Annotated in this window: 115 protein-coding genes, 1 other RNA gene and 1 riboswitch (1 of these 117 running past the window's edge); of the genes, 65 read left to right on the top strand and 51 right to left on the bottom strand. The window is 30.9% G+C overall.

Annotated elements, in window-relative coordinates:
* Nucleotides 1–878, bottom strand: the start of a protein-coding gene (locus F7018_RS12210) for a TonB-dependent receptor (protein WP_150900346.1). It extends 1,870 nt beyond the left edge of the window; 878 of the gene's 2,748 nt are visible here — the first part of the coding sequence; it begins with the start codon at nt 876–878; its stop codon lies off the left edge, out of view.
* Nucleotides 879–1,070: 192 nt separating this feature from the next.
* Between F7018_RS12210 and F7018_RS12205 the strand changes: the two genes are divergently transcribed.
* Entirely contained in the window at nt 1,071–1,427 is a 357-nt protein-coding gene (locus F7018_RS12205; protein WP_150900345.1) for a TfoX/Sxy family protein, read from the top strand.
* A 32-nt stretch (nt 1,428–1,459) separates the two neighbouring features.
* Here F7018_RS12205 and F7018_RS12200 read toward each other — a convergent pair whose 3' ends face one another.
* Nucleotides 1,460–1,903 carry a hypothetical protein gene (locus tag F7018_RS12200; protein ID WP_150900344.1) on the bottom strand — a complete coding sequence of 148 codons (444 nt, stop codon included), beginning with the start codon at nt 1,901–1,903 and terminating at the stop codon, nt 1,460–1,462.
* A 165-nt stretch (nt 1,904–2,068) separates the two neighbouring features.
* On the opposite strand from F7018_RS12200, the gene F7018_RS12195 reads away from it, so the two are divergent.
* From F7018_RS12195 to F7018_RS12185, 3 genes are read left to right on the top strand one after another with little or no spacing between them, the layout of a single operon-like run.
* Entirely contained in the window at nt 2,069–3,379 is a 1,311-nt protein-coding gene (locus tag F7018_RS12195; protein WP_150900343.1) for a hypothetical protein, read from the top strand.
* 52 nt (nt 3,380–3,431) lie between these two features.
* Nucleotides 3,432–4,469 (top strand): sensor histidine kinase, encoded by a 1,038-nt coding sequence (locus tag F7018_RS12190; RefSeq protein WP_150900342.1) that lies wholly within the window; start codon nt 3,432–3,434, stop codon nt 4,467–4,469.
* Entirely contained in the window at nt 4,466–5,197 is a 732-nt protein-coding gene (locus F7018_RS12185) for a LytR/AlgR family response regulator transcription factor (RefSeq protein WP_150900341.1), read from the top strand. Before F7018_RS12190 ends, F7018_RS12185 begins: the two co-directional genes overlap by 4 nt.
* A 6-nt stretch (nt 5,198–5,203) precedes the next feature.
* Here the strand turns inward: F7018_RS12185 and F7018_RS12180 are convergent, their stop codons facing one another.
* From F7018_RS12180 to F7018_RS12165, 4 genes are all read right to left on the bottom strand, one after another.
* Nucleotides 5,204–11,569: an alpha-2-macroglobulin family protein gene (locus tag F7018_RS12180; protein ID WP_150900340.1), complete on the bottom strand. Its 6,366-nt coding sequence runs from the start codon at nt 11,567–11,569 to the stop codon at nt 5,204–5,206.
* A 183-nt stretch (nt 11,570–11,752) separates the two neighbouring features.
* Complete coding sequence (locus tag F7018_RS12175) at nt 11,753–13,807, bottom strand: OmpA family protein (protein WP_150900339.1); 2,055 nt, start codon at nt 13,805–13,807, stop codon at nt 11,753–11,755.
* Between the two features lie 9 nt (nt 13,808–13,816).
* The gene (locus tag F7018_RS12170) at nt 13,817–14,770 is read right to left on the bottom strand and encodes a PorP/SprF family type IX secretion system membrane protein (RefSeq protein ID WP_150900338.1); all 954 of its coding nucleotides are present in this window, start codon (nt 14,768–14,770) and stop codon (nt 13,817–13,819) included.
* 4 nt (nt 14,771–14,774) lie between these two features.
* Nucleotides 14,775–17,654, bottom strand: coding sequence for a T9SS type B sorting domain-containing protein (locus F7018_RS12165; RefSeq protein WP_150900337.1), 2,880 nt, complete (start codon nt 17,652–17,654; stop codon nt 14,775–14,777).
* 155 nt (nt 17,655–17,809) lie between these two features.
* On the opposite strand from F7018_RS12165, the gene F7018_RS12160 reads away from it, so the two are divergent.
* Nucleotides 17,810–19,165 carry a UDP-N-acetylmuramate--L-alanine ligase gene (locus tag F7018_RS12160; RefSeq protein ID WP_150900336.1) on the top strand — a complete coding sequence of 452 codons (1,356 nt, stop codon included), beginning with the start codon at nt 17,810–17,812 and terminating at the stop codon, nt 19,163–19,165.
* Here the strand turns inward: F7018_RS12160 and F7018_RS12155 are convergent.
* The 9 genes from F7018_RS12155 to trkA form a co-directional block, all read right to left on the bottom strand.
* Nucleotides 19,154–20,251 carry a nucleotidyltransferase domain-containing protein gene (locus F7018_RS12155; protein ID WP_150900335.1) on the bottom strand — a complete coding sequence of 366 codons (1,098 nt, stop codon included), beginning with the start codon at nt 20,249–20,251 and terminating at the stop codon, nt 19,154–19,156. The genes F7018_RS12160 and F7018_RS12155 overlap by 12 nt on opposite strands.
* Complete coding sequence (locus F7018_RS12150; protein WP_150900334.1) at nt 20,241–21,350, bottom strand: phosphoenolpyruvate carboxykinase (ATP); 1,110 nt, start codon at nt 21,348–21,350, stop codon at nt 20,241–20,243. The genes F7018_RS12155 and F7018_RS12150 overlap by 11 nt, the downstream gene beginning before the upstream one ends.
* A 63-nt stretch (nt 21,351–21,413) precedes the next feature.
* Nucleotides 21,414–21,581, bottom strand: a complete 168-nt coding sequence (locus F7018_RS18500) for a hypothetical protein (RefSeq protein WP_175578725.1) — start codon at nt 21,579–21,581, stop codon at nt 21,414–21,416.
* A 22-nt stretch (nt 21,582–21,603) separates the two neighbouring features.
* A complete protein-coding gene (locus F7018_RS12145) occupies nt 21,604–24,582 on the bottom strand; it encodes a lamin tail domain-containing protein (protein ID WP_150900333.1) in 2,979 nt (992 codons plus the stop codon).
* 146 nt (nt 24,583–24,728) lie between these two features.
* A complete protein-coding gene (locus F7018_RS18495; RefSeq protein ID WP_175578724.1) occupies nt 24,729–24,896 on the bottom strand; it encodes a hypothetical protein in 168 nt (55 codons plus the stop codon).
* Nucleotides 24,897–24,917: 21 nt separating this feature from the next.
* On the bottom strand, nt 24,918–28,736 hold the full coding sequence (locus F7018_RS12140) for a T9SS type A sorting domain-containing protein (RefSeq protein ID WP_150900332.1): 3,819 nt from the start codon (nt 28,734–28,736) through the stop codon (nt 24,918–24,920).
* A gap of 92 nt (nt 28,737–28,828) precedes the next feature.
* Nucleotides 28,829–29,485 (bottom strand): phage tail protein, encoded by a 657-nt coding sequence (locus F7018_RS12135; protein WP_150900331.1) that lies wholly within the window; start codon nt 29,483–29,485, stop codon nt 28,829–28,831.
* A 503-nt stretch (nt 29,486–29,988) separates the two neighbouring features.
* Nucleotides 29,989–31,488, bottom strand: coding sequence for a TrkH family potassium uptake protein (locus F7018_RS12130; RefSeq protein WP_150900330.1), 1,500 nt, complete (start codon nt 31,486–31,488; stop codon nt 29,989–29,991).
* Entirely contained in the window at nt 31,488–32,834 is a 1,347-nt protein-coding gene (trkA, locus tag F7018_RS12125) for a Trk system potassium transporter TrkA (protein WP_150900329.1), read from the bottom strand. The genes F7018_RS12130 and trkA overlap by 1 nt, the downstream gene beginning before the upstream one ends.
* A 97-nt stretch (nt 32,835–32,931) precedes the next feature.
* Between trkA and radC the strand changes: the two genes are divergently transcribed.
* The 6 genes from radC to F7018_RS12095 are packed head-to-tail and all read left to right on the top strand — an operon-like array spanning nt 32,932 to nt 38,343.
* Entirely contained in the window at nt 32,932–33,618 is a 687-nt protein-coding gene (radC, locus tag F7018_RS12120; protein ID WP_150900328.1) for a RadC family protein, read from the top strand.
* 32 nt (nt 33,619–33,650) lie between these two features.
* Nucleotides 33,651–34,955 carry a polysaccharide deacetylase family protein gene (locus F7018_RS12115; protein ID WP_150900327.1) on the top strand — a complete coding sequence of 435 codons (1,305 nt, stop codon included), beginning with the start codon at nt 33,651–33,653 and terminating at the stop codon, nt 34,953–34,955.
* 10 nt (nt 34,956–34,965) lie between these two features.
* On the top strand, nt 34,966–35,643 hold the full coding sequence (locus tag F7018_RS12110) for a YjjG family noncanonical pyrimidine nucleotidase (protein WP_150900326.1): 678 nt from the start codon (nt 34,966–34,968) through the stop codon (nt 35,641–35,643).
* A 28-nt stretch (nt 35,644–35,671) separates the two neighbouring features.
* Entirely contained in the window at nt 35,672–36,217 is a 546-nt protein-coding gene (locus tag F7018_RS12105; protein ID WP_150900325.1) for a hypothetical protein, read from the top strand.
* Between the two features lie 6 nt (nt 36,218–36,223).
* A complete protein-coding gene (locus F7018_RS12100; protein ID WP_150900324.1) occupies nt 36,224–37,591 on the top strand; it encodes a DUF5723 family protein in 1,368 nt (455 codons plus the stop codon).
* A gap of 2 nt (nt 37,592–37,593) precedes the next feature.
* Entirely contained in the window at nt 37,594–38,343 is a 750-nt protein-coding gene (locus F7018_RS12095; RefSeq protein ID WP_150900323.1) for a hypothetical protein, read from the top strand.
* A 5-nt stretch (nt 38,344–38,348) separates the two neighbouring features.
* Here the strand turns inward: F7018_RS12095 and F7018_RS12090 are convergent, their stop codons facing one another.
* On the bottom strand, nt 38,349–39,620 hold the full coding sequence (locus F7018_RS12090; RefSeq protein WP_150900322.1) for a replication-associated recombination protein A: 1,272 nt from the start codon (nt 39,618–39,620) through the stop codon (nt 38,349–38,351).
* Nucleotides 39,621–39,642: 22 nt separating this feature from the next.
* On the opposite strand from F7018_RS12090, the gene F7018_RS12085 reads away from it, so the two are divergent.
* Nucleotides 39,643–40,401, top strand: a complete 759-nt coding sequence (locus F7018_RS12085; RefSeq protein WP_317132385.1) for a rhomboid family intramembrane serine protease — start codon at nt 39,643–39,645, stop codon at nt 40,399–40,401.
* A 148-nt stretch (nt 40,402–40,549) separates the two neighbouring features.
* Here the strand turns inward: F7018_RS12085 and F7018_RS12080 are convergent, their stop codons facing one another.
* The 8 genes from F7018_RS12080 to F7018_RS12045 form a co-directional block, all read right to left on the bottom strand.
* Complete coding sequence (locus tag F7018_RS12080; protein WP_150900321.1) at nt 40,550–41,497, bottom strand: hypothetical protein; 948 nt, start codon at nt 41,495–41,497, stop codon at nt 40,550–40,552.
* Nucleotides 41,498–41,505: 8 nt separating this feature from the next.
* The gene (locus F7018_RS12075; RefSeq protein WP_175578723.1) at nt 41,506–43,140 is read right to left on the bottom strand and encodes a SusD/RagB family nutrient-binding outer membrane lipoprotein; all 1,635 of its coding nucleotides are present in this window, start codon (nt 43,138–43,140) and stop codon (nt 41,506–41,508) included.
* Nucleotides 43,141–43,160: 20 nt separating this feature from the next.
* A complete protein-coding gene (locus F7018_RS12070; protein WP_150900319.1) occupies nt 43,161–46,340 on the bottom strand; it encodes a SusC/RagA family TonB-linked outer membrane protein in 3,180 nt (1,059 codons plus the stop codon).
* A 312-nt stretch (nt 46,341–46,652) separates the two neighbouring features.
* The gene (rlmB, locus tag F7018_RS12065) at nt 46,653–47,390 is read right to left on the bottom strand and encodes a 23S rRNA (guanosine(2251)-2'-O)-methyltransferase RlmB (protein WP_150900318.1); all 738 of its coding nucleotides are present in this window, start codon (nt 47,388–47,390) and stop codon (nt 46,653–46,655) included.
* Nucleotides 47,391–47,468: 78 nt separating this feature from the next.
* Nucleotides 47,469–48,818, bottom strand: coding sequence for a RagB/SusD family nutrient uptake outer membrane protein (locus F7018_RS12060; RefSeq protein WP_150900317.1), 1,350 nt, complete (start codon nt 48,816–48,818; stop codon nt 47,469–47,471).
* Nucleotides 48,819–48,833: 15 nt separating this feature from the next.
* A complete protein-coding gene (locus F7018_RS12055; RefSeq protein WP_150900316.1) occupies nt 48,834–51,887 on the bottom strand; it encodes a SusC/RagA family TonB-linked outer membrane protein in 3,054 nt (1,017 codons plus the stop codon).
* A gap of 118 nt (nt 51,888–52,005) precedes the next feature.
* Nucleotides 52,006–53,532: a SusD/RagB family nutrient-binding outer membrane lipoprotein gene (locus F7018_RS12050; RefSeq protein ID WP_150900315.1), complete on the bottom strand. Its 1,527-nt coding sequence runs from the start codon at nt 53,530–53,532 to the stop codon at nt 52,006–52,008.
* Between the two features lie 10 nt (nt 53,533–53,542).
* Nucleotides 53,543–56,707 (bottom strand): SusC/RagA family TonB-linked outer membrane protein, encoded by a 3,165-nt coding sequence (locus F7018_RS12045; RefSeq protein WP_150900314.1) that lies wholly within the window; start codon nt 56,705–56,707, stop codon nt 53,543–53,545.
* 329 nt (nt 56,708–57,036) lie between these two features.
* Between F7018_RS12045 and rpsL the strand changes: the two genes are divergently transcribed.
* The 36 genes from rpsL to F7018_RS11865 all read left to right on the top strand — a co-directional run bounded on the left by rpsL (nt 57,037) and on the right by F7018_RS11865 (nt 79,771).
* On the top strand, nt 57,037–57,411 hold the full coding sequence (gene rpsL, locus F7018_RS12040) for a 30S ribosomal protein S12 (protein ID WP_028887479.1): 375 nt from the start codon (nt 57,037–57,039) through the stop codon (nt 57,409–57,411).
* A 32-nt stretch (nt 57,412–57,443) separates the two neighbouring features.
* Entirely contained in the window at nt 57,444–57,920 is a 477-nt protein-coding gene (gene rpsG, locus F7018_RS12035) for a 30S ribosomal protein S7 (RefSeq protein ID WP_150900313.1), read from the top strand.
* Between the two features lie 3 nt (nt 57,921–57,923).
* Complete coding sequence (gene fusA / locus F7018_RS12030; RefSeq protein WP_150900312.1) at nt 57,924–60,041, top strand: elongation factor G; 2,118 nt, start codon at nt 57,924–57,926, stop codon at nt 60,039–60,041.
* Between the two features lie 12 nt (nt 60,042–60,053).
* On the top strand, nt 60,054–60,359 hold the full coding sequence (gene rpsJ / locus F7018_RS12025; RefSeq protein ID WP_024740605.1) for a 30S ribosomal protein S10: 306 nt from the start codon (nt 60,054–60,056) through the stop codon (nt 60,357–60,359).
* Between the two features lie 290 nt (nt 60,360–60,649).
* Nucleotides 60,650–61,267, top strand: a complete 618-nt coding sequence (rplC, locus tag F7018_RS12020; protein WP_150900311.1) for a 50S ribosomal protein L3 — start codon at nt 60,650–60,652, stop codon at nt 61,265–61,267.
* A complete protein-coding gene (gene rplD, locus F7018_RS12015; RefSeq protein ID WP_150900310.1) occupies nt 61,267–61,896 on the top strand; it encodes a 50S ribosomal protein L4 in 630 nt (209 codons plus the stop codon). The genes rplC and rplD overlap by 1 nt, the downstream gene beginning before the upstream one ends.
* 8 nt (nt 61,897–61,904) lie before the next feature.
* Entirely contained in the window at nt 61,905–62,195 is a 291-nt protein-coding gene (gene rplW / locus F7018_RS12010; RefSeq protein WP_150900309.1) for a 50S ribosomal protein L23, read from the top strand.
* Between the two features lie 11 nt (nt 62,196–62,206).
* Nucleotides 62,207–63,031, top strand: a complete 825-nt coding sequence (gene rplB, locus F7018_RS12005; RefSeq protein ID WP_150900308.1) for a 50S ribosomal protein L2 — start codon at nt 62,207–62,209, stop codon at nt 63,029–63,031.
* A 3-nt stretch (nt 63,032–63,034) separates the two neighbouring features.
* Entirely contained in the window at nt 63,035–63,313 is a 279-nt protein-coding gene (gene rpsS, locus F7018_RS12000; RefSeq protein WP_150900307.1) for a 30S ribosomal protein S19, read from the top strand.
* A 10-nt stretch (nt 63,314–63,323) separates the two neighbouring features.
* Nucleotides 63,324–63,728 (top strand): 50S ribosomal protein L22, encoded by a 405-nt coding sequence (rplV, locus tag F7018_RS11995; protein WP_150900306.1) that lies wholly within the window; start codon nt 63,324–63,326, stop codon nt 63,726–63,728.
* An 11-nt stretch (nt 63,729–63,739) separates the two neighbouring features.
* Complete coding sequence (gene rpsC / locus F7018_RS11990) at nt 63,740–64,462, top strand: 30S ribosomal protein S3 (protein ID WP_150900305.1); 723 nt, start codon at nt 63,740–63,742, stop codon at nt 64,460–64,462.
* A 22-nt stretch (nt 64,463–64,484) separates the two neighbouring features.
* On the top strand, nt 64,485–64,916 hold the full coding sequence (gene rplP, locus F7018_RS11985; protein ID WP_150900304.1) for a 50S ribosomal protein L16: 432 nt from the start codon (nt 64,485–64,487) through the stop codon (nt 64,914–64,916).
* A gap of 11 nt (nt 64,917–64,927) precedes the next feature.
* A complete protein-coding gene (gene rpmC, locus F7018_RS11980; RefSeq protein ID WP_150900303.1) occupies nt 64,928–65,119 on the top strand; it encodes a 50S ribosomal protein L29 in 192 nt (63 codons plus the stop codon).
* An 18-nt stretch (nt 65,120–65,137) separates the two neighbouring features.
* The gene (rpsQ, locus tag F7018_RS11975; RefSeq protein WP_028890734.1) at nt 65,138–65,395 is read left to right on the top strand and encodes a 30S ribosomal protein S17; all 258 of its coding nucleotides are present in this window, start codon (nt 65,138–65,140) and stop codon (nt 65,393–65,395) included.
* A gap of 1 nt (nt 65,396) precedes the next feature.
* Complete coding sequence (gene rplN, locus F7018_RS11970) at nt 65,397–65,765, top strand: 50S ribosomal protein L14 (protein WP_150900302.1); 369 nt, start codon at nt 65,397–65,399, stop codon at nt 65,763–65,765.
* Nucleotides 65,766–65,777: 12 nt separating this feature from the next.
* Nucleotides 65,778–66,086: a 50S ribosomal protein L24 gene (rplX, locus tag F7018_RS11965; protein WP_150900301.1), complete on the top strand. Its 309-nt coding sequence runs from the start codon at nt 65,778–65,780 to the stop codon at nt 66,084–66,086.
* A gap of 2 nt (nt 66,087–66,088) precedes the next feature.
* Nucleotides 66,089–66,640 carry a 50S ribosomal protein L5 gene (gene rplE, locus F7018_RS11960; RefSeq protein WP_150900300.1) on the top strand — a complete coding sequence of 184 codons (552 nt, stop codon included), beginning with the start codon at nt 66,089–66,091 and terminating at the stop codon, nt 66,638–66,640.
* 3 nt (nt 66,641–66,643) lie between these two features.
* Nucleotides 66,644–66,913: a 30S ribosomal protein S14 gene (gene rpsN / locus F7018_RS11955; protein WP_091891535.1), complete on the top strand. Its 270-nt coding sequence runs from the start codon at nt 66,644–66,646 to the stop codon at nt 66,911–66,913.
* Nucleotides 66,914–67,307: 394 nt separating this feature from the next.
* A complete protein-coding gene (rpsH, locus tag F7018_RS11950) occupies nt 67,308–67,706 on the top strand; it encodes a 30S ribosomal protein S8 (protein ID WP_150900299.1) in 399 nt (132 codons plus the stop codon).
* A 15-nt stretch (nt 67,707–67,721) separates the two neighbouring features.
* A complete protein-coding gene (rplF, locus tag F7018_RS11945) occupies nt 67,722–68,267 on the top strand; it encodes a 50S ribosomal protein L6 (RefSeq protein WP_150900298.1) in 546 nt (181 codons plus the stop codon).
* Nucleotides 68,268–68,286: 19 nt separating this feature from the next.
* Nucleotides 68,287–68,637, top strand: coding sequence for a 50S ribosomal protein L18 (gene rplR, locus F7018_RS11940; protein ID WP_150900297.1), 351 nt, complete (start codon nt 68,287–68,289; stop codon nt 68,635–68,637).
* Between the two features lie 8 nt (nt 68,638–68,645).
* Nucleotides 68,646–69,170 (top strand): 30S ribosomal protein S5, encoded by a 525-nt coding sequence (gene rpsE / locus F7018_RS11935; RefSeq protein WP_150900296.1) that lies wholly within the window; start codon nt 68,646–68,648, stop codon nt 69,168–69,170.
* Between the two features lie 11 nt (nt 69,171–69,181).
* Nucleotides 69,182–69,364 (top strand): 50S ribosomal protein L30, encoded by a 183-nt coding sequence (rpmD, locus tag F7018_RS11930; protein ID WP_150900295.1) that lies wholly within the window; start codon nt 69,182–69,184, stop codon nt 69,362–69,364.
* A 14-nt stretch (nt 69,365–69,378) separates the two neighbouring features.
* Nucleotides 69,379–69,828, top strand: coding sequence for a 50S ribosomal protein L15 (gene rplO, locus F7018_RS11925; RefSeq protein WP_150900294.1), 450 nt, complete (start codon nt 69,379–69,381; stop codon nt 69,826–69,828).
* A 12-nt stretch (nt 69,829–69,840) separates the two neighbouring features.
* Nucleotides 69,841–71,160 carry a preprotein translocase subunit SecY gene (secY, locus tag F7018_RS11920; protein WP_150900542.1) on the top strand — a complete coding sequence of 440 codons (1,320 nt, stop codon included), beginning with the start codon at nt 69,841–69,843 and terminating at the stop codon, nt 71,158–71,160.
* Between the two features lies 1 nt (nt 71,161).
* Complete coding sequence (gene infA, locus F7018_RS11915; protein ID WP_068206835.1) at nt 71,162–71,377, top strand: translation initiation factor IF-1; 216 nt, start codon at nt 71,162–71,164, stop codon at nt 71,375–71,377.
* 12 nt (nt 71,378–71,389) lie between these two features.
* Nucleotides 71,390–71,506, top strand: a complete 117-nt coding sequence (ykgO, locus tag F7018_RS11910) for a type B 50S ribosomal protein L36 (protein WP_010181906.1) — start codon at nt 71,390–71,392, stop codon at nt 71,504–71,506.
* Complete coding sequence (rpsM, locus tag F7018_RS11905; protein WP_150900293.1) at nt 71,506–71,871, top strand: 30S ribosomal protein S13; 366 nt, start codon at nt 71,506–71,508, stop codon at nt 71,869–71,871. The genes ykgO and rpsM overlap by 1 nt, the downstream gene beginning before the upstream one ends.
* A gap of 33 nt (nt 71,872–71,904) precedes the next feature.
* A complete protein-coding gene (gene rpsK / locus F7018_RS11900; protein ID WP_150900292.1) occupies nt 71,905–72,291 on the top strand; it encodes a 30S ribosomal protein S11 in 387 nt (128 codons plus the stop codon).
* A 132-nt stretch (nt 72,292–72,423) separates the two neighbouring features.
* A complete protein-coding gene (rpsD, locus tag F7018_RS11895) occupies nt 72,424–73,029 on the top strand; it encodes a 30S ribosomal protein S4 (RefSeq protein ID WP_150900291.1) in 606 nt (201 codons plus the stop codon).
* A gap of 100 nt (nt 73,030–73,129) precedes the next feature.
* Nucleotides 73,130–74,122, top strand: coding sequence for a DNA-directed RNA polymerase subunit alpha (locus F7018_RS11890; protein ID WP_150900290.1), 993 nt, complete (start codon nt 73,130–73,132; stop codon nt 74,120–74,122).
* A 61-nt stretch (nt 74,123–74,183) separates the two neighbouring features.
* Nucleotides 74,184–74,657, top strand: coding sequence for a 50S ribosomal protein L17 (gene rplQ, locus F7018_RS11885; protein ID WP_150900289.1), 474 nt, complete (start codon nt 74,184–74,186; stop codon nt 74,655–74,657).
* 96 nt (nt 74,658–74,753) lie between these two features.
* Nucleotides 74,754–75,869, top strand: a complete 1,116-nt coding sequence (gene carA / locus F7018_RS11880; RefSeq protein WP_150900288.1) for a glutamine-hydrolyzing carbamoyl-phosphate synthase small subunit — start codon at nt 74,754–74,756, stop codon at nt 75,867–75,869.
* A gap of 124 nt (nt 75,870–75,993) precedes the next feature.
* Nucleotides 75,994–77,283: a phosphopyruvate hydratase gene (gene eno / locus F7018_RS11875; RefSeq protein WP_150900287.1), complete on the top strand. Its 1,290-nt coding sequence runs from the start codon at nt 75,994–75,996 to the stop codon at nt 77,281–77,283.
* Nucleotides 77,284–77,470: 187 nt separating this feature from the next.
* Nucleotides 77,471–78,757, top strand: a complete 1,287-nt coding sequence (locus tag F7018_RS11870; protein ID WP_150900286.1) for a citrate synthase — start codon at nt 77,471–77,473, stop codon at nt 78,755–78,757.
* 60 nt (nt 78,758–78,817) lie between these two features.
* Complete coding sequence (locus F7018_RS11865) at nt 78,818–79,771, top strand: arginase (protein WP_246175171.1); 954 nt, start codon at nt 78,818–78,820, stop codon at nt 79,769–79,771.
* Nucleotides 79,772–79,852: 81 nt separating this feature from the next.
* Here F7018_RS11865 and F7018_RS11860 read toward each other — a convergent pair whose 3' ends face one another.
* Nucleotides 79,853–80,305 carry a hypothetical protein gene (locus F7018_RS11860; RefSeq protein WP_150900284.1) on the bottom strand — a complete coding sequence of 151 codons (453 nt, stop codon included), beginning with the start codon at nt 80,303–80,305 and terminating at the stop codon, nt 79,853–79,855.
* Between the two features lie 16 nt (nt 80,306–80,321).
* The gene (locus F7018_RS11855; RefSeq protein ID WP_150900283.1) at nt 80,322–80,606 is read right to left on the bottom strand and encodes a hypothetical protein; all 285 of its coding nucleotides are present in this window, start codon (nt 80,604–80,606) and stop codon (nt 80,322–80,324) included.
* Nucleotides 80,607–80,818: 212 nt separating this feature from the next.
* Nucleotides 80,819–80,913, top strand: a riboswitch (TPP riboswitch).
* Between the two features lie 62 nt (nt 80,914–80,975).
* On the opposite strand from F7018_RS11855, the gene thiS reads away from it, so the two are divergent.
* From thiS to moeB, 9 genes are all read left to right on the top strand, one after another.
* Nucleotides 80,976–81,179 carry a sulfur carrier protein ThiS gene (thiS, locus tag F7018_RS11850; RefSeq protein ID WP_150900282.1) on the top strand — a complete coding sequence of 68 codons (204 nt, stop codon included), beginning with the start codon at nt 80,976–80,978 and terminating at the stop codon, nt 81,177–81,179.
* A 42-nt stretch (nt 81,180–81,221) separates the two neighbouring features.
* Entirely contained in the window at nt 81,222–83,078 is a 1,857-nt protein-coding gene (thiC, locus tag F7018_RS11845) for a phosphomethylpyrimidine synthase ThiC (protein ID WP_150900281.1), read from the top strand.
* 72 nt (nt 83,079–83,150) lie between these two features.
* Nucleotides 83,151–83,753 (top strand): thiamine phosphate synthase, encoded by a 603-nt coding sequence (locus F7018_RS11840; RefSeq protein WP_150900280.1) that lies wholly within the window; start codon nt 83,151–83,153, stop codon nt 83,751–83,753.
* A 25-nt stretch (nt 83,754–83,778) separates the two neighbouring features.
* Nucleotides 83,779–84,546: a hydroxymethylpyrimidine/phosphomethylpyrimidine kinase gene (locus F7018_RS11835; RefSeq protein ID WP_150900279.1), complete on the top strand. Its 768-nt coding sequence runs from the start codon at nt 83,779–83,781 to the stop codon at nt 84,544–84,546.
* Nucleotide 84,547: 1 nt separating this feature from the next.
* On the top strand, nt 84,548–85,198 hold the full coding sequence (gene thiE / locus F7018_RS11830; protein ID WP_150900278.1) for a thiamine phosphate synthase: 651 nt from the start codon (nt 84,548–84,550) through the stop codon (nt 85,196–85,198).
* A gap of 5 nt (nt 85,199–85,203) precedes the next feature.
* Nucleotides 85,204–85,974 (top strand): thiazole synthase, encoded by a 771-nt coding sequence (locus tag F7018_RS11825; protein ID WP_150900277.1) that lies wholly within the window; start codon nt 85,204–85,206, stop codon nt 85,972–85,974.
* A 100-nt stretch (nt 85,975–86,074) separates the two neighbouring features.
* Nucleotides 86,075–87,187, top strand: a complete 1,113-nt coding sequence (thiH, locus tag F7018_RS11820; RefSeq protein WP_150900540.1) for a 2-iminoacetate synthase ThiH — start codon at nt 86,075–86,077, stop codon at nt 87,185–87,187.
* A 15-nt stretch (nt 87,188–87,202) separates the two neighbouring features.
* Nucleotides 87,203–87,682, top strand: coding sequence for a hypothetical protein (locus F7018_RS11815; RefSeq protein ID WP_150900276.1), 480 nt, complete (start codon nt 87,203–87,205; stop codon nt 87,680–87,682).
* Nucleotides 87,683–87,705: 23 nt separating this feature from the next.
* Nucleotides 87,706–88,758 carry a HesA/MoeB/ThiF family protein gene (gene moeB / locus F7018_RS11810; protein ID WP_150900275.1) on the top strand — a complete coding sequence of 351 codons (1,053 nt, stop codon included), beginning with the start codon at nt 87,706–87,708 and terminating at the stop codon, nt 88,756–88,758.
* Nucleotides 88,759–88,828: 70 nt separating this feature from the next.
* On the opposite strand, the gene F7018_RS11805 is transcribed toward moeB, so the two are convergent.
* From F7018_RS11805 to F7018_RS11790, 4 genes are all read right to left on the bottom strand, one after another.
* On the bottom strand, nt 88,829–89,407 hold the full coding sequence (locus F7018_RS11805) for a YceI family protein (protein WP_150900274.1): 579 nt from the start codon (nt 89,405–89,407) through the stop codon (nt 88,829–88,831).
* 11 nt (nt 89,408–89,418) lie between these two features.
* Complete coding sequence (locus F7018_RS11800; protein WP_150900273.1) at nt 89,419–89,772, bottom strand: nuclear transport factor 2 family protein; 354 nt, start codon at nt 89,770–89,772, stop codon at nt 89,419–89,421.
* Between the two features lie 95 nt (nt 89,773–89,867).
* Entirely contained in the window at nt 89,868–90,452 is a 585-nt protein-coding gene (locus F7018_RS11795; protein WP_150900272.1) for a Crp/Fnr family transcriptional regulator, read from the bottom strand.
* A 10-nt stretch (nt 90,453–90,462) separates the two neighbouring features.
* A complete protein-coding gene (locus tag F7018_RS11790) occupies nt 90,463–90,819 on the bottom strand; it encodes a winged helix-turn-helix transcriptional regulator (RefSeq protein ID WP_217701377.1) in 357 nt (118 codons plus the stop codon).
* A gap of 82 nt (nt 90,820–90,901) precedes the next feature.
* On the opposite strand from F7018_RS11790, the gene F7018_RS11785 reads away from it, so the two are divergent.
* The gene (locus F7018_RS11785; protein ID WP_150900271.1) at nt 90,902–91,501 is read left to right on the top strand and encodes an NADPH-dependent F420 reductase; all 600 of its coding nucleotides are present in this window, start codon (nt 90,902–90,904) and stop codon (nt 91,499–91,501) included.
* A 64-nt stretch (nt 91,502–91,565) separates the two neighbouring features.
* Here F7018_RS11785 and F7018_RS11780 read toward each other — a convergent pair whose 3' ends face one another.
* Nucleotides 91,566–92,975 carry an alpha/beta fold hydrolase gene (locus F7018_RS11780; protein ID WP_150900270.1) on the bottom strand — a complete coding sequence of 470 codons (1,410 nt, stop codon included), beginning with the start codon at nt 92,973–92,975 and terminating at the stop codon, nt 91,566–91,568.
* A 247-nt stretch (nt 92,976–93,222) separates the two neighbouring features.
* On the opposite strand from F7018_RS11780, the gene F7018_RS11775 reads away from it, so the two are divergent.
* On the top strand, nt 93,223–93,405 hold the full coding sequence (locus tag F7018_RS11775) for a hypothetical protein (protein WP_150900269.1): 183 nt from the start codon (nt 93,223–93,225) through the stop codon (nt 93,403–93,405).
* A gap of 67 nt (nt 93,406–93,472) precedes the next feature.
* Here F7018_RS11775 and F7018_RS11770 read toward each other — a convergent pair whose 3' ends face one another.
* The 3 genes from F7018_RS11770 to F7018_RS11760 are packed head-to-tail and all read right to left on the bottom strand — an operon-like array spanning nt 93,473 to nt 94,802.
* Complete coding sequence (locus tag F7018_RS11770; RefSeq protein ID WP_150900268.1) at nt 93,473–94,030, bottom strand: DinB family protein; 558 nt, start codon at nt 94,028–94,030, stop codon at nt 93,473–93,475.
* Between the two features lie 32 nt (nt 94,031–94,062).
* Entirely contained in the window at nt 94,063–94,368 is a 306-nt protein-coding gene (locus F7018_RS11765) for a hypothetical protein (RefSeq protein ID WP_150900267.1), read from the bottom strand.
* Nucleotides 94,369–94,397: 29 nt separating this feature from the next.
* Entirely contained in the window at nt 94,398–94,802 is a 405-nt protein-coding gene (locus tag F7018_RS11760) for a winged helix-turn-helix transcriptional regulator (protein ID WP_150900266.1), read from the bottom strand.
* A gap of 72 nt (nt 94,803–94,874) precedes the next feature.
* On the opposite strand from F7018_RS11760, the gene F7018_RS11755 reads away from it, so the two are divergent.
* On the top strand, nt 94,875–95,354 hold the full coding sequence (locus F7018_RS11755) for a nuclear transport factor 2 family protein (RefSeq protein WP_150900265.1): 480 nt from the start codon (nt 94,875–94,877) through the stop codon (nt 95,352–95,354).
* 123 nt (nt 95,355–95,477) lie between these two features.
* On the opposite strand, the gene F7018_RS11750 is transcribed toward F7018_RS11755, so the two are convergent.
* The 15 genes from F7018_RS11750 to F7018_RS11680 form a co-directional block, all read right to left on the bottom strand.
* Nucleotides 95,478–95,699 carry a hypothetical protein gene (locus tag F7018_RS11750; protein WP_150900264.1) on the bottom strand — a complete coding sequence of 74 codons (222 nt, stop codon included), beginning with the start codon at nt 95,697–95,699 and terminating at the stop codon, nt 95,478–95,480.
* A 76-nt stretch (nt 95,700–95,775) separates the two neighbouring features.
* The gene (locus tag F7018_RS11745) at nt 95,776–96,144 is read right to left on the bottom strand and encodes a hypothetical protein (RefSeq protein WP_150900263.1); all 369 of its coding nucleotides are present in this window, start codon (nt 96,142–96,144) and stop codon (nt 95,776–95,778) included.
* A 63-nt stretch (nt 96,145–96,207) separates the two neighbouring features.
* Nucleotides 96,208–96,864, bottom strand: a complete 657-nt coding sequence (locus F7018_RS11740; RefSeq protein WP_150900262.1) for a hypothetical protein — start codon at nt 96,862–96,864, stop codon at nt 96,208–96,210.
* Nucleotides 96,865–97,162: 298 nt separating this feature from the next.
* Nucleotides 97,163–97,972, bottom strand: coding sequence for a cation transporter (locus F7018_RS11735; protein ID WP_217701376.1), 810 nt, complete (start codon nt 97,970–97,972; stop codon nt 97,163–97,165).
* A gap of 150 nt (nt 97,973–98,122) precedes the next feature.
* Nucleotides 98,123–98,704, bottom strand: coding sequence for an LOG family protein (locus tag F7018_RS11730; RefSeq protein WP_150900261.1), 582 nt, complete (start codon nt 98,702–98,704; stop codon nt 98,123–98,125).
* A 70-nt stretch (nt 98,705–98,774) separates the two neighbouring features.
* Nucleotides 98,775–99,479: a hypothetical protein gene (locus F7018_RS11725; RefSeq protein WP_150900260.1), complete on the bottom strand. Its 705-nt coding sequence runs from the start codon at nt 99,477–99,479 to the stop codon at nt 98,775–98,777.
* A gap of 138 nt (nt 99,480–99,617) precedes the next feature.
* Nucleotides 99,618–99,974: a hypothetical protein gene (locus F7018_RS11720; protein WP_150900259.1), complete on the bottom strand. Its 357-nt coding sequence runs from the start codon at nt 99,972–99,974 to the stop codon at nt 99,618–99,620.
* A gap of 147 nt (nt 99,975–100,121) precedes the next feature.
* Nucleotides 100,122–101,051: a hypothetical protein gene (locus F7018_RS11715; RefSeq protein ID WP_150900258.1), complete on the bottom strand. Its 930-nt coding sequence runs from the start codon at nt 101,049–101,051 to the stop codon at nt 100,122–100,124.
* A gap of 221 nt (nt 101,052–101,272) precedes the next feature.
* Nucleotides 101,273–102,046, bottom strand: coding sequence for a hypothetical protein (locus tag F7018_RS11710; RefSeq protein ID WP_150900257.1), 774 nt, complete (start codon nt 102,044–102,046; stop codon nt 101,273–101,275).
* A gap of 129 nt (nt 102,047–102,175) precedes the next feature.
* On the bottom strand, nt 102,176–102,688 hold the full coding sequence (locus tag F7018_RS11705) for a hypothetical protein (RefSeq protein ID WP_175578721.1): 513 nt from the start codon (nt 102,686–102,688) through the stop codon (nt 102,176–102,178).
* Nucleotides 102,689–102,990: 302 nt separating this feature from the next.
* On the bottom strand, nt 102,991–104,028 hold the full coding sequence (locus F7018_RS11700; protein ID WP_150900255.1) for an acetoacetate decarboxylase family protein: 1,038 nt from the start codon (nt 104,026–104,028) through the stop codon (nt 102,991–102,993).
* 242 nt (nt 104,029–104,270) lie between these two features.
* Complete coding sequence (locus F7018_RS11695; protein ID WP_150900254.1) at nt 104,271–105,215, bottom strand: hypothetical protein; 945 nt, start codon at nt 105,213–105,215, stop codon at nt 104,271–104,273.
* Nucleotides 105,216–105,363: 148 nt separating this feature from the next.
* A complete protein-coding gene (locus F7018_RS11690; protein ID WP_150900253.1) occupies nt 105,364–106,518 on the bottom strand; it encodes a peptidase associated/transthyretin-like domain-containing protein in 1,155 nt (384 codons plus the stop codon).
* A 69-nt stretch (nt 106,519–106,587) separates the two neighbouring features.
* Nucleotides 106,588–109,032, bottom strand: a complete 2,445-nt coding sequence (locus F7018_RS11685; protein ID WP_150900252.1) for a TonB-dependent receptor — start codon at nt 109,030–109,032, stop codon at nt 106,588–106,590.
* A gap of 5 nt (nt 109,033–109,037) precedes the next feature.
* Nucleotides 109,038–110,738: a M23 family metallopeptidase gene (locus F7018_RS11680; RefSeq protein WP_246175168.1), complete on the bottom strand. Its 1,701-nt coding sequence runs from the start codon at nt 110,736–110,738 to the stop codon at nt 109,038–109,040.
* Nucleotides 110,739–110,885: 147 nt separating this feature from the next.
* On the opposite strand from F7018_RS11680, the gene F7018_RS11675 reads away from it, so the two are divergent.
* The 4 genes from F7018_RS11675 to rny all read left to right on the top strand — a co-directional run bounded on the left by F7018_RS11675 (nt 110,886) and on the right by rny (nt 113,253).
* On the top strand, nt 110,886–111,176 hold the full coding sequence (locus F7018_RS11675) for a hypothetical protein (protein ID WP_150900251.1): 291 nt from the start codon (nt 110,886–110,888) through the stop codon (nt 111,174–111,176).
* A gap of 12 nt (nt 111,177–111,188) precedes the next feature.
* Nucleotides 111,189–111,476 (top strand): cell division protein ZapA, encoded by a 288-nt coding sequence (locus F7018_RS11670; RefSeq protein ID WP_150900250.1) that lies wholly within the window; start codon nt 111,189–111,191, stop codon nt 111,474–111,476.
* Nucleotides 111,477–111,534: 58 nt separating this feature from the next.
* Nucleotides 111,535–111,640: non-coding RNA, 6S RNA (ssrS, locus tag F7018_RS11665), on the top strand.
* A 47-nt stretch (nt 111,641–111,687) separates the two neighbouring features.
* Nucleotides 111,688–113,253 (top strand): ribonuclease Y, encoded by a 1,566-nt coding sequence (gene rny / locus F7018_RS11660; RefSeq protein WP_150900249.1) that lies wholly within the window; start codon nt 111,688–111,690, stop codon nt 113,251–113,253.
* A 51-nt stretch (nt 113,254–113,304) separates the two neighbouring features.
* Here the strand turns inward: rny and F7018_RS11655 are convergent, their stop codons facing one another.
* Nucleotides 113,305–114,033: a hypothetical protein gene (locus tag F7018_RS11655; protein ID WP_150900248.1), complete on the bottom strand. Its 729-nt coding sequence runs from the start codon at nt 114,031–114,033 to the stop codon at nt 113,305–113,307.
* A 239-nt stretch (nt 114,034–114,272) separates the two neighbouring features.
* On the opposite strand from F7018_RS11655, the gene F7018_RS11650 reads away from it, so the two are divergent.
* On the top strand, nt 114,273–114,764 hold the full coding sequence (locus F7018_RS11650; protein ID WP_150900247.1) for a DinB family protein: 492 nt from the start codon (nt 114,273–114,275) through the stop codon (nt 114,762–114,764).
* Between the two features lie 15 nt (nt 114,765–114,779).
* On the opposite strand, the gene F7018_RS11645 is transcribed toward F7018_RS11650, so the two are convergent.
* On the bottom strand, nt 114,780–115,343 hold a 564-nt coding region (locus tag F7018_RS11645; protein WP_150900246.1), incomplete at its 5' end, for a gliding motility-associated C-terminal domain-containing protein.

Raw genomic sequence — 115,343 nt, 5'->3', positions numbered from 1 at the left:
ACGTTGTCTGATCCATAATCGTTAGAGTTGTATGAGGTATTGATTACGTATCCTAGTTTTTTATTGAAAATTCGATCAGCAACTAAAGCTGAGAAATTATAATTAGGCGAATTTCTTACAGGGTTACGCCCGTATGATCCTGTAAGAAAAGCTCTAAAAGTACTAGGAGCAGAACGTGTTATTAAGTTTACAGAACCTCCAATTGCGTCTCCTTCCATATCTGGAGTTACTGCTTTGTTAACTTCAATAGTTTGAATCATATCAGAAGGAATTAAATCCATTTGAACTCTTCGGTTGTCTCCTTCTGCTGAAGGAATTCGATCTCCGTTTAAAGTCACTGAATTTAATTGAGGAGCTAAACCACGAATAATAATATCTCTTGCTTCTCCTTGATCGTTTTGCATTGAAATTCCTGGAACACGTTTTAAAGCATCTCCAATATTAGCATCGGGAAATTTTCCAACCTGATCTGCAGAAATAATGTTGGTAATATTCGCTTTATTTTTTTGTTGATTTAAAGCTTTTGCCTGTCCTTTTCCAATGCTTCCTTTAATAATTACTTCTTCTAGTTTGTTCATTTTAGGAGCTAGCGAAAAGTTCTTAATTAAAACACCATTTTGTATAGAAACAGTTTCTTCAATTGTTTGGTATCCTATAAATGAAATTGAGATTAGATGATTTCCTTCTGGAATGTTTAAAAGTTCATAGTATCCATTAAAGTTACTTGAAATACCAATTTTTAAAGATGGTATTACAATAGTGGCACCAGGTAAAGGAAGGTTACTTTCGTCTAAAATTCTTCCTTTTAAACTAGATTTGTCCTGTGCGTACCCCCATAAACTCAAAAGACAAATACTAACTAGTAGTAGTTTTTTCATTTTGTATATAATTGATGTTGAATTAGTTCATGCAAAACTATTTATCAAAAAGAGCAATTGGATTTTGAAATTGTTAGTAAACTATTACGAACTTTTAATGAAAAGATTAATAGATTGTTAATTTGTTGAATATTTTCTAATGTTTAGTTTAATTTTAAATTACGTAAAAATTACTTTTTAAAAACATTCACTATGGCATATAACGAGTTTTTAACCGATAGGATATCGCAGTTTTTTCATGAGAAACACGTTTCTTTTTATGAGAAGAAAATGTTTGGATCGCTTTGTTTTATGGTTAATGATAAGATGTGTGTTATTGTAAACAAAAACGAATTAATGGCTCGAATACATCCTGATATTTATGAGGAAGCACTAACAAAAGATGGTTGTGAAGATATGAGCTTTAGTGGAAAAAGAAAACCTGTAAAAGGCTATGTAATATTAACTGAAGAAGCTTTTGATTTAGATGAAGATTTACATTACTGGTTACAATTAGCTTTAGATTATAATCCATTAGCAAAAGCTAGCAAAAAGAAAACCTCCAAATAATGGAGGTTTGTATTTTATATTAAGATTGGTTGTTAGAATCGGTAACGAACACCTAAACCAAAATCAGATTGAAATCCGTCGTAAAAACCACTAAACCCAATTTCAGGTCTGTAATCTAAAGAGATTGCTAATGGAATATCGAAGTTGTATTCTATACCAACTACACCAGCAGCAAAAATAGCAGTACTACTATTTGCAGAAGCTATTCCTCCTCCAGCACCAGCAAACCATTGGAAGTTTTGCTCTAATGCCCATACCCATTGGTATAATCCAGTAGCCTTAAAAGCATCTCCTTTTCTAAGACCTAAATCAATTTCTAATCTGTTGCTATCGCTTAATTTTCTTTGATAAGAGATTTCTCCTCCAAAACCATTATTATCTCCAAAACGTACCCCAATAGCATTTTCAGAAATGTCTTGTGCTTGCATTGTAAATGCAGCTAAAAATAACCCGATAGTTAAAAGTGTTTTTTTCATTTTTTTCTGATTTAATGTTATGCGAATATACTAATTAACGGTTTACTGAAGATAATAGTATTGTCATAATTCCGTTAAACTAGTTTATTTTACCGTTGGTCATAATTCTGTTTCTAACCTTTTAGAATCAAGTTAGTTTTGAGCAAAAATTCAAAATATACTATTATGATCAAAACGTTAAAAATATTAATAATTGCAGTACTTTTTTCAAGTTGTACATCTATTAAAGAGCATCCAAATACAATTATAAGTACAGATGTAACTAATTTTTGGGAGGCTTATGATAAAATTAAAAAAACAAAAGATTCTACTCAGCAAATTAATTATTTAAAGGAACTGTTTTTAAATAAAGGTACAGCCGGACTAAAAGCTATTATGGAAGCGAGAAAATATACGGCCGATTCTTATATGAAAGCAATATACAAGTATCCTAAATTTTGGGAAACAGTTCGACCTAATACTTTGAAAATAAACAGATATAAAGAAGCGATACATAAAGGAATTGAGCGGTTTAAGAGTTTATATCCAGAAGCAAGACCTGCTACAATATATTTTACTATTGGAGCACTTAAAACAGGAGGAACTACTATGGATGATAAAGTACTTATCGGTTCTGAGGTTGCCTTGGGTGATTTATCTGTAAACACTTCTGAATTAAAAAAAGACTTTCCTAATTTGCTAAATCACTTTAAATTAAATGTTCCTGATGAAAGTATTGTGTTTGGTAACGTACATGAATATGTACATACACAACAGGATACTACTATAGCCAATTCGTTATTATCTAAAACATTAATTGAAGGAGTAGGGGAGTTTGTTGCTGAAAAGTCATTAGACATCGCATCGCCAAACGAAAGTATTATTTATGGTAAAAAACACGATAAAAAGATAAAGGATGTCTTTGTAAAGGAAATGTTTACCAAATTTGAAATCAGATGGTTTTGGTCCAATACTAACAATCAGTTTAAAGTAGGAGATTTAGGTTATTATGTGGGGTATGCCATTTGTAAAAGTTATTATGAGAAAGCTAAAGATAAGAAGCTAGCGATAAAAGAAATGATTGAGTTGGATTATTTAGATGAAGATGAGGTTTATAAATTTATAGATGCATCTAAGTATTTTGAAAAACCAATAGCTGTATATAAAAAAGAGTTTGAGCGTCACAGACCTCGTGTTATTGGCATTAGCGAATTTGAAAATAATTCAGCAAAAGTTGATACCACTATTAAAACAATAACACTTGAGTTTTCTAAAGCAATGGATACTACCATGGTAAATTTACGAATAGGACCTTTGGGTGAAAAGAATTTATTAGCGATAACTGATATTGTAGGATGGTCTAAAGACAAAAAGAAGATTACTTATAAAATTGCTCTGCAACCTAATTTAAGACAACAATTATTAATAACAGATATTTTTCGCTCTAAAGATGGTTATTTATTGGCTCCTTATTTAGTTGATATTACCACAAAATAAATACATTTACTTTTTTGAATAACTTCTAACAATAGCTATAAGAAATTTAAAGATGAATTATTTTTTCTCAAAAAAAGCAATACCTAATTACAGTGTGTGGGCAATTACATTAATGTCTTCATATGTGATGAAAATTAGTGATTTAGGAAAAAGTAGGGAGCTAATCTATTATCTGGTTTCAGAATGTATGCTTTGGTTTTTCTTAGGTGTACTATTAACAGGAGTTATTCAAATTGGTTTAGAAACATTTACTAAAAATAAAAAAGTTACTGTTAAAGCCTTGTATTTAGTTTTGTTAATGCTAATTGCTTCTGTTATTTTTAATTATGTTTTTTGGCCTTTGATAGATTTGTTACATGAATATTTTCTGAATAAATCAAGTTACCACGGTAAGTTTGCAACTCGTATTTTTAATTGGCTTAATTGGATCATATGGTTTGTGTCTTTTACCGCATTTAATCTGTATACTGAGGTAAAAGAAGCTAAGATGAAAAACCTAGTTTTGCAAGCAACTTTAAAAGAATCGCAGTTAAATACTTTAAAAGGACAAATTAATCCTCATTTTATGTTTAATAGTTTAAATAATATTAGGGGGTTAATGTTAGAAGATGTAGGAAAAGCAAGACAAATGTTAACATCATTATCAGAAACGTTACGCTACGCACTTACTCAAAATTCAATTACAACCATTGCATTGGAAGACGAATTGGAAATGGTAGAAAAGTATATTGATATTTCTAAAATTCAATTTGAAAATAGATTGCATTATGAGACTGTAATAGATAATTCATCTCTTAGTGTACAAATACCTCCAATGCTCGTTCAAATGCTAATAGAAAATGCTATTAAACATGGGATTTCTAAATTAAAAGAAGGAGGAAGAGTTTTATTATCAACTAAGGTAGATTCTGAGAAACTATTCATCAGTGTTATAAATTCAGGAGTTTTAAAAAAAGACAATAAAACTACTCAGGTAGGGGTAGAGAATATAAAAAAACGATTAGAGTTATTGTATGAGTCTAAGGCTGTTTTTAGTTTAGAGGAAAGAGAAAAAGAAGTTGTTGCTATTATAGAAATACCATTATTATGAAACAATTAAAAGCGGTTATAGTAGAAGATTCTCGTTTGGCTAGAAATGAGTTGAAAGAGTTATTAAAAGAGCATAAGGAAATAGTATTGGAAGGAGAAGCTGAAAATGTAGATGAAGGCTTTGAATTGATTACAAAAAAGAATCCTGATTTATTGTTTTTGGATATTAATATGCCAGAGAAAGACGGTTTTGAGCTTTTGGAAATGTTAGATGAAGTTCCTATAACTATTTTTACAACAGCTTTTGATGAATATGCTATCAAATCATTTGAATACAATGCCTTTGATTATTTATTAAAACCAATTAATCCGAAGCGTTTTGCTAAAACTATAGAGAAAGTTGTAGAAGAGCATAGTAAAGATGATAGTAAAGAAGAAAAAACAGCAAATAAGTTAAGTCCAGAAAAACAAATTTTTATAAAAGAGGGAGAGCGTTGTTGGTTGGTGAAAATAAAACATATAACTCTATTTGAAATTGTAGGAAACTATACTAGAGTGTTTTTTGAAGACAATAAGCCACTCATATATAAGTCGCTTGCGCAAATAGAAGAAAAGTTACCAGAGGCATTGTTTTTTAGAGCTAACAGACAGCAAATAATAAACATTAACCATGTAAAAAAAGTAGTGGCATGGTTTAATGGGAAATTAAAAATAGAAATGCAATCTGGAGAAGAAATAGAAATCTCCAGAAGGCAATCCTATATATTTAAAGAGCGTTTAAGCTTTTAAATAATTTTATTTAACTGTTATACGTGTTCCTTTACTGTGGCTACTAAATTCAGGAGCATACATACTTTGAATTGTAGTAATTCCATTGCTAAAGTTACCAGCATTATTTACTCTTACATCGTATTCGAAAACATATACTCCTTTGGGTAAGTAATCGAAAAAGAAGTTTGTAGCAGCGTCTTTAGTACTTTGGTAATATCCTAAACCGTCTTGCCACTTGTATTCTGATAATACATTTACTGGTTCAACACCACTAGCACGCATATCTTTCATATGGATAAATTCGATATTTCTATCAGAACGTAATATAATTCTTGTGGTAATTAAATCACCAACTTTTAATGAAGTTTTGTCGGTTATTTCAATAAGTTTTTTACCAGTATCTGAGTTTACTTTTTTAAATAATTTCTTTTCTAATTGTAAAGGTGTTTTTGCTGAAGTAATTTTATCTAAATCTTCAAAATACTGCCAATATAAACCTCCCCAAGCAATACCTTTTCCTTTTTTAGAAATGGTTACTTCACTCATTTTTTTAGTGATTTCAGAAGTATTCCAAGAAGTTTTAAAATAACCTGTTTCTGCTTCTACTTTTACTGCTGGCATTTTACTTGGTTCAATTTTAAGGTCGCCTAAAGTAACATCAACAGCATCGGTTACTGATATCCAATCGCTACCTTGTAATAGTAATGCATACACTGCTTCTGAAGTTGCTTTGGTAGTTTTCCATTGGCTTACTTGCTTGTTTTTCAATAACCATATTTTTAAATTATCAATTGTTTTGGTGTCGTTTTCTATTTCAGAAAAAGCTTCAATCAGTAAAGATTGTGTTTCAATAGGTGCTTGATACCAAAACCAACTTGGTTTGTTAGCCTTCCAGTACATTCCTAATTCATTAGAAGTAATACTATTTTCTTTTAATGATTTTAGAATTTTGTTTGCAATTGTTTTAGTTCCTGTTCTATGTTGAATTAATGCAACCAATCCCTTACCGTACAAGTTTTGTTGATCCCAATATTTAGCTGTTTGCTTTGTGTAATAATCAATAGCTTTTTTTGTTTCGTTACCAATTGTAATATCATTATAAAAACTACGCATGTATAAATACTGTAAAACAAAATAGTTTACATGGTTCTTAGCTAAGTATTCTATATACTTTTTCTCTCCATTTCTCTCTTTTACACGTTGTGCTTCTTTTAATAATTCTTGATATTGATTTTCTATTTCAAGGTCTAAAAACTGTACTGTTTTATTAATTATAGCAGTAGTTTTTGAATCAAATTGGCTAATACCAAGATGCTTTAAATGTCCAAAACCACTTGCAATATAATTGGTGATATAACGACTAGGGTAGTATCCTCCTTTAAACCAAGGAAAACCACCATTGCTCATTTGCATGTTTTGAAGTTTATTAACTGCTTTATGTTGTTCGTTTTTCATTTTGTTTAAATCAAACAACAATGCAATTCTTTTCTTCTGCTCAGTTTCTGATTGCGCATCTCGTAACCATGGTGTTTCTTGAATAATTAAGGATTTTAATTCTTGATTTTTTTCAAGATTAGAAAGCAATGCTTCACTTGTTTTCCATTGATTAAATACTTCTTGAATTCTAGGATTAGAATTTGCAATATGACTTGCTAGAGTATTGGCATAATAACGTGCAAATGTTTGTTCTGAACATTCGTATGGATATTCCATTAAATACGGTAATGCTTGTACCGCATACCATGCTGGATTTGAAGTAACCTCTAAAGTTAGTTTATGGTTTTTTAACGTTGTTGAGGTATGATTTTTAAGTTTATTTAATGTAAATGTTTTTGTCTGATTTGAGCGAACCCACATTGGTAAGGTTTCTGTTACTAACATTCTGTTAGATAATACTGGCAAAGCATTTTGCTCACCGTCAGAAAAATCACCTGCTTTTGCTATTACTTTGTATTGAACTGCTTGTACTGTAGTTGGAATAGTTAAATTCCAAGATACATTAGTGTTTCCATCCTTATCTACAGTAAATGATTGATTTTTTGTAGAGTTATCTAACAAGTTAATTTCTTTTCCTGTAATGACATCGCTTAGTATAAGCTGTGCTAAACCTTGTAAGTTTTTATCTGATAAGTTGGAAATTTTTGCACTTAAGGTAATTTTATCACCTTCTCTTAAAAAACGTGGCGCATTTGGAACTACCATCAACTCTTTTTGTGTAACCGTTGTTAAGGTTTTTGTAGCTGAGTGTAAGTTTTTGGTATGTGCTAATAACTGTAGCTTCCATTTTGTTAAAGCTTCAGGAACTGTAAAATTAAATGAAACATTTCCTTTTGCATCAGTTGTTAAATGCGGATAGAAGAAAGCTGTTTCTTGTAAGTTTTTACGGATCTGTATTCCTTTTGAAAAGTCTTCTTTTTCAGTATTTATATCTTGATATTTCTTAGAGGAATTTTTAGGTGTCCATTCTTTATCCATTACTGCTACACCAGCTGCTTCTCCTTCTAGAGCAGACATTGCAGGAGCTGAGACTTTTGCTCTCATTCTAGTATTGTTGTTATCGCTTCTAGAAATTCCGTAAGCTACGACTACTACTTCATCTAAAACATTGTCATTATCCATACCGATGAAAAGATGTTTGAAATCACTAACTGTTTTTTCTACAGTTACCATCCCAATAAAGCTAAATACTAAAACATCTCCTTTGTTTACTTTTATATTAAAGTTCCCATCAAAATCTGTTTCAGTTCCGTAATTGGTTCCTTTAATAATAACAGTAACGCCAGGTAATGGACCGCTTTCGTCTTCTACAACTCCTGTAAGAGTTCCATCAAAATTAGTACGTTGAATAGATAGATTACTCAAGTATTGCCTGTTAGCCCAACTTCTATTGGTGAAACTAAATCCAAACCAATTTAAACGGTCATAACTTTGTTGTGGGAAACTATAGTTGGTTTTTCTATCTGAATAATTATGTATGTTAAATCGAGTGTTTCCAAAACTTTGATTGGCCGTAGCTGTGTTATACGCATGATAAATTGGTTTTTCAATTGGATTGAATTGCCATTGGTGTGCGTTAAACTGATCTAAGGAAGCATCGTACATACTTGCCAATAATTCAGCAGCTAACTTATCTTTTTGTGTTCCTTTTATGGTAAATTTCCAAGTTTCGTTGGCACCTGGTTGTAGTTTATCTCTAAACGTATTTGTGATAATTTCTAAATCTGTACTTGGATATGGAACAGATATGCTTATTGCTTCTTGTTCAAATGCATTATAATTGGTAAAATAATAAGTAATACCAAATCCGCCAATATCCTCTTTAGTTATAGGGATTTTTATAGTTTTACTATTCTTATCCAGTTTTATGTAATAAGAACTAGTAATTTGATGTTTCTTTTCTACAAAAAGCATTACTGTAATATCTTCCGAATTAGAACTAATAGTTAGTATAGCAGTATCACCAGCTTTGTAGTTTTCTTTGTCTGTTGTTACCTGTACTAATTTGTTGTCAGAAGGAAGCTTATCTTTTAAAGAATATACCGAAAAGAAATGCTTGTCGGTTACTTTTTGATCAAATTTATCTTTGGTATTTAACTCAACTACATAGTTTCCAGAAGTCCATTTTTTAATGTTTTTTAACTGGATTTCTTTTTCTTTTACTGTATTGAACTTTGTTTCAAAAACCAATTTACCTTTTTTCCATTGGTACACATTATCTTCGTTTTGATATGCCTCATGAGGAAACTTATTGATAAATTCTTTTTTTGGTATTATTTGATAATCTGGTGCTTTCCATGGACGTTTTCTTAACGGATAATTCGGTGCTTGTAGTTTGTATATTTTAATTGTTCCATTAGCCGCTACAAATTCGTCGTTTAGATTTTTTGTATCAATTTTAAATGAATTATTCTTAATCGATTTATCTATTGAATTCTCCATGTCAATAGTAGCAATTAAGCTATGATAACCAACCTTTACTGAAGTAGTAGAGCTTCTTGTTTCTCCGTTGATATCTGTTACATCCGCGGTAACTTCATAGGTAAAAATTGGAAGATTATCTTTAGAAACACTTTCATCTGCTAAAGCTTTGAACTTGATTGTAAAGTTACCTGAACCATCTGTAGTACTTTCTCCGAAAGTTATTTCTTGTGGTTCTGAAACAAAACTTGGTTTGTACCAATACCACCATCTAGGATATTGTACTTTTCTATGTACTCTGTACATAACTTTTGCATCGGTTATACTGGCACCTGAATATGCTTTTGCAAATCCTTTTACCGTAACACTATCGTTTATTTTGTACGATTGCGTAATTGGATTAAAGTCTGTTTCAAATTTTGGGCGCTTATATTCTTCTACAGCTATTCTTGTTGAATTTTCTCTACCTTCAACTTCTACTTCAATAGTAAAGCTTCCTGTAAGTCCTGTATTTGGTATTGTTAAAGTACTTGAAAAAGAACCAAAATTATTGGTTTTCAATTCTAAAGTTTTTATGATTTGATAATTAACATCATAAAAATTAACGATAGCATTTTTATTAGTAACAACTTCCGATTTGTTTTTAAAAACCTTCATCGATATCCCTTTAAAATGAACGATTTGCCCAGGACGGTATATGCTTCTATCGGTAAATAAAAAGGTTTGAATGTGTGATTTATAATCGTCGTTATTTTTGAAACGTTTGTTTAAATAAAACGGTTTAAAAATAGCTGTATCATTTTGGTGACTTACGGTAGCTATTACATTATAGTAATATCTACTTGGATTGTAAGTAAATTCTCCATTATGATCAGTAGTGAAATATTTGTCTATTTTTTTCTCATAACGGTTAGGATTGTTAGTGAATTTGACTTTAGCATTTTTTATTGGTTTTCCTGTATTCCTATCAACTACTTGATAGGTTTTTCTTCCATCATTATTTCTAGCTATTAGTGCTAAATTTGTTACTTGAATATCAGTTGTACCTATAATTGCTTCTTCTAAGTTTTTAGAAGTTGAAGCAACTATTAAATAGTTTCCTAATCCTAGTTTAGGAATTATTACCTCACTTGTATGTTGTTGGTAATCGTTTTCATTTTTTAATTTTGAAGACCAAGAATTTACTTTTTTTAAGGTGTTGATTAATTCAATTTTTTCTTTTTTCTGATAACTCTTTTCTAATTTTTCTAATTCTGATTTACTTATTTCGTAAGCACTGAAATAAATTTGATTTAAATTTTTATAGTTTACTAATGTTTTAGAAAATTGGTTTGAAGGAATATTTTTTTCAGTAGTTAATTGAATTGTTTTTTCTAGTATTTTATTCTTTAAAGTACGGCATTTTAATGCTCCTTTACTTTTAGGAAATTGTTTTATAATATCATTACATATAGCAAGCGCTTCTTTATTTTTAAATCGATATTCGGTGTTTTTTTCTGGTTTGTACAAATTACCTAGTTCATTATAAGATTTTGCTAATTCGTAAGCGTATAAACCAGAAAGCTCATTGCCTTTTAAGTTATTTTGCGATGCGATTAAAGTTGCTATAAGTATTTGCTGTTTGTTACTAAAAACGGCATGTTGGTTAACAAAGGCTAAACGATGTAAATCAACGTCAACTAAAGCTCTTTTGTTATTTTTTTTATGAAAGTTGATTAAATCTTGATAGATTTTTAAAGCATTAAATTGAAGTGATAATGAATCTTTACTTTCTAATTTTAGTGAACTGAAAGTACCAACATCGCTAAGATATTTTTTATTATTTAATTTAAATTGATACGCTGGCTTGGTAATATTTGTTTCTGTTGTTTTATAAAATTCTAATGCATTGTGTGCTAAAAAATCATAAAGCGTTGGTCTATATCTCTTAGAGCCTTTTACAATATTTAAAATATCAGAAAATGTATAAATATCAATTTGTTGTAATTGATTTTTATTTTCTAATGATTTTTGGAACGTTAAATGTATTTCTTTGAACAAAGTATTTAAATCCCATGTTCTAAAATCATTAGGGTCAACTTTTTCTTTTGTTTGAGTTCTATTGTAAAACTTCCACCTATTTTGATTGAAATATTGCCAGTAGAGATTGGCTAAGATATTTTCTAAAAAATTGCTAGTTGGAAATTCACTTTGATCAATGTGTTTTTTGAATTGATTGATCACTTTTAGTTGCGAATTTTCCTCTAATGTTAAAGAAAACTTACTCTTGTACAATAAGGTTTTAACTAGTTGAGGAGTATTCTTTTCTTTTTCTGCCTTTGCATAGATTTTCTCTACAACTTTTAAAGCTGATTTAGGTAAGTTTTCTAATTCAAACTTATGAACTTCTTCCCACATGTTTTTGTAGTTTTTTTGAGCGTTTACAATGGTTGAAAATAAGATCACTAATATAATTGAGGTTAGTTTTTTCATAACTATATTCATTTAATTATTCAAAGCACTTAAATGTTTATGAACAATGCAATAAGCAATGTGTTAACACCGATTTTAAGTGAGTGAACATAACTATTCAAAGAGTTTCGACTTAAAGATACTTAAAGTATTTCTATTGGTATAAACAAAAAGCAAGCCATTTAGCTTGCTTTTTATATTTATCTATAATATTTGTTTAATTACAAATTCACATCGTCTGTTAAGTTCGTGTTGTTCTTCTGAGCAATCTTCTTCTGTTTTACATTTTACAATTGGTTTTGTTTCTCCATAACCAACAGCGGTAATTCTATCAGGTTCAATATCATTTTTCATAAAATACATTCTTACTGCTGTAGCTCTTTTTTGCGATAACTCTAAGTTGTATTTGTTATTACCTCTAATGTCTGAATGTGTTCCTACTTCCATAACCATATCAGGATATTTTTTCATAAGCTTGATAACCTTGTCTATTGCTTTTTTAGTATCACGTCTTAAATACCAAAGATTATAATCAAAGTTAATATCATCTGTTCTCACAACTAATTGTCCATTTTTAGGAACAATATCTTTTTCTTTAGCTATAATTTCTTTTATCTTTTTTTGTTTTTCTATTTCTAGCTGTAAGTTTTGCTTTCTTTTTAATTCTTTTTCTTTAGCATTTTGTAAAGCAATAGCTTCTCTTTTTTCTTTTTCTAGTTGTAAAATAGATTTCAAGCTCATTGAGGCATCGTTGTTCTTTTTTCGTTCCTTGTTTAAGCTTAGTGTTCTTTGTTCAGTTTTATAGCCTTCTTTAATTGCCTTTACAATGTATGTTGTTTCACAGGCAACAGTAAAAAAGAATTTACCTTCATTATCGGTATTAATTTCAGTGACTTTATTGGTTGTCTTATTACTTAGGATAATTGTAGTATTAGGTAAAATTTCTTCAGTATCAATATCAGTAATTATTCCTGAAATGTATTGTTTACAATCTTCAATAACTAAAGGTTTTTCTTCTACAATTTTATAAATGTCATCACTTCCTTTTCCTTCAAGTCTGTTTGACGCAAAGAAACCTTCTTTTGTATCTGAATTGATGTTAAAAGAAAAGTCGTCATATCCTGAATTTATAGGAAGCCCAACATTATCTGGTTTAGAGTATTTATTATTGGTTATTGCACTAACAAAAACATCTAATGAACCGAAACCTGGATGTCCGTTTGAAGAGAAGTATAATTTACCATCTTTACTAACAAAAGGAAATTGTTCTTTCTTTTCTGTGTTTATTGTAGCACCTAAATTTTTAGGAACTCCATAAGTATTATTGTTGTGTATTGTTACCGAATAGATGTCGAACGAACCAAATCCATTTGGCATGTCAGAGGCAAAATAAAGTGTTTTTTCATCATTACTTAATGCTGGATGCTCTGTAGAATACTCATTGCTATTAAAAGGTAAAGGAGTTATGTTTTTCCATTTTCCTTTAATGAGTTCTGCTTTGTAAATTTGGACGTGAGTAACTTTTTTATTGTCCTTTTTTCGTTTTCCTTTTACTAAGTTATTTCGGGTGAAATATGCTGTTTTTCCATCTTTGGTAAAGATGATATTTGATTCGTGAACTTTTGTGTTAATTGAAGAAGAGAAACTTTTAATATTTTCTTCATTAATTTGATTAACAGAAACCTCATAAATGTCTAAATAATTGTTTCCGGTCCAACCAAAACGTTTGTGATAACCTTCTTCTTTTTTAGGTGCTGCAAAAATTATTGAATTTCCTTTTTGAATAGCACCAAACTCTGAGTTTTCTGTATTGATATTTAGGTTTTCAATTTTATAACGATTACCTATTGCAGCTATATTTTCTAAGTATACTATTGATTTTTCTAAATCGGATAATTGCTCATCTTTATAATGAGAACGGAGTAAATTATTTGCCTTATTATACTCTCCTTGTGCTTTAAGGGCATTTGCATACCTGAAAAAATAAGGTTCTTTTATAATTTTACGATACTTTCTAAAAAGTAATTTATAATACTTTGAAGCCTTGTTCATATTATTTAGAAAATAATAAGCATCTGCTAAGTTTCTTATAGCTTCATAACTTTTGTTTTCTGAAATAACTTTTTCATATAAAGGAATGGCTTGGCTATAAAAAGTTCTATTAAAGTATTTATGAGCTCTTTTTAAATCTCTATTAATTTGAGCATTACTCAAACTAACGATGAATATGGTAATTAGTATGGTTATTATTTTTTTCATATCGATTTTTTAAAAGAATCTAGGAGATTTATCGTAACCGTTTTTTAGCCCTAATGTATCAAGGTCATAAAGGACAAATACTTCATGGGTTCCTGAATTGAAGTTGCTTAGGTTGGTAGTTGTATAATCGTAGGCATATCCGATTTTTAAACTACTACTAGCTCTTATATTAAACATAGCACTTAAAGAATCGTCAAACCGATATGATAAACCACCTTCTAACCTGTTGTTAAAAAGAACATTAATAGAAGCATCAACAACAAGAGGCGAACCTTTTACTGCCTTTACCAATGTTGAAGGTTTTAATTTAACTACGTCGCTTAATCTAAATACGTATCCTGCATTTAAGAATAAGTGGATTTCTTCTCCTCCGATACTTCTTAAACCGTTCTTTTCTGTAATGTGCTTCGAGTTTAAAAGGTTAGGAACTGAAAGTCCTACATAATATTTGTCGGTAAAGTAAAATGCTCCAACTCCAAAATTAGGAGATGTTTTATTTTGATTATCAAAAGCAGTATCGTTAGTTAATATCCCATTAAGAGGATCGTCATCAGGGAACTTAAAATCAGCAAAATTTGTTCTAAAATTAGTAAGTCCAGCTTTTAATCCTAAGGAAAGTTTATGTCCTTCACTTAGTGATAAAATATAAGCAAAATCGGCATAAACATTATTCTCTCTTAATACTCCATCACCAATATTATCTGTTATTAAAGATACTCCTACTTCAAATTTTTCTGTAATAGGAGTGTGTACAAAAAAAGTATATGTTTTAGGTGCTCCAACAGCATTTGTCCATTGAGTTCTGTGCATAAAACCAAAGTTAATTACTCCCAGTTCATTAGTTGTATAGGCTGGATTTATAACACTTTGGTTGTACATGTAATTGGTGTACTGTGGGTCTTGTTGAGAAAAAACGTTACTCAACGTACTGATAAATACAATTATTAAAAAGATCTTTTTCATATTCTTATTTACTTAAGTAAATTCTTCCTTGTTTAGCTTTAATATTGTCTCTGTTATAATTAAGAATATAAAAGTAAACTCCACTTGTAACATCGCTATTCGACATGTTTTGCCCATTCCATTTAGGTGAATTGATGTTTCCTCTAAAAAGTAGTTGACCGTATCTATTAAAAATTTCTAATTGATAATCTGGATAGAAATATTTGATATTTGGAATGTAATAGAAATCATTGACACCATCTCCGTTTGGTGAAAAACCATCAGGGATAAAAAAGTCATAATCTTCAGGGTTACAGTTGTTAAGTGTTACTTCAATAGGAGTGCGTTCACTTTCACATCCTGAATTTATATGCGTATTAGCTACATAGTATACAATACCCTCTTCTAATAAATCAGCTTTATCAAGCTCTGTGCCTCCTGTTGAAGCATCGTACCAAATAAATTCATGACCAGTGGTATTGGTCAATGAGCTTTCAAAATCTAAAAGAGTAAGTTTTTCCAACGCGCATAAAAGTGTAGTTCCAGTTAGTTGAGGTTTAGGAGGATTGATAACTGTAATATTAAAAGCTAATCGGTTAATACTTTCACATCCGTTGATACTTTCTGTAGCATAGTAAGTAACTCCATCTACCAAAAGCGTATCAGGAGCTAATAAATTACCACCTGATAAACTATCATACCAAAGAAGAGTTCCTGAGTTAACGACAGCATCTAAATTCGCAAGAGTAGGTTTGTCTATACCACAAAATAAAGGTGTGGTATTTGTTGAAGTTACATTCTGAGGCGCGTGTATCGTAACTATAACTGAAGTTCTTTTAGAGCTTTCACAATTTGTATTTAAACTTGTAGCGCTTACGAAATAATCTTCACCATCAACTAAAATTGTATTTGGATCAAGTTTAACGTTGGTAGTGTTATCAGCGTACCAAGATAAGTTATCGCCACTTTTTATTTTTATGTCTGCTAGGGTAGGTAAATTTGGATGAAAATCTGAAGTACAAAATGTTTGATTGGCATCAAGTTCTGGAGCTTCTGGAATACCATCTATAGAGAAGTTTTCTTCGATTTCAAAGTCAAACTTTGTTCTACAAGGGGTAGTGTCGTTTTGAGTACTTTTTAAAACTACGTTATAAAAACCCTTGTCTAAGTTAGTAATATCGATATTATAATTTGCTATTCCTCCACTAAAAATAATCGTATTTTTAGTTAATACTTTACCAGTAGCAACTTCGGTCACTTTATAGTTTATAGTATAATCACCACTTGTAAGTTTCGGAGCATCAATTTTTACTTTTAAATCTGAAGCATCACATTTATTATCTATTGCTAAATCTAATTGAATGTCATCAGGAATTCTATTAATAGTGAAATTGTAATTAATACAACTCAATCCGTTCATAGTAGCTGGAGTGATTTTAAAATTAAAATCATTTTCTATTATAGGGAATTTAGATAAATCTAGCGGGATAATAGCTTCTCCGTTTACAAAATTAATATCATAATTAGTTATGGTTGAAGTTGTACTATTACTTGTTATTGTATATGTAACATTTTCAATATCATTTGATAAATTACCATCTTTATTGTAAAAATCATATATAGTTAAATCGATATTTCCACCATCATAACAAGTATTCTCTAACTTGGCTTTTGCTTCATTAATAGTAAAACTATCTTCAACTACTGTAAATGAATTACAAATAATACCTCTAATATCATCTATAGATTTTGTTCTTATAGTATAGCTTCCTGGAGGTAAGGTGGTATTTGGTAATGTTATTTCAGGAGAATTGATTGTTCCATCTGGGTTAACAATATTAATGTCTAATATCTTGTCAGTATGCATGACAACATTAGTGGTAGTGTTTATTATTTCATACTCTAAATTATAGATCATCATAGAGTTTAGCGTACGATCATGTAAAATTTTTATCAATAATGAGTTTTCTCTACATTGATTTTGAACAGAAAATTCACCTGATATTTTAGGAAGAATAACAGAGACCGTTGCAGTTTCTTCACCACAAACTCCATGTACAGGATATACAGTATATTTAAAATCAAATTTACCTGACCCGAAATTATTATAGATTTCTTGAATATTTATAGTAGCATCTAATGGTCCGCTAATTTGACCGGTTCCACTTTCATCTACCCATATACCATTTGAGTCGCCTCCAATGATGTAATCAAATAAATTAACATTGGTATAGGGGCTTAAATCGTCTGTGTCACAAATTTTAATGTCTTGAGAAGTTCCTGCATTAGCTGCTCTATGTACTTCTATAACTACTGTAGCTTCTCTAGCGTTGCAAGTATCAACTTTGTCGACTGTATATGTAAAAGTATAGGTACCAACTCCTGCTGCTTGTGCATTAAAGAAATTGTTAGTTAAAAGTCCAGTAGGTGTACCAGCGGCAGAACTCCATTGTCCGTTAATATCGGCACTTAAGTTAATCAAATCATTATCCAAAAACGTAAATAAATCTACAGTACTATTATCACTACATGCATTTGCACCTCCATCTACATTGTCTTCTCCTGGGTAACCTCCAAGAAGAATAGTAATCTCTGCACTTTCACCACATTTAGGATTTGTGTAGGTAAATTTATGTTCTCCAAATCGATTGATAGCCCATAAATTAACAATACCGGTAGTTTTGTTGATTACATGTTGATTGATTGGAGTGTTGGCCGTCCAAGTACCTCCATTTTCTGGAACTCCATTTAATTGGTTAAAAAGGTTAAAATTTTGATAATTAGGATCAGCATCTTTATTACAAATTGTAATAGAATTATTTGCTCCAGCACATTGTGAAAAGGCTTTATTTGAAATAAAAATAAAGCAAAATAAAAAAATAAGAAGAGTGGATCTTAATAACATAGTATATAGCAATTTATATTGTTATTTTTCTGACTACAAAAAAACGGAAATTTTAGTGATTAATAAAAAAAGAGGCCTTCTTTTTAAAAAGGATTATTTTGCTTTCTATATGCTAGTATACTTCATTATCTTTACGGAAATTTTAGGATATTTTAATGAATATACATTTTATAGCTATAGGAGGAAGTGCTATGCATAATTTAGCAATAGCGTTACAACAAAAAGGATATCAAGTAACAGGTAGTGATGATACTATTCATGATCCGTCTAAGTCGCGTTTAGAAAAGAAAGGTTTGTTACCAGAAGAATTTGGATGGTTTCCTGAAAAAATTTCTACAGACTTAGATGCTATAATTTTAGGGATGCATGCTAAGAAAGATAATCCAGAATTGTTAAAAGCTCAAGAATTAGGAGTTAAAATATATTCATATCCTGAATTTTTATATGAGCAATCAAAGAATAAAACCAGAGTTGTTATTGGAGGTTCTCATGGAAAAACAACCATTACTTCAATGATTTTGCATGTGTTAAATTATCACGATAGGGAAGTAGATTATATGGTAGGGGCTCAGTTAGATGGATTTGATACCATGGTGAAGCTTACTGAAGAGAACGAGTTTATCGTTTTAGAAGGTGATGAGTACTTAAGTTCGCCAATTGATATGCGTCCAAAGTTTCATTTGTATAAACCAAATATAGCTTTGTTAAGTGGTATAGCTTGGGATCATATAAACGTGTTTCCAACTTTTGAAAATTATGTTGAGCAGTTTTCAATTTTCACCAATTCTCTTACCAATGGAGGAATTATGGTGTATAATGAAGAAGATGAAAATGTAAAAAGGGTAGTAGAGGAAAGTGAACATCCAATAAAAAAATATTCATATAAAACACCTTCATATTTTATTGAGAATGGAACTACGTTTATAGAAACTGAAGAAGGTGATTTACCTTTAGAAGTTTTTGGAGAACATAATTTGCAAAATATAGCTGGAGCAAAATGGATTTGTCAGCATATGGGGATAGAGGAAGATGAGTTTTATGAAGCTATTGAGAGTTTTAAGGGAGCAAGTAAACGTTTAGAGAAAATAGCAGAAAATAATTCTACTGTAATTTTTAAGGACTTTGCTCATAGTCCAAGTAAAGTACAAGCAACTACAACCGCTGTTAAAAATCAATATAAAGATAGAACTCTATTGGCTTGTTTAGAATTGCATACATACAGTAGCTTAAATGCTGAGTTTTTAGCTGAATATAAAGGAGCACTGGATAATGCTGATAAAGCAGTTGTTTTTTATTCGCCTCATGCTGTAAAAATTAAACAGTTAGAAGAGGTTACTGAGATGCAAATAGCTAAAGCTTTTGAACGTGATGATTTAATCATTTATACAAATCCACAAGAATTTAAAGAATTTTTATTTAAACAAAATATAGAAAATACAGCTGTACTTTTAATGAGTTCAGGTAATTATGGAGGATTGAATTTTGAAGAGGTTGAGGAACTAATTTCTTAAACCTAATTGAATAGCTTTTTCTTTATACCATTGTTTGTCTGTTATTCTTTTAAAAAACCACGTTCTCATTTCTGAATTATAAAATGTTTTGAATAGAATGGTTATTCTTTTTTTTATAAAAAGTTTTTTAGCAGTTCTATTCAAATGCTTTTTTCTGAAAGGATCATTAATTAACATTTTTTTAAAAAAAGAAATATAAGATTTTGTTTCAGGTGTTTGAGTAAACTTTAAAGAATCAACTTCACCAAATACAATAAAACAAGTTGCAAGAAAACAGTTTAAAGGATGTTTTAATTTTTCAAATCTATTAAATGTATTTTTTGCATTAGTTTTTTTAGATAATAAAAAAACATCATAAGCATTTCTTAAAGCAATATTTTTAAAATAGAATCCACTATCATTTATTTGTTTAGCTATAATCGATAATGAGAGTTGATTTTCATAACTCATCACATTAATATTATTAAATAATAGCGTGTCATTTTTTATGATATCATAATTAAATTCATCAGCATATTTTTCAAGTAAAATTTCTTTATGAATTTCAATGGCAGCTGTTTTGTCTTTCTTTTGTATTCTAGGATAGTGTTTGAAAGAAGGAAAATCGTAAGTTGTTTGATGAACCTTACTATAGTTGTTTTTAGTTAATACTTTAATGGCGTTTGGATAATCATTTTTAGAAAAAATAAAATCAATATCTCCCACCATTCTTTCTGCAATATCTTCATATAAACCTTCTAGTAAGTTTCCTGTACCTTTCAGAAAAATAGGAGTAATATTATTCTCTAATAACAATTCATTTATTTCCTTAGCTTGTTCTATTATTTGTTGATTTCGTTCTCGGTTTAAATCAGTAATATGTTTCATATATTCTACCAAGTCGTTTGGTAAATAATGAAGAAAATTAGCACGTTTTAAATTGCAGTATAAGGCTGGGAATACATAATGTAACGTGCTTAGTTTTACTACATTGTCCCAATCAATATTTCCTGATTTTAATTCTTTCTCAATAATCTCTTTGTTCTTAGTCTCATGTGTAATTGTTAGACACTTTCCAACAAAAAATAATGTTTCTTTATAAGTCATTGTTAAAGATTTTAGAAATCGTTTTTATCATTTTGTTATTGTCAGAATACGTAAGCTGATAGCAAGGGAGTTTAGAAAACCATTTTAAAAAGATCTCTGCATTTTCAGTAACAGGAGACAACCAAGAATCTGGTACTAATTGCTCAAAAGCATCGATTTTAGATATTTCTTTTAAAATTAAATTACTGTTCTGTTCATATTTTATGAAGATTAAAGCTTTACAAGGTAAATGGGCAGTGTAATTTGAATTATTAGGAGGTAAATAACGCACGATTTTATTTAACCTCTTGAAATGATATTCAGCAGATGTTTTTAATTCTGGATAAATAGGAAACAGAGTTTCTAAACTGTTCTTTTTTATAGAAATAGCAGAAGGGAAACTATATACTTCTTGTTTTTCTGAGTCAACAGGAACAAAGTCATCTGCCAAACAGGTAAAACCATTTGCTTGTAATAGGGCTAAAGAAGTGCTTTTTCCATTTCCAGAATCACCTAAAAATAACATAGATTCTTTACCATTACTAATTGCTGAAGCATGAAATACACCTAACCATTCATTTTCAATTTTTTTATGAATATGTTCTACTATTTTCATGGAGAATTTTCCTTGAAAATAATGAACTTCATTTAGATTCCAAGTATTAATTATTTCATTATTAATAGTAAAGCTAATATAATCTTCATTACTATATACTTTATAGTGATATTTAGCTTTTTGTTGAGTTTGAGTCTCTAAATGAGCAAATTTTGGATGAACTAATGAAATTTCAAAATCTGACAAATAATCAACTTGAATTACGATGTCGTTTATTAGATAATATTTTTGAAAGTTGAACGATTTAGGTATTTCTATATCTTCAATATTTTTAATTTCTTCTGTATTCGTTTTTAATAAGTTTTGAATATCAGAAACTAAATTTTCTGCTTGTTGATAAGGAATATTTATAGAATTAAATATGTTGGTAATAATTTGAGTTTTATCAACCTTATTGTCTAATAAAGTTAAAATTTCAGCAACTAAAGGTTCAACAACAATATATTCATTGTTGTCTTGAAACCAAACTATCGATTTGTTGTCTATTTTTTTATGTATAATCATGTATTGTAAAAATAATAAAACCCTGATTATATCAGGGTTTTATTATTAAAAATGTTATTGATTTTAAAAACCATCACCAGGATCTTCTGGACTCTGAGCTTGGGCTTTTTGAGGATTCAATATCATATAAGTTCCTAAAGCGGTTAAAGCAGTATATTTTCCATACTTACCTATTTTTTTTAATGCTTCTTTTCTTGATATATTATTTGTATTCTTGTTTTGTTCTTTCATAATCTCAAAAATTAGACGGGGTTTATTCTAAAATGATTTTCTTGTTAGTTTTTCCTATTTCTGAGTTAATTTCAAAAATGTAAATTCCCTTAGCTAAAGAAGGAATTGTGATTGAAGATATTCCGTTAGATAAAAATGTTTTTTGAAAAACTTTCTTCCCTAAAATAGAATAAATATTTAAAGAGGCGTCTTTGGTTTGTAAGCCAGTAATGGTTATTGTGTTAGTATTTGATCTGTATATACTAACGTTTTCAATAGCACTATTTTCAGCTACAGTTTTTAAAGCAGTAGTGTGTATATAAAATCTACCAATACCATCCAGATTTTTGTTTAAAGTAACTTTGTAATTATTTTCTGATAGATTGATGAATTTATTGTCAATTCGATCTTCCAAAAATACTTTTACACCATTAGGTAAGTTTTTAGTATTAATTGAAAACTCTATTTCTTTCCCAGAGCCAGCTTTAAGCCCTAAAGGAACAACTGTTTTTTGTATGTCACTTAAAGGTAAAGATTGTATAGCTAGGTTTCTTCCATCATTGTTACTAACTAATTGAGAGTATAATGTGAATTTAGATGAAACTCCGCCAAATATTGTACCATCATAACCATTATCAAATCCTTTAGAAGTTCCGTTGATATAGTATATGTTAGTTGATTTAGAAGACTTTCCTTGACTTGCTATTATAGATATCTCAGTTCTTGAACTTTTTTGAAATGTATCAGTTGTTTGATGACTTTGATTAGCTGTATTAAAGGTTACATTGGTGTTAGAGCCTGCACTAATAAAGAAAGCTTGACCAGGGGCTACTTGAAAACTACCGTGTGTTCCTGACATTCTTATGTCATAACTACTAGTGTTTTCATTCCACATCCAAACTGTTTGTTCAGATAAATTACCTGCATTATCAGTAAAAAAGGTACCTAAATTAACATAAGAAGTAAAAGGATTTCCAACTAAGTTAAAATTGTTGGTTGCTTGAGTAATTCCGTAATTAATATTATTTGAATTAATAGCTCCTGTAAAGTTGATATTACCAGAAGCAGCTAGTTTAACAGATAAACCTTCTCCGGAAGGAATAGTACCTGTTGAAGCATTTGTATAATAATTCCAAGCAGTTCCATCGTTTTTATAAGGAGCAATTCCTATTCTTCCTCCACCTGAACCATTAGCAAAAGTATTATTAGTTCTTAAATCTTGAACGCTTTCTCCTGAAACTGGCGATGCAACTAAATACCAGTTTGTAGTTGGTAAATTTCTTTTGTAAGTAGCGTTTCCTGTAAATGCTGCATTAGCTATTAAAGAAGCTCCAGATTCTATTAAAATAGAATTAACAGTAGTAGCTGAAGAAACCGTAGGGTAGTTGGCTAATCCAGCTGGAATAACTACATCTGCACTACTAGAAGGAAGGGATCCACCTAACCAGTTCGTTGTAGTGCTCCAGTTATTGTCGGTAGCTCCTATCCATTTAATAGTAGATGCAAAAGAGGTATTATCTGTATTATCTCTACCTGGAGAAAATAAAACAGGATTGCTAACAATTGTAGAATGGTCTACAAAAGAACCAGTAAAATCAACATTTCTAGCAATAGACTGGTTGTTTCCTGCTGCACCATAAACTTCAGTTAAAACTGTAACTCCTGAATCGTTTTTAATTATTATGGTGTCACCTCCGTTATTTAGACCTAAAGCATTTGTACTAGCCAGTTGAACTAAACCAGGAACAGTAACTAAAGTACCTCCACCAAAAACAACAATAGCCTCATTTGCAGGAATAATAGTTCCATTAGGGAAGGTATGTCTGTCGCTAGCTCCATCTGCTAAAATCCATCCAGAAATATCTAAACTAGCTCCACTTATATTGTATATTTCAACAAACTCGTCTTGACTTGTGTTTGCAGTTCCATCTCCATTAGCATCACCATTTGTAGAATCTGGATCAGCGTGAATTTCATTAATCACAATTGGTAAATCATCATCGTTTATAGTAACAGTATGTTGAGATGTGGTTATGTCAGCTGTTCCAGATGTAACAGCAATATTTAAAACAACAGTCTCACTTAAGTAATCAGCATCGTCATTAATGTCTAAAGAAATGTTTTGACTTCCATTACCTGTAAACGTTAAAGAGCTAGTGTTTAAGGTATAATCAGCGGCAACTGCTGTACTACTAGCATCTACTGTTACACTTATGGTAACATCAGCTGAATAATTACTAAAAGTAACAGGTATTGATGTGTTAAAAGTAGCATCTGTTTCGTTTTCAGTACTAGTTGCGTTATCAAAATTTACTGCAGGGCTACCTGAAGGAGCTGTACCTTCAACTAATACGTCATCCATCCATAAAAAACCTGCTCTAGTAGAAGTGAAGTCAAAGCTAAGCCCAAAATTATTATCAAAAGTATAATCAGTATTTGTGTTTGTTCCTTTAGAAACAAGGTTATCAAAACCTCCGTCACTATCTACTAATAACTCCCAGCTACCAGCATTTGTTCTTGTAACTTTAATACCATATGTATTATTCGAATTCCAGTTTACATCAGATGTAATAATTGCAGTTCCATCAACTGCTCCATCTGTAACCTTCCATAAAGATATTAAATCAGTACTACCTGAAAAGTTTACACCTACAGCATATCCATCAACTGTACTTCCATTTAAATCTGTTTCGTTTGCTGTTAAGTATACCCAAAACCTGTTAGCTCCAGATGGATCCCAACTCCCGTTTTTTAGATTAAATTGCCATGTTACGTCTTGAGTAGTTAAATCTAAGGAAGAGATATCATGATAAATATAACTTTCACTAGTTGTGCTAGAAAGATTATGTTTTAAAGACCTTGTGCCGGTTATGGGAGAATCAGTTGAGTTTACCCAATGAGAAGCCGTGCCTTCTGTCCATCCAGTAATATCACCGTCTTCAAAGTTATCATTAATTACTTGACTTTGTATTGTAACAAAAGAAAGCAATAAGAAGAAGGACAAAAAATAATTTTTTTCCATTGTATAGTTTTTATGGGGTTAATAATTAGTAAGTTATGAAAAAAATAGTTTTGAATGAGAAGTTGTTTTAAATGTTAACAATTTGTTAAAGAAAAAGGCTTCAATACAATATTGAAGCCTTTTTTAAAATTATTTATTTTTTACGATTAAAAACCATCACCAGGATCTTCTGGGCTTTGAGCTTGCGCTTTTTGAGGGTTTAATATCATATAAGTTCCTAAAGCTGTTAAAGCAGTATATTTTCCATACTTACCTATTTTTTTTAAAGCTTCTTTTCTTGATATATTATCTGTATTCTTGTTTTGTTCTTTCATAATTTTAAAGGTGAAGGGATTTTATTCTAAAATAATTTTCTTAGACATATTACCTAAATCAGAGTTTAGTTTAATGATATAAACTCCTGAAGCTAAAGACGGTAATGTAATTCTGCTTACTCCATTAGAATTAATGTTTGTATTAACTATTTCTTTACCAAGTATAGAGTATACTTTAATATTAGCTTTAGCTCGTAAACCAGTTACAGTAATTTCTTGTACATCTGATTTGTACATACTTACATTTTCAAGAGAAGTACTAGGCGTGTTTAACTTTTGAGCAGTAGTATGGATATAAAATTGTCCAATTCCTTTACTAGCATTTGTTAAGCTTACTGTATATTCTCCTTCAGAAAGATTGATAAATTTATTATTGATTCGATCCTCTAAAAAGATTTGAGTATCAGAAGGTAAATTTTGTGAATTTACAGAGAATGTAATTTCTTTATCTCCGTCACTAATAAGCCCTACAGGAATAACCATTTTTTCAATGTTTGAATTAGGTAAAGTTTGAATAGCTAACTTTTTTCCTTCATTATCATTTAATAATTCTGTAAATACAGCAAATTTATGATTTACTCCTCCATACATTTTAGAGTCATATCCATTGTCAAATCCTTTTGTTTTTCCATCTATAAAAAACACTTTAGTAGATTTTTTATTTTTTCCTTCAGAAACAAATAATTCAAAAGAAGTCTTTGGTGCTTGTTTCATAAAGGTATCAGAACCTTGGTGACTTTGATTTGCTGTAGAGAAAGTAACATTACCAGAACCACTTGCTTCTACAAAGAATCCTTGCGCTGGAGCTATTTGAATTGGACTCACAGCATTATAAGTTACATATTGTGAACCATCCCATAACCAAACCGTTTCTTCACTTAATAACCCTGTGTTGTCATTAGTAAAAATACTTGAGCTAACAAAAGATGTAAAAGGGTTACCAATTAAATTAAAGTTATTTCTACTACCTGTAGCAATAGGGAAACTTACATTTGAAGTATTTAAACTTCCAGTAATTGAAACATCTCCAGCAGCAGCTAATTTCATAGATACACCAGTTCCTGATACTAAAGGACCAGTAGTTGCATTGGTAGCGTAAACCCATGGAGTAGGACCGTTATTTGTAAATGCACCAATACCAATGTTACTTCCAGAACCAGTTGCAAAAGTATGATTAGCAATTACATCTTGTTGTGTTTCACCTGAGACAGGAGCAGATACCAAATACCAGTTGGTAGTAGCTAAGTTTCTTGAATACGTTGTAGTACCAGTAACAGAAGCGTTGGCTATTAATGAAGCTCCTGAAGCAATATTTATAGAGTTAACTGTTACTGATGATGAAATTGTTGGGTAATTTGTAATTCCATTTGGAATAGTTACATCAGATGTAGCGACTGGAACTGAATTTATATTCCAGTTAGAAGCAGTATTCCAAGCGTTACTTGTTACTCCAGTCCATGTAATAGCTGAAGTTTCTGTAATTGTAGGTATATCTATATCGCTAGAAGTATTTCCTGCATCATCTTCTGCTTGTACTACAAAATTGTTAATACTATTTTGAGTTAAATTAACAGAAAAACTCCAAGAGTTTCCAGAAACTGTATTAGAACCTAATGAAACTGAGTTATCAGCTGTTCCATCGTTGTTAGCATCCATATAAGCATGTACAGTAACTCCGTTTTCGGTATGTGAACCAGAAATTGTTTGTGTATCAGCGTTTATTGTTATTGCTCCAGAAGGAGTAGTTACTATTGGATTAGCTGGGTTTGTCGAATCTTCTGTAATTGTAGGCACATCAACATTGCTAGAAGTATTTCCGGCACTATCTTCCGCTTGTACCACAAAATTGTTAGCGGTGTCAGCAGTTAAGTTTACAGAGAGGCTCCAAGCATTTCCACTAACTGTAGCAGACCCTAATGAAGTTGTATTATCTGCAGTTCCATCATTGTTAGCATCGGCATATGCATGTACAGTCACGCCGTTTTCAGTAAGTGTCCCAGAAATTGTTTGTGTTGCTGCGTTTACAGTAATAGCTCCAGAAGGAGTGGTTACTATTGGATTGGCAGGACTTGTAGAGTCTTCTGTAATTGTAGGTACATCAACATCGCTAGAAGTATTTCCAGCACTATCTTCCGCTTGTACCACAAAATTGTTAGCAGTGTCAGCAGTTAAGTTTACTGAGAAACTCCAAGCATTTCCACTAACTGTTGCAGAACCTAATGAGACAGCATTGTCTGCAGTTCCATCGTTATTAGTATCGGCATATGCATGTACGGTGACACCGTTTTCAGTAAGTGTCCCAGAAATTGTTTGTGTTGCTGAGTTTATAGTCAGAGCTCCAGAAGGAGTAGTTACTATTGGATTGGCAGGACTAGTTGAATCTTCAGTAATTGTAGGTACGTCGACATCACTAGAAGTATCACCACTATCATTTGCTTGTACTACAAAGTTATTAGCTATATCCTGTGTTAAGTTTACTGAGAAGCTCCAAGTATTTCCACTAACTGTAGCAGAACCTAATGAGACAGCATTGTCTGCAGTTCCATCATTATTAGCATCAGCATATGCATGTACAGTTACACCGTTTTTGGTATGTGTTCCAGAAATTGTTTGTGTTGCTGCATTTACAGTAATAGCTCCAGAAGGAGTTGTTACTACTGGAGCAGCAGTAGGCACTGAAGAAACACTAACTGTCCTAGTATCATTAGCACTACCACTATTTTTATCTGTTGCAGTAACTGTAATGGTTCTATTGGATGTTCCTGGAGTGGTGGAAGTATTTCTATATCGTAACGATTGTAAAACTTCTTGCACAATAGCATTGGTTGCATTGGTATTAAAAGTAATTGTTAGTATAGTACCATTTGTAACAATACCACCACTAGCACTTAAAGTTCCAACAACAGTTCCATTAGCTAGGATATTTATGCCACTTATTGTAATTGCTGTCCCGTCTCCATCAGTATCTGAAATACTTATTTCATCAGCTGCTTCTGCATTAGCTGTAATTTGAGCAACTAATGTTCCACCATCCCAATCAGAATCTCCGTCTGAATCATTAACTGTACCAGAAGCATCTACTTGCGTTGCCGTATTTCCTTCAGTGTAGGCTAGTACTACATTTGATATAGATATTGTAGGATCTGTATTACTAGCAGCTATTGCAGAACCTGTAAAATTTCCTACCACATCTGCAGGGAAAGAATAAGAATTAACTCCAATTGCCCAATTTCCTAAGTTGTTTATCATTGCAGCGCAATCTCCTAATGTAGAATTACAAACTGTAGATCCTGTATAACGTCCTTCGGAGGTTATAAATAAGGCATTTACTCCATTTGTAAGTCCAGTACCAGTTAGAGTATTCCCTAGGGTGTCTCCAATAAAAGATAAAAAAGTACCAGGAGTAGATCTTGTTCCAGTTACAGCAAAAAGTTCATCAATATTCGCTGTATTAAAACCAGATTCATCTTCAGAAGCAGTACCTATATTAACCATAATTCCAGGAGCATTATCATCTGCGTTTTGAATAGTGATAACTGTACCTTTTGGTATACTGTTTCCTGTATTATTTGTCCATAAAACTTCACCTTCTCCAGTAGGAGTTGCAAAAGAAGTACCATTCCATTCATCGTCTAAGAATCTAATAGAGGTATTATTTGGACAATCATCTAACAAAACAAATGAAAAGCCATCAGGCGCATCATGATATGCAACAAAAGCAATGTCTCCGGGAGCATCTATTGCTCCATTGTTATTCTGAGAGTTAGCGCTTATAAAAGCACAAAATAACAAGAAAAAAAAGTAAATTGACTTTTTACTTAGTGTAGTTGTTTTTTTCATAAATAAGAGATAATTATTTTTTATAATGATTTACTAACAAATTTTCACCCTTCATTTTTTGAAGGGTGAACTTTTATGTTTTATTTATTTTTTTAACTTCTAGGTGGGTATATTCCTGATACACATATTATATAGCGAACCACTACATATGGTTGTCTATTATTAAAAGATTGTCCTAATCCTGTTATACCAGCCGTGGCAGTTCCTTGAATAGCTACAGGTAATGGTTGACCTCCATAGTAAGAAACTGGAGAGGGAGATGAAGAGAAACGATCTTGTCCGTTATTAGCTAAATAACCTGCACCTGGATTTTTTTCATCTTCTTCCCCGGATTCAGTATTTACAGGTATACCTACCAGTCCTGTAAGTCCTGCCAAAGAAATAGAGTGTTTATGAGCAGGTAAATTTAGAATTGATAATGTAGTGTTTTCGTGACCACCGTATTGTCCTACTACATAGTTCATATCAGAACCTGGATGACGACCAGCACTCATCGGAGTTCTACCTCTTAAATCAGGTAAAGCAAAAGTACTTCTTCCATCACCTCCATAATTTGTTCCTAATATTGAGAATAAAGCTGTATTACTGTTTATAGCCATTAGTTGACCATTGCAAAATTCCCATCCTACTGGAGCATAGTTTCCTGCAAACATTCTTATTTCTCCTAAATAAGCATCTTGTGCTTTACTCTCAATAGTTGATATTAAACAGATAAACAACAATGCGATGAATTTCATTTTAAATTTCATAATAAATAGTTTTAGTTTGGTTAATGATTTTGGTTTTATTTAATTCCTCATAACAAAGCTATTGATCACTATCATAGTTTTTTCTTGAAAAGTATTAAGTGAAGTGTTTTAAGGAATGAGTGGGTGTTTTTTTGTAATAAGCGTTTTCTTTGGTTTTAAAAAGAACAGTATGTTAAAAATATAAGATAATTTGTGTGAACAAATTTTTCTATACGAGATACAAAACCAGTAAGAGATGTGTGAATTTTTGATTTTGAATTGATGAAGAATTCATATAAAAAATCAGAAAGAGAATGTGTTTCTCTATAGGTTTGGGGGACGTTTATCGAATTATCTTCTTTGGGAGATAATAATCCAATAAAATTATTTTTCATTTTCATATTAAACAAGTCTAGTTTGACTAGTCCAAATTTAATATCAGGAGATTTAATTTTGGGGGTGTTTTCCCCCTAAAAGGCATGATGAAAACATCCTTTTTTTAAAAAAAAATAGGGTGTAAGTACTTAGTTTTTACGCCAAAAGAAGGGTGTAAGTAGAATTAGAACCGTAAATAATTCTAAACGCCCAATAAGCATTAGGAAAGAACAAAACCATTTTGCTCCTGTAGATAAATGATTAAAATTGTCAACAGGACTAACACTTCCAATAGCTGGCCCTATATTACCTAAAGAAGAAGCACAAGCACCTAAAGCAGAATATAAATCTAAACCAAAGAAAGCCAAGACTACTGTTCCAATAATAAAAATGAGCATGTATAAAACAAAGAAAGAAAGTATGTTGAATACAATAGTCTGATTTACAGCTTTTCCGTCATAACGCACTGGTATGATAGCATTAGGGTGAATTGATTTTTTGAATTCTAAAAAGCTGTTTTTTAGCATTACAATGTGTCGAACAATTTTTACCCCTCCAGAAGTAGAACCTGCCGATCCTCCTAAGAAAAATAAAGAAAAGAAAATAGCAGTAACAAAAAAGCTCCACATTGTAAAATCAGCTGTAACAAAACCTGTTGTGGTTACTACTGATATTACCGAAAATAACGAATGTCTAATAGCACTTTCTACTTTACCCAAAACCATAGGGTGGTTAATTGAAGTTTGTAATGCTGGATCTTGATAAAAAATAATCATAACAGCAACAATAGAAGATATTATTAATGTTCCAAAAAGGTAATATTTGAACTCTTCACTTTGAATTACTTTACTCACTTTTCCTTTCAAAGCAAAATAGGTAAGTACAAAATTTGTACCTGCTATGAACATAAAAAAGATGATGATATATTGTATTAAAGGAGTCCCATTCCAATGAGCAACACTAGCATTTTTTGTTGAAAAACCTCCTGTGCTAACTGTAGCCATAGCATGATTTATTGCATCAAACCAAGTCATTCCGGCTACTTTTAAAAGTAAAAATTCTATAACAGTCAATAAAACATATATTAACCATAAACGCTTAGCAGTATCGGTAATTCGAGGGTGTAACTTATCTGTTGAAGGTCCTGGAGCTTCAGCCATAAATAATTGCATACCTCCAATTCCTAATAAAGGTAATATAGCGATGGTTAATACAATTATTCCCATACCGCCAATCCAGTGAGTAGCACTACGCCAAAAGAGTATTCCTTTGGGCATTGATTCAATATCAGTTAAAATTGATGACCCCGTAGTTGAATAACCAGAAATAGTTTCGAAAAAAGCATTTGTAATACTAGGAATACTACCAGATAATACATAAGGAAGCATTCCAGTAAATGATAATGTAAGCCATCCTAAGGTTACAATTAGGTATCCTTCTTTTTTTTGAATTTTTTTATTGTCAGGTTTATTAAAAAAATAAAAAACTAGACCTAAGGCAACTGTAATGATTCCGGCGTTTAAAATTCCCCATTTAGAAGGTTCATCATAATAAAAGCTAAATGGCAATGAAAGCCACATAAATAATCCATTAAGAATTGCGGTTATTCCTAAAAAACGATAAATTAATTTGAAATTGAGACTCTCCATTAGTTGAATAAATCTTCTACAGTTGATATAGCTTCAGGTAAACAAAAAACGATTGCTCTATCACCACTTTGTAATTGAAAATCACCAAATGACATATGAGCTTTACCACCTCTAACTACTCCACCAAAAACAGCTTCTCTAGGAAAACGTAATTCTTTAATAGGTTTTTTAGTCACTTTAGCGTTTTCTTGAACTTCAAATTCAAAAACTTCAGCATCAATGTTATGTAAGTTAGCTAATGCTAATATTTCACCTTTTCGAATATGACGAAAAATATTACTAGCAGCTATTAATTTTTTATTAATAAGAGTATCGATACCAATAGTTTGAGAAATGTTTATATAATCCATATTCTCAACTAAAGCAATTGTCTTTTTAACGCCTTTAGATTTAGCTACTAAACAAGACATGATATTAGTTTCTGAATCTCCAGTAACGGCTACAAAAGCATCCATTTCTCTAATATTTTCTTCCTCTAAGAGACCTAAATCTCTACCATCTCCATGAATTACTAAGGTGTCTCTTAGGTCTTCAGCAAGATTTAAAGCTTTTTCTTTCTTTTTCTCTACTAATTTAACTTTAAAGTTGTCTTTACAGAGGTTTCTAGAAGTTTTTCGTCCTATGCTACTTCCTCCTAGAATCATTACATTTTTTATATCTATTTGCTCTTTACCAATTATAGGGTGTAATTTATCAATACTATAATTAGGAACTGAAAAATAAACCTGATCGTTCATTTTATATACAGTATCACCACGAGGAATAATAGTTTGAGCAATACCTTCTCGTTTAATAGCAATGGTAATAAAATCTACTAAGCTAAACTTATCTTTAGCCTCTTTTACTGTTAAATCTAAAATAGGCGACTTATAACCAAGGGTAGTTCCCATGATATTAAACAAGCCATTTTCAAATGCCACAGTATCGTTAAAAGATGATTGATTTAAAAGAAATTTTATTTCTTCAGCAGCTAATTCTTCTGGAGAAATCATAAAGTCAACACCGTAATCTTTAAAATTGATACAATCGTTTTTTAAAAATTCAGGGTTGTTTATTCTAGCAATTGTTTTTTTTACGCCTAAAGCTTTTCCTACTACTGAAATGGTAAAATTTGTATTTTGACTTTCAGTAACAGCTAATAATAAATCGGCAGATTCAATACCAATTTCTTTCAAAAGTTTTATTGAGGTAGCATCTCCTTTTTTAGTAAAAACATCTAAATGATTATTGATGTAATTTAATTTATCACCATCAAAATCTATCACAAAGGTGTCTTGCGACTCGTAAGAAAGGAGTTTAGCCAAATGAAAACCAACGTCTCCAGCCCCGGCTATAATAATCTTCATATTTTTTATTGAAAAAGATAGAACGCAAAGATACTGTGCTTCTTTGGGTTGTGCAAAAAATGAATTATATTTATCCTAGCTATGTAAATAAATTTATATGAAAAAGATACCAATAAAGTTGTGGGCTATAGACGATATGCCACGTAAAAAATTGAGACTAAAAGGCAAGAATTCACTTTCTAACGCAGAATTAATCGCAATTTTAATAGGAGCTGGAAATCGACAAGAATCGGCTGTTGAATTAGCAAAAAGAATTTTGTTATCTGTTGATAATGATTTAAATAGTTTGTCAAAATTATCAGTTCCAGCTTTGATGAAGTTTAACGGAATAGGAGAGGCAAAGGCAATTGCAATTGTATCAGCTCTTGAATTTGGAAGGCGAAAATTATTCATGCAAAAAGAAGAGGAATTAAAAATTTACAGTTCTAAAAATGTCTTTAATATTATTCAACCTTTAATTGGTGATATTGAGCACGAGGAGTTTTGGGCTTTATACTTAAATAATTCAAATGTAGTGTTGGAGAAATTCCAAATTAGTAAGGGAGGTTTTACTGCTACTTTAGTAGATATTAGATTGTTATACAAAAGAGCCTTAGAGTTATCGGCTGTTGGAATAATCGTTTGTCATAACCATCCATCAGGGAAATTAGAGCCAAGTAATTCAGATATTGAGTTGACTAAAAAAATTAAAAATGCTGGAGATACATTAAACATAAAACTACTTGATCATATAATAGTTACTGAAAAAACGTACTTTAGCTTTGCCGATGAAATGATTTTGTAATTCTTCGGTTTTACAGTTAACATTTACTCACTATGATACTGATTTATACTCATAAGGTAACACCAAGAGTACGTTATATTTTTAAACATATTTTTACACGTATTTTACAAATTCCAATTGATTTTACAGGAAAGGTTGAAGATTTTGTGGCTTATAATGGAGCAAAATTCTCATATACCAATGTAGCCTTAGGAAAAGAGTTTTTTGTAAAAAGTAATGAATTATTGTTTCAACAGGGAGTAAGGGATATTGATATCAATGTTCAGAAGTGGGATGATGTTTCTTGTTTTTTTTTAACAAGAGAACAATCTGAAATACCATTTGATATTTTTGCAGCCAGTTTTTATTTAATATCAAGATATGAAGAGTATTTACCACATATAAAAGATAAATATGGAAGGTTTTCTGCAGAAGAAAGTATAGCTTTTAAGAACAACTTTTTAGAAAAGCCATTAGTAGATATTTGGGCTTATAAATTTTTAGAGAAATTAAAAATTAAGTTTCCAGATTATGAACATACAACAAGAAAATATGAATACATTTCAACTGTAGACGTAGATAATGCATTTGCATATAAGCATAAAAGTTTTGTAAGAACAATAGGAGGTTTTTTTAAGGATATTTCGCAATTTAAAATTTTTACCATTTGGGATAGACTTGCTGTATTATTCGGTATTAAAAGAGACCCGTTTAATACATTTAGTACTATTTTAGAATTGAAAAAAATATATAAAGTACGAACCATTTTTTTCTTTCTAATTGGTGATTATACAACTTTTGATACGAATGTATCCACTTCAAAAAGTAAGTTCAGATTGTTAATCAAGGATATGGTTGACTATGCTAGGGTTGGTTTACACCCATCATACTACACTATGAATAATGGAACTTTATTAAAAAAAGAAGTTGAAAGGTTAGAAAGCATAACGAATGTACCTGTTAAAAGATCTCGTCAGCACTATTTACGTGTGTCATTACCAGAAACCTACCAGAAATTGATTGATTTAGAGATTGAAGAAGATTATTCAATGGGATATCCTAATTATACAGGATTTAGAGCAAGTACATGTACTCCGTTTTATTTTTATGATTTAGAATTTGAAATTCAAACACCTTTAAAAATATTTCCGTTTGCTTTAATAGATTCTACATTGAATGATTATATGAAATTAACTGCGAAGCAATCTTTAGGAAAGATAAGAGATCTAAAAAATGAAGTTAAAGCTGTTAATGGAACTTTTATAACGGTTTTTCATAATGAAAGTTTAAGTAATTATCAGAGATGGAAAGGTTGGATAAGGGTATATAGTTCTATGCTGAAAATAGTGAGAAGTTAAAAATAGATTGATGGATATTAAACACATTTTTTTTGATTTAGATCATACTTTGTGGGATTTCGATAGAAATTCTAAACTAACATTTGAACAAATATTTGAAGAACAAAATATAAATATTCAGATTGATAAGTTTTTGGAAATATACATGCCAATCAATTTAAAATATTGGAGGTTGTTTAGAGAAAATAAAATTCTAAAAAAAGATTTACGATATAAAAGGTTAAAAGAGGCTTTTGATGTACTTAATTATAATGCTTCTGATGATTTAATAAATAAAATTTCAGAAGATTACATCAAATATTTACCTAATAATAATTATTTGTTTGAGGGAACTATTGAAATATTAGATTATTTAATTGAAAAATATGAACTTCATATCATCACTAATGGTTTTGAAGAAGTACAAAATGTAAAATTAAAGAAATCTGGAATAGATAAGTATTTTAATAAAGTGATAACCTCTGAATGTATAGGTGTAAAAAAACCTGATCCAAAAATTTTCGAGTATGCTTTGAAACAAGCTAATGCATTAGCAGATAATTCAATGATGATAGGAGATAGTTATGAAGCTGATGTATTGGGAGCAATGAATGTAGGGATGAGTACTATTCATTTTGTTAATGAAAATGATATAGATAATAGAGTTACTTCTATTAATTCACTTGCTCAATTAAAGCAATATTTATAGGTTTGTTGCGTTATAAGAAAACCAAATTATGATACTTAAAAAATATTGTTTATTTCTATTATTAGGTTTTACATTCTTTTCATGTGTGAAGAATGTAGATTTTGATCAAGTAGATGATTTTGATTCTAAACCTAAATTTATTGCATCGTTAGTTTTTTTTAAAATTCCAGCATTGAGCTTTTTAGATAATACTAATGCTGAAATAACAGGGCCTATTATTGATCAATCTAATTTAACTATAATAGAAGAAGAAGTAGTACAGGATAATTTATTAGAAATCGTTTTTGATTTTGAAATAACGAACCCTTTTGATAGAAATATTAATTTAAATATTGAGTTTTTAGACGATTCAAATGTAGTTACTTATACTGTAACTCCTTTATTAATACAAGCTAATACTTCAAAGTTTCAACACAAAGAAACGATTATAATTAGTGGTTCGCCTTTATTTTTAAACACTAGAAAGATAAGAACTTCTTTAGAATTGTTAACCACAACAGGAACACCAATAGACCCAAATGATTTAAATGAATTTATTTTTAAATCAGCAGGTACATTTACCTTTAAAATATAATTATTAATGCGAAATTTTTTTAAACTAATTGTATTGTTGGTATGTGGTGTTTTATCTGTAAATAGTCAAAATAGACCTCTGTTATATGATTTTGATGAGATACCTCAAACGATGTTATTAAACCCGAGTGTTCGACCTGGTTACAAAGCTCATATTGGAATTCCTTTATTATCTGGAATTCATTTTAATGCTGGTTTGAGTGAAATTACTGTGGCTGATTTATTTAGAAATGATAATGTAGATTTCAACATCAAAGTTAGAAATGCTATAGATAGAGTTTCAGTGGGTGATTATGTGAGTTTTAATCATCAAATTGAAGTATTAAGTGGAAGTTATAGATTAAATGACAAGGATTTCTTAAGTGCTGGTTTCTATACTGAAATTGATTTTTTTGCAAATTATCCAAAAGATGTAATCGACTTAATTAATGATGGTAATGCAGCAAACTTAAATAGGACATTTTTAGTTTCTCAAGTAAATGTAAAAGCTGATGCGTTAAGTGTTTTACATGTAGGACTATCAAGAAAAATTAACTCTCAGTTTACGCTTGGAGGTAGATTTAAAATTTATTCTGGGATAGCAAATGTTACTTCAACAAATAATACAGGTAGCTTTACTACTCGCTTAGGACAAAATAATATTTATACTCATACAATTAATAATTTAAATTTTAATGGTTATAGTTCTGGGCTTTATTATGAAAATGATATAACAGCTAGCGATATTGTTGGTAAAGCTTTCTTTTCTAATTTAGGCTTAGGTATTGATATTGGTTTTAGTTACCAATTAGATCAGCAAACAAAAATAACAGCTAGTTTATTAGATATAGGTTTTGTTAGCTATTCTAGTGATATAAGAAATGTTACAGCTAAAGGAGATTATACTTTTTCAGGAATAGAGTTTTTATATGATAGTACTAATACAAATTATTGGGAAAATTTAAAAGATGATTTTAAACAGCAAGTGCCTTCGGAGGAAAATGAAGAGGCTTATTCTGTAATGAGGCCTATTAAATTTAATGCTTCTTATAAATATGGATGGGGAAGAAGTAGAAATGAAGAGAATTGTAGTGATATGTCTTACAAAGAGTATTACAATAATTCTATAGGAGCACAGTTGTTTTCTGTTTTTAGACCAACTGGACCTAAGTTTGCTTTAACTGGATTTTATGAGCGTAAATTATCAGGGAAAATCAATACTAAATTTACTTACACTATAGATGATTTCTCTTATACAAATATAGGTTTGGGATTATCAAGTAAAATAGGTAAATTTCATGTTTATGGTTTAGTAGATAATATATTTGGATTAGCTGACTTAGTAGACACTAATACAGCTTCATTTCAATTTGGTATGAATATAATTTTTAAATAAATATGAAAAAAATATTTTTTGTTTTTTTGCTTTTATCAGCAACAGTTTTTGGTCAAAAAAACGTTAATAACTATGAGTATGTTATTGTACCGGTTAGGTTTGATTTTGTAAAAAAGAAGGATCAGTACAAAACAAGTTCATTAACTAAGTTTTTATTTAATAAATATGGATTTAAAGCTTTCTTAAGCAATGAAAGTTTTCCTGAAGGTTTGATTAAAAATAGATGTAAGGCTTTAATAGGAACAGTTAAAGATGATTCAGGAATGTTTAATACAAAAAGTATTATTGAGTTAAGAGATTGTTATAATAATTTAATATATACCTCTAAAGAAGGAAAAAGTTCTAATAAAGATTATAAAAAGGCTTATCATGAAGCAATAAGAAATGCTTTTAAATCTATAGAAAAATTAAAGTATAAATATACTCCAGTATCAAATGAAAATGAGGTGGCAGTAGTAGAAGAAAGTCAAGTTGTAGTTAAAACACCTAAAGCCATTAAAGTTAAGAAAAATATAAAGAATGATACTAAGGTTGTAACAAATCCAATTCTATACGCTCAGCCTATTAATACTGGATATCAAATAATCGATTCTAAACCTAAAGTAGTTTTTAAAATATTAAAAACTAATGTAAAAGATGTTTATGTAATTCAAAATAAGAATGGAATCTTATATAAAAATGGAAATATTTGGATTGCTGAATATTACAAAGGTGAAGAGAATGTAATTGAAAAATATCAGATTAAATTTTAATTAATTTAATAATTGTATTTATCACCCCAACGTTGTCTTAACAATTCTCTGAATTGATTTTCTCTAGCATTATTACCTGGTTCATAAAGTTTAGTGTTTTTTATTTCATCAGGTAAGAATTCTTGATTTACAAAATTGTTTTGATAGTTATGAGAGTATTGATAGTCTTTACCATAGTCTAAATCTTTCATTAATTTAGTTGGGGCATTTCTTAAATGTAAAGGGACAGATAAATCACCTGTAGTTTTTACCAAATTTTGAGCTTCTCCAATAGCCATATATGAAGCATTACTTTTAGTAGAATTAGCCAAATATATAGCACATTGACTTAGTATAATTCTAGACTCAGGATATCCAATTGTAGAGACAGCTTGAAATGTATTATTGGCCATTATAAAAGCTGTTGGATTTGCGTTACCTATATCTTCAGAAGCTAAAATTAACATTCTTCTAGCAATAAACTTCACATCTTCACCACCTTCAATCATTCTAGCTAACCAATATACAGCAGCATTTGGATCGCTTCCTCTGATGGATTTTATAAAAGCTGAAACGATATCATAGTGTTGTTCCCCAGTTTTATCATATCTAACTGTATTTTTTTGAATTTTAGATAAAACCAATTCATTAGTTATTTCTACTTCTTGATCTGCTGCAACTAGTAATTCAAATATGTTTAAAAGTTTACGAGCATCACCACCAGATACTTGCAATAAAGCATCAGTTTCTTTTAAAGTAATTTTCTTTTGAGAAATAAATTCATCTTTTCTAATAGCTCTATCTATTAAAGCGATTAAATCATTTTTATCAAAAGAGTTTAAAATATACACTTGACATCTAGAGAGTAGGGCAGGTATGACTTCAAAACTTGGATTTTCTGTTGTAGCACCAACTAAAGTAACCCAACCTTTTTCTACGGCACCCAATAATGAATCTTGTTGAGATTTACTAAAACGATGAATCTCATCAATAAACAGAATTGGATTTTTCTGAGTAAACAAACCTCCACTTTTTTTAGCTTTTTCAATAACTTCTCTAACATCTTTTACTCCAGAACTAATTGCACTCAACGTATAAAATGGACGGTTAGATTCTTTAGCAATGATATTAGCAAGTGTTGTTTTACCTATACCAGGTGGACCCCAAAGTATTAAAGAAGGAATGATTCCTTGTTTAATGTGGTTGGTTAAAATACCATTATTGCCAACTAAATGTTGCTGACTTATATAATCTGATAATTTTTGTGGACGTATTCTTTCTGCCAAAGGTTGATTCATTTGGTAAAAATAGAAAAGTTTTATGACAGATGTTCCGAAATTTTTGTTTGGATTTATTTTTGTTAATTTGATTATAATGAAAGAAGAAAGTCAATTAAAATATTCTAATAAGGTTTTTATTATTCCTTTTCTTTTTGTCTTTGTAATATGGTTTATTTATTGGATAGAGATTAAGTTTGGATTTAATTTTAACAAATTTGGAGTATTACCAAGAAAATTAACAGGTTTAAAAGGGGTTTTAAGCTCACCCTTTATTCATAGTGATACAAATCACCTTTTTAATAATTCAGTGCCTTTATTTGTGCTCTCAACATGTCTTTTTTATTTTTATGAAGAAGTTACATTGAAAGTTTTAGTCTATGGAGGTCTTGTAACAGGTTTTCTTACATGGATTATAGCTAGGGAATCTTATCATATTGGGGCGAGTGGAATTGTTTATTTACTTTTTAGCTTTATATTTTTTAGTGGAATTATAAAGAAGCATTACCGTTTAGTGGCAGTTTCATTAATAACAATTTTCTTATATGGAAGTATGATATGGTATGTACTACCCATTAAAGAAGGAATGTCTTGGGAGGGACATTTGTCAGGGTTTATAACAGGATTTATTTTAGCAATATTTTATAGGTGTAAAGGAATTACAAAGAAGAAATTTGAGTTTTCTAAAACTGAATTTGATGATATGTTTGATGAGAACGGAAATTACATTCCGCCAATTGTAGAAGAAGAGCTAGAAATTAAAGAATTAAATTATAAATATATTTATAAAGAGAATGAATAAATAAGTTTTTAATTTAAAGATTTTTTATTAGAAGTAACTTGTTTAAGTTCTAAGATATATTAATTTTTTAGGTAGATAACCTACTTAATTAAAAAGAGTCCAAATGTAAAAAAGCAAATGGACTCTAAAAATAATTTACAGCTATTAATTACATTTTTGTTAACGTAATTGTGTTTGTCACATTTAGACCACAGCTTCCAGTTTCTAATAGTTTAAATACTATTTGACTATCATCATTTAAATTAAAGGAAGAATTGTTTCCTGTCGTAGTAAAAATAATATCACCATTACCACCGCATGATAGTCCTGTTGATACTTCTTGAACTGATATTTGATCACAAATTAAATCAAATTTAAAGTTTCTATCAAAACCAGCATAATTAAAATCTACTTGTCTAGCTCCAAATTCACTCAAAGAAGTTATATTTACTTGTTGTGAGCTAGGGAAATATCCGCCACCTCCAGAAACTTTCATCATATAAGTTCCTGAAAATTTATTGGTTGGAATAGAGCAACCAACAGCAACTTTATTTAATAAAGGAGAATTATAACTATTACCTTTCAGAGAATTAGCTATTAAATTTGAAGTGATTATTCTACCATCTGTTAATTCAATATCTTCATAAATATCAAAAACATCTGTAGATGAAATGTCTGAAATGTTAATACCAATAGCAGAAGCTGCTTCTGTTAATAAAACTGATACTTCAAGTTGTTTAAACCCATTGTTTCCATCTGTGAAATTAGATTGATTATATTCTTTAATAAATGTTTTTGAATTTACAGAAAAGTCAGTAGAACCAGGAGATATTGTATTATCTTTAAATGTGGTGTAAACTTTAACTGATTTTACATTTTTGCCTTGATCTTCACTGATTAATTCAGCATCAAAAGCAAATACTGCGTTTGTTGGATCAGAAAATTCAAAAGAAGAAGATTTTAAATTTATTATTCTTAGCAAAACACCTTGTCCAAGTTTTTGATCAAATTGAAATTGACCTGAATCATTTACTTCAGAACAAGAAAAAAATGAAAATACTATTCCAATAAAGAATAGAGGTAGAACCAATTTTTTATAATTTTTTATATTTTTCATTATGTTTATTATTTATTAATATTTACAGAAGTTTGTGTATCCCAAAAAACTTTAACTGATTGATTTGGCTTTTGGTTGATGTTTGAATTATTAGTAACAGCAGAAGCAGGGTATTTAAAAGATCTAATAAAATCACCTGGAGCGCTTTCAAGGTTAGGTTGAATATCAGAAGGATAGCCAGTTCTCCTATAATTATTATAAGCTTCTAATCCATTACCCCATGTAGCTAAGTAAAATTGCTTCATAACTAAATCCAATTTTTCAGTAGCATTAGAATTATTATAATTAGTTATTATAACGTTTATATAATCATTAATCTTAATACCTGTCATAACATTAGAGCCATTTGGTTGATCTAAGTTAAAATCTTTAACTGTATTAAAAGATTTATTTAAAGCATCTCTAAATAAACTAACTGGATCGCCATCAGTAGACAGTGTTAAAGCTGCTTCTGTTTTAATAAAAGAAGTCCAAGAAGACATGAAAATAGGAAAATATCCTTGACCAGCGGCTCCAGCATTATTTCCTGTTTCAGATAATGTAGTAAAAGAGTTGTTGTCAAATTTTGTTCCATATGGATATAACCCCCATATAGTAATTCTACCTTCATCACTTGGAACACCTTCATTATTACCGTGATCTCTACCCCAATATCCATCACCTATAGAATTACAATACGGGTCACTAGCGGTATAATGTAATGGCTTTGGAAATCTTTGACAAGGTCTATCAAATAGTCCTTGCTCATCATTACCAGGATATGTACCTGATTGTCTGTAGAAATAGTAATAAATTCGTGGATCTGGGTTTGAATATGTATTTTTCATAATATTCATTATATATTGTCCCATATAATTACTCCTAGTAATAGATTCTCTAAATCTAGGACTTCTTGTGTCTGGGTCATTTCTTTGAGTTCCATATTTCCAAACAAAGTCTTCTTCAGAAGTGTCTATCAAATCGTTTTCTAAAATTAATTTATTAATTTCTGCTTTTGCGTTAGCATCAACCAAGCGTGTGTTATTATAAATTCTTAGTTTCAATGTATTAGCTAAAGTTTTCCATTTAGCCATTGATCCACCGTAAAACATGTCTGTTACTAATTCATTAGAGCCCGAATTATTGTTAATGTTTTGAATAGCATCATTTAGTAAATTCAATGCTTCTTTATATACATCTTCACCTGAATCTAATTTTGGATTAGTATTACTATCAAATTTTATAGCTTCTGAATATGGAACATCACCAAAATAATCTACTAGAGTAGTTAAAGTATATGACATTAAAATTTGAGTTTGTGCTTTGACATTATTATGAATAGGGTCAGAACCAACATTGTTTAATAAAGTTACTGCATCAGCTAACAAACCTGAATAACCATTTCGCCATTTAGAATCAAAACTTACTGAGCTATAGGCATTGTCATATACTCCCGACATTAGAATCATTCTTGTAACACCCATAGGTTGATTTTGAGCAGAAGTAACAAAATTTGCAAAGTTAATTTGTACTCCATTAGCAAGTAAAGTAATATCCGCTGATGTAGGTGTAGCGGCATTCGGATTCTCTTGTAAATCATCTAAACTACAAGAAACAAACATGACTGATATTAATAGAATAATAAATATGTTTATTTTTTTCATTTTTTTCATTTTAAAATTATTTAGAAACTTAAATTAAGTGAAAGTCCATACCTTTTTGAAGTTGGTCCTGTTAATAAATCGAATCCTCTAGAATTACTAACACCTAAACTTGTTACTTCAGGATCAAAATTTATAGCATCAGGCATATTTATAGCTTTAAACCATAAATTATTTCCTGTTAAAGACAAAGAAACATTGTTAAAGAAAGTTCCTTTAAGCATTTCATCTGTAAATTTATAAGTTAATGAGACCTCTCTTAACCTTATAGTGGTAGCATCATAAATTCTAAATTCACTTGAAAAAGCACTACCAGCCCAATATGCATCATTTGCAGAAATTTGGATATCGTTTGGAGTTCCATCTGCTTTAACTCCAGGTAGTACCACAGGAATACTTCTATCAAAATCGGTATTTTTGGTTAATCCTCTTGAGGTAAGTGTATATGCAGTTGCGGAATAAATATCTCCGCCTTTTACATAATCCCATTGCATTCCTAAATTCCAATTTTTATATCTAATGTTATTAGTGAAATTTAAGGTGAAATCGGGGTTAGGGTTACCTATAACTTTTTCACCAGGAGCTAGCGTATAAAAACCTTGTTCATTAACTATAGGGTTGTTATTAGCGTCTCTTTGTATATATGATCCTTTAATTAAGTTATATTGTTCACCGACGATAGCAAAATTTGCTAAATTTGTAAAAGGACCAGCAGTTCTTAATTCTTTAATTCCGTTTGGTAAAGAAATAACTTTTGTTCTTACTGAGTTAAAGTTAAAATAGGTGTCCCAGTTAAAGTTTTCATTTTTAATAGGGATTAAGTTTAAACCTAACTCAATTCCCTTTGTTTCTAATTCACCTGCGTTTATTGTAGTGCTAGTAGCACCAGTAGATGGGTCCAAAGATTGATTAACTATTTGGTCTTTAGCGTTTTTTTTGTATAAAGATAAATCTATACCAATTCTATTATTAACAAGTTTAGCGTCTAACCCTATTTCAATTTCTGATAATAATTCAGGTTTTAAGTTTGGATTGGCTAAAACGTTGCTAACGCTATTTGTATTTATTGGATTTCCTGTACCATCTAATAACCAGAGATTAGAACCTATTCCTAAAGTAGCTCTAGTTCTATATGGATCTGCAAAATTAGCTGACGTAGCATAACCACCTCTTAGCTTTAAATAATTTAAGCCATATTTTGACTTTAAACTTGGAAAAGCTGAAGTTGGTATAAAAGAAACACTAGTACTAGGGTAAAATATAGACCTATTAGCTATTTCATGAGTTGAAGCCCAATCATTTCTACCTGCTATATTTAGGTATAAATATTTTTTATAGCCAAATGTAGCTGTTCCAAATAAACCTAAAATTTTTGACTCTCTATTATAAAAATCACCAGCGTTTTTATTAACAAAATTACTAGCAAAGAATTTGTTAAAAACTAATTGTTCTGAATAATTTGAAGTTAACCTTTCAAAAGTATTATTATAAATACTAAATCCGATAGAGGATTCTAAAGTAATATTATCATTTAAATTTGTTTCATAATTAAATAAAGCTGAATGATCCCAAGTAAATTCTGTGTTTTTAATTTTTTGATATGAACCTAGAGCTATTTGAATTCCTCCTTTATTTGAAAAAAATTCTTGAGTTTCTGAATAAATGTCAAAACCAGTTTTCCAAGTTAAGGACGCGCCTTCAAATAATTTTAATGAAGCCTGAAATTTTCCATTAACACGAGGTGTTTTCTCTTTTACATATTGATTATTTACTGTCCATAAAGGATTTTGAATATCATTAGAACTTCTATAATAAACACTTCTACCTTGTGAATCTTGATATGGTAAATTATTTAAATCAATACTCCTTGGAGTGTATAGGACATTTGCATAAACACCAGCAGCCCCATCTCTTACATTTGAAGTTCCTGTACTCCCCGCCGTAGGAGGGTTTTTTTTATTTGTTACAGAAACATTTATATTACCTTGAATAGATAAACCATAATCTAGGTTGGCAGAACCTCCAATACTAAAATTTTGTCTATCTAATGTACTACCTGGAGTAAAACCAGTTTCTTCTAAATTAGAAAAACTCATTGAGTATGAATAATCTTCTGATGCTTTTCCTAAAGAAAGAGAAACATTAACTATGTCTCCAGGTTTGAAAAAATTATCTACAGAATTATATGGCTTATATTCATAACTTTGACCAACAAATTGTGGGAAAAAGGTATCAAAAGAGCCTCCTCCTTGAGTTGTTGCATAAGTGTTACCTGAATATGGGTGGTTAATTGTTGCTCCAGGTGTAAATTTAGGTCCCCAATTACTAAAAGCTTTACCAGAGCCTAATTGCCAACCATTACCATAGGTATTTTGATAATCTGGTGTTGATGATATTGCATTTACATAGTAAGAAGTACTTATGTTAGCCCAAGCTTTACCGTTTTTATTATTACCAGCCCCTGTTTTTGTAGTTATTAAAACAACCCCATTCCTACCTTGCGAACCATAAAGTACAGTAGCGCTTAATCCTTTTAAAATACTTAAAGAAGCAATATTATTAGGGTCTATATCACTGATTCTACTCGCGGTTGAAGCTCCAGAAGAGGATAACGCACCACTTTGTGTATTAGTAGATGATGAAACTAAAACACCATCAATTACAAATAGTGGCGAATTATTACCATTAATAGAAGATATACCCCTAATATTAATATTTGCAGCTGCCCCAGAAACACCACCACCACCTACAATAGATACACCAGGTACCTTGCCAGCTAATGCTCTAGCTACATCATTTTGTGGTTTATTAGATAGTTGTTCTGAATCAACTGTAGCAACAGAGTATCCTAATGCTCTTTTTTCTTTTTTAACACCTTGAGCGGTAACAACTACTTCATCAAGAACATTATCATTTTTCATGATAACATTTATTTGATCTGAGTCACCTACAATTTTTTCTACTTTTTTCATACTGAGAAAACTAAAAACTAGTATTTCTCCTTTTTTTGCTTTGATTGAAAAATTTCCATCAAAATTTGTTTCAGTACCTGTTGTTGTACCTTTTTTTATTATTGCAACCCCAGGAAGAGGTCCTGATTCATCAGAAACATTACCTGAAATTACACGCTCTTGTGCAAAAGAAATTTGCATAATCAACGTTAATGTTAACGTTAATATCCCATTTAATTTTGTTTTAATCATACGAATTTGAATTAATTAAGTTCAAAATTTAATGATTCAAAAGACTTCAATATATGGTAAATTAATAAACGGTCGTATTATGTAATTAACGGTTGTTTTTATGTAATTAACGGTTTGAATTCTCGTACAAAAAGAGACTCAATAACCTAATTTGTATTTTTATGAATAAAATAAAATTTAGTAAAGTATATAAAGGGTGGAGGAACTGTCTTTTCTAATTTTTTAAGAGTAGTAAGTAGTTATTATTGATTTTATAAAGCAAAAAAGCCTTGAATATTCAAGGCTTTTCTATTATTGTATTTGTATATTAAATTAATTTCGTTGTCTTACAGTTTCATAAAGAAAGGCACCGCAAGCAACAGAAACATTTAAAGAGCTTATTTCTCCAAGTAGTGGAAGTTTTGCTTTGTAATCTACCATTTTCAATACAGATTTGCTTACTCCTTTATGCTCAGATCCCATTACAATAGCAATTGGCTGTTTAAAATCAATGTCAAAAATAGAGTCTTCTGTTTTTTCAGTTGCAGCAACTAATTTAATATCTGCAGCTTGTAATTGAAAAATAGCATCTTTAATATGATCAACTTTACAAATAGGAACTTTAAATGCAGCTCCAGCAGATGTTTTTATGGTTTCTGCATTAACAGGAGCACTTCCACTTTTTTGAATAATAATTCCATTAACACCAGTACATTCAGCGGTTCTAATAATAGCCCCAAAGTTACGAACATCTGAAATTTGATCCAACAGTAAGAATAATGGTGTTTTGTTAGAGTTTATTGTGTTTTCAATAAGTGTTTCTAAATCATGAAAATCGACAGGTGAAATTTTGGCAACAGCACCTTGATGATTATTATGTTTTGATAGTCTATCTAATTTTTCTGTAGGAACTACACTAACAGATATTTTATTTTTTTTTAATAATTTATCTAATTGAAAAAATAACTCTCCTCTAAGTCCTTTTTGAAGGTAAACTTTGTTAATAGAAGCATTACTTTCTATAGCTTCAATTATTGCTCTTATACCAAAAATAGTTGTATTTTCTTCCATGCTGCAAATGTAGTTGAATTTATTGTATAAAAAAACCACCTCTAAAAGAGGTGGCTAAAATTATAATTCTATCAGTTATTAGTAACCAGGATTCTGATCTGCCTGAGAAATAGCGCCATTAGCATCTAATTCGTCTTGAGGAATAGGCCATAATAACATCTTTGGAGCAAAAGTAATTCCAGTTTTCGATCCGATAACAGTTTGAGCTAAACCTAAACGTTTAACATCTTCCCATCTTTTACCTTCTCCGAAAAATTCAGCATTTCTTTCTCTAGCAATTACATCAACTACGTTACTTGAATCAAAAGTAGTTAAAGCAGGTAAGCTAGCTCTAGATCTAATCATGTTAATGTAAGTTAATGCATTAGCATCATTCTTTCTAGCTAAAACTTCAGCGTACATTAAAATTACATCAGCATATCGGTAAATGTAAGGTAAATCTTTACCTTCAGCATTATCAGTATACTTATTTATGTAAGCAGAAAGAGGAATAGTATTGTTTGCTATTAAATTCTTACGAGTATCTCCAGTTTCAAATGAATTAAGTAAAGCTTGAGATGGAGCTACTTCTAATCTACCTGTTGGAGTAAAGTTAAAAGCTAAAGAGTTGCTATCAGAAGCGTTGTAGTTAATTCTAAAAATAGTAGAAGAACTTGTGTTTCCTAAAGCAAAAAGATTTGCATAGTTTGGATCTAAAGTATATTTACCAATTAAAGATTGTAATACAGGCTCAGCTAAGTTATAGTTACCCATAAATAAGTGTACTTCAGCTTCTAATACACTTAAAGCATCATTTGTAAAGTAAATGTTAGAGTTCGAAGATGAAAGCTTACCTTTTGCAGAAGCTATCTCAGCAGCAATATAACTATATACATCAGCCTCTGAAGATCTAGGAGTATCTCTAGCAGCATTTCCATCTAAAATGAAAACTTTGTCAATAATAGGTAATCCACCATAAATTTTAACTAATTGGAAATAAGACCAAGCTCTAACAGCTTTTGCCTCAGCAATTAATTCTTCTTTTTGAGCGCTTGATAAATCAGCAACACCAGGAACAGTTCTAATAATAATTGTAGCTCTGTTAATAATGTTATAGTGACCAGCAAAAATTCTAGTAAAACTAATGTTATCTACTAAGATATTGTTTACAAGAGCTTGTGTAAAAGTAGGGAATGAACCAGAGTGTCTTAATTCATCCGCATATAAACCAGAAACCATTCTTTGAGTAACAATAACTGGTTGATTAGTACCATAAGTTTGAATATTATCATATAAACGAGCCATAGCTGTTCTAGCTGAAGCATAATCCGTTATAAATTGATCAACACCTAAGGTAGTTGGGTCTGTTAAATCTAATTTGTCATTACATCCTACAAATGAAATAATTGTAAGAAAAAGTAATGTTATTTTTAAAGATATTTTTTTCATTTTATTTTATTTTATTTAGAATGATACATTAACACCAAACTTCACAACTTTACTTCCTCCTTGAGTTAAGAAATCTGTACCACCAACGATTGAGTTACCTCCTGAGAAGTTAACCTCTGGATCAGTACCAGAATAGTCAGTAATTACGATTAAGTTATCTCCTGATAAAGTAAGTCTAATTTTATCAAAACCTTTAATTTTAGGTAAAGTATATCCTAAAGTAATGTTTCTTAACTTGATAAACGAACCATCTTCAACAAGTCTTGATGAGTTTTGGTTGTTATAAGCTCTTGTATTTCTGTTAGGTCTTGGAATATCAGTATTTGTGTTTGTTGGAGTCCAGTAGTTATTTTGAGATTTAAATTTGTTAAATCCTATACTACCAGTAATTCCTGAGAATTGAAGGTTGTTGTTGAAAACATCATTTCCTTCAGACCAAGCCCATAAGAAGCTAAGATCAAATGCTTTATATTTTAAATTACTAGACCAGTTCATAGTAAAATCAGCAAAAGGAGATCCAACGATAACATTATCATCACCGTTTAATAATTGATCATTATTTTGATCGATATATTTTACATCACCAGCTCTAACTCCTTGAGCTTGTAAGTGTGCAGGTACTTCAGCATCAGTTTGATATAAACCATCAGCTTGTAATGCATAAAAAGCTCCTAAAGCAGCACCTTGTTGTACTCTACTTGCAAAACCAGCATCAAAAGCAGGAGAACCTCCTAAACTTACGATTTCATTATCTAAAGTACTGAAACCTACAGTAGTATCCCAAGAGAAGTTTTCGTTATCAAAAATAGTTGCTTTAACATCAATCTCGTGACCTCTGTTTCTCATAGAACCTACGTTAGATGTAATACTTCCTCCTCCTTGACTTTCAGGTAAAGGAACATTAAGAATTAACGAATCATCATAAGTTTCTTTAACATAGTAAGCATAGTTTAAAGAAATTCTATCATCTAAAAACTTAGCTTCAAAACCAGCATCTATTTGAGAAGTTTCCTCCCATCTTAAAGAAGGGTTAGCAAGACCTAAGAATGAAGTACCAACACCTGCATAGTTTCCAGATTGAACTGAAGGCTGAGCTTCATATCTTCCTACAGCAGATACGTTTCCTGTAATACCCCAAGAACCTCTAACTTTAAAGTAGCTAACTACATTGTTGTCAAACCATGAATTGTTTGATACAATATAACCTAAAGAAGCAGAAGGGAAAAGACCCCATCTTTCATCTGCGTTAAATCTTGATGATCCATCATATCTTACAGAACCTTCTAAAATTAAATCATCATAAAGAGTAACTCCAACTCTTGATATAAATGAAACTCTTCTAGCTTCGCTAAAAAATGCATCAGCAGTAGTAGGAGTAGAAGCGTTGTTTAAGTAAGTTAAAGAAGTACTAGTAAATCCGTTACCAGCAGCTCTTAAGAAGTTGAAAGTATTAGTTTCATACTCAGCCCCTAAGAAAGTTCTAAGTTTCCAGTTTGTGAATGAACGATTATAATTAGCAGAAGCTAACATAGTAATTTTTCTACTAGTTGTTTCTCTTTGGTCAGCACTACCATTTGGAGCACCTTGAGAAGTAGAAGAAGGATAATAAGATCTTTGTCTAAAGTTTAATTGATCTAAACCAAACTTAGTGTTAAAAGTTAAGTTTTCGTCAAATTTATATTCTAAATCAGCATTACCTAAAACCCTGAAAGTAGTTCCTTGGTCAAAGTTTTCAACCGCATTTTGAACTGGGTTAGAGAAAGTAAAATTAGTATAACTGTTAAAAGTTCCATCAGGATTATAAATATCTTGACCTGGTCTTTCTAATAAAGCAGTAGAAAGTACACCGTAAATGTTATTATCATTCTGGATTAATCTTATTTTTTCATCAGTTAATGAAATACCTGTAGTTAATTTAAGATTATCAGTTAAGTTTTGAGTTAAGTTAAGTCTAACATTTTGACGGCTAAATCTTTGAGTTAATAAGTTACCGTCTTGGTTAAATGAAGCTATACCAAAGTAGTATTTAGTATTTTCATTACCACCAGATACGTTAAAACTAGTATTCTTAACTAAAGCGTTGTCTACATAGATTTCATCTAAATAGTTAGAACCTCTATTAGCATTTGCACTATAATATGCATCTAAAGTAGCTTGAGTTGCTCCTGCTAAACCATTACCAGGGTTTTGGTTATTACTCCAAGTTCCTGAAGGGAAACCAGAGTTTTGGAAGTAAGCATCACCAAATCTTAACCACTCTCCATAGTTCATAGTTTCATATTTCTTAATTGGATTTTGAATACCAACAGAAGTAGAAATGTTAAATCTAGCTTTACCAGACTTACCTTTTTTAGTTGTAATTAAAATAACACCATTAGATCCTCTGTTACCATAGATTGCAGCAGAAGCGGCATCTTTTAAGATTTCTACAGATTCAATATCATCTGGGTTTAAGTTAGATAAAGCACTATTTCTTTGTCCTCCAAAACTATTTGATAAAGTTTCTCCTGAAAACATTGGGATACCATCAATAACATATAAAGGGTTGTTAGAACCATTAATAGAAGAAGCTCCCCTAACTCTTACTCTTACCTCTCCACCTGGAGCACCTGATAATTGAGTAATTTGTACACCAGAAGCAGCCCCCTGAAGTGCACCAGAAATATTAGCAGAAGTAACACTTTGTACTGTTTCAGCAGATACAGAAGAAATGTTAGTAGTTAAATCTCTTTGAGTTGTTTTACCATATCCAACAACAACTATTTCATCTAATACATTATCATTTTGCATTACAACATTAATAGTGTTGGCATTGGTAACTGCTTTTTCTGCACTTTTCATTCCAACAAAACTAAAAACTAAAACATCTCCTACTTTAGCTTTAATGGTATAGTTTCCGTCAAAATCAGTTTCAGTACCTTGCGTGGTACCTTTTTTTAATACTGTAACTCCAGGAAGTGGGCCTGATTCATCAGAAACCGTACCTGAAATTGTCTTTTCTTGCGCAAACGAAATTTGCACAAATAACACTAGTAAAAGTGTTAAAATTCCATTAAACTTTGTTCTCATTATGTAATTATTTGAATTAATTAGTCGCTAAAGTCTTAATTTTATCTTAAATACACAATTTTTTAACAAAAAAAACGCCTTGAGAATTTCTCAAGGCGTCTATTTTTAATAGAAAATCTTATTCATTTCCACCATCCCACCATACTTTAGTGGTAGTGTTATTTGCTCCCATGGCTGCAATTGCAGCTTCTACATTTGTCTTATTTAAGTCAAACTCTGCTTGAGCATAAGCTCTCCTTCTTGGAATAGCTCTACCTTCAGAAGCTTCTGTAGCATTTTGTAAAGCAGGAAAACCAGTTCTTCTCCACTCAGCCCATGCGTTTAATCCTTGTAAATACATAGCTAACCATTTTTGTTCTGTTATAGACTTCAAATAATTAGCTGCATTGTATTGAGCAAAAGGTTCTGTATCTACATAAGTTGTTATATCAGCAGCAGCAACACCATATTGTTCCATTGATGCTCTAATACCATTTTTATAAAAAGTTTCAGCATCACCACTTATCCATGTTCTAGCAACTGCTTCTGCTTTTAAAAATTCAACTTCTGCAAAAGACATTAATACAGAAGGTGCTTTTTCATCTTGAAAAGCAGTTCCAACAAAAGATACTTGTTCAACAGTTAATTCAGTAGCATTGTCATTACTATATCCCCAAGGTTGTCCAGCGTATTTTTGTCCATTTACTGTGTATACTTTGTATTTAGCCCAGAAATCAGCTGGTCCAACAGGAGTTGTTGCTTCAGATACGATAGGTTTCGCATAAATAGGTAAACGAGGATCGTTGTTTTCTCCTAGCATGTCTACCATTGTATTACTTACTGCGTGATCAAGTCTGTTTTGATTTGTGAAAGATAACCAGTATGGGTTACCGTTCAGTTCACCACCAGCATATGCATAAATAGCATTGTCAGCATTTGAAGTAAAAGAACCAATTGTCATCCCAGCATTAAAAGCATCAGATCCCATAGTCGCATCAACATTAGATAAACGCATACCAGCTCTCATTAATAAAGAACCTGCTAATTTTTTCCATTTATCCATGTCTCCATTGTAAATTAAATCACCTTGGATAGTTCCAGTAGTAATAGAATTACCAGCGTCTTTTAAATCAGTAATAATTCCTGTGTAAATTTGTTTTTGAGTATTGTATGCAGGACTAAAGTTTTGACTTCCTTTTAAAGCTTCAGTATAAGGAGCGTGTCCCCATATATCTGATACATTCATGAAAGACCAAGCTAATAAAATCTTTGAAACTGCAATTTGGTTATTATTAGCTCCTGAAACAGCCACAGTAGATGAAGTAGCTGGGTCTGTATTTAAATTTATAATTTCTTGCAAGTTAGCCATACCACCAGCGTAAAGATTAGAGAAACCTGTTTGTTCAGTTTCAACACGCTCTTCATCAGTATATGTTTTTCCTGCAATATATTGTGCGTATGCAGATCCAAAACCATCATAGTCTGCGATATCTAAAAATCGTCCTACTAAATCCTTTTGTGCAGAAGATAAAAGATAAGAGGTAGGTACACTACTTGTTTGAAAAGGGCTTACTCTATAGTCTTCGCTAAAATCACTACAAGATATTGTAAGCAAAGAAGAGATTAAGAGTAAACTTAATAGCTTAATATTTAATATTTTTTTCATTTTTAATTTTTTAGAATTTTACATTTAAATTAAATCCGATAGACCTTGTACTTGGAATTTGACCATTTTCAAAACCTTGTGTATTACCACTACCTAACGTAGCTTCTGGATCAATATTAGGAGCGTTACTTGAGATTAACCATAAGTTTCTACCTACTAAAGAAAATCTTACATCTTGGAATGGAGTACCTTTAATGAAGTGTTTAGGGAATGAATATCCTAAAGTAACTTCTCTTAATTTAACGTAACTAGCATCGTATACATAGTTTTCTCTTCGAACACGTAATGACTTAAAGTATTGTGTAGGGTTCGTGTAAGCTGTAACAGGGTTACCGTTTACATCAACTCCTTCTACTTTTATACCACCACCGCTAGCAACTGGATCTCTTAAAGGGTTTCCTTTGTCATTAAGACCAGCAGTTCTTGAAGTTAAACCTGAGTAATCCCCATATCTATTACTAACTGAATATATATCTCCTCCTTTTTGGAAATCTACTAAGAAACCTAAAGTGAAGTTTTTGTATTTAAAGTTGTTCATTACACCTCCAGTAAAGTCTGGAGTAACATTACCTACTACTTTGTTAGTTTCTCTAGCATAAGTATAATTCCCATTAGTGTCTACTTCAACAATACGTTGACCATTAGCGTGATATTTGAAACCATCAGTAACAATAGCTCCATATGCTTCACCTATTCGAGCATTTACAGAAGGACCCCAAGAGTTAATTAAAAGGTTGTCACTTCCTTCAGCTAATTCTAAAACTTTATTGGTGTTTTTAGCCCAGTTCACATTAATATCCCATCTGAAGTCATCGTTCTTAATAGGAGTACCGTAAACAGCTAATTCAACCCCTTTGTTGGTCATTTTACCTGCGTTAACCCAAGCACTTGTGATACCACTTGTTCCACTAACATTTAAAGGAAGGATTAAGTCAGTACTGGTTTTGTCATAATAAGTTGCGTCAAAACCAAATCTGTTTTGGAACATTTTCATTTCTAAACCTACTTCGTATTCTTCAAATAACTCAGGAACTAAGTTAGGGTTGTTAGATCTGTTAGGTACAGCGAAAGCTGGAGAATCACCAATTGGATCTTGAGTAGTGTATACAGTGTTTAACTGATAAGGGTTAGTATCTTGTCTAATCTTAGCCCAACCAGCTCTTAATTTACCAAAAGAGATTATGTCGGAATCTATTAATTCACTAAATATAAAAGAAGTACTTAAAGAAGGGTAGAAGTAATCGTTACTCTTTAATGGTAAAGTTGAAGACCAACTTTGTCTAGCAGACCAGTCTAAGTATAACATGTTTTTATAACTGAATGATCCAAAAAGGGCTAATGAGTTTATTCTTCTTTTAGTATTTTCATCAACTAAAGTTGGACGATCTTTTGAAGCGTTTACGTTAAAGAAGTTAGGTACACTTAATCCTCCGTTAGTTCTAGCGCTGTTATAATGGAAGCTATTTAATCTTGTATTAGCTTGAAAATTAACGGTGTATCCAAAATCGTCATTTATATTATCTTGATAAGTAGCAAATAACTCAAAGTTATCTTCTCTACCTTCTCTTACACTTTCTTCGTAGTAATCTGTAGATAAAGAATATGTAGCAGTTCTATCTTGTATTCTAAATGTATAGAAATCTGTTCTAGCAGTAGCTGATACATTTAATTTATCATTTACTTGGTATGATAATCCAACATTTCCATATACTCTGTTTCTAGTATCTTCAGAATATGATTCATTTACGATCCAGTAAGGGTTATCCCAGTATTGTGGTTTTGGGTTAGTTGAACTAATCATGTTCCATGATTGAGGTTGTCCAGTTGCAGATTTATAGTTCGCTTTTAAAACATCCATGTTTAATTGTCTTTGGAACCATTGATTGAAAGAGGTAACAACGTTTTTACCTCCAGCAAAATCGTAACCTGTAGTAGGTCTACCTACAACATCAGTTTTAGCATAATTAACACTTATTTTAGCTGTTAATTTTTCTGTTAATTTATGAGATCCATTAAAAGAAACAGTATTTACTTTTCTAGTAGAGTTTGGCATAATACCATTTTGATCAGTGTTACCTAAAGAAACTCTAAAAGTAGAAGTTTCGTTTCCTCCAGAAAAAGCAATATTATTAGAGATTGTTACACCAGTTTCAAAGAAGTTTCTTACGTTGTCTGGATTAGCAACTAAAGGACGAGTTTGTCCAAAATCACTAGATCCTGGTAACCAACTACTCCAATGACGAACAGGAGTTCCATCCATTCTTGGTCCCCAGCTTTCATCGGCTCCATATTCTAAAGCGTTTTCTCCACCTATAGTAGGTAGTGTTTGTGAGTATCCACCAGCGTATTCATTTTGGTAGTCAGGTAAAATGTATACTTTGTCAAAAGTAACATTAGTATTTAATGTAATACCAATTCCTTTTCTGTTTTTTCCTTTTTTGGTAGTTATCATTATAACACCGTTACCACCTCTTGCTCCATATAAAGCAGTTGCTGCACCACCTTTTAGTACATTTATAGACTCTATGTCGTCTGGGTTTAGGTCTGAAGTTAAGTTTCCATAATCTTTTCCTCCCGACCCTACTTGTTGGTCAAGAGAGTTGAAGTTTGTGTCAGCGATAGGAGTCCCATCTATGACATAAAGAGGATTGTTGTTACCAGTAATAGAACTATTCCCTCTTAATAATACCTTAGTTGAACCTCCAATGTTACCTGAAGAAGATTTTATTTGTACTCCGGCAATTTTTCCTGATAATGCGTTTGTAACATTTGTAGCTCTGTTCTCTGCTACAGAATTACCTTTAACACTCTGAGTAGAGTATCCTAAAGATCTTTTTTCTCTGGAAACCCCAAGTGCAGTTACAACAACTTCATCTAGGACATTGTCGCTTGCCATAGATACGTTGATAGTGTTATCAGTACCAACCGTTTTTTCGATGGTTTTCATACCAACAAAACTAAATATTAGGATGTCTCCAGTTTTAGCTTTAATAGAATATTGTCCGTCGAAATTTGTTTCGACACCAGCAGTAGTCCCTTTTTTTAATACATTAACTCCAGGTAAAGGACCAGTCTCATCAGAAACTACACCTGAAATTGTTCTTTCTTGTGCAAAAGTAATTTGAACAAGTAACGCCAAAAAGAGCGTTAAAATTCCATTGAATTTTGTTTTCATCGCGTGATTATTTGAATTAATTGCATCAAAAGTCATAAAATATTCTTAATAAAACAATATAATTCATAAAATTATCTTAAAAACATTATAATTCTCTGTAAGGATGAGGGGTGGAAGCCGACTGATTATTTTATGTTTTGTTTTTTTTGATTTAAAATAAATGGATTCATTATTATTTTGTAGTGAGTTAATGGTTTTTTTAGATTTATGAAGTAGAGGGGGTAAAAATAACTAGTTGATATTTGAATGTTTAGAAAAATATCGTACATTTGCGCACTCTTAAAATTAGAGTAATTTAAGTACAAATTAAAAACAAGTAATAATTTAGTATGCCAACTATTCAACAATTAGTTCGTAAAGGAAGAACCAAAATAACTAAGAAGAGTAAATCGGCTGCATTACAAGCATGTCCTCAAAGACGTGGAGTTTGTACGCGTGTGTATACCACTACGCCTAAGAAACCTAACTCAGCAATGCGTAAGGTAGCAAGGGTAAGGTTAACAAATGGTAACGAAATCAACGCGTATATCCCAGGAGAAGGGCATAACTTGCAAGAGCACTCGATAGTATTAGTTAGAGGTGGAAGGGTAAAAGATTTGCCAGGTGTTAAGTATCACGTTGTTCGTGGTGCGTTAGATACTGCAGGAGTTGAGGGAAGAACTCAACGTAGGTCTAAATACGGTGCAAAACGCCCTAAGAAGTAAAATTAATCAATTAACTTTTTTAATGTAAAGACATGAGAAAAAGAAGAGCGAAAAAAAGGATTTTGTTACCGGATCCAAGGTTTAACGACCAATTGGTAACACGTTTTGTGAATAACTTAATGTGGGATGGTAAGAAGTCTGTAGCGTTCAAAGTATTTTACGATGCAATGGATATCGTAAATGAAAAAAAGACTGACGAAGAAAAGTCGGCTTTAGAAGTATGGAAAGATGGGTTGTCGAATGTTATGCCTCACGTAGAAGTACGTTCTCGTAGAGTAGGGGGTGCAACATTCCAAATTCCAATGCAAATTAGACCAGACCGTAAGGTTTCTATGGCTATAAAATGGATGATTTCTTATGCGCGTAAGCGTAATGAAAAAACAATGGCTCAACGTTTAGCTGCTGAGATTTTAGCTGCTGCAAAAGAAGAAGGAGCTGCTGTTAAGAAAAGAGTTGATACTCATAAAATGGCTGAAGCAAATAAAGCATTTTCACACTTTAGATTCTAAGAAATGGCTAGAGATTTAAAATTTACAAGAAATATAGGTATTGCTGCTCATATTGATGCAGGAAAAACTACAACTACTGAGCGTATCTTGTTTTATACAGGAGTTTCTCATAAGATTGGAGAGGTTCACGATGGTGCATCTACGATGGACTGGATGGAGCAAGAGGCAGAAAGAGGTATTACAATTACTTCAGCTGCTACTACTTGTGAGTGGAAGTTTCCAATTGAAAATGGACAACCTACTCCTGATACAAAAGGATATCACTTTAATATAATTGATACTCCAGGTCACGTTGATTTTACTGTAGAGGTAAATCGTTCGTTACGTGTATTAGATGGTTTAGTATTCTTATTCTCTGCTGTTGATGGTGTTGAGCCTCAATCAGAAACTAACTGGCGTTTAGCTGATAACTATAAAGTTCCTCGTATTGGATTCGTTAATAAAATGGATCGTCAAGGAGCTAACTTCTTAGAAGTTTGTCAGCAAGTGAAAGATATGTTAAAGTCAAATGCAGTGCCAATCGTATTAAATATTGGTGATGAAGCTGACTTTAAAGGAATTGTAGATTTAGTAAAGAACCGTGCTATTGTATGGCATGATGATAACTTCGGATCTACTTTTGATGTTGTTGATATTCCAGAAGAATTAAAAGAAGAAGCTGCTGAATTAAGAGCAAAATTAATCGAAGAGGTAGCTGCTTATGATGAGAATTTATTAGAGAAATTCATGGAAGATGAAAACTCTATTACAGAAGAGGAAGTACACGCTGCTTTACGTGCTGCTGTAATGGATATGTCTATCATTCCTATGGTTTGTGGATCGGCATTCAAAAATAAAGGAGTTCAATTCTTGTTAGATGCTGTATGTCGTTACTTACCTTCACCAACAGATAAAGAAGCAATTTTAGGTACTGATCCTAATACAGGAGAAGAGATTGCTCGTAAGCCAGATGTAAAGGAGCCATTTGCTGCTTTAGCATTTAAGATTGCTACAGATCCTTTCGTAGGTCGTTTAGCTTTCTTCCGTGCATATTCTGGTCGTTTAGATGCAGGTTCTTATGTGTTAAATAACCGTTCTGGTAAGAAAGAGCGTATTTCTCGTATTTACCAAATGCACTCTAACAAACAAAATGCTATTGAGTTTATTGAAGCTGGAGATATTGGAGCTGCTGTTGGATTTAAAGATATTAAAACAGGAGATACTTTATCAGCAGAAAAAGCACCAATTGTTTTAGAATCTATGGATTTCCCAGATCCAGTAATCGGTATTGCTGTTGAGCCTAAAACAAAAGCTGACGTAGATAAATTAGGATTAGCTTTAGCTAAATTAGCAGAAGAAGATCCTACGTTTACAGTAAGAACTGATGAAGCTTCTGGACAAACTATTATCTCAGGAATGGGAGAGTTACACCTTGATATTATTGTTGATCGTTTAAAGCGTGAATTCAAAGTAGAGGTTAACGAAGGTCAACCACAAGTAGAGTACAAAGAAGCTATTACAGCTACTGCAGAACATAGAGAGGTTTATAAGAAACAATCTGGTGGACGTGGTAAGTTTGCTGATATTGTATTCAAAATGGAGCCTGCAGATGAAGGTGTTCAAGGTTTACAGTTTGAATCTATTATTAAAGGAGGTAACGTACCAAAAGAATTTGTTCCTTCAGTAGAAAAAGGATTCAAAGAGGCAATGAAGAATGGTCCTTTAGCAGGATACGAGATGGATTCAATGAAAGTTACATTAGTAGATGGATCTTTCCACCCTGTAGATTCTGATCAGTTATCATTCGAATTAGCTGCAAAATTAGGTTATAAAGCTGCTGCAAAAGCTGCAAAAGCTAAAATCATGGAGCCGTTAATGAAATTAGAAGTGTTAACTCCAGAGGAGAACATGGGAGATATCGTAGGAGATTTAAACAGAAGAAGAGGTCAAGTAAACGATATGAGTGATCGTGCTGGATCTAAAGTTGTAAAAGCATTAGTACCATTATCAGAAATGTTTGGTTATGTAACTGCTTTAAGAACTATGTCTTCTGGTAGAGCAACTTCTACAATGGAATTTTCTCACTATGCAGAAACTCCTTCAAATGTTTCTGAAGAAGTAATCGCAAAAGCTAAAGGTTAATAAGATATTAAGATGAGCCAAAAAATTAGAATTAAATTAAAATCTTACGATTACAACTTAGTAGATAAATCTGCTGAGAAAATCGTAAAGACAGTAAAGTCAACTGGAGCTGTAGTAAACGGTCCAATTCCTTTACCAACAAATAAAAAGATTTTTACAGTATTACGTTCACCACACGTAAACAAAAAATCTAGAGAGCAATTTCAATTATCTGCTTACAAAAGATTATTAGACATCTATAGTTCTTCTTCAAAAACTATTGATGCTTTAATGAAACTTGAGTTACCAAGCGGTGTTGAAGTTGAGATTAAAGTATAAGTAAATTATGAACTTTCGGTTTAATTTTGTTAAACCGAAAGTTTTTTTTACTTTTGCACACCGAAATTTCATATTTCGTGGTGTACGAATTCTGGTGATTATCAGAATTTAACATGTCCTGAGGGTTTCGCGAAGGAAAAACGGTAAAAAAACAAATTCAGAGTGAAGGCGTTTTTCGCTCTTTTTTTTTGAGAAAATCAAAGGAAAAACTGAAACTTTTGTTTCAAACAATTATTATTAATAGACGCGCTGGATAAAAAAAGAAATCTATCGTCTTAAAATTAACAAATATGTCTGGGTTAATAGGTAGAAAAGTAGGTATGACCAGCTTATTCGATGAGAACGGGAAAAATATTCCTTGTACTGTTATCGAAGCAGGGCCATGCGTAGTTACCCAAGTCAGAACCGAAGAAGTTGACGGATACAATGCGTTACAACTAGGTTTCGATGACAAAAAAGCAAAAAGCTCTAATAAAGCTTTAGATGGACACTTTAAAAAAGCTGGTACATCTGCTAAGAAAAAAGTCGTTGAATTTCAAGGTTTTGATGGAGAGTACAAATTAGGAGATTCAATTACTGTAGATTACTTCACTGAAGGAGAATTTGTAGATGTTTCTGGAATCTCTAAAGGTAAAGGATTTCAAGGTGTTGTTAAACGTCACGGATTTGGTGGAGTTGGACAAGCAACTCACGGTCAACACAACCGTTTAAGAGCTCCTGGTTCGATTGGTGCTGCATCTTACCCTGCAAGAGTATTCAAAGGAATGCGTATGGCAGGTCGTATGGGTGGAGACAAAGTAAAAGTTCAAAATTTAAAAGTATTAAAAGTGGTTGCTGATAAGAATCTTATCGTAGTAAAAGGAGCTATTCCTGGTCACAAAAATGCTTTTGTAACTATCGAGAAATAATGAAAGTAGCAGTTTTAGATATTACAGGGAAAGATACTGGTAGAAAAGTTGAGCTTTCTAACGAAGTATTCGGAATTGAGCCAAATGATCACGCAATCTATTTAGATGTTAAGCAATATTTGGCAAATCAAAGACAAGGTACTCATAAATCGAAAGAAAGAGCTGAAATAGCTGGTAGTACAAGAAAGATTAAGAAACAAAAAGGAACTGGTACTGCACGTGCAGGTTCTATCAAGTCTGGAGTTTTCAGAGGTGGTGGACGTATGTTTGGACCAAGACCAAGAAACTATTCTTTCAAATTAAATAAAAACTTAAAGCGTTTAGCACGTAAGTCTGCTTTAAGTATTCAAGCAAAAGATAGCAATTTAGTAGTTGTTGAAGATTTCAATTTTGAAGCTCCAAAAACTAAAGAGTTTATCAATGTTTTAAAAGCTTTAGGATTAGAGACTCAAAAGTCTTTATTTGTGTTAAGTGAAGAAAGTAAAAATGTTTACTTATCATCTCGTAACTTAAAAAAATCTAAAGTAGTAAATGCTACAGGAGTTAACACTTATAGCGTATTAAACGCTAACAAAGTTGTTATTTCTGAAAGCTCTTTAGAAGGAATTCAATCTAATTTAAGTAAATAGGGAACAAAATGAGTATTTTAATAAAACCTATTATTACGGAAAAAGCAACAAACGATAGCGAGGTATATAACCGTTATGCATTTGTAGTAAATAAGAAAGCTAACAAAGTAGAAATCAGAGGAGCTGTTGAGGCTGCTTATGGTGTAGCAGTTACTTCTGTTAAAACTATGAACTATCCTATTCAAAGAACTACTAAATACACTAAGAAAGGTTTAGTAACTGGGATAAAAAGTGGATACAAGAAAGCAATTGTTCAGTTAGCTGAAGGAGAAATTATTGATTTTTATAACAATCTTTAAGAAAAGACAGAATGTCAGTTAGAAAATTAAAACCAATAACACCAGGTCAGCGTTTTAGAGTTGTAAATGGGTTCGACACCATTACTACTGATAAGCCGGAGAAATCTTTATTAGCTCCGAAAAAAAGATCTGGAGGTCGAAACAATCAGGGTAGAATGACAACACGTAACATCGGTGGAGGTCATAAACAAAAATACCGTATTATCGATTTTAAAAGAGATAAGCAAGGTATCCCTGCAACAGTAAAAACTATCGAGTACGATCCAAATCGTACTGCATTTATTGCATTAGTTAGTTATGCTGATGGTGAAAAGCGTTATGTAATTGCACAAAACGGATTAAAAGTAGGTCAAACGATCGTTTCAGGTAAAGAAGTAGCTCCAGAAGTTGGAAACGCTATGTATTTAAGTGAAATTCCTTTAGGTACTACTATTTCTTGTATCGAGTTACGTCCAGGACAAGGAGCTGTTATGGCTCGTTCAGCTGGTTCATTTGCTCAATTAATGGCAAGAGATGGAAAGTATGCTACAGTGAAGTTACCTTCAGGTGAAACAAGATTAATCTTATTAACTTGTATGGCTACTATCGGAGTTGTTTCTAACTCAGATCATCAATTATTAGTATCTGGTAAAGCAGGTAGAAGTAGATGGTTAGGTAGAAGACCAAGAACTAACCCAGTTAGAATGAATCCAGTTGATCACCCAATGGGTGGTGGTGAAGGACGTTCTTCAGGAGGACATCCAAGATCTAGAAACGGTATTCCAGCTAAAGGATTTAAGACTAGATCTAAGACTAAAGCTAGTAATAAGTATATTATAGAACGTAGAAAGAAATAAGACATGGCAAGATCATTAAAAAAAGGACCTTTCGTTCACTATAAACTAGAGAAAAAGGTGTTGGCAAACGTTGAAACTGAGAGCAAATCAGTTATCAAAACTTGGTCAAGAGCAAGTATGATTACTCCAGATTTCGTTGGTCAAACAATTGCAGTTCACAACGGACGTCAGTTTGTACCAGTTTACGTTACAGAAAACATGGTAGGTCATAAATTAGGCGAATTTTCACCAACACGTTCTTTTAGAGGGCACGCTGGTGCAAAAAATAAAGGAAAAAAATAAGTAGGAAATTATGGGAAGTCGTAAACATAACATGGCAACACAGTTAAAAGAAGCTAGAAAGTCTAGAGCTTTCGCTAAAATAACTAATTGTCCTACATCACCAAGAAAAATGCGCTTGGTAGCGGATTTAGTAAGAGGAGTAGAGGTTGAAAAAGCTTTACAAATCTTAAAGTTTAGTCCAAAAGAAGCATCTCGTAACTTAGAAAAGTTATTATTATCAGCTATTGCTAACTGGCAAGCTAAAAATGAAGATGCAAGTATCGAAGATGCTGGATTATACGTAAAGTCAATCTGTGTAGATAGCGCAGGTATGTTAAAAAGATTAAGACCAGCTCCACAAGGTCGTGCACATAGAATTCGTAAGCGTTCTAATCACGTAACTTTAGAGTTAGGTGCTAAAAATAACAGTAATTAATCAAAGTAGAAATGGGACAAAAAACAAATCCAATAGGAAATCGTTTAGGAATCATCAGAGGATGGGAATCTAACTGGTATGGTGGAAATGACTACGGAGATAAATTAGCTGAAGACGATAAAATAAGAAAGTATATTAATGCTAGATTATTTAAAGCAAGTGTATCTCGTGTAATTATTGAGCGTACTTTAAAGCTTGTAACCGTTACTATCACTACTGCACGTCCAGGTATCATCATTGGTAAAGGAGGTCAAGAGGTAGACAAGTTAAAAGAAGAGCTTAAGAAAATTACTAGTAAAGAAGTTCAAATTAACATTTTCGAAATTAAGCGTCCAGAATTAGATGCTAAATTAGTAGCAGCTAGTGTAGCTCGTCAAATCGAAAACAGAATTTCTTACAAGAGAGCAACAAAAATGGCTATCGCAGCTTCAATGAGAATGAATGCAGAAGGGATTAAAATCCAATTATCTGGTCGTTTAAACGGAGCAGAAATGGCGCGTTCTGAACATTATAAAGAAGGAAGAATTCCTCTTTCTACTTTTAGAGCAGATATCGATTATGCACTTGTTGAAGCACATACTCAATACGGAAGAATCGGTGTTAAAGTATGGATTATGAAAGGTGAGGTTTATGGAAAGCGTGAATTATCTCCATTAGTAGGATTATCTAAACAAAAAGGTAACTCTAATAAAGGTGGTGGTAATGGAAAGCGTCAACCTCGCAGAAGAAAATAATTTTTAAAATTAGAAATTAAAAATGTTACAGCCAAAAAGAGTAAAATACCGTAAGGTACAGAAGGCCAAAGGTAATATGAAAGGTAACTCTAATAGAGGAAACCAACTTTCTAACGGAATGTTTGGAATCAAATCATTAGACCAAGACCTATTAACCTCTCGCCAAATAGAGGCAGCTCGTATTGCGGCAACTCGTTATATGAAAAGAGAAGGGCAACTTTGGATTAAAATATTTCCAGACAAACCTATTACTAAGAAGCCTTTAGAGGTACGTATGGGTAAGGGTAAGGGTGCTCCAGATCATTTTGTTGCTGTTGTAAAACCAGGTAGAATTTTGTTTGAAGTTGGTGGTGTACCAATGGATGTTGCAAAAGAAGCTTTACGTTTAGCAGCTCAAAAACTTCCAGTAAAGACGAAGTTTGTTATCGCAAGAGATTTTGATTTTAACGCTTAATTCTAAAAGACATGAAACAATCAGAAATTAAAGAATTATCTATCGCAGACTTACAAGAAAAGTTAGGAGCGTTAAAGAAGAATTATACGGATCTTAAGATGGCTCACGCCATAACTCCATTGGAAAACCCATTAGAGTTACGTAGCTTAAGAAGAACTGTGGCAAGAATTGCTACAGAGTTAACCAAAAGAGAATTACAATAATTCTAGTCAGTTTTAAAGATGGAAAAAAGAAATCTTAGAAAAGAGAGAATAGGTGTTGTATCTAGTAACAAAATGGAGAAATCTATAGTTGTTTCTGAGGTAAAAAGAGTAAAGCACCCAATGTACGGTAAGTTCGTATTAAAAACGAAAAAGTACGTTGCACATGACGAGAATAACGATTGCAACGAAGGAGATACTGTAAGGATAATGGAAACACGTCCTATGAGTAAATCTAAGCGTTGGAGATTAGTAGAAATCCTAGAAAGAGCTAAATAATATGTTACAGACAGAATCAAGATTAAGAGTCGCAGATAACACTGGAGCAAAAGAAGTTTTAGTGATTAGAGTTTTAGGAGGAACAAAAAAGCGTTACGCTAGCGTTGGAGATAAAATTGTAGTAACTGTAAAGTCTGCAACTCCAAACGGAACTGTAAAGAAAGGTCAAGTATCTCGTGCAGTTGTTGTTCGTACTAAGAAGGAAATTAGACGTAAAGACGGATCATATATCAGATTTGATGATAATGCTTGTGTTCTTTTAAATCCTACAGAGGAAATGAGAGGAACTCGTGTATTTGGTCCTGTTGCCCGTGAATTACGTGATAAGCAATTTATGAAGATAGTATCATTAGCACCTGAAGTGCTTTAAATCGACATTAAGATGAAGAAGTTCAAAATCAAATCAGGAGATACTGTTAAAGTATTAGCAGGAGATCACAAAGGATCGGAAGGAAAAGTTTTACAAATCCTTAAAGATAAGGATAGAGTTTTAGTAGAAGGTGTTAACATGGTGTCTAAGCACACTAAACCTAGCGCTGCTAATCCTCAAGGAGGAATTGTAAAGAAAGAAGCTCCATTACATATATCAAACGTTGCTTTAGTTGAAAACGGTGAAGCAGTAAGAGTTGGTTACAAAATGGATGGAGATAAGAAAGTAAGATTTTCAAAAAAATCAGATAAAGCAATATAACCATGAGTTACGTACCAAGATTAAAAGAAGAGTACAAGAGCAGAGTTATCAAAGCTCTTACTGATGAATTTGGTTATAGCAATATAATGCAAGTACCTAAATTACAAAAGATTGTTGTAAGTAAAGGTGTAGGTGCAGCTATAGCAGATAAGAAGTTAATTGAATATGCTGTTGATGAGTTAACTACTATCACAGGTCAAAAAGCAGTTCCAACAATTTCTAAGAAAGACGTTGCAAACTTCAAATTACGTAAAGGAATGCCAATTGGTGCAAAAGTTACGTTAAGAGGAGATAAAATGTTCGAATTTTTAGATAGATTAGTTACAGCTTCTTTACCACGTGTAAGAGACTTTAACGGAATCAAAGCTAACGGTTTTGATGGTAGAGGTAATTACAACTTAGGAATTACTGAACAAATCATCTATCCTGAAATTAATATTGATCAAGTAAAAAAGATTAGTGGTATGGATATTACTTTTGTAACATCTGCTAACACTGATAAAGAAGCTAAATCATTATTAGGAGAATTAGGTTTACCATTTAAAAAGAACTAAAAGATGGCTAAAGAATCAATGAAAGCGCGTGAGCGCAAAAGAGCTAAAACGGTAGCTAAGTATGCAGAAAAGAGAAAAGCTTTAAAAGAAGCTGGAGACTACGAAGCATTACAAAAATTACCAAAGAATGCATCGCCAATTAGAATGCACAATCGTTGTAAATTAACTGGTCGTCCAAAAGGATATATGCGTCAGTTCGGAATTTCACGTGTAACTTTCCGTGAAATGGCTAACCAAGGATTAATTCCAGGAGTAAAAAAAGCAAGCTGGTAGACAGCACGTTTTTATAAATTAAAAAAGGTATATAGCAGTAAAATGCTATATGCCTTTTTTGTTTTTTCTATAATTGTATACCATAGATTACTTGGCTTAATTTAAGTTGAAAATAGATGAAAATTAGACCTGATTTACTCCAATAAATTAAGAGTCAAAATGATAAGATTTAAAAACGTTTGAATTTTAAAAAAAATATGTATATTTGCACTCTGTTTTTTATAGGGTAAATTATGTCTTGTAAGTAACTGTTAATAAATTAGCAAAGCCTTATAAGTGATTTATTTCTGAAAAACAAAAAATGAATATTAACTGGTTTCAGGTTCAGTAACAACTTTTTTAAAAAGAAAATTATCGTAAGTTATTGAAAACCAAAGCCGCAATTTAATTAATTATGTATACAGATCCAATCGCGGATTTTCTTACTCGAGTGAGAAATGCTATTGCAGCAAATCACAGAGTAGTTGAAGTTCCTGCTTCAAAGTTGAAGAAGGAAATGACGAAGATTTTGTTCGATCAAGGTTACATTTTAAGTTATCAGTTCAATGACGATAAAGTACAAGGGACTATTAAGATAGCTTTAAAATACGATCGTGACACGAAAGAATCAGTAATCAGAAAAATTCAAAGAATTTCAACACCAGGTTTACGTAAGTACGTTGGCGCTAAAGAAATGCCAAGAGTATTAAACGGATTAGGTATTGCTATCGTTTCTACATCTAAAGGTGTAATGACAAACAAAAAAGCAAGGCTTGAGAATGTTGGTGGAGAAGTTTTATGTTACGTTTACTAAAAAACATTTTGTAAGATGAGTAGAATAGGAAAAAATCCAATCGCATTACCACAAGGTGTTGAAGTAAAAGTAGACGGAAACGTGGTTACAGTAAAAGGTAAATTAGGTGAGTTAACTCAAGAGTTAAAATCTGATATTACTGTAAAAATTGAAGATGGTACTTTAACAGTTGAAAGACCATCAGATAATAAAGACCATAGAGCAGCTCACGGTTTATATCGTGCATTAATCAACAATATGGTTGAAGGTGTTACTAAGGGTTATACTAAAGAATTAGAGTTAGTAGGTGTTGGTTATAGAGCATCTAACCAAGGGCAAAAATTAGATTTAGCTTTAGGTTTCTCTCATAACATAGTATTAAATTTAGCTCCAGAAGTTAAGGTTGAGACAGTATCTGAAAAAGGTAAGAATCCAATCGTAAAATTAACTTCACATGACAAGCAGTTAGTTGGTCAAGTTGCAGCAAAAATCCGTTCTTTCCGTAAGCCAGAGCCTTACAAAGGAAAAGGAATTAAGTTTGTAGGAGAAGTATTAAGAAGAAAAGCAGGTAAATCTGCATAATAAATTAAGAGAAATTATTATGGCATTATCAAAGCTTGAAAGAAGACAACGAATTAAGTATAGAATTAGAAAAGTTGTTACAGGAACAGCTGCTAAACCAAGATTATCAGTTTTTAGAAGTAACAAAGAAATCTATGCTCAGTTAATTGATGACGTAGCTGGAGTAACTTTAGTATCAGCTTCATCAAGAGATAAAGGAATTGCATCTGGTTCTAAAGCAGAGGCAGCTACAGCAGTAGGTAAATCGATTGCTGAAAAAGCAGTTAAAGCTGGCGTTGAAACAGTTTCTTTCGATAGAAATGGTTTTTTATACCACGGTAGAGTTAAAGTATTAGCAGATGCTGCTAGAGAAGCTGGTTTAAAATTTTAAGAAATTATATTATGTTAGGATATAAAAACGTAGAAAGAGTAAAACCAAGCGGATTAGAGCTTGTAGATAAATTAGTTGGTGTACAACGTGTTACTAAAGTAACTAAAGGAGGTAGAGCATTTGGATTCTCTGCTATCGTAGTTGTTGGAGATGGTAACGGTGTTGTAGGTCACGGATTAGGAAAGTCTAAAGATGTTGCTTCTGCAATTGCTAAGGCAGTAGAAGATGCAAAGAAAAATTTAGTGCGTATTCCTATTTTAGATGGAACTTTACCTCACGAACAGAAAGGTAAGTTTGGAGGAGCAAAAGTTTTTATTAAACCAGCTTCACATGGTACGGGAGTTATTGCCGGTGGTGCAGTACGTTCAGTATTAGAATCAGTTGGTATTAAAGACGTATTATCTAAGTCTCAAGGATCTTCTAACCCACATAACGTAGTAAAAGCTACTTTTGATGCTTTATTACAGTTACGTAGTGCAGCTACTATTGCTAAGCAAAGAGGTATTTCTTTAGAGAAAGTTTTTAACGGTTAAAATTTAAGACGATGAGTAAAATTAGAGTTACACAAGTAAAAAGTCAAATCGGTCGCCTTAAAAATCAAAAGAGAACTTTAGAGGCATTAGGATTACGAAGAATGAACCAAACAGTAGAGCACGAGGCAACTCCTTCTATTATTGGTATGGTAAATACAGTTAAACACTTAATTTCTGTAGAGGAAGTTAAATAAGACAATATATAATCATGAGTTTACACAACTTAAAACCAGCAGAGGGATCTGTTAAGAAAGTTAAGAGAATTGCACGTGGTGAAGGTTCTGGTAAAGGTGGTACTGCTGCTAGAGGTCACAAAGGAGCTAAGTCTCGTTCTGGTTATTCTCGTAAAGTAGGGTTTGAAGGAGGTCAAATGCCACTTCAAAGACGTGTACCTAAATTTGGATTCACAAACATTAATCGTAAAGAGTATGTTGGTGTTAATTTAGACAAATTACAAGGATTAGTAGATAACGGAAAAATTACAGATACAGTTAATTTAGACGTTTTAGTAGAAAATCGTTTAGCTCGTAAAAACGACTTAGTAAAAATATTAGGTGGTGGAGAATTAAAAGCTAAATTAAATATAACTGTACATAAATTTACTGCATCAGCAAAAGCGGCTATCGAGGCTGCAGGTGGTGAGGCAGTTACCTTATAAGAATTGTAAATGATGAATTTTATAAATACTTTAAAAGATATTTGGAAGATAGAAGAGTTAAAATCTAAATTAATTTTAACCTTATGTTTAATTGCTGTTTACCGTTTTATGGCGGCAGTTCCATTACCTGGAATTGACCCTACACAGTTATCAGCTTTACAAGACAGTACTTCCGAAGGTCTTTTAGGTTTATTAAACGCATTTACAGGAGGGGCATTTGCTAGAGCGTCGGTTATGGCACTTGGTATAATGCCTTATATTTCAGCATCTATTGTAGTTCAGTTAATGGGTATTGCGGTGCCATATTTACAAAAATTACAAAAAGATGGAGAAAGTGGACGTAAGAAGATTACGCAAATAACAAGATGGCTTACGATTGCTATTACATTGTTTCAAGCACCAACCTATATTGGTATTATTCAAAACCAAATGGGATTAGGACCTGAAGCATTTTTAGTAACAGGAGTTCAATTTTGGGTATCATCAATTATTCTTTTAAGTGCAGGAACAATTTTTGCAATGTGGTTAGGAGAGCGTATTACTGATAAAGGAGTTGGTAACGGTATATCGTTATTAATTACTGTTGGTATTATTGCTAATTTCCCAGCTGCTTTTGTTCAAGAATTACTTTCTAAACAAACAGCAGGAGCTGGAGGTATAATGATGATATTAATCGAATTAATAGTTTGGTTTGTAGTAATCTTGTTAACCGTATTATTAGTTACAGCAGTACGTAAAGTAGCAGTTCAGTATGCACGTCGTACAGCAGTTACAAACATTAAAGATGTTGATGGTGCTCGTCAGTACATTCCATTAAAATTGAATGCAGCTGGAGTAATGCCAATTATTTTTGCACAAGCTATTATGTTTTTACCAGTAGCTTTAGGTCAAAAATTCCCAGCATTAAATAGTTTGACTGATAATTTCGGGTTATGGTACAATGTTATATTTGCTTTCTTAATTATTGTTTTTAGTTATTTTTATACGGCGATTACAATCCCAACAAACAAAATGGCTGAGGACTTAAAGAGAAGTAATGGTTTTGTTCCTGGATATAAACCAGGAGAAGAAACAGCTAACTTTTTAGATTCAGTGTTATCAAAAATAACATTACCAGGATCTATCTTTTTAGCAGCGTTATCTATTTTACCTGCAATCATTGTTAAGTTTGGAGTTACTCAAAACTGGGCAATGTTCTTTGGAGGAACTTCTTTAATCATTATGGTTGGAGTTGCAATAGATACCATTCAGCAAATCAATTCGTATTTATTAAACAGTCGTTATGACGGTTTAATGAAAACAGGTAACAGTAACAGAAAATCGTTAAAATAGTATGGCTAAGCAACCAGCAATTCAACAAGACGGAACCATTACAGAAGCATTATCAAATGCAATGTTTCGAGTGGAATTAGAGAACGGACATATTGTTACGGCTCACATTTCAGGAAAAATGCGTATGCATTATATCAAATTATTACCTGGAGATAAGGTAAAATTAGAAATGAGCCCATACGATTTAACTAAGGCAAGAATTACTTACAGATATTAAAAAAACACACTGATGAAAGTAAGAGCATCATTAAAGAAAAGAAGTGCCGATTGCAAAATAGTACGCAGAAAAGGCAGATTATACGTAATAAATAAAAAGAATCCTAGATTTAAACAAAGACAAGGGTAATGGCAAGAATAGCAGGTATAGATATTCCAAAGAATAAAAGAGGTGTTATCGCTTTAACTTACATCTTTGGTATAGGAAACAGTAGAGCTAAAGTAATCTTAGCTAACGCAAAAGTAGATGAGAGTATCAAAGTTCAAGATTGGACTGATGATCAAATTGCAGCAATTCGTGAGCAAGTAGGAACTTTTACCATTGAAGGTGAGTTACGTTCTGAAGTTCAATTAAACATCAAACGTTTAATGGACATCGGATGTCAAAGAGGTATTCGTCATAGATTAGGTTTACCTTTAAGAGGACAAAGAACTAAGAATAACTCTCGTACAAGAAAAGGTAAGAGAAAAACTGTAGCTAACAAGAAAAAATAATCATTGATTGTTTTTTACTAATAGTAAAGAATTATGGCAAAGTCTAAAATAACAAAAAAACGTAAAGTTGTAATTGAATCAGTAGGTGAAGCTCACATTACTGCATCATTCAACAACATTATTATTTCTTTAACAAACAAAAAAGGTGACGTTATTTCTTGGTCATCTGCAGGAAAAATGGGCTTCAGAGGTTCTAAAAAGAATACTCCATATGCAGCTCAATTAGCAGCAGAAGATTGTGCTAACGTTGCAAAAGAAGCAGGTTTACGTAAAGTAAAAGTGTACGTTAAAGGACCAGGTAACGGTAGAGAATCTGCAATCAGATCTATCCACAATTCAGGAATCGAAGTAACAGAAATCATTGACGTTACACCAATTCCTCACAATGGATGTCGTCCACCTAAAAGAAGAAGAGTATAAGTTGATGTAAATCAACTTATACTTTGTTTTAGTGTACTTTTGTACACAACAAATTATATTTTAAACAAAAGTAGGAACAAGATTATCGAAGGAGTTAGCCTTAATTCATAATCCCTACTAAATTATTAAGAAATGGCAAGATATACAGGACCAAAGACTAAGATTGCTCGTAAATTTGGCGAAGCAATTTTCGGAGAAGACAAAAACTTCGAAAAAAGAAATTTCCCTCCAGGACAGCATGGAAATGCTAGAAGAAGAGGAAAAAAATCTGAATACGCTATCCAATTAATGGAAAAGCAAAAAGCAAAATACTCTTACGGTATTTTAGAGCGTCAGTTCAGAAACTTATTCAAAAAAGCATCTGCTTCTAAAGGAATTACTGGTGAGGTTTTATTACAATTATGTGAATCTCGTTTAGATAACGTAGTATTCCGTTTAGGAATTGCTAACTCTAGAAGAGCAGGACGTCAATTAGTATCTCACCGTCACATTACTGTAAATGGTGAAATCGTAAACATCCCATCTTATAGTTTAAAAGCAGGAGATGTTGTTGCAGTAAGAGAAAAGTCTAAGTCATTAGAAGCTATTGAAAATTCATTAGCATCTAACAACAACGTTTATGAGTGGTTAAGCTGGAATGCTGATCAAAAATCTGGAACTTTTATTAAAGCACCAGAAAGATTACAAATTCCTGAGAACATTAAAGAGCAATTAATCGTAGAATTATACTCTAAATAATAAATTAATCATATTGAAGTTCAGCCAAAGGGTTTATTCGTATTTCTTCAAACTTATAAACCGCGCAACTGAATAACAATTAAAAAGAAGAACAAAAACTATGGCAATTTTAAATTTTCAAAAGCCTGACAAAGTAATAATGATTGAATCTACTGATTTTTCAGGAAGATTCGAATTCAGACCTCTTGAACCAGGTTTTGGATTAACAATTGGAAACGCTTTAAGAAGAGTATTATTATCTTCTTTAGAAGGGTTCGCAATTACATCATTACGTGTTGACGGGGTTGATCACGAGTTTTCAACTATTCAAGGTGTTGTTGAAGATGTAACAGAAATCATCTTAAACTTAAAACAAGTTCGTTTTAAGAAACAAATTGAAGAGTCTGATAGAGAAACAGTTTCTATAGCAGTATCTGGTCAAGAGCAATTAACAGCAGGAGATTTACAAAAATTTATCTCAGGTTTCCAAGTACTAAATCCAGATTTAGTATTATGTAACATGGATAAGTCTGTAAACTTCAATGCAGAAATCACTATCGAAAAAGGTAGAGGTTTTGTACCAGCTGAAGAAAACAAAAGAGCAGGAGCTCCATTAGGAACAATTTTTACAGATTCTATTTACACTCCTATTAAGAATGTAAAGTATGGTGTAGAAAACTTCCGTGTAGAACAAAAGACCGATTACGAAAAATTAGTTTTCGATATCGATACAGACGGTTCTATCAATCCAAAAGATGCATTAACAGAGGCAGCTAAAATTTTAATCCACCACTTCATGTTATTCTCTGATGAGCGTATAACATTAGAGGCAGATGAAATTGCTCAAACTGAAACATATGATGAGGAATCATTACATATGCGTCAGTTATTAAAGACGAAATTAGTTGATATGGATTTATCAGTTCGTGCTTTAAACTGCTTAAAAGCTGCAGAAGTAGATACTTTAGGAGACTTAGTATCATTTAACAAAAGTGATTTAATGAAATTTAGAAACTTTGGTAAAAAGTCGTTAACTGAATTAGATGAGTTAGTGGCAAACAAAAACTTAAGTTTCGGAATGGATTTAAGCAAATATAAATTAGATAGAGATTAACCTTTCATATTTTGCTCCCCTTAGTGGGTTGTAGCAAGATGAGAGCTAAAAACCAAATGTCATGAGACACGGAAAGAAATTTAATCATTTAGGTAGACAAACAGCGCACAGAAAAGCGATGTTAGCAAATATGGCTTGTTCATTAATTGAGCACAAGCGTATTAACACAACAGTTGCAAAAGCAAAAGCTTTACGTAAGTTTGTTGAGCCTTTAATTACTAAGTCTAAAGAAGACACAACTCACAACCGTCGTGTTGTATTTAGTTACTTACGTAATAAATATTCTGTTACAGAATTATTCAAAGAAGTTTCTGTAAAAGTAGGAGACAGACCAGGAGGATATGTTCGTATCATCAAATTAGGAAACCGTCAAGGAGATAACGCTCCTATGGCAATGGTAGAATTAGTTGATTACAACGAATTATACAATCCAAAAGGAAACAAAGCTAAGAAGAGTACTCGTCGTAGCCGTCGTGGTGGTGCGAAGAAAGTTGAAGCTGCTGTTGAAACTACAACTTCACAAGAAGAAGAATAAAAATGAAAGTTTTTATAAATTATATCAAGGGGATAAACATTTAATGTTTATCCCTTTTTTTATATATTTTTGCATACAAATTACACAACACACTAAATGAAATATCAAGCACGTAAAAAAGCATTAGTTTTATTAGCAGATGGAACTATCTTCTACGGAAAATCTATCGGAATAGAAGGAACAGCTACAGGGGAAATTTGTTTCAATACAGGAATGACAGGTTACCAAGAAATTTTTACAGATCCATCTTATTTTGGACAAATGATGGTAACTACAAATGCTCATATTGGTAACTATGGTATCAATAATGAAGAAAATGAATCTGAAAGTATCAAAATATCAGGATTAATTTGCCGTAACTTTAGTTTTACACACTCGAGAGTAGATTCTGATAGTAACTTATACGATTGGTTTGAAAAGCATAATCTGGTTGCTATATCAGATGTAGATACTAGAGCATTGGTTTCTTACATTAGAGATAATGGAGCAATGAATGCTATTATTTCAACAGAGATTGATAATATTGATGAATTAAAGAAGCAATTAGCTGAAACTCCAAATATGGAGGGATTAGAATTAGCTTCAAAAGTATCTACGAAAGAACCTTATTTTGTTGGAGATGAGAATTCATCAATTAAAATTTCGGCCTTAGACATAGGAATTAAAAAGAATATTTTAAGAAACTTAGTAAAAAGAGGAGCTTACGTTAAAGTATATCCATACAATGCTAGTTTTGAAGAAATGAGTGATTTTAATCCTGATGGTTATTTTATTTCTAACGGACCTGGTGACCCAGAGCCATTAGTGGAAGCACAAAATACAGCAAAAGAAATAATTGAAAGAAATTTACCACTATTTGGTATTTGTTTAGGACATCAAGTTATTGCTTTAGCTAATGGGATTTCTACTTATAAAATGCATAATGGACACAGAGGAATTAATCATCCTGTAAAGAATTTACTTACAGGAAAGGGAGAGATAACTTCTCAAAACCACGGATTTGCTATCAATAGAGAGGAAACAGAAGCACATGCTGATGTAGAAATTACACATGTACATTTAAATGATCATACGGTAGCAGGAATTAGAATGAAGTCTAAGAATGTATTTTCAGTACAATATCACCCAGAGGCAAGCCCAGGACCACATGATTCAGAATATTTATTCGATCAGTTTATAGAAAATATAAAAAAGGCAAAGGTAGAAGCGTAAACGTTTTCGTAATTAGTTTTACACAGATAACCAATAATCGGCCACAATTAGTAAATTAGCAAGTATAAAAATAGCATTCCCGTGAGTTTAAATTCACGGGAATCTATATTAAAAATAAACAATTATGAGTATTATAATCAACATTCACGCACGTCAAATTTTTGATTCAAGAGGTAATCCAACAGTAGAAGTAGATGTAACTACAGAAAATGGAGTTATGGGTAGAGCTGCAGTTCCATCAGGAGCTTCAACAGGAGAGCATGAAGCAGTAGAGTTGCGTGATGGAGGTGATAAATATATGGGGAAAGGTGTGTTAAAAGCTGTAGAGAATGTAAACACATTAATCGCTCAAGAATTATTAGGAGTATCAGTTTTTGAACAAAACATGATTGACCAGTTAATGATTGATTTAGATGGAACTCCAAATAAATCTAGAATTGGTGCCAATGCTATTTTAGGAGTATCGTTAGCTGTTGCTAAAGCTGCTGCAAATGAATTAGGATTGCCATTATATCGTTATGTAGGAGGTGTATCAGCAAATACATTACCTGTACCAATGATGAATATCATTAATGGAGGTTCACATTCAGATGCACCAATAGCATTCCAAGAATTTATGGTAATGCCAGTAAAGGCTAAGAACTTTACAGAGGCAATGCAAGTTGGTTCTGAGATTTTTCACCATTTAAAGAAAGTATTACACAATCGTAATTTATCTACTGCAGTAGGAGATGAGGGAGGTTTTGCTCCAACATTAGAAGGAACTGAAGATGCAATTGAAACAATTGCTTTAGCCACTAAAAATGCAGGGTATGTATTTGGTGAAGAAGTAATGATTGCTTTAGATTGTGCTGCTGCAGAATTCTATGTAGATGGTAAGTACGATTATACAAAATTTGAAGGAGCCAAAGGAGAAGTTCGTTCAAGCAAAGAGCAAGCAGATTACCTTGCATCATTAGCAGAAAAGTATCCAATCATATCAATTGAAGATGGTATGGATGAGAATGATTGGGAAGGTTGGAAATATTTAACAGAAATTTGCGGAGATAAGGTACAATTAGTTGGAGATGATTTATTTGTAACTAATGTAGAGCGTTTATCTAGAGGAATTGAAAACGGTATTGCAAATTCAATTTTAATTAAAGTAAATCAAATAGGTACTTTAACCGAAACAATTGCAGCAGTAAACATGGCGCATAATGCAGGATTTACTTCTGTAATGAGTCACCGTTCTGGAGAAACAGAAGATAATACTATTGCAGATTTAGCAGTAGCATTAAATACAGGGCAAATTAAAACAGGTTCGGCTTCTCGTTCAGATCGTATGGCAAAGTATAACCAATTATTACGTATTGAAGAAGAGCTTGGAGATGTTGCTTTCTTTCCACAAGAAAAAGCATTTAAAGTAAAATAAAAGTATAGTAAATACAATAACTCAAACCTTGTTAGATTAGCTAACAAGGTTTTGTGTTTTTAACAAATTATGTTATAAGTAGTTCCTATTTTTTCATATTAAAAATCTATGAATACCTATTTTTAAAATCTTACAAAAATTGGTATCTTCGCAACTCACTTCAATAATAAAAATTTTAAGAAATAAAATGTCAGATATAGCAAAATTACAAATTGGCGAAAATACGTATGAGTTTCCATTAGTTAAAGGAACAGAAAATGAAACTGCAATTGATATTAAAACACTAAGAGGAGCTACTGGAGGAGTTATTACTATAGATCCAGGATATAAAAATACAGGTTCTTGCCAAAGTGCTATTACATTTTTAAATGGAGAAGAAGGAATTTTACGTTATAGAGGTTATGCTATCGAAGATTTAGCTGAAAAAGCTGATTTCTTAGAAGTAGCATATTTATTAATTTTTGGAGAGTTACCAAACAAAGAACAACTAGATAAGTTTCATAACGATATTCGTTCAAAAGCAATTGTTGACGAAGACGTAAAGAAAATTATTGAGGCTTTCCCTAAGAATGCGCACCCAATGGGAGTGTTATCATCTTTAACAAGTGCTTTAGTAGCATTTAATCCATCTTCTGTGAATGTTGATTCAGAAGAAGAGATGTATAATGCTATTGTAAAAATATTAGCAAAATTCCCAGTATTAGTTGCTTGGGCAATGCGTAAAAAACAAGGATTACCTTTAAATTATGGATCTACAAAATTAGGATATGTAGAAAACGTTATGAAAATGATGTTTGAGCAACCTAATGAAGAGTATGAAATCAATCCAATAATTAAGGATGCTTTAGATAAGTTGTTAATTTTACATGCAGATCACGAGCAAAACTGTTCTACTTCTACAGTAAGAATCGTAGGGTCATCTCACGCAGGATTATTCGCATCATTATCAGCAGGAATTTCAGCTTTATGGGGACCTTTACATGGAGGTGCTAACCAAGCTGTATTAGAAATGTTAGAAGCGATTAGACAAGATGGAGGAGATACTAAGAAATACATGGCGAAAGCTAAAGATAAAAACGATCCTTTCCGTTTAATGGGATTCGGACATAGAGTTTATAAAAACTTTGATCCAAGAGCAAAAATTATTAAGGTAGCTGCTGATGAAGTATTAGCTGATTTAGGAATTGAAGATCCAATTTTAGATATCGCTAAATCATTAGAGCAAGAAGCTTTAAATGATGAATACTTCGTAAAGCGTAAATTATATCCAAATGTAGATTTCTATTCAGGTATTATATACAGAGCAATGGGAATTCCAGTGGAAATGTTTACAGTAATGTTTGCTTTAGGACGTTTACCAGGATGGATTGCTCAATGGAGAGAAATGCGTTTAGGTAAAGAACCAATTGGTAGACCACGTCAGGTTTATACAGGAGAAAACCACAGAGAATTTGTAAAACTTAGCAGAAGATAAAAAATCGTAAAAGATGTCATTTAAAATTTAGATGACATTTTTTATTAAATATAATTGATGATGAAAGAAATTAAAATTATCAAAAATAGATCAGATATTGGAGCTGGAACACGTGGGTCTGATATGGGAATTGATGCTGTTGAAATAGCAGCTATTAATAGAGATAGTAATTATTTTGATTCTTATGAATTTGAAGATGTAATTACAGAAAATGAATCAGTTTACAATAAAGAAAACAACTCATTTGCTAAGAGAATAAGCAGTGTATTTAATCAATGTAAAAGATTAAGTAATCATGTAAAAGTAAATTTACAAGAAGGAAAATTTCCAATTGTAATTTCAGGAGATCACTCATCTGCTTTAGGAACTATTAGTGGAGTAAAAGCAGCAAATTCAACTAAAAGAGTAGGAGTAGTTTGGATTGATGCACATGGAGATTTACATTCACCGTATACATCACCTTCAGGAAATATTCATGGTATGCCATTATCAGCAGCTATTTCTGATGATAATTTAGATTGTCAAATAAATGATGTAGACAGAGAAACTACTGAATTATGGGATAGAATGAAAAATATTGGTACACCTGGACAAAAAGTTTTACCAGAGGATATCGTATTTTTTGGAGTTCGTGATACAGAAGAACCTGAGGATAAGCAAATGGATAAGTATGGAATCAAAAACTATATGGTTGCCGAGGTTCGATACAGAGGATTAGAAGTTTGTGTAAAAGAAGCTTTAGAAAAATTATCAGATTGTGATGTAATTTATGTTTCTTTTGATGTTGATGCTATGGATTGTGATATGATTTCTTATGGAACAGGAACCCCAGTGCCAAAAGGATTCGATCAACATGAGGTGATAGCAATTATAAATCAATTACTAGAAAGTAAAAAAGTAGCTTGTTTAGAGTTTGTTGAAATAAATCCTTTGCTTGATTTTAAAGGAAATAAGATGGCAGAAACAGCTTTTGAAGTACTTGAAGAAGTAACAAAAACGATAGAAAAGTTATAATTTAATTACTTACACACAAATCATAAATAAAACGAGCCTTATTATAAGGCTCGTTTTTTGTATAAAAATCAAAATTAATTATTATTCATTAACGTAATGAATATTGGTAGCTTTTATTTGGAAATCGCTAAAAAAACCTTCAATGCTTAGTATACCTTCATGAAAGCCAGGTTCTAAAGAAATGTTAACCTTGGCTCTAATTAATTTCGGAGGATTTGGACGAACAGTTATACTACCTTTTGCTTCTGAATTAATAGAAGTATATCCAGTACTTCCATTAAATTTGTCAACACTATCAAAATGAAGATTCGTACTAGAACCTAATCCCCATAGTGTATTAATTTTAATAGTACCTATGGCAATGTTTTCACCTGAAGCATGATCGCTAGAAAGTGTTAGTTCCATTGTACCGAACGGACCATTTATAGAATATGGATTTTGAAAAGCATATTCAGCAATGATGCCAATGTCTCCATTCGATAGTTTTTCTAATTCAGTATTTGAATTAATAGCTTTTTGAATTGTTGTAGACATGATATAATTTTAAAAATTATAAACGAATAATACCAACAACGTGAGGTTTCCCTTCTAAAGGTTGATAAATTTCTACGATAGCTTGCCATACTGCCATTGAAGGAGGCACAGAAGCTTCACATTTAAAACGATAGTTTATTCCAGCAACGACTTGCTTAGAAACTTCTTCTGGAGTGTAATTAACCCCTACTAATCCAGCCATAGCTTCATCAAATACTTTACGATCTTCAGGAGTTAAAGCTGTGTATGGAGACCATCCTCCAACTACTGTTTGGTTTTCTGTTAAAGTTTCAGTTTTCATAATTATATAAAGTTTGTAATTAGGTTACCAAAACTAATTCTAACAAGCTTTGTAGAAGTGGGGTTTTTACCCTTTATACATTGATATTTTCCCTTATTTATTTTAGTCAATTTCTTTTATGTAAATAAAAAATATATGAGTATTTTATAAATATATCATGCTAGTTTTTAATATGATTAACTCAATAAAAAATAATTACTTACATTTGTCAGCGTAAGCTTTAGGAGTAGCTAGGTAACTAGTTTGAGAAATATCCTTAGAACCTGATATGGTTAACACCAGCGTAGGAAAAAGTTAGTATCTTAAAATTTAGTGCATGACGTAAGTCAGTACTGAGTATTCTTCTATAGTTTACTTTAAATATTGAATATGATTTTAATTAAAGTAAACGAAAATAAACACCAGTTTTCAAATAATTTAACAGTAAAAGAACTAATAGAGAATCTTAAGGTTCAAACTAATGGTATTGCTTTGGCTGTAAATAATAATGTCATAAAAAAAGAAAATTGGACTTCAGAAACACTCCAAAATAACGACGAGGTTTTAATTATAAAATCAACTCAAGGAGGATAAAAAATATATAACAACAACTAATTTGATTCATTAAACAGTAGTATGAAGAAAAAAGATACAGCTCCAAGCAAAGGAGTAACAAGACAGCCGTTTCCAAATTCAAAGAAAATTTATGTAGAAGGTAAAATCCATCCACAAATAAAAGTAGCGATGCGAGAAATTGAGTTAAGCGATACCGTAGACTCAATGACTAAAAAAAGAACACCTAATGAACCAGTAACAGTTTATGATACTTCTGGACCTTATACAGATCCTAATTGTGAAATAAATATTCATAATGGATTAGAGCGTATTCGTGAGCAGTGGATTTTAGACAGAGGAGATGTTGAGGAATTAGATGAGTTTTCTTCTGAATATTGCAATGAACGTTTGAATAATGAAAAATTAGATCACTTACGATTTAATTTAAAAAACAAACCTAAGAGAGCAAAGAAAGGGCAAAATGTAACGCAATTACATTATGCAAAAAAAGGAATAATTACCCCAGAAATGGAATACATCGCTATTCGAGAAAATCAACGAATAGATGAAATGACTAGGTTAACTAAACAACATCCAGGTCAAGATTTTGGAGCTAGTATTCCTTCAAAAATTACAGCTGAGTTTGTACGTGAGGAAGTAGCAAGAGGAAGAGCGGTAATTCCATCAAACATAAATCACCCTGAAGCAGAGCCTATGATTATAGGACGTAATTTCTTGGTGAAAATAAATGCCAATATTGGAAATTCAGCAACAACCTCTTCTATAGAAGAAGAAGTAGAAAAAGCCGTTTGGGCTTGTCGTTGGGGAGCAGACAATATCATGGACTTATCTACAGGGAAGAATATTCATGAAACACGTGAATGGATTATTAGAAATTCACCAGTACCAGTTGGAACTGTACCAATTTACCAAGCACTAGAAAAAGTAAATGGAGTTGCAGAAGATTTAACTTGGGAAATATTTAAAGATACTTTAATAGAACAAGCAGAGCAAGGAGTTGATTACTTTACAATTCACGCAGGAGTACGTTTACGTTATGTGCCAATGACTGCAAAACGTGTTACGGGAATTGTATCAAGAGGAGGATCAATAATGGCAAAATGGTGTTTAGCACATCATAAAGAGAGCTTTTTATATACTCATTTTGAAGAAATTTGTGAGATAATGAAAACTTATGATGTAGCTTTTTCATTAGGAGATGGATTACGTCCAGGTTCAATTGCAGATGCCAATGATGAAGCTCAATTTGCAGAGTTAGAAACTTTAGGAGAGTTAACACAAATAGCTAGAAAACACGAAGTACAGTGTTTTATAGAAGGACCAGGTCACGTTCCAATGCACATGATTAAAGCAAATATGGATAAGCAGCTAGAAGCATGTGATGAAGCACCATTTTATACATTAGGACCTTTAACAACCGATATTGCTCCAGGTTATGACCACATAACATCAGGTATTGGAGCTGCAATGATTGGTTGGTTTGGATGTGCAATGTTATGTTATGTAACACCAAAAGAACATTTAGGATTACCAAATAAAGATGATGTGCGTACAGGGGTAGTAACCTATAAACTAGCAGCACATGCGGCAGATTTAGCAAAAGGACATCCAGGAGCACAGCATAGAGATGATGCATTAAGTAAAGCTCGATTTGAATTCCGATGGGAAGATCAATTTAATTTAGGATTAGATCCAGAGTTAGCTAGAGAATACCATGATGAAACACTACCAGCAGAAGGAGCTAAAATTGCACATTTCTGTTCTATGTGTGGACCAAAGTTTTGTTCTATGAAAATATCACAAGAAGTACGTGATTTTGCAGCTGTAAACAAAGTAGAGGGAGATGAAGTGTTTGAGAAAGGTATGCAAGAAAAATCAAAAGAGTTTATTGATAAAGGATCGGAAGTATACTTATAATCTTTGTTGAATACGAATGTACAGTTAGCAGTTAATTGTACATTCGTAATTCATAATAAATAAACCAATATCATGATTGTTTTAATAGCACCGGAAATAGATATAGATAAAGAAATAGAAATCTTACATCAATTATTTGAAGAAGGATTAATGTATTATCATTTTAGAAAACCATCTAAAACATATGAAGAACATGTTAGTTATTTGAAGCAAATTGATAAGAAATATCATGATAGAATTGTAACGCATTATTTTCATGAGTTAATTAACGAGTTTGACCTAAAAGGGATTCATTTTCAGGAACAAAAAAGAATAGACGCTTTAGAAAATGGAAAAGAATATTTTATAGGATTAAATATGATAGGGAAAACAATGAGTAGTTCGTTTCATGAGCCAGAAGAATTAGCAGCTTGTGATATTGAATTTGATTATCATTTATTAAGTCCAGTATTTTCATCAATATCTAAGAAAGGGTATAAGGGAAGAGGTTTTGATGTAAATCATATAGATAAAACTATTATAGGTATGGGAGGGATAAATGCAAATACAATTGGTAAAACACTCACTTTAGGATTTCAAGGAATAGGAGTTTTAGGAGGAGTATGGAATGCTGAAAATCCAGTAGAGAGTTTTAAGGAAATTAAACGTAGTTACGAAGAGAATACAAAGCAATAGAGTACTTCAAAGTTAAAGTTTTAAAATGTCGATTAAAAAAGATACAAAAAGCTATATACTTACCATAGCAGGTTTGGATCCATCAAGTGGAGCAGGAATAACATCAGATATTAAAACATTTGAAGCTCATGGTTTGTATGGATTGTCTGTATGTACTGCAGTAACGGCTCAAAATGACATTGATTTTAAAGCTTGCAATTGGATTAAAAAGGAAATGATTTTAGAGCAAATAACATTGCTTTTTGATCGGTTTACTATTCCTGTTGCAAAAATTGGAATTGTTCAATCGTGGGAAACACTATTGGAAATATTACAAACATTGAAGGAATTAAATCCATCAATAAAAATAATTCTAGATCCTATATTAAAAGCAAGTGCAGGTTTTAAATTTCACACAGAGGAAAACTTAGAAATACTTGAAAACGTATTGAAAGAATGTGAATTTATTACTCCAAATTATGAAGAGATAAAAGCATTATTTCCAGAAAAGACAATAGAGGAAACAATTGACTTTATTTCAGAAAAAACAAATGTTTATTTAAAAGGAGGTCATAGAACAGAAAAAAAAGGATGGGATGAAGTGTATTACAGTAAAATTGTAAAAATGAATATTCCTCCAAACACAGCTGCTGTTTTTCAAAAGCATGGTAGTGGTTGTGTATTATCAGCAGCCTTAGCAGCTAACATAGCAAATGAAAAACCATTGGAAGATGCTTGTAAAGAAGCAAAATGGTATACAGAACAATTTTTAAATTCAAATGAAACTTTACTAGGAGTTCATAATTATAACTAAGATGGTAAGTAAATTACACTATATAACACAAGGAAGCACTCCAGAAGAGCATTTAGAAAATATTCAGAGAGCATGTTCATCAGGAGCAGAGTGGGTTCAACTCCGATTAAAAAAATTAGATCCTAAAACAATTTTAGAAACAGCTAAGAAAGCTAGAGAAATAACAGCGCATTTTCAAACAAGGCTAATTATAAACGATTATTATAAAGTAGCAAAAGAAGTAAATGCTGATGGAGTTCATTTAGGAAAGAAAGATACATGCCCTTTAAAAGCACGTAATTACTTAGGTAAATTCTATACAATTGGAGGAACTGCCAATACTTTAGATGATTGTAAGAAACTTTTAGAAAAGAAAGTAGATTATATAGGTTTGGGACCTTTTAGATTTACAGAAACTAAAAAGAATTTAAGTCCAGTTTTAGGAACTGTAGGATATCAAGTATTGTTAGAAGAACTAAAAACAGAAACTCCAATTATTGCTATAGGGGGAATTACTATAGAAGATGTTCCAGAGATTATAAATACAGGAGTATATGGTATTGCAGTATCTGGAGAAATAACTAAAGACTTCAACAAAATAGGAGCATTTCATAAAATATTAAAAGCACCAAGCACTAATGAACAGGTGTATAAATTGGGTGATAATAAATAGAAGCTATGAGCACAGAATTAAAAATAGCAGATAAAACTTTCAATTCACGATTATTTACAGGAACAGGAAAGTTTAGTACGTCACAATTAATGAGAGAAGCTTTATTAGCATCGGAAAGTGAATTAATAACGGTAGCGTTAAAAAGAGTAGATGTACAAAATGAAGATGACGATATCTTAACACATTTAAATCATTCAAGAATAAATTTATTGCCTAATACTTCAGGAGTAAGAACAGCCAAAGAAGCCGTTTTTGCAGCACAATTGTCAAGAGAAGCATTGGAAACAAATTGGGTGAAATTAGAAATACATCCAGATCCGAGGTATTTATTACCAGATCCAATAGAAACTTTAAAAGCAGCAGAAGAGTTGGTAAAGCAAGGTTTTGTAATTATGCCTTATATACACGCAGACCCTGTTTTGTGTAAACGATTAGAAGAAGTAGGAGCACAATGTGTAATGCCATTGGGAGCACCAATAGGGAGTAACAAAGGACTAAAAACCTTAGAGTTCTTAGAAATAATTATAGAACAATCTAATGTGCCAGTAATAGTTGATGCAGGAATAGGAGCACCATCGCACGCAGCACATGCAATGGAAATAGGAGCAGACGCAGTATTAGTAAACACAGCTATAGCCGTTTCAGAAAATCCAGTAGCCATGGCAAAAGCATTTAAGATGGCAGTAGAAGCAGGAAGAATGGCCTACGAGGCTAAATTAGCACCTGTAAGGAAACAAGCAGAAGCAAGTAGTCCATTGACAAGTTTTTTAAATTAAGACAGTTTAAAAAGGAGTTAACAAAGTAATTTTTTAAAAATTATTGAATTACAACATATTTCATTAGAGTTTAAGATGGAATAACAAAAAGTGAATTGTGATAGAACAAACTTTTGAAAACATATTCAACCAATATAATTGGGATACTACCCTTCAAAGCATTTTTGAGAAAACAGCAGGAGAGGTGGAACGAGCTTTGGCAAAGGAAAAACTAGATTTGGAAGATTTCAAGGCATTAATTTCACCAGCGGCAAGGCCTTATTTGGAGCAAATGGCACAAAAAAGCCGTATGCTAACAAAAAAACGTTTTGGAAATACCATACAAATGTATGCTCCCATGTATTTAAGCAATGAGTGTCAAAATATATGTACCTATTGTGGCTTTAGTTTAACAAACAAAATTCCGCGCCGTACCTTAACAGATGCTGAGATATTAAAAGAAGTAGCTTTTTTAAAAGAAAAAGGATACGATCATATATTGTTGGTAACAGGTGAAGCCAATAGAACAGTTGGTGTTGAATACATAAAGAACGCTATAGAGTTAATACGTTCACAGTTTTCAAACATTACTATAGAAGTACAGCCTTTAGATCAAGAAGAGTATGAGTTGCTTATAGAGAGTGGTTTATATGCAGTTTTAGTATATCAAGAAACATATCATAGAGATGAATATAAAAAGCATCATCCAAAAGGGAGAAAATCAAACTTCGAATATCGATTAGATACTCCAGATCGTTTAGGAAAAGCAGGAATACATAAAATAGGATTGGGAGCTTTGTTTGGCTTAGAAGATTGGAGAGCGGATAGTTTTTTTACTGCCTTACATCTTAAATATTTGCAGAAAACCTATTGGAAAACTAAATACTCAATATCGTTTCCGCGTTTACGTCCTCATTCAGGAGGATTAGAACCAAAGGTAGAAATGACCGATGCAGATTTGGTACAGTTAATATGTGCTTTTAGGCTACTAGATGAAGATTTAGAACTCTCAATGTCTACTAGAGAAAGTGAAGTATTTAGAAATAATATTGTTAATTTAGGAGCTACCTCTATGAGTGCAGAATCTAAAACCAACCCAGGAGGTTATAGTGTTGAACCACAGTCATTAGAACAGTTTGAAATATCAGACGAAAGAAGCACAGAAGAAATAGTTTCCATGCTAAAAGAACAAGGATTAGAAGTAGTTTGGAAGGATTGGGAACAATTTGTATAAAGTAATTATCAGTTTATGAGTAAAGAATTAGATTTAATGAATTATAATATAATTGGAGAATTTAATTCAGGATTAAAAGTTTATTTAGAAAATAAACTGGTAATGTATTCTAAAGTAAGTAGAAAGTTTTTTTCCGATATCATAAAGGTATATGATAGAAAACAAAACTTAATATTGGAAGTAAAACAGCATTCTGATTATTATGAGATAATTAAAATTAATGATAAAGATTTCTGGGATATAATAAAGATAAATAAAGATGAAATTATATTTGGAGAAAATCAAGTAATCGACTTTAGGTCAAAATGGTTCACAATTTCATTATATCCTAAAATGAAAATCTATTTTAAGAATGAAGAAATTGGGCTTATTAGAGCTAAATTATTTTCATTAAATATAAATACTGATTTGTATATAAAACGTTTTGAAAATGATTTAGTCAAATACGTTTTAATATTACTTTTATGTAGATTTTCAAGTGTAGATCATGGATAAGTAGCTTAACTGTAAAAGAAAATATGTTTACCAAAGAAGAACAAAAACAATACAATCGTCATCTAATTTTAGATAAGATAGGTTTAGAGGGGCAACTAAAATTAAAACAAGCCAAAGTTTTAGTAATAGGAGCAGGAGGTTTAGGATGTCCAGTACTACAGTATTTAACAGCAGCAGGAGTTGGAACTATTGGAATAATTGACGATGATGTGGTAGATCAAAGTAATTTACAACGTCAAATATTGTATACTATAGACGATATTGGTTTTTCAAAAGCTGAAAGTGCTGCAAAACGATTGTCAAAACTAAATCCATTTATCCAGTTTAATGTTTATAAAGAAAAGTTAACCAGAGATAATGCAATTTCAATGTTTAATGCATATGATGTAATTGTTGATGGAAGTGATAATTTTTCAACAAGATATTTAACCAATGATGCAGCAGTACTAACGAATAAACCTTTGGTATACGGAGCAATCTTTAAGTTTGAGGGGCAAGTAAGTGTATTTAATTATAATGGGAGCGCTACCTATAGGTGTTTATATCCTACACCACCAAAACCAGAAGAATCACCTAATTGTTCACAAATAGGAGTACTAGGAGTATTACCAGGAATTATAGGTGGATTTCAAGCAAATGAAGCAATAAAAATTATTTGTGGAATTGGAGAAGTATTAGCTAATAAGCTTTTAATGTATAATACTTTAAATATGCGTCAGATGACTTTAAATTTAGAAAAAACATCAAAGTCAAAAGTAACGGTACTAGAAGATGATTATGATTTTTTTTGTGGAATTAAAGCAATAGCGAACGAAATAACATTAGTTGAGTTAGAAGAAAATACTGAAAAGTATCATCTTTTAGATGTTAGGGAAGATTGGGAGCGTGAGCAACATCATATTGGTGGACAGCATATTCCACTAGGAGAATTACAACAACGATTTGAAGAAATAGATATAACAAAAAATGTAGTTGTGTATTGTAAGTCTGGAATAAGAAGTAAAAAGGGAATCACATTTTTAGAAGAGCAGATTAAAGAAATAAAGTTTATCAATTTAAAAAACGGACTTGGATAAAAGTAAAAGATAAATTTCCCTAAGTATAAGCTTAGGGAAATTTTTATATCTTAACTATTAATTTTCTCTATTAAAATTCTAAATCAACAACTAAGTCAAATTCATCATAAATAGCTTTGTCTTTTAATCCGTCAAAGAAACTAGTTGAACCATATTTTACATTGTATTTAGATCTATCTATTTTTAAAGAAGCATTCGCTTTATTTCCATAAACAGAAAGTATAAAATCTACTTTTTTAGTAATGCCTTTAATAGTTAAATCACCAGTAACTTTATAAGAATTCTTTCCTGTAGATTTTACTTTTTTGAAAACTAAAGTTGCAGTTGGGTTTTTCTTAACTCCAAAGAAATCATCAGATTTTAAATGCCCTTCTAACTTATTTTTATATTCACCATTTAAATCAGTACAAGCAATGCTTGTCATATCTATAGTGAATTCACCACTAGTTAATTTATTGTTGTTAAAGCTTAAAGAACCCGTTTTTAAAGCAATAGTTCCTTCATGTGAACCAGTAACTTTGTATCCTTTCCAAACAATTTTACTGTTTTTAATTTTAATATCTTTCTTAGTGTCTTTTAAAGTAGTAAAAGAAAATGTAAGAAAAGCTAATAATGCTATGGCTCCGATATTTTTAATTGTATTTTTCATTTTTATTGTTTTTAAGCGTTGTAATAAAATTTTTCTTTAATTATTTTTCCATCTTTCCAGTCTTGAACGGCAACTTGTGTAAAGTTTTTAATCCCCCAATCTTTATGAGTATAATCAAAATGCCATTCGACCATAGTTGTATTTTCTCCAATAGTAACTTTTAACGGTTGTGCAGCTCTAAATTCTGTAATAGCAGCAAAAAACTCTTCTTCACGTTGTCTGTTAGCAGATTTACCTTCAACAATTGGATCGTTATTTTCTTGCATTACAACATCATCATGATAAAATTGATCAAAAGCTTCTAAGGCTTTACCTTGAAGAATCATATCATTAACAGTGCTGATTTTCTCTAATAAAGTATTCATCTTTTTTTGTTTAAATATTATGATACAAATATCTAAAGCATAAAAAAGACTAAAAATGAAGTAGATTATGAAATGATGTTAAACTAGATTAACTTTTATTGGTTTTGAATAATTTGACTTTTAATTTTACTTAAAAATTCCTTAGTAATACCTAAGTAAGAAGCAATCATATATTGAGGAACTCGTTGTTCTATTTTAGGGTATGTTTCTTTAAAAATTAAATAACGTTCTTTAGCAGAAAGACTAAAGTTTCTAATAATTCTCTTTTGAGAAGCAACAAAAGCACGTTCTACTATTTTTCTAAATACGCGCTCTAATTTTGGAATTTCAGCATATAAATATTCAAGGTTTTCAAAAGTAAATTGGATAAGCTGAGTAGCTTCAATACATTGAACATTAAAATCAGAAGGAGTTTGAGTTATAAAACTTCCTAAATCAGAAGCCCACCAATCTTCAATAGAAAACATTACAACATGTTCTTGCCCTTCTTGGTTGGTATAAAAGGTTTTGGTACATCCAGAAATTATAAAATTAACCGTTTTACATACATCTCCTTGCTGAGCTATATATTGATCTTTTAAATAGTTTCTGAACGTAATTTTAGCGTTAAGAATATCTTCTTCCTCTGCTGTTAAGGAAGTATGTTTATTAATATAATCTAATAAAGGTTTTGTATTCATTTGCTTGTTACTAAGGTTTCAGGTTCTCTTTAGTTATAGATCCCCACTTATTCATTTCAGATAAGACAGGTAAAATTCCAAATCCAAAATTAGTAAGTTTATATTCAACACGAAGAGGAACTTCTTTAAAAATTAATTTTTCAATAATTCCATCTGCCTCTAATTCACTTACTGTATTTGCTAACATTTTATCACTTATATAAGGTAGAGCTTCTTTGAGCTGATTAAACCTAACTTTACCATCATGTATTTTCCATAAGACAGCTGGTTTCCATCGCTTACCAATAAAACGTAACGTTGTCATGAATGGGCAATCATATTCCAAAAACTTTTCATTTTCAAAATTAGTTGATGTTTTTTTTCTCATACTTACCTTTTTGTTAGTTGCTAACTGTTTGGTTATTGTCATACAAACATACAATTTTGTATAGAATTTAAAACGTATTCAGATGAAAATTAACTTTATAGGTGCAGGAAATGTAGCATCGAGCTTAGGAGAATTATTTACAAATGCTGGTTATAAAGTAAAGTATGCAACTCCAAATCCAAAAGAAAATCAAATAGCTATTTCAGAAGCTTGTGAAAGCGGAGATATAGTCTGTTTTGCAATTCCATACAATGCAATGAATAATGTGTTGTTAGTAAACAAGGAAGCTTTAAAAGGAAAAATAGTAATAGATATTACAAACGCTATTCATATAGAAAATTGGGCTCCTTTATTTTTAGGAGAAGATAGTGGGGGAGAGCAAACCGCTAGGTTATTACCTGAAAGTAAAGTGGTAAAAGCATTTAATACCATATTTGCCGACGTAATGAAAACTGGTAAACAAGAAATTAGTGGAAATAAACTTACAGCTTTTATTGCCTCTGATGATGAAGGTGCTGCTGAGGTTGTAAAAAAACTAGCTAATACTATTGGATTTGAAGGTTTAGTTGTTGGAGGTATTCAAAATGCACGTCATTTAGAAGCTATGGCTCATTTAAATATTTCGATTGCTCTTAATGGAGGCGGAACCGATGCTGGTTTTACCTATTTCCAAAGAAAATAATAAATACAAAAACCATTCATAATTACTAATGAATGGTCTTTTGTTTTAACATTGAATTTTATACTTATTTAATCAATGTGTTTTTATCAATGATTGTTTTGTTTGTTAGCTTCTGACCGTTGATAAATGATGTTACAGTTGAGGTAAAAGCCGTAGGCGCAAACAAAGCAATAAAATGAGGAGCATCTTTTACACTAATAAATTTTATATCATTGTTCTTAGCCATTTTTTCATAATGACGAAGCGCTCCATTGTAATGTGTCTTTGGATCTAATGTTCCATGTAAGATTAATGTTGGAGGCATATTTTTAGGAACTTTGGAAAAGTAGTTATCACGTTGATAAGTAGGCATAGAATTCTCAGCAATTAGTTTAGGCAATGGACTAGTAAATAATAAGCCTTTCGATTCTTTAGTAACGTCACTTTTTTTAGCTTCTGGTTTTAAATTATTTTCAGAGCCTGTAATTACCTGAGTTAAAGGTATAGAGTTAGATGAGGTTTTGTATTTAGCTCCATATTCTGTATAAAATTTGCTAATGTCAGCAATAGCAGTATTTAATGGTTCTACGTTGTTGTTAGCTAATGTTTTTATAATCGTAGGAATTTTATTTCGAACTTCAGGAATATCTAACATCATCCCCAAAATTATAGATAAATCTTGCTTAGGTAATTTTTTAGCAAAGTCGCTATTGTTTTGAGTTTTCTTAAGAATGTTTTGTAACTGATTGTTTAATGAAACAGTATTGTTTGGTTCTAGTTTGTTGTATAAATCTAAAACTGCACGTCCAACATTATTCGTTATAAATGATCTTTGACTCAAATCATAGTCTGTATCATCTTGTAAAGGAACTAGTGAGTCGAGAATAACACCGTCAATCTTAACTGAGTTTAATTGAAGTAAACGTAATACTAATTGAGTTCCGTAAGAAACTCCGTATACATAATGTTTCCCTTTTCCACTTAATTGATTCATTAAAACACTTAAATCATTAGCTGCATTGGTAATAGAAAAAGCTTGTGTATATGATTTGTTACTAAACATTTGTCCAAAACAAGGTCCCCATTCATTATTAGCCAAAGCAATACCATTAGGTGAATCTATACTTTCTTGTTTAGGACATATTTTACTAGACAATCCAGTACCTCTGTGATCTGGAACAAAAATATCTAAATGCGGAAATAGTTTTGAGAATTGATTGATTAAAGGATAAAAACTAGCACCAGATTCACCAGGGCCCCCAGCAATAAGCCAAATAGAGCCTTTCCTCTTTTTTAGTGAAGGGAATTTTCTAACAAAAATATTTAGAGTTTGATCTTTATTTGATTGATAGTTCAGAGGTGTTTTTACTGTAGTACATAAAGAAGATTTGAATTCTGGAAATTCTTCTTGATCTGAACATTTTGAAAATTGGGCATTACTGTTTAGTGTAATTAGGAAGATTGTAACGAATAGTAGGTAGTGGTGTTTTAGCATTAAAATTGAATTGTTTTAGGTTAGGTTATAAGATTACTGTTTACAGTTTTTTGCAACACTGGAAGTGATATTTTTAATTTGAGGTTTATTCATAGCCTTTTTATTTAGACGACATTATTTTATAAAATGTTACTGTTTTGATAAGATTCTAATTGTATTTGAAGGTATATCCTTACTATTATTACGGATTTTTCTTACTTAATTTAAAGCTAATTATCTATGTTTGAGTAATTAAAAATATATTATTATGAAAAAACAAATTTTAGATTTAGGTAAAGTACTAAACAAAAAAGATCAACAAGAAATTAAAGGAGGAAGAATGTTTTTTAGTTGTGCAGATTTTTGCAGAACTAGTTGGAGAGATCCAGCTTATTATATCCAAAGTCAATTAGAGCTTTATGGATTAGATTGGTCTCATTGTGTTTGTTAATAGAGACAATTAAACATTGACGATTTAGATAAAATTATGTAAGCATGATAATTAATGTTTTAAAATATTAATTATCATGTTTTTTATTTGTTTTAGAAATATTTGACTTTAATATTCCAAGATAATTTATCCAAGGGCCAACTTCTTCTGTATATTGTTTGGCCATGACTCTAGATATTTGAGCAATATGACCTAAGTCATGTACAGCCCAAGTTGAAATTAATTGTTTGAGTGTTACTTGACCAAACTCAGGATGAATTCCTGTAAGATTATAATCTTTGGTAGTAATGTTTAAAGAAATCAATTCATTAAGATTGCTTTTTCTTATCGCTTTGAATTCTTTAATTAGCTCTTGAATAGGTTTGTTTTGGTCTTCTTTTAGTTGAGCAAAACGATCAAAAGGTTCAAAGAGCTTGTTTTCAGATTTGCTTAAAATAGTTTTGATTCTAACCATCCAATCTGTTTTTTCTCCAAATATTAAATGTCCAACAATATCATAAGGACTCCAAGTATTTTCACCTTCATTATTTACAATCCATTCTTTAGACAAACCATTTAATAAGCTTTCTAAAACTTGAGGTGTTTTTTCTAAAACCTCTATTGATTTATTTAATTCAAAGTTCATTTTAATTTATTGTTTATTTATTCTAATTGACCTTAAAAAGAAGATAAAAATGTTAGAATAATGAATATGGGATAGCCAATAATAGAAATATAAAATTGATAATTTTTTTCTTCTTTATTTACTAGACTTAGAATTGTTAAAACAATACCTGCTATTAAAATCAAGTTTCCAACAATAGATAAAATTCCTATATTTTGATTAAACCTTGAAGAATCATGAACCAAATGAATATAATTTATAACTAAATATGCTATTACAATATTTATTATAATTAAATATAAAAATAGTTTGAATGACCATTTTTTATAATTTGTTGGTTTAGCTGTTCTAGTTTTCATTTACTGATATGAATTTTTTATCATTAGACTTACTCTAAGTTTGATGTAATATTTTGAACGACTTCATTTCTGTATTCAGTAGCTTTTTGAACAAACTCTTCAGTAACAGCTAATCCCTCTTCATGCTTTACAGACCATAGGATAAGCTCAACTAAAACAGGTATTAAGTCTTTTCCTTTTTCTGTCAAAGAATATACCTTTTGAGTTCTTAGTTTCTCATAAACTCTCGATTCAATAAGTCCAGCTTTTTCAAGTCTTTTTAATCTATCAGATAATATGTTAGTTGCTATCTTTTCTTTTGATTGTAGAAATTCTTTATAAAATTTTTTTTGATCAAAAACGAGGTCTCTAATAATTAGTAAGCTCCATTTATCTCCCAGTAAATCAAGAGCGTAACTAATAGGGCAGTTTGAACGATTTGTGTTTTTTTTCATGTTTACTTGTTTTTTGCAAGTGAATAATTATCTTTGCTTGCGAAATGCAAGTTAATGTAAATATTTAATAAAATGGAAACTTTTGAGATTAATTTAAACAGATTTAAAAGAGAAAATTGGACAAATCAGGAATGTGAAAACGCTGAGGTTGTAGTAGACTTTGTACAGAATATTATGAATAATCATAATTTTGAATATGTAAAAAAGAAGTATGGTAGCCATAAATACAAGCAGCATAATCAAAGCATGGTTGATGGGTTAAAAGGAGTGTTAGAAGTAGTATCTAACTTTGCTAAGCGTTATCCAGATTATATATACGATGTAAAACATATGTATGTAGATGGACCATTTGTAATTGTGCACTCTCATGCAACAAATAATAAAAAACACAGAGGCAATCCTAAAAAAGGATTAAATATTATGGATGTATGGAAGGTTGAAAATGGTGAAATTACTGAACATTGGGATTCTGTTCAACCGATTCATGGTTCTATGAGATTCTTATTTTGGATGATTGGAGGAAAGTTTAGAAACAATAATACTTATTTCTAAATGGAACTTTTAATAAAGTATTGTATTTAATGATTTTCAAATCAACAATTTAAATTATCATTAAATACAATATTTCATCAATGCTAAATTTAGCTGTTCAGTAACCAAAGATTGTATGGTTAATTAACCGTTTTTTTTCTTTTTTATTAATAAGTAGATTATAAAAATAGGAGCTATCATTGGAACAATTCCCCAAGTTTTTTTTGCAATAATCCAAGCAATGAGTCCAGTAACAATGATGCCTGCTAAAAAACCAATTAGTAAAGCATTAATTAATTTTGAGCTCTGTTTTTGATTAGTAATTTCTTTATCAGCTAATTCTGAGTTTTTGTTTTCTTGTATCAAAATATGTAGTAAGTTTTTTTAGTTTCAATTGTTTTTAAATAGTAAATATATGTAATGCTTTTTTATATAGATTATATTAGCTCCTTTTCAAGATTGCTATTGCGATGAAGTTTCCTCTAAAGACTACATGTAAAGAGTCTCCTTTAAATTCGTCATTTACTTTTGTTAATTTACTATTTAGCTCGCTTTCAAATTTAGTGTACTCCAATTCCCAAAGGTCATCTCTAATAAATTCAAAAAAACTTCTTCTAAACGCAATTGAAGTTACTTTTCCGTTTGTTTCTGCAATACTCCAAACTTGTTCATTAACACTTTGATATCCGTTATTGGCATTTTTTCTGATAATATTTCTAGAAAGCAAGTCAGCTATATCATCCCCCAAGTTTATACCAAAAGAATTCTCTTTTATATCCCATTTCCAACTTGATTTAATTATTTGTGTCATATATGAATGTATTGGAATAACCTTTATCCAGAGATAATGTCATCAAATTTATGGTAATCATATTTAGAAGCTATTATAATGCTCTTTTATTTCATTCATTAAATTATGATAAGAATAGTTTGTATTCGATTTAATAACTTTCTCAATTCTGTTTGGATCGATGTTCTTAAATAATAAAACTTGATAATCTTCGAAAACAAACTCCATAAAATCTGGATTGTCAAAAAAGTCCTTTTCAGCCTTTTTAGGATTAGTTTTTATTAATTTTAATCCAGATGCAATTATCTTTTTGTCATCCGATTTAAAAATTCCATCTTTATCTAAGTAATCAGAATTATCTACTGTATTTCCAATCCTCCAAATTATAGTCTTCTCATAATCTTGTTTTAGTTCTTTCAAATTGTAGAATACCGATTTTGGATTATCTATTTGTAGTTCCTTTAAATTGTACCTTCTTTGCGATATTATTTCGTAGTTATCGTCATATTCTTTATAGGTGTCAATACACCAGTGACTGTGAACTAAAGGAAAGTCTTCCTCTTCCAAATCAAATATAACTCCAACATATTCTTTGTCATTTAATAAGAAATCTAACCACCAACGATTCAGGTTTTTAAAAGGTGTAAGAATAGAACATGAAATCCAAGTATCTGTTATTAAAATTCCTTTTTCTAAAATTTGATTTATATTTTCTTTAGGCGTCCAGTGTATTACTTTCATATTTCGGTATCAAATACATTATCATTTATTTATATACGAAACTTTAATCATTAGTTTTTCATGAATATCAAAATAAATGTAAGTGTAGTATTGTGTAGCTAATTCTTCTTTTTCAATTTTATGGGTTCAAGGTACTAAACTTCGGTAAGTATAACAAGGAATGAATTTTTAGTGGTACTGATTCACTCGTACGAGTGAATGTATATCACCCATACGAATGAGCAATTGTCACTCGTACGAGTGAATTATACTCACTCATTCGAGTGAGTAATGCTCACGAGCTAGAGAGAATAAAAAGCTATTTACTTAATTTTAATATTCTAAAAGCTCCTTGAATAACTAAAATAAAAACGATTGTTCCGATAATCAAATCAGGTTTACTTGAATTTAACCAGTTTACTAAAAGCCCAGCTATTATTACTCCTAAATTAATAATTACATCGTTTGAAGTAAAAATCATACTTGCTTTCATATGGGCTTCTTCCTTACTTTTTGATTTTTGTAAAATGTAAAGACAAATCCCGTTTGCGATGAGCGCAAAAATTGAAATGACAATCATTGTTGAAAAATCAGGAAGTTTCTCATTGCCAAAAAATCTCCTTAACACTTCAATAAAACCTATAACAGCTAGAGTTATTTGAAAATATCCAGCCAGTTTTGCTATTCGTTTTTTCTTAATTAAAGTTCCACCAACAGCAAACAAACTAATTCCGTAAACCAAACTGTCTGCAAGCATATCTAAACTGTCTGCAATTAAACCCATTGATTTTGAGATTATACCCGTTGTCATTTCAATTAAGAAAAATGTAAAGTTAATTCCCAATACAGACCAAAGTAGTTTTTTCTGGTTTGCATTTTCTTTGAAACCTCTTTTGTCAGTTTGTTCAGTTGAGATCTTTTTTCCTCCCAAATTGAGTTCAAGAATTGATTTTTCTATTTGGTCAATTTTTCCGCTGTGGAAAACAGTCAATTTTCGGTTTGCTATGTCAAAGCTTAAATTAGCAATGCTTGAGATTTCATCCAATTTCATTCTGATGAGATTTTCCTCTGAAGGACAATCCATTTTAGATATCTCAAATATTGTTTTATTTAGTTGTTTTCTCGACATAATTCACAGCTTATTAATATGAGCTAAAAGTTAGTTTACTTTTCACATTATAAGAGTTCAATGTACTAAACTTCAGTTTGTAATACAAAGAATAGATATTATACTGAGTATTATTCATTCGTATGAATGAATAATGTTATTTATTGAAATTTAAGTAGTTTCTTTCGTAATCCATTTACCAGTGGTTGGAGCTTGATAAGTTTTCATTTTAATAAGAAGCTCATCAATATGTTCACTAATTAAAACCATTTTTCTATTTTTTTCTTTTAAAAGCCCCATTGTAACCATATGATCTAAGAAAGTAATGAGGTTATTGTAAAATCCATTAATATTAAGAATTCCAATTGGTTTTTTATGCAACCCTAATTGTCCCCACGTCAACATTTCAAAAAGTTCTTCCAATGTTCCAAAGCCTCCTGGTAAAGCAATAACACCATCGCAAAGCTCATTCATCTTGGTTTTTCTCTCGTGCATAGAATCCACTAAGATTAATTCAGTTAACCCAGTATGAGCTATTTCTTTTGATTTAAGAAAAGTAGGTAAAACTCCTATCACTTTTCCTGAGTTTGAAAGTGCTCCATTAGCTACTGCTCCCATTAATCCAACATTTGCCCCACCATATACCAATTCAATATTTTCAAGAGCTAGCTTTTTTCCAAGTTCTTTTGCTTGAAGTTCAAAATTATTATCAGTTCCAAAACTTGAACCGCAAAAAATTGTAATTCTCTTCATTCTAGTATTTATTTTATATTATGAGTAATGTTTAATAATGCAAAAATGTATTCTTGTCTATTGTTTTTACTTAATTATATATTGTATTAACAATATTTTTCATTTTCATGTAATTATAAAATGTCTTTGTGTATTGATCTTCATCAAATTTTATAATTAGTTTATCCTTTTCATTGTTATTCTTTGATTTATATTTCGAATTAATAGGTATCTTACTTTCATTTCCGAATTCCCATTGATAATATCCCTCTTTCTTTTTTATTTTTACAAAATAACCTCCATGATCTAATTCGCCACATCGAGGACATCCATAAATGTGAATGTTTTCATCTTGATATTGTTCGAAATATTGATCAATTTCATAACCATTTTCTTCTATTATTTTATCCAAGGTTTTATTATTTCTTTTATATAAACCTATTACATCATTTTTTTTAATTTCTTGTTTGAGTAATAATTTAATTGTGATTAAATCTAATTTTTTGCTAAAAGCCCCTATCATTCCTACCCAATTGTATATTATAGGTGTTTTATTTTCAAAATATTCATCAAGTATAAATGATAAAGGTTTATCATTTATATAAAATTCATAAAAGTTTTGATATACCTTATTTAAATTACCATCTGTTTTATATATTTCAATTTCATTTTGATATGACTTTCTTTGACTATAAATACTTTTTATTGAAGAAAGTGAAGACAAATCATTTAACACTCCCACATTACTTATAAAATACTTAAGTGAAATTTTATCATAGTCAGATATAGTAGACATTTTTTTAAATTAAATTATTACTAATGTTATGTATGGGAGTTGAGTAGTTGCTTAAGGTCATTGTTGTGTTTAGTTCTTGTATTTTATTTTAATAGCGCTAAAACCTCCTTTAAAATCATATGATGTGGAAATACTTCCTCAATCAAATTCACTTTCTTTACTTACTTTTAAGTTCAGCCATTTTTTGAAATATTTATATTTCTTTAATTCTTGTTTTTCAGTCCAAGAATCCCAGTTTGAATCTAATTCAAAAGGTTTAATATCAACATTGAAAGAAATAAGATTGAGCTTTTCGTTTTTAAACCCAAGAGAAAACAAATAATATTCGTTTTCAATTTTTAGGTTTTTAATGTCAATCCATTTCCATTCAGTTCCCATTTCCCTAGTTTCTTGGGGCTCTCCTAATTTTAAGTCTTTGATTTCTTGAAATCTAAAATTAGGTTTCAATGTCAATGTATTATTTATACTGATATTTCCAGTTTTAGAGTCTATCATTAGAAGTAGGCATAACGTGTTTGTATAAGATTAGTTGTGTGTTTTAAGTAATAAAGTAGTAAATAAATGACAGATAAAAAGTCCGCGAAGATTTTCGTAAACTGTCTAAAAATTAGCAATTAATTTTATACGGTGTTGCAATAGTAATTAATTACAATTTCCATCTATTAGATTTGTTTTTGTAGGGTTAAAACTATTATCCTTAACATAATAATTTCCAGATAATCCTGAATTATCAAAAAGTAATTTAAGAGCACAAAAATTATCTAGTTTCATATTGTTATCAATTACTAAATCTTGACTTATTGATTTTAAAGATTCTAAACCTGTCAAACTAGTTAGATTATCATTGTTATAGATTATTAGTGTTCCACCTAAAGATTCTATATTTGATAAAGCACTAATGTCTTTTAAAGATGAATTTCCTCCTTTTAAATCTTGACCTTGTCCAATAAATAAGTCGTCATAAATAGTTTTAAGATTTGACAATCCATTGAGGTTTTTAAGTAAATTATTATTATTGATTACAAGTTTAAAAACATGATTCAATTCTTTTAAAGGTGATAAATCGCTAATGTCAGTTGAAGGAGGAACTGAGCCATTGAGATTAATAAGATCTCCAATAATTAATATACCTTCTATTTTAGAATATTTATTACTACCTAAAAGTGTTAAATCACTTTGAGTTCTAACTGTAATTGTATTTCCTGTAATAAACTTCCATATAGGAGAGCTTGCCAAAACTTCTCCTTTATTACTTATTGTCTCAACTCTCCAATAATAAGCTGTATTAATTTTTAGGTTAGTGTATTTTTTTTCAGGAATTTTCAAATCAAATACTGTGGTAGGGGTTTCAGATGTATCAAAATACATTCTGTAAGTTGCATCCTGTGGAGTATTTTTTCCCGGTATAAAAGGAATAGTTCCATTCATAACTGGAATAGAAGCTGGATTAGGATTCGGATTTGATGAATTAATCCTTTCAACAGGAAAAACTTTTAATTCCTCTTCATCATTATTCTGACAAGAATAAAGAAGAATAAGACAAATTATTACTACAAGATTAATTTTTTTCATGATAGTGAGTTTTATTATTACCAATGGTCTTGTGTATGAAACGTATCGTCTAAAAAGACGTTATCTTTTCGGATTAACACAAAACTTAATTTTTATATTTTGTTTTTAATTTATCAATTTTTTTAAACCAAATTTTTAATTTGGCAGACTTTCTTAATATATACAAATCTTTCGGTTAAGTACTTACTAGCTTTTTTATACATCGTGTTACTAACAGTTTTTTATTCTGTTATTATTTCATTTTTCGATTTTTTGTTCAATTTCCATAACCAATATAATCCACCAAATGGTATTCCAAAAGTCCAAACTGAACTTAAATATCCCATATATGAAAAGCTAATTCCGAATAGTATTTGAAAACTTAATAAATTAAAAGAAAGTCCATAAACAGCACTATAAGTTATTGCTGGAACATTTAGGGAAATCACAGCAATATATTTCAGCCATTTTTTCTTTAGATTACTTTTCCTAATTTTTCTAATTATCCAAATATTAAAAATCGGAATGCAAATTGCTAAAATCCCAAATAACCAGAACAAAGTCATATTCGGAATTTTCTCTTTTATGTTAAGTGTTTTGATGTATAATATTTTATTTGAATCATCATCAAAAGTAATTTCGAAGACTCCAAATTCTGTGTCATTTGAAAATTCGATTTGTGCTAAAGTGGTGTTTGGTGCAGTACTTTTTCCTGCTACAGTCGATAAAGTTTTTTTAGCTGTAATAAACTTAAAGTCTAACTCTTTTCCAAAATTCTTTACTATTATATTTTGAAAATTTCTTAAACCTATTTTTAACGTATCTATATTCGTATTTTTAAAGGCTTCGTTTTCTATTGCCATAAAGTTCATACTTTTTTCATAATCTTCTTCTATTAGAGCTTCTACAAATTCCTTAGTAATGTCTTTGTAGGTAAATGCGTTATTAATAAAATTACAGCTTGTAAAAAGTGATACAGTTAGTATCAGAAGTAAAATCTTAGTAGGTTTGTTCATTTTTTTAATTGTAGGTAATGGTCGCATACAACCTTTATTTACAGGTTAATATGCGCTAATTTTCGATTTGGTATAGGTGTTGGTAATATCGAGTGGATTCAGACTTAGTCGAATCCGCAGTAATTGCGGTTATAGATTGTTGTGCAACGTTTTTATTTTTCCCATTTCAGTTTCTTTGTGAATATAGTGCATTGGATATCTACCAAATTCCCATTTTCCGTTCTCAAACCTGAAAGAAATATATCCATTTATTTTTGGTCGAGGATTATTTTTCAATTCAATAAACTTATATTTCTCTTCTATTCTAATTAAATCTTTTTCTTGAGGCTTATATTCAAAATCAAAACAATTATCTGAATTTAAAGCTTTGTCAATATTATCAATTGTAAGCTCTTTATTAATTTTGTTTTTTGGATAAATCATCATTCCCATAACACTATGCTCACTTACTTTTTCATGAAAAGAAAAGAGAGTCCATTTGAAATAGGTGTCAATATATGATTCATCCTCATTTAATATTGCCATGAGTGATTCACTTTTCTTTGATTCATATAATTTTACAACTTCATCAGCGAAATCAATATTAATTATCTCTTTTTTCGAGCATGTACAAAAATGTATTTTTAAATCTTCTTTACACATTTTTTATTAGGTTGTTACGTGACTTGTTTATATGTGCAACTTTAAATAAAATAAGTTCCATTTATCTTTTTCAATTTTTATGATACGCAATATAAAGAAAGAGAATATTATAATTCCTCAAAAGTTTTTTAAATTCATAACAATTTATCATACTAGAATATTTTTGTAATCCTAGTTACATAAGAAAATTGCTCACTTAAGAGAGAGCAATTTTCATGAGTTATGGGTAATAATTGTGTTCTAAAATGAAATAGAATTATCATTGAAATATAGCATATTACCTATAGTGTTTTATTAAAATCTTAAAAAGCATTTCCTGTTAACCCAAAAGGAATCGTATTTTTAAGATAGAAGCCACCAATTATACGAGATGGTTTTAAATCTAAAGGATGGTTAAATGAAATAGCATCGGTATTGGTTGTAATTGATGGTTTACCGAATTTTAATGTTATCAAATTCGGATATTGATTAGCGGTTTGAATAACACTATTTTCATTGCCACCTGTGTTTCCAATTACTATTATTTTTCCATTTCTAATTTGTAGAGATTTTAATAATTGTAGATTAATCATTTCCTGCTTAACATCGTTATTTATGTTATAATTTTCAGTATTGATACTCATATTCATTGTACCACCTAATTGATTTTTTGCATATCCATCATATAGAGGAGTGTTTCTGAAAAAATTAATATTTCCTATTGTTTTTGGTAAGCCTAGCCCAATAATACCAGCTCTCATTGAGTGTTCATCGGTTACAGGCATATAAACACAATGAAAAAATTCTTCACCTTGATATTCAACAAGTATTGATATTGCATTTTCTTTATAAGGTGTTGCTCCGAAATCTAACTTATAAAAGTCATTAAAGAAAGCAAAGACAATCATACGACTTGGCATATTAAATTCATCAGGAATTAAGCTTTTGTATACTTCTATATTGTCAGTTTCATAATACATAAAGATGCCATCGTTTTCGAGGTAACGATAGGGGATATATCCGTTATTAGTAATGTTATCAATAGTAATATCAATTGTTTTAGTGTTTGAACTTGTGCCATTAGATGCTTCTAATGTAATTTGATAAGTACCATTCTCTTTAAAATAAATTGAAGTATTATCGTCTGTAGTATTTTCAATTACTCCATCAGATGATGACCATTTGTAGGTAGTTGCATTTTGAGATAAATTAGTAAGAGCTACAATCGCTTGATTTTCGCCTAATAGTATTTCAGTTTCAAAATTGGCAATTACAATTGATTCAGGGGAATTATTGTTTTCATTACAAGAAAGAAAAACAATACTTATAAGAAATAGTAATGTTAAATTTAATTTATTCATATCTAAAAGTTTTATTCTATCCTAATAGACTTTAAAACTTTTAAATGGTTTAAATAACTAAAATTTTATAAAAGGTTTTTATCTAATGAAATACAGGAATTAACAAAGGAATAATACACTTTAATATTTAGATTAAGTATGAAAGGGATTAATTCTAAGTGAGTTTAAATGAAGTGAAATCTATCTAAATTAGGATATATACTATTACAAACAAATCAATTTTATTTTCATAATATTTTTTACTATAATTTTACTTTTATAGTTTTATTCACTCCATAAATAGGTTGATATAGTATTACTTCATTTTCTATTGGAGCTGGTAATTCTAGGACAATATACTTACCTGATAATTTATTATCCATTAATTCTTGGAAAGGTAATTTGTTTTTATAAACCTTAATATTGAAATTTTTATTTTCTTTTAAGAGGTGATATATTTCTTTTTTTATTAACAGTGATGATGCAGGGGAATTTTGAGAAAATAGTTCCATTGTTCCCTTTTTATTGATGCTAATACATTTAATTTCTAAGTCATTTATCGTTGAGTTTTCATTCAGATTAGACTTTAAAATTAATTTATTTTCAAAAAGATCAATAAGTTTATATTCATCATTACTTAATTTAATTGTTTTCCCTATATCTTTTTTTGACACTTTGATTGAAGAATAACTAGTTATGAATTTTATACGATAAGAAACTTCTCCTGTCAAGTTTTTGTCAAATTTGGAATCAAAACTCAGTTGATTAGATTTAATTATATATGTTCCAAAAGAGGTAGATTCTGCATTCAAAGTTTTTAATAGAGTATTGTTATTTCCTAATAATTTAAGTTCTAAAAGTTCTATAGAAATTATATTAGGGTTTTCTACTACAAAATTGCTAGGAAAATTTGAGACTAGATTTATACTTTTTGTCTTTTCATTAATTATTTTAAGTTTAGCATTTTTTTCAAAAAAATTAATACTTTCAATAATTAATTTTTTTGTTTTATTTGATTTAATTAATTTTTTATTAAGATCTAATTTTTGGTTTTTAAAATTATATTTAGGTTTTTCAAATAATTTTTTTGTCATATCGAACTTCATTTTATATATGAAATCTTTTTGCTCTTCTGAAATTTCAGTTTGTTGAGAATGAATAAAATGAGTAATGAATAATAATGTTAATAGGAAAGATTTGAATTTCATTTTTTGAATTTTTAAGAAATCGCAGCCAGAGATTTTAAAATTGCCAGTTTCGAGTCTAAAGTAACTAACTTTATGTTAAGAATTAATGCTCACTAAATCCAGTGAATTTTATTTTATGATAATTTTGATTATATATATTTCAAGAGTATTATTCTTTCATATTAGTTGTAGTTTTAAATTCATTATTAGAACCTTTTATTTTTTTTACAAAATCATTCATTTCCTTTGTAAGTAATAAATATTCTTGTTTTTTCCAGAATTCAGAATTGAAAGGTTTTTTAAATTTAAAAATGTCTTTTTTTAGCGAATGCTTTTTGTTAATTTTTCTTTTGTTTTGTTCTAAGACAACAAATAAATATTTTACATCATAAATTGTTTTTACACCATTTTTATCAATAACTTCTGTTTCAGCGTTTATTTTAGCTTTATGAATAAAATATTTATTCCAATTTATGTTCTTTTTAAAGAAGATTGATTTTTGATAATTGATTGTTCGGAATTTAATATCTCTATTTTTGGTATATAAACTTGAAGTATCTACTTGTTTTAGGTGAAATTCAGTAAAAGCATTGTCATTTTTATTCACAAGATAGTAGCCTTCATTTTTTTGACTACTTTTAAGTTTAGGGGAAAAAGAATATTTTACTAAATTTTTATCTTTCGATATGTTTTCATTGAATTTATATTCCCTTATGTTAAGACCAATACCACCAATTTCATCTAATATTTTTTTCAAATTATACATCTTAAAATAAACACCTTCTTCATAAATTCCTACTTTTCTTACATTTTGAATATTTACTGTATAGTTTTTTTTAGGCATTGGATTTTCAGATGTACCAAAAAGTGTTTTTCGATTTACTATACCATTTAAATCTTGAATCTTTAATAAATTCCCATTCTTTCTTATATAACATCTTAAAAAAAATGTTTCCGAATATGGTTTGGAGGGATAGTTATTTGTAACAGATTTGTAAATTTTTATAATCGGATTTGTATTACTTAAAATAATTTCATCTAATTCTTCAAACTTACTTTTTAAAAAAATAGTATCATTCTTTATTTTCTTAAAAGTTGTATTTATTGATTCATAGCCAATTAATCTAACTTTAATTGAATCATTTTTTGAAATAAACGAAAATCTACCTTCAGAGTTTGTGGAAGTGAAATTGTAATTATTGTAAATATCTACATATTCAATAGGTTTTTTAGTTTCGTAATTCAATACAATTCCATTTAATGTATTCTGACTAAAAGAATTAGTTATAACTAAAGTTAATGTTAAAAAGATAATCTTTTTCATATTCAGAGCAATTTTTTATGAGGAACTTTATTCCTTATTATTTATCTAGTTTGACTAATAAAGAGAAACTTAAAATTGCATTCCTACTCTAAAATTCAAAACTCTACCAGTCATAAAATTAGGGATTCCGTATTGTGCTTTACTATAAGCATCTCTAACCCATGTATTGGTAATTGAATTACGTATATCAAATACATTAAATAATTCTAAACCAGCAGTAAACTCTTTGAAATTCTTTAAAAAACCAGTTTTGTGTTGTTTATTAGCATCAGCAAATACATAAGAAATACCAACATCTGCACGTTTATAATCGTCTAATCTAGTTTGATATTGATAAACATCAGCATAGGCAGGAGCCCCACCAGGCAATCCTGTATTGTAAACAATATTTAAATGCGCTTTTAAATCTGGTAAATTAGGTACGTAATCTTGAAATAAAGCACCAAATTTTAAACGTTGATCGGTAGGTCTTGCAATATAACCTCTATTATTAATGTTTTCTTCTGTTTTTAAATACCCAAAACTTACCCAGCTATCATTACCAGGAACAAATTCACCATTTAAGCGTATGTCTAAACCATAAGCATAGGCATTAGTAACATTATCGGCACGATATCGGATACGAACATTGTCTACAGAATAAGCATTAACATCAGACAAGTCTTTATAATATAATTCTGTAGTTAGTTTAAATGGACGTTCCCACAGTATAAAACTATAGTCATTACCCGCAACAAGGTGGATAGACTTTTGAGCTTTTACATTCGGATTTATTTGCCCATCGTAACCACGTAGTTCTTTATAAAAAGGAGGTTGAGAATACCATCCTCCTGAAATTCTAAAAAGCATGTCTTTTTCCCAATCTGGTTTTATAGCAAATTGTGCTCTTGGACTAAAAATAAATTGATTATCACTACTACTTGTTGCAGTTTTTACTTTCCAAGTTTGTCCCCTCACACCAATATTCATCCAAACCTGATGATCGCCCCAGTTTGTTTTTCTACTAAATTGAACAAATCCTGAGAAACGATTAATATCTACTTCGTTTTCTGCACTAACATTTCTAAAAGGTTCAATAGGTCCAGTAAAAGGTTGGTAAGGTTGATTATTTCCTGTATGATGAGGTGGGCGTACCGAAAACCCTAAAGAGTCGATTACTTCCCATTCACGTATACGATCTTTAATGTTTTCTGTTTGATATTTTATTCCCGCTCTCCATTCATTTTTTCCATCTTTTAGCGTTGCTCTAAGTTGAACATTACTAATTAACGCGTCTAAATCGTTACGAGCATGATTGATTTGTGATCCTATTCCTTGAGAAAATTGTACTTCGCCAAAACTTTCAGAACCAATATTACTATCAACTTCACCTAAGTTATAGGAAGCAGCAATATCGAAATGTTCTTCTTCTTGGGTGTTAAATGAAGAAACTGTTCCTGTAATTTTTAAGTTTTCGTTGGCTTGATATTCCGCAGAAAAAGCTCCGAAAAGTGTTTTAAACTGATCTATTTCTTGTCCTTGATAAAAAACAATCAACTCTAAAGGATTGGCAAGGGTACCAAAACGAGTTTTTCTCGTTAAAGGTTTGTAGTTATAATCGTTTAAGGAGAAGTTACTTAATAAATTTAAGGTAAGTTTATCTGTAGCTTTGTACGATAAAAAAGTTTGTACATCTGTAAAACGAGGTCTAAAATTAACTTCTACCTGTTTACTATTTACAAATAAGCTATTGTCTCTATAACGAACACCCACAATTGCACTTAGTTTATTGTTTAGAAAAGTGTCTTCAATAGAAAAACTTCCTCCTAATAAGCTTAAGTCTAATTTGGCCGCAAAATCTTTAGGTTTTCTATAAGTAATGTCTAAGACAGAAGAAAGTCTATCGCCATATTTTGCTTGGAAACCTCCTGCCGAAAAATTAATATTTTGTACTAAATGCGGATTTATAAAACTCAATCCTTCTTGTTGTCCTGAACGAATTAAAAAAGGACGGTATACTTCAATTCCATTTACATATACTAGGTTTTCGTCAAAGTTTCCTCCACGAACATTGTATTGGGTACTTAGTTCATTGTTATTGCTAACCCCAGGAAGTGTCATTAAAATATTTTCTACTCCAGCATTGGCACCTAAAATAGTCGTTGCTTTTTTTGCTTCTATTTTAGTAATTCCTTGAGCTTCTTTTTTTAGATTTTTTATAACTACTTCTTCTAATTCTTGAGATTTGAAGTTTAAAGTAGGGGAGTAGTTAAAAACTTTTCGACCTCTTGAGGTAAACTTTTTTACAACTGATTTATACGATACATGGCTAAAAGTTACCGCAACCGTTTTTCGCATAGGAATGGTAAAATGATAAGTACCATCAGCTTTAGTAGTTGTACCTTTTGATAAGTAGGAAATTGCTACTCCTTCAATGGGTATGTTATATTTGTTTGTAATTTTTCCTTTTACAATCACTGTTTTTTGTGCAAAAACTAATGAAGGGAACAGTAGTAATAAAAGTAGTTTTCTCAAGGGTTTTATAATTTATTTTTTTTGAAAAATGTAGCGGAAAAAGTTTTAGTATTTCCCACATTATCAGATACTACAAGTTTAAAAAGATGTTTGCTACCTACCAACTTTTTATCGGAAAAATCGTAAGTAAGAATGCCTTTTTTATGGTTGTATTCCATTAAAACCCACTTACCATCTATAGTTGCGCGATAATTTTTTATTCCAGATTCGCGATCTTTTATTCTTAATTTTAAAGTTTTGTTTTTAGAAATCCATTGTCCATCTTTAAAATTATAGGATTGGATGGTTGGTTTTACTTTATCGAATAATAACGTATAATCACCTAATACTTTGGTGGTGGTAAATACCTTATCTATTCTTTTTCTAGTTGAAACGTATCTTGGATATTTTGGATTGGTAACATTTGCAATATATACATGTTGCTTTTGTTCTTCATTTAAAAATGATGTTTCAAATGTTAATGTATATCTTTTGTCAAGAGGAATGGTTGGGTTATGAATTTTAGCAATTCCGTTATCTAAAGAAAAATCAATGAAGCAATCTTCATAGAATGTATTTTTAGGAAAAGCTATAGTTATGTTTTTATGCGTGAATTTATTAAAGTCTTTGGCTATTACTTTGTAATTAGTAGTATCTTTTCGTATGAAAACTAAATTACTTTCTACTCCTTTTACTGGAATAGTTAACGAAGATGTATTGTTTTTAAAATCTTTGGCAATAATCTCAATATTGTAACTAGCTCCTTTTTCGATATTTATTTTACCATTGTTTACTAAGTCTTCATAAAGGTTTAATCTGTTAGCTTCTACCTTATGAGTTTTTTGAACTCTATTCTTATAGGTTTTGTAGTGTTCATAATCTATTAGTAAGTTGATATATTTACTTTCAGCAAAAGAAAAAGTTTCAACATCGTGGTAATAAACTCTACTACCATTTACTTTCATTTCTAAACTATAAATACCGTTTTTATTTAAGGCCCCATTTAATCTGTCAAAAACACTAATTCCAAAACCAATTACACCGCTGGCATTAATATTTTCACTGATGAATTTATTGTCTCCTATACTTTTAAACGATATGAGAGTTTTTAATGATGAATTATTAATACGAGAATTATCATTAAGCGGATAGGCGATTAATTTTTTGATACTTGGACTTTTATCGTCGGCCACAGTTAAACCAAAATGCATTGGGTTGATAATGTGTTCGGTCTTTGTATTTCTTATCTCATAATGTAAATGAGGTCCTCCAGAACTTCCTGTATCACCAGTATAACCTATGATATCTCCTTTTTTTACAGGAAATTTTTCTGGTTTAGGAAAAAGGTTTCCAGTGTTATAGTTTTCTTTTTTGTACTGTATAGCTTTTACATACTTCTGAATTTTTGGTGCATATTTTTTAAGATGCCCATATACAGTAGTATAACCATTTGGGTGTTTTACATATAAGGCTTTACCATAACCATATTGCTTTACTTTGATACGAGATACATATCCATCGGCAGGAGCATATATTGGAATTCCTTGTTTGCCTTGAGTTTTAATATCAATTCCAGAATGAAAGTGATTACTTCTTAATTCACCAAAAGTACCAGAAAGTACAATAGGAATTTTCAAAGGTGCTGAAAAATAGTTTTTTGGATATTGTTTTTGCGCGTAGCTAAAACAAAAAACGAAGCTTAAAAAGAAAGAGAAAATAAATTTCAAATGATAACAGTTTTAAACAAAAATACTAAAATAATATCAAAGAGTTAGACGCTTAATTACTAGTGTTTTAGTAAAATATAGCAAAAGAGTTGCGATTTAAAATCTATATTAATAACTTTGTAGATATAGTTTTATTCTAAAAATTAAATGAGTAACCCTTTAGAAGCAGTTCATTTACTGGAAGATAAGTTAAAAAAACTACTTTCTTATTATGAATTTTTAAAAGAAGAAAATCAGGTTCTGCTTCAAAATAATGCTAAGTTACATATTTTATTAGAAGAGAAAGAGCAACAATTAAAAGCAAGAGATGAAGAATATAAATTGCTTAAAGTTGCAAAAACTATAGAAGGTAGTAACGAAAACACGAGAGAAACAAAACTCAAAATAAATGCTTTAGTTCGAGAGATTGATAAATGTATTACTCTTTTGAATTCATAAAAAGTTCTTTACATGGCAAAAATAAAGGTTAATGTAGTAATTGCTGGTAGAACGTATCCGTTAAGTGTGAAAGACACAAATGAAGAGGAAGGAATGCGTAAAGCTGCAAAAGACATTAATGAATTGATTGCTAAGTTTGAACAAAATTATGCGGTAGCAGATAAACAAGATGTGTTGGCAATGTGTGCATTGCAGTATGCGTCTAAAGCAGAAATAGTATCATTAACAAATACTAAAGAAAATACCGAAGTATTACATAAAATAAATGAATTGACTAAGTTGTTAGAAGATCATTTATAACGTTCTTTAAAATACATAAATTTAATATTACTGCCTACATTAGTACATTGTTTGTTAAACTCAACACTATTTATTTAGAAAGGATGAGTCTTGGTTAGTAAAGCATGCCGATTTATTCGGATCCTTGATAAGCCAGTTAGTCCTAAACTTGTTTTTTGGAGTTTATAAAACCCTATTAATGTAGGTTTTTTTATACAATCAAATCAAAATTATGGAAGGAATATTATTCCCTGTATTAGCAGGGATTATAGGGGTAGCAATAGGGTTCTTTATTGCTAAAATGTTAGAGAGATCTAACGCTAATAAATTAATTCAAGAGACTAAGAAAGAGGCTAAGAATATTGTAAAAGAAGCAAGAGTAGAAGCAGATGCAATAAAAAAGGATAAAATATTACAAGCCAAAGAAAAGTTTATAGAATTAAAATCTGAACACGAAAAGGTAATTTTATCAAGAGAAAAGAAAGTTTCTGACGTAGAAAAGAGAATAAGAGATAAAGAAAGTCAAGTTTCTTCAGAATTAGATAAGAATAAAAAATTAAATAAATCACTTGAGAAAAAAGCAGGGGATTTAGATTATAAATTAGACTTTTTAGATAAAAAAGAAACTGAATTAGATAAGCTTCACAAGCGTCATGTAGAAATGCTAGAGCAAATCTCAGGTTTGTCTGCTGAAGATGCTAAAACAGAATTAGTAGCTTCGTTAAAAGATGAAGCTAAAGCTGATGCAATGTCTTTTGTACAAGACACTGTAGAAGAGGCAAAAATGACAGCTCAACAAGAAGCTAGAAAAGTTGTTTTAAATACTATTCAAAGAGTAGGAGTAGAACAGGCTGTAGAAAACTGTGTGTCTGTTTTTAACTTAGAATCTGATGATGTTAAGGGGCGAATCATTGGTAGAGAAGGACGTAACATACGTGCCTTAGAAGCTGCTACTGGAGTTGAAATTATTGTTGATGATACACCAGAAGCAATTATCTTATCTTGTTTTGATCCAGTTCGTAGAGAAATTGCTCGTTTATCAATGCATAAATTGGTAACTGATGGAAGAATTCACCCAGCAAGAATTGAAGAAATTGTAAAGAAGACCGAGAAGCAAATTGGTCAAGAAATCATAGAAGTTGGTAAACGTACTGTTATTGATTTAGGAATTCACGGATTACATCCTGAGTTAATTAAAACTGTAGGACGTATGAAATATCGTTCTTCTTATGGGCAAAATTTATTACAACACTCTCGTGAAGTAGCTAACCTTTGTGGTATTATGGCTGCTGAGATGGGATTGAATGCTAAAGCTGCTAAAAGAGCTGGTTTATTACACGATATTGGTAAGGTGCCAGAAACAGAAAGTGAATTGCCACACGCATTATTAGGAATGCAATGGGCTGAGAAATATGGTGAAAAGCCAGATGTGTGTAACGCAATTGGAGCGCACCACGATGAAATTGAAATGAAGAGTTTATTATCGCCAATAGTACAAGTATGTGATGCTATTTCTGGAGCTAGACCAGGTGCTCGTAGACAAGTATTAGATTCTTATATTCAACGTTTAAAAGATTTAGAAGACATTGCTTTTGGATTTAATGGAGTTCAAAAAGCTTATGCAATTCAAGCTGGACGTGAATTAAGAGTTATGGTTGAGAGTGCTAAAGTAAACGATGCTAAAGCTGCTGAATTATCATTTAATATTTCGCAAAAAATTCAAAATGATATGACGTATCCAGGGCAAGTTAAAGTAACTGTAATACGAGAAACAAGAGCTGTTAATGTTGCTAAATAATTAATAGCTTAATCAATAAAAAAAGCCTCATCAAATGATGAGGCTTTTTTCTTATCTATTTCTTCTTGATTTCCCTTTTTGTTCTGGAGTTGCTTTGAAGTATAAATCGTCATTGTGATTTCTTCTTTGTTTACGTCTTTTAATAATTCTACTTCTCTTACCGATTTTTGCATTTGGTACTGCTCTGTAATAATAGAAGTCATTATCTTCTTTAAATTGACGGTAGTTTCTTCTAAAATTTCTTTTATAGAAATATACATCATCGTAATCAAAAACACCTCCGATATTAATATCTATATCTATGTTGTCATTATAATATACGTCATCTCCACAGTACTCATCGAATTTTACATTTCCATAAAATCTTGGATTTCCCCAACGATCGTATCTAATTGTTAAATTACCTACTTTAGATAATTGTCCAAAACGATACCTTATATAAACACTACCAATTCGTTTTACATTTCCTCTGCTATCATAGTTTATAAAAGTATTACCTACACGTCTTACTCTACCTTTGAAGTCACGTTCAATTCTAACACCACGGTTTACTCTAGTGCGTCTACCATAATAGTCTACATACCTAGTGTTTTTATAGTGAGTGTTAAAGTCAAAATCACCATTTAAAAATACATGAAATTGTACCCCTCTTTCTACGAAGGTAACTACATCATCATAGCGATTTGTAACCCCAATTTTGCTAGTTGATTTGTTTGTGTTATTAGCGTTTACTGTTGCTAATGACATGATTGCTAATAAAAAAAGTATCCCTGTTCTCATAATTGCTAATTTTAGGGTTATGCTTACTCTGTTCGCTTTTCGGCCTCCGCGTTTGATGTATAATTTTCAAAGAGCGTGCCAAAAAATAGTAGTAATTGATCCTAATAGCTTTTTAATAGGGAATATGTAGTTTTATTTAGTTGATAATGAGTTGTTTGATAAATTTTACAAAAATATTTTATGAGTACTTGTAAAAAGCTCTATATTTATACGACACACTTGAAAATTTAGATTAACAAATGATTGATGCAATTGAGAAAAACTTACAAAGAGGAGTTAAGTTATTAAATTCTATTACCGATGAACAATATAGTAATAAGAATGTACCTCCTTACTATTCAAGTATAGGAGCAAATATGCGTCATATCTTAGATGTTTTTGCGTGCATTTTCAGTGGTTTAGATAGTAAATGTGTGGATTTTTCTAATAGAGAGCGTAATCAATTAGCGGAAGAAAAAACAGCAGCGGGTATTGAATATTTTAATAGTGTAATTTGTCAATTACATTCATTGAATCCTGCTGATTTTAATAAAATTATTTCTGTTACTGATGATTTGGGAACAGGTAAAGTGACTACTAATTATACTTTAGCGAGTGCTTTGGCACAAGCTCATAGTCATGCAATACATCATTTTGCAAGTATTGGTTTTATTATTAACCAATTAGATATAGAACTACCTGATCCTGATTTTGGTTATAATCCAACAACACCTAAGAGAGCTGTCTCTTAAGTGTTGCATTTGTTTTTATCTTTGGATGTATACCCATCCTTTTTGTGTTTTACTTAATGTATCGTTACCAAACTTTAAAGTGTAGAAGTAAGTTCCAACTGGTAAATCATCGTTAGCATTTACTGTAGCTCTTCCAGAAGACTTTCCATTCCAATCGTTTTTATAATCAGTTGTTTTGTAAACAAGGTTTCCCCATCTGTTATAAATTTCTAATTCGCTTTTGTTATACTGCTCTAATCCTTCAAATACTAAAGTTTCGTTAGTGCTATCTCCATTAGGAGTGAATATGATGTTTACATCATCTAATTTTCCATTAGCTACACCAGCGCCTATAGTGATGATTTCATAATCATTAGGGATAAACTCGTTAGAAGTTACTTGTCCGGAAGTTAAGTTACCTGATACATTACTGCTTCCAAGATCCATCCATTTGTTTTCAGTTTTACTCCAACCAACAACTTTTAATTCTTCTACGTTGTTAGTTATAGCTGTAATATCACTTTGACTATCCCAAGTTAATGTAACTGTTGTTTTGTTTGTTCCTTTTAAGTTCCAAAATTCTAATTGACTAATGTTTTC

Source organism: Tenacibaculum aiptasiae (assembly GCF_008806755.1).
Lineage (GTDB): Bacteria > Bacteroidota > Bacteroidia > Flavobacteriales > Flavobacteriaceae > Polaribacter > Polaribacter aiptasiae.
The sequence above is the reverse complement of the archived record's forward strand: the minus strand, read 5'-3'. Positions and strand labels throughout refer to the sequence as shown.

Excerpts from the sequence above, each read along its gene's own strand:
- F7018_RS12205 (WP_150900345.1), top strand. The coding sequence starts at position 1,071 with ATGGCATATAACGAGTTTTTAACCGATAGGATATCGCAGTTTTTTCAT.
- F7018_RS12200 (WP_150900344.1), bottom strand. The coding sequence starts at position 1,903 with ATGAAAAAAACACTTTTAACTATCGGGTTATTTTTAGCTGCATTTACA.
- F7018_RS12195 (WP_150900343.1), top strand. The coding sequence starts at position 2,069 with ATGATCAAAACGTTAAAAATATTAATAATTGCAGTACTTTTTTCAAGT.
- F7018_RS12190 (WP_150900342.1), top strand. The coding sequence starts at position 3,432 with ATGAATTATTTTTTCTCAAAAAAAGCAATACCTAATTACAGTGTGTGG.
- F7018_RS12185 (WP_150900341.1), top strand. The coding sequence starts at position 4,466 with ATGAAACAATTAAAAGCGGTTATAGTAGAAGATTCTCGTTTGGCTAGA.
- F7018_RS12180 (WP_150900340.1), bottom strand. The coding sequence starts at position 11,569 with ATGAAAAAACTAACCTCAATTATATTAGTGATCTTATTTTCAACCATT.
- F7018_RS12175 (WP_150900339.1), bottom strand. The coding sequence starts at position 13,807 with ATGAAAAAAATAATAACCATACTAATTACCATATTCATCGTTAGTTTG.
- F7018_RS12170 (WP_150900338.1), bottom strand. The coding sequence starts at position 14,770 with ATGAAAAAGATCTTTTTAATAATTGTATTTATCAGTACGTTGAGTAAC.
- F7018_RS12165 (WP_150900337.1), bottom strand. The coding sequence starts at position 17,654 with ATGTTATTAAGATCCACTCTTCTTATTTTTTTATTTTGCTTTATTTTT.
- F7018_RS12160 (WP_150900336.1), top strand. The coding sequence starts at position 17,810 with ATGAATATACATTTTATAGCTATAGGAGGAAGTGCTATGCATAATTTA.
- F7018_RS12155 (WP_150900335.1), bottom strand. The coding sequence starts at position 20,251 with ATGACTTATAAAGAAACATTATTTTTTGTTGGAAAGTGTCTAACAATT.
- F7018_RS12150 (WP_150900334.1), bottom strand. The coding sequence starts at position 21,350 with ATGATTATACATAAAAAAATAGACAACAAATCGATAGTTTGGTTTCAA.
- F7018_RS18500 (WP_175578725.1), bottom strand. The coding sequence starts at position 21,581 with ATGAAAGAACAAAACAAGAATACAAATAATATATCAAGAAAAGAAGCA.
- F7018_RS12145 (WP_150900333.1), bottom strand. The coding sequence starts at position 24,582 with ATGGAAAAAAATTATTTTTTGTCCTTCTTCTTATTGCTTTCTTTTGTT.
- F7018_RS18495 (WP_175578724.1), bottom strand. The coding sequence starts at position 24,896 with ATGAAAGAACAAAACAAGAATACAGATAATATATCAAGAAAAGAAGCT.
- F7018_RS12140 (WP_150900332.1), bottom strand. The coding sequence starts at position 28,736 with ATGAAAAAAACAACTACACTAAGTAAAAAGTCAATTTACTTTTTTTTC.
- F7018_RS12135 (WP_150900331.1), bottom strand. The coding sequence starts at position 29,485 with ATGAAATTTAAAATGAAATTCATCGCATTGTTGTTTATCTGTTTAATA.
- F7018_RS12130 (WP_150900330.1), bottom strand. The coding sequence starts at position 31,488 with ATGGAGAGTCTCAATTTCAAATTAATTTATCGTTTTTTAGGAATAACC.
- trkA (WP_150900329.1), bottom strand. The coding sequence starts at position 32,834 with ATGAAGATTATTATAGCCGGGGCTGGAGACGTTGGTTTTCATTTGGCT.
- radC (WP_150900328.1), top strand. The coding sequence starts at position 32,932 with ATGAAAAAGATACCAATAAAGTTGTGGGCTATAGACGATATGCCACGT.
- F7018_RS12115 (WP_150900327.1), top strand. The coding sequence starts at position 33,651 with ATGATACTGATTTATACTCATAAGGTAACACCAAGAGTACGTTATATT.
- F7018_RS12110 (WP_150900326.1), top strand. The coding sequence starts at position 34,966 with ATGGATATTAAACACATTTTTTTTGATTTAGATCATACTTTGTGGGAT.
- F7018_RS12105 (WP_150900325.1), top strand. The coding sequence starts at position 35,672 with ATGATACTTAAAAAATATTGTTTATTTCTATTATTAGGTTTTACATTC.
- F7018_RS12100 (WP_150900324.1), top strand. The coding sequence starts at position 36,224 with ATGCGAAATTTTTTTAAACTAATTGTATTGTTGGTATGTGGTGTTTTA.
- F7018_RS12095 (WP_150900323.1), top strand. The coding sequence starts at position 37,594 with ATGAAAAAAATATTTTTTGTTTTTTTGCTTTTATCAGCAACAGTTTTT.
- F7018_RS12090 (WP_150900322.1), bottom strand. The coding sequence starts at position 39,620 with ATGAATCAACCTTTGGCAGAAAGAATACGTCCACAAAAATTATCAGAT.
- F7018_RS12085 (WP_317132385.1), top strand. The coding sequence starts at position 39,643 with ATGACAGATGTTCCGAAATTTTTGTTTGGATTTATTTTTGTTAATTTG.
- F7018_RS12080 (WP_150900321.1), bottom strand. The coding sequence starts at position 41,497 with ATGAAAAATATAAAAAATTATAAAAAATTGGTTCTACCTCTATTCTTT.
- F7018_RS12075 (WP_175578723.1), bottom strand. The coding sequence starts at position 43,140 with ATGAAAAAAATAAACATATTTATTATTCTATTAATATCAGTCATGTTT.
- F7018_RS12070 (WP_150900319.1), bottom strand. The coding sequence starts at position 46,340 with ATGATTAAAACAAAATTAAATGGGATATTAACGTTAACATTAACGTTG.
- rlmB (WP_150900318.1), bottom strand. The coding sequence starts at position 47,390 with ATGGAAGAAAATACAACTATTTTTGGTATAAGAGCAATAATTGAAGCT.
- F7018_RS12060 (WP_150900317.1), bottom strand. The coding sequence starts at position 48,818 with ATGAAAAAAATATCTTTAAAAATAACATTACTTTTTCTTACAATTATT.
- F7018_RS12055 (WP_150900316.1), bottom strand. The coding sequence starts at position 51,887 with ATGAGAACAAAGTTTAATGGAATTTTAACACTTTTACTAGTGTTATTT.
- F7018_RS12050 (WP_150900315.1), bottom strand. The coding sequence starts at position 53,532 with ATGAAAAAAATATTAAATATTAAGCTATTAAGTTTACTCTTAATCTCT.
- F7018_RS12045 (WP_150900314.1), bottom strand. The coding sequence starts at position 56,707 with ATGAAAACAAAATTCAATGGAATTTTAACGCTCTTTTTGGCGTTACTT.
- rpsL (WP_028887479.1), top strand. The coding sequence starts at position 57,037 with ATGCCAACTATTCAACAATTAGTTCGTAAAGGAAGAACCAAAATAACT.
- rpsG (WP_150900313.1), top strand. The coding sequence starts at position 57,444 with ATGAGAAAAAGAAGAGCGAAAAAAAGGATTTTGTTACCGGATCCAAGG.
- fusA (WP_150900312.1), top strand. The coding sequence starts at position 57,924 with ATGGCTAGAGATTTAAAATTTACAAGAAATATAGGTATTGCTGCTCAT.
- rpsJ (WP_024740605.1), top strand. The coding sequence starts at position 60,054 with ATGAGCCAAAAAATTAGAATTAAATTAAAATCTTACGATTACAACTTA.
- rplC (WP_150900311.1), top strand. The coding sequence starts at position 60,650 with ATGTCTGGGTTAATAGGTAGAAAAGTAGGTATGACCAGCTTATTCGAT.
- rplD (WP_150900310.1), top strand. The coding sequence starts at position 61,267 with ATGAAAGTAGCAGTTTTAGATATTACAGGGAAAGATACTGGTAGAAAA.
- rplW (WP_150900309.1), top strand. The coding sequence starts at position 61,905 with ATGAGTATTTTAATAAAACCTATTATTACGGAAAAAGCAACAAACGAT.
- rplB (WP_150900308.1), top strand. The coding sequence starts at position 62,207 with ATGTCAGTTAGAAAATTAAAACCAATAACACCAGGTCAGCGTTTTAGA.
- rpsS (WP_150900307.1), top strand. The coding sequence starts at position 63,035 with ATGGCAAGATCATTAAAAAAAGGACCTTTCGTTCACTATAAACTAGAG.
- rplV (WP_150900306.1), top strand. The coding sequence starts at position 63,324 with ATGGGAAGTCGTAAACATAACATGGCAACACAGTTAAAAGAAGCTAGA.
- rpsC (WP_150900305.1), top strand. The coding sequence starts at position 63,740 with ATGGGACAAAAAACAAATCCAATAGGAAATCGTTTAGGAATCATCAGA.
- rplP (WP_150900304.1), top strand. The coding sequence starts at position 64,485 with ATGTTACAGCCAAAAAGAGTAAAATACCGTAAGGTACAGAAGGCCAAA.
- rpmC (WP_150900303.1), top strand. The coding sequence starts at position 64,928 with ATGAAACAATCAGAAATTAAAGAATTATCTATCGCAGACTTACAAGAA.
- rpsQ (WP_028890734.1), top strand. The coding sequence starts at position 65,138 with ATGGAAAAAAGAAATCTTAGAAAAGAGAGAATAGGTGTTGTATCTAGT.
- rplN (WP_150900302.1), top strand. The coding sequence starts at position 65,397 with ATGTTACAGACAGAATCAAGATTAAGAGTCGCAGATAACACTGGAGCA.
- rplX (WP_150900301.1), top strand. The coding sequence starts at position 65,778 with ATGAAGAAGTTCAAAATCAAATCAGGAGATACTGTTAAAGTATTAGCA.
- rplE (WP_150900300.1), top strand. The coding sequence starts at position 66,089 with ATGAGTTACGTACCAAGATTAAAAGAAGAGTACAAGAGCAGAGTTATC.
- rpsN (WP_091891535.1), top strand. The coding sequence starts at position 66,644 with ATGGCTAAAGAATCAATGAAAGCGCGTGAGCGCAAAAGAGCTAAAACG.
- rpsH (WP_150900299.1), top strand. The coding sequence starts at position 67,308 with ATGTATACAGATCCAATCGCGGATTTTCTTACTCGAGTGAGAAATGCT.
- rplF (WP_150900298.1), top strand. The coding sequence starts at position 67,722 with ATGAGTAGAATAGGAAAAAATCCAATCGCATTACCACAAGGTGTTGAA.
- rplR (WP_150900297.1), top strand. The coding sequence starts at position 68,287 with ATGGCATTATCAAAGCTTGAAAGAAGACAACGAATTAAGTATAGAATT.
- rpmD (WP_150900295.1), top strand. The coding sequence starts at position 69,182 with ATGAGTAAAATTAGAGTTACACAAGTAAAAAGTCAAATCGGTCGCCTT.
- rplO (WP_150900294.1), top strand. The coding sequence starts at position 69,379 with ATGAGTTTACACAACTTAAAACCAGCAGAGGGATCTGTTAAGAAAGTT.
- secY (WP_150900542.1), top strand. The coding sequence starts at position 69,841 with ATGAATTTTATAAATACTTTAAAAGATATTTGGAAGATAGAAGAGTTA.
- infA (WP_068206835.1), top strand. The coding sequence starts at position 71,162 with ATGGCTAAGCAACCAGCAATTCAACAAGACGGAACCATTACAGAAGCA.
- ykgO (WP_010181906.1), top strand. The coding sequence starts at position 71,390 with ATGAAAGTAAGAGCATCATTAAAGAAAAGAAGTGCCGATTGCAAAATA.
- rpsM (WP_150900293.1), top strand. The coding sequence starts at position 71,506 with ATGGCAAGAATAGCAGGTATAGATATTCCAAAGAATAAAAGAGGTGTT.
- rpsK (WP_150900292.1), top strand. The coding sequence starts at position 71,905 with ATGGCAAAGTCTAAAATAACAAAAAAACGTAAAGTTGTAATTGAATCA.
- rpsD (WP_150900291.1), top strand. The coding sequence starts at position 72,424 with ATGGCAAGATATACAGGACCAAAGACTAAGATTGCTCGTAAATTTGGC.
- F7018_RS11890 (WP_150900290.1), top strand. The coding sequence starts at position 73,130 with ATGGCAATTTTAAATTTTCAAAAGCCTGACAAAGTAATAATGATTGAA.
- rplQ (WP_150900289.1), top strand. The coding sequence starts at position 74,184 with ATGAGACACGGAAAGAAATTTAATCATTTAGGTAGACAAACAGCGCAC.
- carA (WP_150900288.1), top strand. The coding sequence starts at position 74,754 with ATGAAATATCAAGCACGTAAAAAAGCATTAGTTTTATTAGCAGATGGA.
- eno (WP_150900287.1), top strand. The coding sequence starts at position 75,994 with ATGAGTATTATAATCAACATTCACGCACGTCAAATTTTTGATTCAAGA.
- F7018_RS11870 (WP_150900286.1), top strand. The coding sequence starts at position 77,471 with ATGTCAGATATAGCAAAATTACAAATTGGCGAAAATACGTATGAGTTT.
- F7018_RS11865 (WP_246175171.1), top strand. The coding sequence starts at position 78,818 with ATGAAAGAAATTAAAATTATCAAAAATAGATCAGATATTGGAGCTGGA.
- F7018_RS11860 (WP_150900284.1), bottom strand. The coding sequence starts at position 80,305 with ATGTCTACAACAATTCAAAAAGCTATTAATTCAAATACTGAATTAGAA.
- F7018_RS11855 (WP_150900283.1), bottom strand. The coding sequence starts at position 80,606 with ATGAAAACTGAAACTTTAACAGAAAACCAAACAGTAGTTGGAGGATGG.
- thiS (WP_150900282.1), top strand. The coding sequence starts at position 80,976 with ATGATTTTAATTAAAGTAAACGAAAATAAACACCAGTTTTCAAATAAT.
- thiC (WP_150900281.1), top strand. The coding sequence starts at position 81,222 with ATGAAGAAAAAAGATACAGCTCCAAGCAAAGGAGTAACAAGACAGCCG.
- F7018_RS11840 (WP_150900280.1), top strand. The coding sequence starts at position 83,151 with ATGATTGTTTTAATAGCACCGGAAATAGATATAGATAAAGAAATAGAA.
- F7018_RS11835 (WP_150900279.1), top strand. The coding sequence starts at position 83,779 with ATGTCGATTAAAAAAGATACAAAAAGCTATATACTTACCATAGCAGGT.
- thiE (WP_150900278.1), top strand. The coding sequence starts at position 84,548 with ATGGTAAGTAAATTACACTATATAACACAAGGAAGCACTCCAGAAGAG.
- F7018_RS11825 (WP_150900277.1), top strand. The coding sequence starts at position 85,204 with ATGAGCACAGAATTAAAAATAGCAGATAAAACTTTCAATTCACGATTA.
- F7018_RS11815 (WP_150900276.1), top strand. The coding sequence starts at position 87,203 with ATGAGTAAAGAATTAGATTTAATGAATTATAATATAATTGGAGAATTT.
- moeB (WP_150900275.1), top strand. The coding sequence starts at position 87,706 with ATGTTTACCAAAGAAGAACAAAAACAATACAATCGTCATCTAATTTTA.
- F7018_RS11805 (WP_150900274.1), bottom strand. The coding sequence starts at position 89,407 with ATGAAAAATACAATTAAAAATATCGGAGCCATAGCATTATTAGCTTTT.
- F7018_RS11800 (WP_150900273.1), bottom strand. The coding sequence starts at position 89,772 with ATGAATACTTTATTAGAGAAAATCAGCACTGTTAATGATATGATTCTT.
- F7018_RS11795 (WP_150900272.1), bottom strand. The coding sequence starts at position 90,452 with ATGAATACAAAACCTTTATTAGATTATATTAATAAACATACTTCCTTA.
- F7018_RS11790 (WP_217701377.1), bottom strand. The coding sequence starts at position 90,819 with ATGAGAAAAAAAACATCAACTAATTTTGAAAATGAAAAGTTTTTGGAA.
- F7018_RS11785 (WP_150900271.1), top strand. The coding sequence starts at position 90,902 with ATGAAAATTAACTTTATAGGTGCAGGAAATGTAGCATCGAGCTTAGGA.
- F7018_RS11780 (WP_150900270.1), bottom strand. The coding sequence starts at position 92,975 with ATGCTAAAACACCACTACCTACTATTCGTTACAATCTTCCTAATTACA.
- F7018_RS11775 (WP_150900269.1), top strand. The coding sequence starts at position 93,223 with ATGAAAAAACAAATTTTAGATTTAGGTAAAGTACTAAACAAAAAAGAT.
- F7018_RS11770 (WP_150900268.1), bottom strand. The coding sequence starts at position 94,030 with ATGAACTTTGAATTAAATAAATCAATAGAGGTTTTAGAAAAAACACCT.
- F7018_RS11765 (WP_150900267.1), bottom strand. The coding sequence starts at position 94,368 with ATGAAAACTAGAACAGCTAAACCAACAAATTATAAAAAATGGTCATTC.
- F7018_RS11760 (WP_150900266.1), bottom strand. The coding sequence starts at position 94,802 with ATGAAAAAAAACACAAATCGTTCAAACTGCCCTATTAGTTACGCTCTT.
- F7018_RS11755 (WP_150900265.1), top strand. The coding sequence starts at position 94,875 with ATGGAAACTTTTGAGATTAATTTAAACAGATTTAAAAGAGAAAATTGG.
- F7018_RS11745 (WP_150900263.1), bottom strand. The coding sequence starts at position 96,144 with ATGACACAAATAATTAAATCAAGTTGGAAATGGGATATAAAAGAGAAT.
- F7018_RS11740 (WP_150900262.1), bottom strand. The coding sequence starts at position 96,864 with ATGAAAGTAATACACTGGACGCCTAAAGAAAATATAAATCAAATTTTA.
- F7018_RS11735 (WP_217701376.1), bottom strand. The coding sequence starts at position 97,972 with ATGTCGAGAAAACAACTAAATAAAACAATATTTGAGATATCTAAAATG.
- F7018_RS11730 (WP_150900261.1), bottom strand. The coding sequence starts at position 98,704 with ATGAAGAGAATTACAATTTTTTGCGGTTCAAGTTTTGGAACTGATAAT.
- F7018_RS11725 (WP_150900260.1), bottom strand. The coding sequence starts at position 99,479 with ATGTCTACTATATCTGACTATGATAAAATTTCACTTAAGTATTTTATA.
- F7018_RS11720 (WP_150900259.1), bottom strand. The coding sequence starts at position 99,974 with ATGATAGACTCTAAAACTGGAAATATCAGTATAAATAATACATTGACA.
- F7018_RS11715 (WP_150900258.1), bottom strand. The coding sequence starts at position 101,051 with ATGAAAAAAATTAATCTTGTAGTAATAATTTGTCTTATTCTTCTTTAT.
- F7018_RS11710 (WP_150900257.1), bottom strand. The coding sequence starts at position 102,046 with ATGAACAAACCTACTAAGATTTTACTTCTGATACTAACTGTATCACTT.
- F7018_RS11705 (WP_175578721.1), bottom strand. The coding sequence starts at position 102,688 with ATGTGTAAAGAAGATTTAAAAATACATTTTTGTACATGCTCGAAAAAA.
- F7018_RS11700 (WP_150900255.1), bottom strand. The coding sequence starts at position 104,028 with ATGAATAAATTAAATTTAACATTACTATTTCTTATAAGTATTGTTTTT.
- F7018_RS11695 (WP_150900254.1), bottom strand. The coding sequence starts at position 105,215 with ATGAAATTCAAATCTTTCCTATTAACATTATTATTCATTACTCATTTT.
- F7018_RS11690 (WP_150900253.1), bottom strand. The coding sequence starts at position 106,518 with ATGAAAAAGATTATCTTTTTAACATTAACTTTAGTTATAACTAATTCT.
- F7018_RS11675 (WP_150900251.1), top strand. The coding sequence starts at position 110,886 with ATGAGTAACCCTTTAGAAGCAGTTCATTTACTGGAAGATAAGTTAAAA.
- F7018_RS11670 (WP_150900250.1), top strand. The coding sequence starts at position 111,189 with ATGGCAAAAATAAAGGTTAATGTAGTAATTGCTGGTAGAACGTATCCG.
- rny (WP_150900249.1), top strand. The coding sequence starts at position 111,688 with ATGGAAGGAATATTATTCCCTGTATTAGCAGGGATTATAGGGGTAGCA.
- F7018_RS11655 (WP_150900248.1), bottom strand. The coding sequence starts at position 114,033 with ATGAGAACAGGGATACTTTTTTTATTAGCAATCATGTCATTAGCAACA.
- F7018_RS11650 (WP_150900247.1), top strand. The coding sequence starts at position 114,273 with ATGATTGATGCAATTGAGAAAAACTTACAAAGAGGAGTTAAGTTATTA.